The organism is Exiguobacterium sp. s11 (genome assembly GCF_018619015.1).
Lineage (GTDB): Bacteria > Bacillota > Bacilli > Exiguobacteriales > Exiguobacteriaceae > Exiguobacterium_A > Exiguobacterium_A indicum.
The window spans coordinates 218,738-323,797 of the sequence record NZ_JACSNF010000001.1; the positions used below are offsets into that span (position 1 = coordinate 218,738).

Consider the following 105,060-nt stretch of genomic DNA (forward strand, 5'->3'; position numbering starts at 1 on the left):
AGCCGGTTTCCGGATTTCTCCGATTCTCGGAACTTGCTCGGATCAAATAATTTAAATTGATGATTGATCCAGTTTTGTCGATAAATTTCGTGTGCTTGTTTTATGATTTCTTCGTCTGACAACTGTTTCATGTCTACTTCCACGCAGTCGAAATCATCTACACCGAACTCAAAACCACAGCATGGACAAATTTCGTTACTCCCCGCAAAGTGTTCATAATATGGTGGATCTTCAAGTTTATTGCATCCACACACAGGACAGATATAATACGGATCGTTTGGTTTCAAAGATACGATGCCTCCTTAGATAATGATCATTCTTATATCTATCGTAACCCATCCAACCGTTATTTTAGAGAGGAAGTCATGTTATGAATACATGAAAAAAAGACCCGACGATTTTCGTCGGATCTTTTGACTTCCTTATTGCAGTTCTCGGCTATTTTCTTCTTGTTCGTTGTTCGATTTATTTTTTGCTTCAAATTCAGCGCGTGTCATGACGTCCTCAACGTGCATGTTGACTTCGACGACTTCAAGTCCTGTCATGTCACTGATTGATTTTTTGATTTTTGCGACCGTCTCTTGGAAGATCGACGGAATGTTTTTACCGTATTCGACGATGACTTTTAAATCGAGTGCGACTTGGCGTTCGCCGACTTCAGCACCGATTCCTTTCGTGATGTCTTCCGAACTCCGGAGACGATCCGTCAGTCCACTCATGAATCCACCACTCATTGACAAGATGCCTGTCACTTCATTCGACGCGATTCCTGCGATTTTTTTGATGACTTGATCTTCGAACGTCAATTTATTCTCGCGTACTACTTCGTTTTCAGTTGTTGTGTTTACTTCGTTTGCCATTTGAAATCTCTCCTTTTGAATGTTTAGTTAGTAATATATGAATCAGTCCCGTTGAAAGAACTGAATCCACCCTTCGATATCAAGCGCACCATCGCGCCACTTCCCAATCAAGAATCCAATCGCTGCGAAGGCAACGATGAGGATCGTCGGACCAAAGCCAATCGTCAAGAATAAGATGGCGAGGATTAGACCGACAAGTCCTCCGATCAGTCGGAACCGATACGGATAAAGTGCTTCCCTTGTCTTCATGTTCCCTCTCCTCTCTTAGACGACACGTTCTGATGTTTTCGTTTTCGTATCACTGATCGTGACCTTCGTACTCGTGACCGGCAACTCGAGTAAGGATTCGACGGCTTGTTTAGCGCGTTCTTGAATATCCTTCGCGATCGTCGGAAGCCCCTCTTGTCCGAAGACCGAGCAGTCGACTTTTAAAGCGACCGTCTCTTTTTTCGAGTGGATGTCGGCATGGACACGCGGTGTCCGTACGCCACCAATCCCACGAATCGACTCCAGTGCCGTCCGTTCGATCGTTTCCTTCGAAATCGTGATCGTTCCGTCACCCGTTTGAATCAACAGACGTTGACCTTTTGAGCGGCTGAATAATCCTGTGAATAATAGAATGACGAATACGAATGCTAAAAAACCTCCAATGGATAGAACGGTATAGCTATACCATTGCTGATCCTGCCACTGCTCGATTAACGAACTGAGCCGTGGAACATCATACACACCGAGCACAAGCAGCCCTACACTGACGAGTCCGAGTATGCCTATGATGACGAGTAAGAATCGATTGAACCCATTCATCTGCACCTCTCCTTTACGATTGTTAACTTCTTTCACCTAGGTGATTCAACACATGAAATATTATGTGTATGATGTGTTTATTCCCGTTCATTCGAACCCGAAAAATTTACATACACTTCTGTTAAAATGTTCATATATTCTGATTATTCAGACTATATTTAGCGAAACAAGTGGATTATTTACTATATTTAACGAAAAAATACCTCTTCTATTCAAAGAAGAGGTCAACGATTCATTTATTTATCACTAAACATACATCCTGTCAATATATTTTTATCTTGCCTTTCATTTCACTTCAATCGGAAAGGCGAAATCGCCATCACCTTCTTTCCAGTCGGCTGTAATCTGGTAGACGTATCGTCCGGGAGTCGTCGGGACGGAAATCTTCCCGGTCTTCTTATACGTTTTAATTTCTTTTTTATCCTCGACCGACCATAGAACAATCGTGACAGACTTCGGAGTTGGCTCCTCTTAAAAGCGAATCATCAAGCGATCTTCAGGATTTGCTTGCGTACTCGGATCGCCTTTTACTAAATCGACGGCTTCCGACTTCGTATCAGCTACTTCTCCACGAAACATCCCTGACCAACTATAAGTGCCGGTATACACCTTCACGTCGCGACCTTCGATGGTTACAGTAGGTTCTGGTGGTTGATGCCGAAATGGATCAAGCGATAAAAACCATCCGATTGCCATTGCAATCACAATCAATCCAATAAAGAGATACCGTTTCATGAATAAGCCTCCTACACAATGTTTTCAAATCAATAAAAGCGGCAATACCTCTCAAGGAGTACGTTATTCAGAAGGAGGAGTTCAGATGATTCAGGATAAAGTCGTCATCATTACAGGAGCATCAAGCGGGATTGGGGAAGCAACCGCTAAAGAACTTGCAAAACAAGGCGCAAAACTCGTTCTTGCTGCACGCCGGGAAAATCGTTTGCAAGAACTCGTCAAAGCCGTTGAAGCAGAAGGTGCTCAAGCCGTCTATCAAGTGACGGACGTCACTGATCGCGAGCAAGTCGATGCACTCGCTAAGCTTGCGAAAGACAAGTTCGGCTCAGTGGATGTCATCGTCAATAACGCGGGATTGATGCCACTATCACACCTCCACAAGAATCAACAGGATGAATGGAATACGATGGTCGACGTCAACATCAAAGGTGTTCTCCACGGAATCGGAGCCGTCTTGCCGTACATGCGCGAACAAAAAAGCGGACATGTCATCAACATCTCGTCCGTCGCAGGTCACGAAGTCATGCCGTCGAGCGCCGTCTATAGCGGTACGAAATTCGCCGTTCGCGCGATCACGGAAGGTCTCCGCAAGGAAGAATCGGTCGACAATCACATCCGTGCAACGATCATCTCACCGGGAGCGGTCGATACAGAACTGAAGGACCATATCTCGGATGAAGAAATCAAACAAGGGATTGGTGACTTGAAAGCGATCGATGCGAGCGCGATAGCGCGTGCCATCGCTTACGCCGTTAACGAACCAGAAGATGTCGCGATCAACGAGATCCTGATTCGTCCAACGGCTCAACGTTAATTGAATGTAGAATTTATTAACAGGACCCCTCATTAGCCAAACAGCTAACGAGGGGTCCTGTTCTGTTTAGAGTAGTCGTTCCGCGATGAGCTGGTACGACTGTAATCGTTTTTCTTGATCAAAGGCATTGTTGATCAGTAAAAATTGATCCGTTTGATAACGCGTTGCTAAGACCTCTAGCTCACGCTCAACGACATCCGGTGTCCCAACAATTGCTCGTCGGCGATCTTTGCGGATCCGTTCTACTTGCACGTCATTCCAGACCTTTGCTTCTGTCGTCGTAAACGACGGAACGATCGAATTCCCGAGTCGGACGCCTTGAATCCAGGCATCCTGTGTTCGAGCGAGATGTTCTGCTTCTTCTTGTGTCGGAGCACAGATGACGAAGACACAGACGATGACGTTCTTCCCGCCTGCCTCGCGATATGTCGAGAGCGTCTCTTCCCAACGATCCGGATTGATGAAGTGACCAAACACGAGACCACGATCTTGTTCGGCTGCAATCCGCGCGCTACGTGGTGACAGACCCAGGATCGAGATCGGTGACGGTTTCCTGTCACGTGGTGTCGTCTTGACGATCCGGTATGGGTGTCGATTCGATAGACTGTCTGTCAAGAAGCCCACCGTTTCATCGACGAGTCGACTAAACTCCGCTGCCCGGTTTTCTTCTCCATCCGTCAACGCAAGTCGTGTCCGTTCGCTCCCGCCCGGCGAATTACCGATCCCGAGTTCGATCCGCCCCGGATAAAAGGCATCGAGCGTCGCAAAGCTCTCGGCGACTTTCAGCGGATGATACTGCGGCAACAACACGCCACCTGAACCAAGCTTGATTTTTGAAGTCTTCGCACCCATTCGGGCGATGAACAGTTCCGGTGCCGCACTGAGCAACCCGTTCGTATTATGATGTTCGGCGAACCAGTACCGTTCATAACCGAGTCGCTCGGCTTCTAAGACGAGTCGTTCCGTCGCTTCCATCGTCGCTTCGACCGTATCGCCCTCATGTAACGGCACTTGATCCAGTATTCCTAGTCGCATCACGCATTCCTCCTCTACCCTTTCAGTGTAAAGGGTGGAGGAACGGAGTTCAAAAACGAGGCTCAGACTCGCACGAGACGATCTTCGATGATGACGCCATCTCGCATCTCGATCGTTCGGTTCGCCCGCTCTGCGAGTGCCGGATCGTGGGTGACGAACAAGACGCCGCAGCCCTTCTCTTCGTTTAATGACCGTAAAAGATTGAAAATGATTTCTCCCGTATCCGTATCGAGATTCCCTGTCGGCTCATCGGCAAGCAACCATTTCGGTTCATGAACGAGTGCTCGGGCAACGGCGACCCGTTGCTGTTGTCCACCGGAAAGTTGCGACGGCAAACTGCCTGCTTTATCAGCGAGACCGACTTGCGCGAGTAACTGCTCGGCGCGTTCTTTTTTATCGTATGGTACTTTCCGACCGAACAGAGGCGCCATGACATTCTCAAGCGCTGTCAGCGTCGGAATCAAATGAAACTGTTGGAAGATGAAGCCGATGTTTTCGAAACGGAAATCGGATAGTTCCTTACTGTTCAATTTATTGATCGGCTTTCCGTCATAATGCAACTCCCCACTCGTCGGACGATCGAGGGTTCCGATCAGACTGAGTAACGTTGATTTTCCGGATCCTGAAGGTCCAATGATCGAGATGAAGTCACCTGCCTCAAGCGTCACATCGATGTCTTGTAACGCATGTGTCTCGACACCGTCTCCCGAAAATGATTTTCCCATCTGTTTGCATTGAAATGTTCCTTCCATATGTAAGCCCTCCATATATTCGTGATAACGTAATATTCAAGAATTTATTGGGAATTCCTTCTAAATGAGAGGAAATAAAAAACAGCATTCTTGAGGAACAAGAATACTGTCAAGAAACACGTGGTTGAATGGAGACGAAATTTTTACGATAGACGAGTTCATACGGTAAGATGAACAATAGGCAAGCGAGAGCCGTGAATTGGATCATGCTACCGAATGGTGGTAACGGAGACAATGACGCATCATGCCACGCTTCATATAGACCGATGAATAGAAATAAGACGACAGCACTCGTCGTCACGTAGATGAGTAGACGAAGGGTTAACGGATAGTGGCGAACAATCCACAACATTGGTAAACCAAAGATAAAATAGGATAACGTCATCGCAAACGTTCCGAACTGAAAGACGATCTCAAAGTCGATCGTCGTCAAGAACGAATACGCTGTGAACGCTAAGAACGAAAGAATCGTCACAACAGCCGCATAACTGATCCAGCGCATACGGTTGGGCTCCTCTCCTGAATGTCGTTCCTGTTCGCGCAATCGCGACAGAAACCGGATATGTACAATTAGTGTAGGCAGTCCGATTTCATTTGTCAATTGTCTTCAGATTGACTTATTCAGTCACTAAACGATTGCACTGGAAGCGGATTCATTGAATAATGGAAAAAATGGACTAGGAAAGTGAGGTTTTACCGATGGAGGACCAATTCACGAATTTTCGTGATCGTTTTGAAGCTACTCCTGATCGCCACGAGGGTCTTTCGTATGACGAGGTCGAGTCACGACTGACGTCTTCGAAACAAGCAGCCCTCGCTTGGATGGAACAGACAGGCGGCGAGCCGAATGTCGTAACCCTTGATGGACGATTCGTCATCGTCGACACTGTCAAAGAGAGTCCGTCTGGTCGTCGAAGTGTCTGTTTGGACGAATCCGCTCGGCTTGGTCGAAAGAAAAATGCGCCCGTCGCAAGTGTCGAGTCGATGATTGAGGCGCTAGAGGTGCACCTCTTAACACCTGAACAGTATCAAACACTGCAGACGCAGTTTTCGTTTGACGAAAAAACCTCCAGTTGGCTTGCGACGCCGGACGTGATTCGTCAAAAAGGTGGCGCTTTATTCGGAGATCGTCGTTATCAGACGACGTTCATCTATCACAACGGGGCGGATTCCTATTATGCGAGCCGAGGATTTCGTGTCTGCATTGAGCTAGACTAATCCAAAAACACTCTACGATTAAAGTAGAGTGTTTTTTGTAAATTATAGGTAATAAAACCCAATTATGATATGATGGTCGATGAATAGAGGAGGTGGACGTCATATTTGTATTGGGATTGATTGTGGGTGGTCTTCTCATGTTGATCAGTTTACGGTTATTCCGCCAGCGACAGCCGGATACGATCGCATTGTTTAAAGATATCTTCTACGTGTTCGAAGTCCAGCCGGAATATCGGTTTCGTTATATCAGTTCTTCCCTCGATGACCATATGGGGAAAGGCGTGGCAGCAGCTAGCTACATGGATCCAGACGAGTGTTTCGCGCGGATTCATCCGGAAGACATCGAAGTCTTGATGTCGAAGATTTCGGGCGACTGTGACTACGATCAGCCGTTTCGGCAACGCTGGCGGACGAATGACGGAACGTACATCTGGTTCGAAGAATATGCGACACCAATTCGTGAAAATGGACAGATCGTTGCCATCCAAGGGGTGATCCGTAACATTGACGAGCAGTTGAAATCACAACAGGCATTGCTTGATCAATACCGGATCGATGCTTTGACACGTCTTGGTAATCGCCATGCCTTCAACGAGGCTGTCCGCACGCTCGATCAAGATAAGACGACTTATGGGTTGATTCTGCTTGACTTGAATGAACTAAAAGAACTCAACGATCGGTTCGGTCACGCGGTCGGTGATGCCTTGCTTGAACAAACTGGACTTTGCATCCGCCGCTTGACAGATCATGGCTACCGGATCGGTGGCGATGAATTCGTCTTGATTGATGAGAGTCCGTCGATTGAGACGTTTGAGGGATTCGTCGAACACGTTCGCTCGACGTTCGCGACGCACGAAATCGGGCTCGCAATCGGTGCCGTTCATACAACAACAGGACGCCGTGTCGACGACGTCCTGCATGAGGCAGATGAACAGATGTATCAAGAGAAGATAAACGAACGCTTAAGTCGTCAGCATGGATTGATGCGCTTGAAGCAATAAGGTGTTAAAGCGTTCCGGTTGATCGAGATTCGCTGTATGCCCCGCTCCCTCGACTGGTAAGACGATGACGTTTGGCACATGTTCCGCAACGAACGCGGTTGCGTCGACTTCGTATGTTTCATTCGTTCCATTTAGGATGATGACCGGCAAGGTGATCGACTGCAGCATCGTTTCCGTCAGTGCCGGGAAACGGAACGTCATCAAATCGAGAACTGCCCTCGCCGTCGTTTTCCAGGCAGGACCATGCAACTGCTCGAATTGGTCGGCAATCTCCGGTACCTGCTGTTCGAGGTTAAGGAAGAACTCTCGTTGCTTGCGCATCAGCGGCTCCATCGCTTTAGGAATGAATGGTGAAAAACCCGTGATACATACCCCTTCGAGTTCGTCCGGTGGATCGAGTGCCAGTTGCATCGCAAGCGTTGCGCCAAGCGACAACCCGAGAATCCATCCTGTACCTTCCTGTGCCATCCGTTCGCGGATGGCACGTGTTGCTTGTGATAAGTAATCGTCCGTTGCCGGCTCCGTCGTCATTCCGTGACCAGGCAGATCAATCGGAATGAACGTAAAATCATCCGCTAAAGCGGATAGCTGTGGTGCAAAGTGTGTTGCTGCCGTTCCCATTAAACCATGTAGTACATACATACGTGTCATACGGTAAACTCCTTAAATTGATGTAGTGTCAATATCGCGTCTACGATGACGTCCGGACGATCGCGATGCATCAGGTGTGATGTTCCCGGAACGAACGTCACGTTCGCCTGATCGGATAGATTCGCCTGTCGCTGAATCAATTCCTGCCATTTTCCTTCCATCTGCTCCAGTTCGTCTTTTGGAAAACCAGCAGCGCTCATCGTTTCGATCGACTGCGCTTTGTCCCGTCCAAGAACGGTCAACGGAACACCGAGATCGCGCATGCGTGGTTGAAGATCTTTCGCATCAGCTTTCCACTGCGAGATGATCGCATGCATCGACCGGTAATACGTCGGGTTCCAATCCGTGCGGTCATCCCCGTCCGGGAAACGGTCACGTAAATCAGTTGCTTTTGATAGTTCTTCGAACCGATCGATCCAGACGGCGTCATCCCCTTCCCGGTCGAGCATCGGTGTATCCAGCTGATCGAGTTCTGCTAAATCAACGGACGTCGCATCCACGAGAACGAGACCGGCGACACGTTCTGGATGATGTAGAGCAAAAGCTTGCGCAACGAGTCCACCGTAGGAATGACCGACGAGTGTGACCGGAGTCGTGATATCTATCACGTTAAGGAACTGGTCGATTTGCCGTAAGATGCCGGTCGTCCCGTCGATGTAATCGTCCGACCATTCGTGCGGATGAAAGCTGACGACGCGGTAGTCCGGTGTCAGTTTCGTCAGAATGTCCGCCCAGTCCTGATACGTCCCACCGAGCGAGGGGAGGAGTAACAACGGTCGACCTGTCGAACCATCGTCATAAAACGTCACTTGTTTTCCGTGTTGTTGAATACATCGTTCCACTAAAATCACTCCTCTATACTTTGAAAGATGGTGTTTACCTTGATTCGTGCTTTATTGTTTGATTTAGACGAGACGTTACATGACCGGTCCGGTTCTCTTCCCTATTTCCTTCGGGATCAGCATCAACGTTTTCGTGAAGTTGCGCCTGTTCCGATCGACGACTACATCACGACGTTCTTGGCGCTTGATCAAGAAGGACGCGTCTGGAAGGACGACGTCTATACGGAAATGATTCGTCGCTTCCAGTTGTCGCTTTCTGTTGAAGTACTGCTACACGACTACGTGGCGCGTTATCCGATCTTCGCACGGAGCTTTCCGGGAGTCGACGCCTTTTTTGCGCAATTACCGCCTGAGCTACCCATCGGCTTACTATCGAACGGTCGTACGACGTTCCAACGTGCCGTCTGTGACGCAATCGGACTGTCTCCCTCCTTTACGCAGATTGTGATCTCGGAACAAGAAGGCGTCCGTAAACCGGATCCGACATTTTTCTTGCGCTTAACGGATCGTTTAGGTGTTCGCCCGGACGAAGTCCTTTATGTTGGCGACAATTACGACCACGACATCTTACCGGCACGCGCCCTCGGCATGAAGGCGATTTGGAAGCGCACAGGCGATGTTCCATTGACTGACAAGCAATTTTCGGACTGGTGCCAGTTACCTGCCCCACTCCAAGACCTGATACGAAAGGAGAACCAGCCATGACGGAACAGATTCGCCGTTTCCAACCTGACGATTTTGAGCAGATTCATCGATTGAACGCATTAGAAGGGTGGCAGGATCTCGTTGCTGATCAAGAGCGGACCCGCAACGCGTGGATGAATGCAAATGCCGCTTTCGTCCTTGAGTCTGACGGACAAATCCTTGCCTATGTCCGCGCTTTAACGGACGGTTCAGTGACGACGTTCGTCTGTGAGCTCCTCGTCAGCCGAAACGCACGCAAGCGTGGGTACGGACAACAGTTGCTCAATCACTTGCAACTCACCTATCCGACGCGGATCGATCTCCTGGCAACCCGTCAAGCTGCTTCTTTTTATGAACAACAAGGATTTCGTGCTTTCCATGGTTTCCGTAAATCACGATGAAGCGAGTGATTTCGAATAACTCGTGCTCGTCACGCTATAGCCCATTGCTTGATAAAAGTGATGGGCTGCTTCGCGTTCCGGTCGATTGCCACTGTTCAGCAAGACGGCAGTTGCTCCTCTTGCATGCGCCCAGTCTTCCGCTGCTCGTATCAAACGGCGTCCAATTCCCTGCCGACGATGTTTCGCGTTGACGACAAACGCGACGATTCGGACATAGGTCGTATCATGCTCAAACGCTTGCGCCTGAAACAGACCGACGCAGCCGAGAAGCATATCGTCGTCTTCTAACACAAGCAATTCATAATCCGGATGACGGGTGACCCGCGAAAATCGTTCGCGTAAGACGTCCTCGCTTGCCGGATAACCAAGTTGCGTCATCAATCCGACCAATTGTGGTAGATCGTCTGTTGTCCAAGACCGGATGGTCATATTTCTCTCCCCCCTTATCGTGTGGGCGACAGAATCATCACCCGTTCTCGACCCTCTTCCTCACCGACGACCAGCACGTGCTCAGATACCGGATCATCCTTGATTTGATAGACGGTAAACGCATCGAGGTTCGACGCAAAATCAGATGTGTCCTGTTCTAGTTGCGTATCAGTCAAGACATCATCCGTGACACCGAGTCGCTTCCCTTTCAGCTGTTGCCAATCTGTATCCGTAATTTTTTTGGCTACCGTGTATAACTGTTCATCATAATACATGCCGACGACCATCGATTGCGACGATTGCTCGGGAACGGTCTCATGCAAGGAGCTGAAACCGATGATCGTCAGACCTGCAGCAAGGCAAACAGCTCGTACAGAGCGCCGGCGCCGTTTTGCTTTGCGGATACCCTGAATTGTTCGTTTCCTGACGGATGACGGTACGTCGATCAAGAATTTTGGCTCGTGATTCATAGACTCATCCCCTTCTGTCGTCGTACCTTCTCGAGTGCGCGGTACAACGTGCTTTTGATCGTACTCAGTGGCACATTGAAGGTTTGCGCAATCTCTTGCAATGACAAATCTTCTTCATACCGGAAGTAGACGATTGATCGCTCGGTCGGCTCGAGGACATCCAGTAAATCGTTCAAGTACAAGCGATCGACGAGACGCTCTTCAAACGAAGTCGTTTGACTCGGTTCGATCGCGAGCGGCTGAAACGACGCTCGATGTTGCTGGAAAGCGCAATTCATCGTGATGCGCGTCAACCACGTCTTAAAATACGAAGCATCCCGTAAACTCTTTCGCCCACGCCATGCCCGGTACGCGACCTCTTGGACGTTCTCAAGCGCTGCCGCCTCCTCTTTCAGATAAATGAAGGAAATACGGTACACATAGTCTTCTTCTGCGAATAAAGCTGCTTCAAAAGCAGCGTCGGATAATGCTGTACCTGACTTTCGGAACACATCGGCATCCTCCTTTTTGGCAATCACTCCCCTATTAGATACGCGACACGTTTAAAAAGTTTCATTTTTTTCAAATTTTTCTTATAATTCCCTTTTCTTGCATGAATGAATTCGATAGGATGGGAAGCAGAGAGGGTGATGAACGTGTACAAGAAACTCATTGCATTACCGGAGCTTACGCATCTCGAAGGGGCGGTCTCCATCCACCAGCAAGGTGAACAAATCTTTAGCCATGCTAACGGATTCGCACATCGAGGCTACCGCGCATCGAATACAGAAACGACACGATTCGGAATTGCCTCAGGTGCGAAACTCTTCACGGCGGTCGCTATCTTACGGTTAGTCGAGGAAGGAAAGGTAGCACTCGACGAACACGTCGCGCCGATTCTACCGGACATAGGAATCGATCTAGACGGTGTGACCATACATCATATGTTAACCCATACGTCAGGCATCGGTGATTATTTTGATGAAGCGACGATGACCGACTTCGAGGAGGTCTTTCAAGATTTCCCGATGTACCGTTTGCGTCGTCCCATCGATTTTTTACCGTTGTTTCAAGGTCAAAAAAGACTGTTCACTGCAGGCGAACGTTTTCATTACAACAATGCTGGATACATCCTGCTCGGTCTCGTGATCGAACAATTGACGAAACAACCCTTCGCGGATTATGTGACGAACGAATTATTCGCTCGGGCGCAAATGACACAGTCTGGTTACTTCCGACTCGATTCGCTACCGGCAGATACAGCCATCGGTCACATCGAGAATGAAGACGGAACGTGGCGAACGAATCACTATGCGTTACCGATCATTGGCGGACCTGATGGCGGCGCCTTCCTCACAGCATCAGACATGGAACGTTTCTGGCGAAGTCTTCTGACGCATCAGTTGCTGTCTGAATCGATGACTGCGCAACTGTTTCATCCCCACGTCAAAGTCAACGATGTTGCGTCTTATGGTTACGGCGTCTGGCTGAAACGACTCGATGCCAAACGCGAGAAGTGGCACATCATGGGTTACGACCCGGGTGTCAGCTTTCATTCCGCCTATTATCCACAATCGAAAACGATCGTCACCGTCTTATCGAATACGTCTGACGGAGCCTACGCGCTCGTTCAGGCCATCGAACAACTTTTACTTGAGAAAGGAATCCATACATGAACCTTTATATCGCTTCTCGCTTTGATCACACGTTGACCGTCCGCTGGCTCCGCGATGAACTCCGCTTGCGTGGACACGATGTAACATACGACTGGACGATGAATGATCGGGCAGAGGATCCTGAAGCATTACGAAAGATTGGTCTTGCTGAATTCGAAGCCGTGCAACAAGCGGACGCCTTCGTCCTCGTGTTACCAGCAGGAAAAAGTAGTCACGTCGAACTCGGGATTGCGCTCGCGACGAATCGCCCGATTTACTTATGCATGCCGGATGCGACCTACTTCACCGGACCATTGGCCAGTACGTTTTATCATATCGGACGGACGACCTCTTGCTTCGGAACGAAAGAAGACTGGCTCGCGCAGATTCTTGCTGATCGCTTACCGGAAGAACAACTTACGTCATGAGGACCGTCCTGTTGACGATTGGACCGACCCATGCCGGGAAAACGACGTTCGCACGACAGCTTGCTCAACGTCTACCAGCAAGCCTTGTCATCGATCAGGATCTTCAAGCACGCTTTTTGCTCGAACATTATCCGGACCTCGTTCCAACAGAAGGACCGAATCAGATCAAACATGACTTGACGGGATGGTTGATCGAACAGGCAATCACGTCTTCCGTCGAGACGATCATCTTATGTAATGCCAACACCTCGCGGATTGGTCGGAAACAATTATTAGATTCTTTCTCCCGTTCGACGTTCCGTTCGATCCTCGTCTGGTTCGATTTACCCGAAGTGACAATTGCAGACCGACTGACTCACTCCAAACGCGATGGACGAGAAATTCGTGGCGACTCGTCGTACTACGACATCTATCAGCGGCAACGAATTGAGCCGCCAGTTTCCGGTGAAGCGGACCAGATTGTTCGTCTTCGTTCGATGGAAGACGTTGACACATTCCTCGATCAAGTCACGGATCCGTCGCTTGACGCTCTCTTCGATGCTGTGTCGACTGATTGAAGAACATGACAATCGTGCGTAAAGCACCCGCTTCTTTATCAACGCATGCAAAAGGACTAGCCGATATGTAACCGATTACAAAAGAAAGAAGGAATATTCATGTCTGAAGAACAACGATTGACCGGCGGAAATGTCTCCGCTGTCTATCAAAAAGGTGAGCATGTCTATCGCTCACAAAAAGAGAACAGCAACAACGTCCAACGGTTATTATGCCATTTAGAAGCGAAACGTCTATCTGGTGTTCCGCGTTTCGTCGGCATCGACGAACAAAATCGAGAGATCCTGACCTTCCTCCCTGGCGAAACGGCCGATTATCCGCTAAAAGCATACATGTGGCATGACGACGTATTGGACGATGTTGCGCATCTGATGCGCCAGTATCATGACGCTACAGTCGACTTCGACGTCTCACCGGACTGGGCACCGTTGCTCAATACCCCGACTCCATACGAAGTCATCTGCCACAACGATTTTGCCGTCTACAATACGATTTTTCAGGATCAAAAACTGAGTGGCGTGATTGACTTTGACCTCGCAGCACCTGGTCCACGTGCTTGGGATATCGTCTATGCGCTCTATACGTTCGTTCCGATTAGCAGCAGACGACAGGCACCTGACGGATCCGTTCTTGCTTATTCACTAGAGCAAGATGACACACGTTTCGCCAAGCGAGTGAGTCGGTTCCTTGATGCGTATGGCTATGAAGGACCGCGTTCCGAACTCCTATCCATGTTATTGTTACGCGTCGAAGCCCTCTATCTGTTGATTGATCAAAGAGCTGCGAACGGTGATGCTGCCTTCATCAAGATGAAAGAAGAAGGTCACGACACACATTACCGCGCGGAATACCGTTTCATCACGGAACATGGGGAGAAGTGGTTCATCGATAAACCTTCGATAACATAATGTTCTACGACATCGATCATCACAAAGGAGTGATTTTTTTGAAGATTATTGATCTCGATTTTTTACTGACGACTGAAGAATATGATCTCGAACTGGATACGATGTCGTTAAAGGCGAACGACCATTACGCGATTGATTTCTATTTTTATGGCGCTGACGAAACATTCAATCTTTTGATTGACGATCCTTCGCGCGATTACTTTTTGATGCGTTTCGAAAAGTACGCCGTTTTCCTAGGAACGTTGCAAGAGCATGGCATCATCGACGACAGACTCCGAAACCCTTGTCCGGTCGTGAAGTCAAAAGAATCGATATTTGGAGAGTTCGCTGCAAAGTATATGAAAACGAAGGAAATTTATACGGAACGGGGGGACTTGCACTTATTTGCCATCAGGACACATGAACAGGATTTTTACATTTTGTCCTACAGTGATCCAATCATCATTGATCATATGGCGAAAGAGGATTAATTGAACAGCAGATGTTGTTACACCCTAAAAAAAGAGGAGTATGAACGTATATTGAAAAAATCACTGACCTTACTTTTCGCTATCCCCTTCCTGTTCTTAACTGCTTGCACGGAACAAGAGAAGACAACACGACCCTCTACTCAACAGATCTTAAAGAGTGAAAAAATACAATCCGAATCTGTAAAAATCGATGCCGAAAGTAAATTGAACATTGTTTTTCTTTATGAACCATACAAACAATATCTACAATCGTCCTTAAAAAACAATGATCCTGAAGAAGATAAAAAGAATTATGCGAAATATGTCTTAAGCTATATCGACAAAATCGGGGAAAAGGAGCAGTTTGCGACAGCCGACTTGAAAGGTTTCCCAATGTTGCAATCAACCGTGTACGAACAAGAGCTACTCGACAAAATCGAGGACTTGATGAAACAACAAGATGACATTACAAAAATCATTAAAAAAAATTACATCGCTTCTCATAAGATCCTTCCCAAAAAGAAAAGTACCATCATCGTCGCTCCGGTTAATCCTGAATCCTCTTTCGATCTTCAGTCAATGAAAGGTGTTACAGGAGCAGCCTATAAAGATGCATTCATTCTCTATCTGGATACAAACTACGATAAAGACATCCTGGCATATTCGACGGCACACGAATATCATCACTTAGTCCTCAAGGATACACCTGATTTTAGTTTAAGTACGACTCTTAATTCCGTCATCGTCGAAGGAAAGGCAGATGCCTTTGCCGACCGAATCGTCAAAGGCGTCTCCCCTCCATGGAATGTCGAAATGGATGAAGTAACGAAGAAACATGTCGTGCATCTGGTCAACAGATATGAAGTATCACAACTCGACTTCGTCGTAGGTAACAAACAAAAAGAGATTCCTCGCTGGAGTAACTACATTTTGGGACGTGATATCCTCAATCACTATTTTGAGTCGCATCCAGATCAGTCCATTGCTGACTGGACCTATACGAATCAAGCAGATATCTTAAAAGGGTACACGTATCAAAAGATTCTTGAACAATGAGGTGCTTTCATGAAATACATATGTCCCGTCTGCGGATATGCGCAAATGGACGACGTTGCTTATGACGAAAATGGTGACGCTTCGTTTGAAATTTGTTCTTGCTGCGGCTTTCAGTTCGGAGTAGACGATAATGTCGAAATCGAGGACGGTATCTTTTTATCGAGAAGTGAGACACATGACTTGTATCGCTCAAACTGGCTCAAAGAAGGTGCTAAAGTCTTTAGCCCTTATGCCTTTGAGCCTGGTACAGGAAAGGGTGAACCTTTAGCGAGAACGGCTTTGAAAAAACAATTACGAGCAATTCATATCAGACTAGAAACATAAAAAAGGAGCGCTGCTTTTCACGATGACTCGTGTGAGTTCGTGCTTCTTTTTTATGTCATCATGCTTGAAGCTCGTGCATCATCAACATAATTGTCATGCTAGTTCCTTGATCTGGATGATTTTCAATCGTTACCTCATCGTCAGGTGAAGCAATAATTCGTTTGAAGATCGACGGACACGCCAAGTAAATCAAGGACAAGTCGAAGTAATTTCTTCGTCCACTGTTGTTCCTGAGAAGCAGAAGAATATTTTTAATGTCTTCGACTCGACGACCTCCTTCGTTCCTTGTGCCTCTCCTCGTCCTAAAAAGAGCGTGGAACCGATTAATAGGAGTACCAGGATGACCCCTCCACTGATCCATAACCATTTCTTGCGTGTTCGTTTCATGTTAAATGCCTCCCTTGATTGGGGTTAATCCAATCTTAGAGAGAAGTTATAAGAAAAACATAAATGAGTAAGGATTTCGAAAATAAAAACACAATAGACAAAATTTTCTAAAAATAATACACTATATTTAACCAAATTATGTAAAAGGAGTGGCCACATGAATATTACCTTTCAAGATGTTTCGCACTCGTTCGAGCGAAGCGGTGTCCGGACCGATGTCTTGCATCAACTAAATGGACAATTTTTGCAATCGGAAGTAACGGCACTCGTCGGTCCGTCCGGGTCCGGAAAATCGACGTTCCTTAGTCTCCTTGGTTCGCTCGATCGTCCGTCGTCCGGTCAGATTCTCTATGACAGACAGGACATTACGTCTTGGAAGAACAAACGGTTATCACAATTCCGCTCGCAAGAGATCGGCTTCATCTTCCAGCAGTTTCACTTGTTACCTGCACTGACGGTGTCTGAGAACTTAAAGGTCGCCTTGTTAAAGCAAAAGACATCCTTCAATCAAGAGGAGCGGATTCTCGAGCTGCTCGAACGGGTTGGACTCGACGATAAACGGAATGCTTTACCGGCTCAATTATCCGGTGGACAACAACAACGGGTCGCGATCGCCCGTGCCCTGCTTCACCATCCGCAATGGATTCTCGCGGACGAGCCGACCGGTAATCTTGATTCCGTGACCGGTGACGCAATCTTCGAATTGTTACTAGAGCTGCATCGTGAAGCCAAGTGTGGCGTTTTATTTGTCACACACGACCTAGAACTCGCCGAACGTGCTGACCGGATTCTCTTCATGCAGGATGGACGAATCGTCGAAGATCGCCGGAAGCGTACGGTGCAAAGTGTTTAAGTACTGTTTAAAGGGAGGTGTCTCGCGTTGCACACGTTTCGTGCCAAATTAATCACGAGCTTCATCGGCTCACTTGTCGTTTTTCTGTTGCTGTCGGTATCGACGCAGTCTGCGTATGAAGCGTTTCGGAATGCGGACTTCTCGGAACAGGAGACGACGATCGTGCGGGGATGTAATCATAACGACTTATCCAATTTATTCTTCACAAAAAACAGTTGTAATTTCGATGACAAAATCGATGAGAGAGAAGACGGCATCTATATGGGAACGTCCGATGAAAAAAGTAAAAATACGGGAGGAACGCCACGCGGTCGAAAAGTAAAGGATCTTCCTCCATTTTCTATTTTGAATGTTGTAGAAGGCACATCCTCCAACAACATTCTATTCTTCACTGCTGTACTTGTACTCGTTGCTTTCGTAGCATACAGGATTCGTCGTCGTCGGCGACGTTCATCACAATCACGAGAATTTGAAAGTGAAGCAAACCATTGGGTCCAACCATCGTCTGAAAGTTATGTCCAACAAACAAACCTTCAATCGATGCTTATTCCGCCTGAAGAATCATTACGCCTGATGCTATTTGATTTTAATCAACGATTACCACGTGCCCTCAGACGGCGAAGCCACGAATCGTTGACAGACTGGACGGAGCGCATTCATCTGGTGGCGCCACTCTCCCCTTACTTCGTCACCCGCTACGCAGCGCAAGCAGAAGTAAAAGCACTCGATGCACAAGCGATTCACCATTTCGAACAAGATCTTGCGCGTTATTTAAAGACGCAGCTCTCTCAATAACAAGCAAAGGAGACTACATATGTTACGCTTCGTCATCAATCAATGGCGCCGGCAGCGCGGGAAGTTCATCCTGACGCTCGTCGGTGCGCTCATCATCAGTGCCGGACTCAGTTTGATGTTCAATCTTACCGACTCCAGTCAAGGAACGGTCGAACAGACGTTACAAAAAAAATGGTCGTCTGCGTATGACATCGTCGTACGACCGAAGGGAAGTCAGCTTGCAAGTGAGTCGAATGATTTACTGGAACCGAACTATTTGAATGGAATCGATGGTGGAATTTCCTTCAAACAATACGAAACCATCAAGAAAATGAACGACATTGAAATTGCGGCACCCGTTGCTGTGATGGGTTATGCAAGCATCAATGTTAACGTTCCGAAAGTCTTAAAATTCCCAAAAGAAGACGGAGTATATCGGTTAACGACGCAAGAATACGATGACTCGGGTATTAAAAAAGAGCGCCTTTATCATCAGTCCTATCATATTGTCCAAGGATTAAAAAATCCTGCTCCAGAAAAGAAAACATTCTCTACCAGACCGATACAAGAGTTTTCGAATCTTACGATGAATCACCTGACACTTCTCGTTGCAATCGATCCAGACGCAGAAGCTAAACTTGTCGGACTAGACAAGAGTATTCTTAAAGGTAAAAATTCACGGTATTTTAAAGAAACGGACCAATATCGTAAAGGAGGAAGTGATGGCTCATTCCATACCATCCCAGTCATCATCGATCCCGATGCCGTGAGTCGCGGTAATTTTTCATTTAAAGTCGAAAAATTAAAGGTATCTTTCTCGACTGCCAAAGAGCAACACTCGTTTATCAATCGTCTTGCAAAAGAAGATCTGCACAAAACGTCGTTTAATTCATCTTTAAATGACTACCCAGCAAAAGTTCTACAGAAGGAAACAGTTTCCGTCATGGATATGCAACGTATTTTTCTAAATTCATTGAATGGAAAAACGACACGATTCATGAATCGTGACGCTACTGGTTCCACTGAGGTAGGTCTATTCTTTAAAACGAGTCCACTAAAATACAAGTCTACTAAAAGTCCCTTTCCTAAACGCTGGTCCAATGCGTATGCCGTTGAAACAGCTCCAACAAAATTAAAAAATTGGAGTTTTTCTGAAACTAATGTCCCTACATTCGGTTATCGCTCGATTCAATCGACGGGCAAAAAATTTAACTCGAAAGATCCGGGAATGCTCCCTTACGTCGTACCTTATTTTTCGATGGACATCATCGGACAATATGATGCTGACAACATTCAGGTTTCAAAAGATCCGTTAAATCAGTTACCGATGGAGACGTACAGACCATCAACGGCTGATTTAGTTCTTGACGAAAAACAACAACCGATCAATCCAGCTCGAAAAATTCAATCGTCTGGAAACCCGGTCGGACTACTGACAAACTCACCGCATATTCTAACAACACTTGATGTTGCAAAAGAGACATATGGTGAAAAATCGATTTCTTCGATTCGTCTAAAAATCAAAGGGGCTTCGACCGTCAGTGAAGAGTCAGAACAATTACTCCAAGACGTGAAGCAACAAATCGAGCGAGAAACCGGGCTCATCGCTACGATAACTAAGGGTTCTTCCCCACAACCGGTCGTCACGAAAGTCGTCGAACAAGGCAAAACACTCGGTTGGATCGAACAACCATGGGTTCATATCGGTGCCGCGATGACGATCTTCCGCGAGACGAGCGTCGGTTTTTCCGGTGTTATCTTCGCGATGCTCGCGGTCGCGATCGTCTATGTCCTCGCGACGAGTTATGTCTCGATGCTCGCCCGCCGGAAAGAATTCGCCGTCTTACTCGCACTCGGCTGGCGGACGAAGGATCTTTATAAAATTGTCTTGATCGAGGCGGCGATCCTCGCCGGATTCGTCTCGACAGTTGCCTTAATTGTCGAAGGAGTCTTCTCGTATGTTCGTAACGAAGCGATGAACGGCTGGAGCCTTCTCTGGATCGCGCTATTCAGTCTCGTCATCTACTTCGCTGGCGCGACCTGGTCAGCGTGGACGATTCGCCGCATCTCACCGTACGAAGCAATTAAGACTGGCGAATACGCGAAAGCGGCTCGTGTCGGACTGAAGCTTCGTTCGACCGTGACATTGGCGCTAAAAGAACTAATTGGGAAATGGAAGCGTAATAGCCTGTCCGTCCTCTCAATCGCTCTACCGACGGCGCTCTTGACGTTCTTCTTATTCGTGACGTTCCATTTACAAGGTGTTCTTTATACGTCGTGGCTCGGTCAATTCGTTGCCTTGCAAGTCGGTCCGATGCATTACGTGACGATGGGTGTCGCAATCACAATCGCCATTTTGACGACGGGAGAGATCATGTGGCAAAACGTCACCGATCGCCGTGCATCTCTCGCCGTCTTAAAAGCACTCGGCTGGACGAACGGTGCGATCCGACAATTGATTATCCTTGAAGGTTTCTTAATCGGACTCTTTTCCGGTATCGTCGGACTGTTAATCGCTTACACCACAATTTATACACTGTACAATCTTGTTCCGTGGAATGAGCCATTGTTGATTGGCGTATCGCTCGCCTTACCGATTCTGTTCGGTGTCATCGCTGCCTTTATCCCAGCACAATTGGCCGCACGTGTGCAACCGTATCAAGAACTAAAAGATGCTTCGTAATCAAAGGAGTTGTACACATGAATTCTATTCAGGCAATATTTCTTGATCGAGACGGAACGATTGGTGGAGATGCCACCGTCCACTACCCTGGAACGTTTGCGTTATTTTCTTACGTTCCTTCGCTAATCGAACGCTTACGCAATCAAGGGATTTTACTGATTGCGTTTACGAATCAACCTGGTATTTCAAAAGGATTGGCGCGTGAAGAGGATTTTCGAACAGATTTACAGAACTTCGGCTTTGATGATATGCTGATTTGTCCGCATGCAGCGGAAGATTGTTGCACTTGTCGCAAACCTTCACCTGAATTATTATGGCAAGCTCAAGTAAAACACGATCTCCGACTCGATCAATGTGTCGTCATTGGGGACCGATGGAGTGATATGATGGCAGCTGCGCACGCCGGGTGTATCAAAATCTTAGTCCGAACCGGTGCTGGAGAGAGCTCCATTCGTGATTACGCTGACCGGGTGGAACAAGCAAACGTCGACTATATTGCCAACGACTTGACGGACGCGATCGCTTGGCTCGATACGCAAAACTAAACAAACAAAAAGGCGCGCTTCCGCAATGGAAGTCGCGCCTTTGTTATTTCTTCGAATGTTTCGATTGCGAAGATGAGAGGATATTGTGCGCTAACACAAATATGAGTGCAAATCATGTCGTAAGTATTGTACCACCGCATCCTTTAGATGATACTTTAATGGTCTCACTCCTGAAATGTAACAATTACTAGTCACATTTTGTGACTCATAAAGTATGTGATATCTTTTAAAAATTGATTTTTCTCTTGTAAATTCAACATACAGATATTTTTCTCATCATAACGAGCTAAATAATACACATTTTGATTAGTTCCAAGTTCAATTCGTTTACACCATTCATGAAACGTTTCCGAACGTAGCCTTCTTAAATTTAGCGGGAGTGTTTGATTTAAACGTATGACAGCTTCTCGTATGGCATTATTTAGTAAAGTCTCTTCACCTTCATAAAAGTTAGTCACATTATGATTTATCATCGTCGTTTCTTCTGATCTAGATTGACTTAGATAGGGGTTTTTATTAAATAGGACGTTACGCTTTTTCCATGATCGAAGTCCGTATAAATAAATAATGATGAGAGCTATTATAAAGAAATAATATTTCATGTTTTTAATATTCTCGACGACGTCATTTATGATTTTTTCTAACTTTGATTTTTTTAATTTCGCCGCTTTCACATCTTCCTTAAATAAGTATACTTTCGGATCTACAGAATTCATTTTTTCACTTTTCCCCTTTGTATCCTTAGGCGCGTATCGTGGTTTTAGTAGATTAGGAAGTATCTCGCTTGCAAGTCTAAAGTATTGTCCTGAAGAAGCATCAAGAGATTTTTTTTGATAGTAATTGTATGCATATGAAGTTGATTCTTTAATAATACATATCAAAACAATAACCAATAGTATGTGTAAGACTATTTTTTTTAGCATGACTTAATCAATCTCCTTTCAACTAATGAGGAAATACCAGAAGGTTTTTCTCAATATCCTGAATTTATGTTATGTAAAAGATTGAAGGAAACTTCTAGGGATAGCATTCTTGCATGTCGAGAGACAATAGAAGAACGTAAGCGATCTCGTCGACGACAATCAACTCGAATGTATTTTGATGTTATTGTAACTTCAAATTAATACGTAGTTTTTGCTCCCTCTAAAATCTAGACGTAACTCTAAAAAAACTCTCTTCAAAAAGTAGATAGTATTGATTGTTTCAACTGTCTATTTTTTGAGGGAGCATATCACAATGGGAGTCGCGCATTTGTTATTGCTTCGAACGTTTCGGTTGAGAAGATGCGTAGACACTGACCGCCAATACAAATAAGATTGAAAACCATGTCCAAAATGACATGCCACCGCCTCCTTTAAATGATGCGTAGTTACTTTAACTACCTTCTTGTTCTTACCAATAAATCCCTTCAACCATTTATTAGCAATTTTTCGTAATAGATACAGCGCGTAAGTGATCGATGAACAGTCTTCTCCCTGAGAATGATATGAATACTTCCGAGTGACACGTTTATAGATAGATTAAAACCTGACATGTTGTTTTCACTTATGTTTCAATGCATCTTATATTTAATCTACTATCATAATGCAATAGTCTAAATTTTCCCGCCTTACAATTATGTAATAATTTTCAATAACCCTTCATTTTTAATAGATTCACGTTACACTGAACGTACGAAACAGAGGTGAATACGTTGCAATTAACATTCGAGTACATGCCTTATTATTACGATGATGATCATCAGTTGATTCCAAATGATTTTTCAGACCCTGATAATCTGCGCTTCGTCATCGAACAAGACTACACGTCAGCTTTTAGCATCTTTACGAATCCAGACGATGAATCCTCCTCGTTTGAAAGTTCATTTCTTGAAGAGTGGTTTCATCGATTACAAGCTTTCCCACTATTCGTCTGTGTAGAGGTGAATCGTTATGACGAAGAAGAGTTTGAAGCGTTATGTCGCTTTTGTTCAATTACATACAACGATTTGACACCACTTGCGGACAAACGTTTCATCGTCGCTGAACTGAAGCATGCCGAAGACTTTCAACGATTGTATTCTTACATCCATCCCCACGCGAGTTGGAATGATCTCGTTATCTGGTCGACCACACCAAATGTCTTTCGGATTGAATACCGAACGCACTACCACTCCGAACGACCAGAAAAAACGGTCATTATCTCTATGCAGGAAAATATGTCCGTCTTTGCGTTCAGCTACGATGCAGATGTCGTCAATATTGTCTCAAATCAACCATTTTTCGAGACAGCCGATCGCTTATTCCAAACCTTACCTGACTTCGTCATTCCGACTTTAGATGACGATACTGAAGACGTACAAGAAAAGGAGTGAATCCCTTGGATACTTTAACGAAACAACTGACTGAATATATGCTCGAGAAATATCGTTTAACCGATTATGTGCTTCATGAATCGTCCTACACGCAAAACAAAAAGAACGATCAAACCGCCTACTCTTTTGAAACGTTTTGGATTCCGCGCGGTACATCAATTATTGAGGAAGAAGATGGCACGATGCTTCCTGAAGGAACTGTACAGATCGCGATAAATCCTGTCACGAAGCATACGACGACGTTATCCTTACATGGTCCGACCTCTCTTCATTCTGTGCCTGACGATTTACGTGATCCAACCACTCGGATCGCTTGGCTCGAGTCAGAGACCGGCATGATCCATGACACGCATTTCATGCTCGAAGAAGACGACGAAACATTTTTCAGTTATGTGAGTTGTCACGACGGGATTCGGCTTTCTCCCGGTTGCTTCATCCATCTGACATTAACGGAAAATGGTCAACTTGATGAGTTGTTCCTATATGGCCCTCATCCGCTTGATCATCATGTGAATCAGGAATCTTTCGCCTTAACACTTGAGGACATCGAATCGCTAACCAAACAACAAATAAAATGGTTTTCCTACCCTAAAACAGGACATCAATACGCTCACACCGTCGCCGAGACGTTCATGACGCAAGAAGGGGCTATCCTTGTTCCAAGTAAACTAGATTTCACGTCCTCTATCGAAGTGAATGATGTGTTATCTTGGACAGGTTTACCGTCTAAGACGCATAGACGGCATCCGGATCAATCTGGAGAAACCGTGACGGCGAATGACGTGATCAGACAGATCGAACATCCGGATTTTCATCCGATTCCACAGGAGACGATAAACGATTGTCGTACCTTAATCAAAGACATCATTCAAAACGAGTACCCTGCCGATTCCGGACAATGGATGATTCGGTACATTTACCGGCAACACCCTTACCTTGCTGTCACGTTGTCACGCACGCATCCGACGTCCTATGTTGATCAGCAGCGACGCGTCACGATTCTCCTTGACGAAAAGACACTTGACTGGATTAGCTTGACCGACGATCAGGAACTCCATACCGCGCTCGCATCCGATACTCCACCGGAGCTCGAGGATGATCAGCAAGATGTCATTTTCAATGCATTACGTCCGTACCTTTTGCTCACACCGCGTTATGTGTTTGACGCTTCAAAAGGTCACTACGTTCTTTGTGGCTTGCTCGATTCAAATCATGCTTACTTACCGGCAACGAACGAAGTCGTTTTATTGCGCGACTTATGAGTCAGTTCAGCCATTGATCTATCCGATTCCTTATTGCTTTTGGAAGAACGAGTCGTCTCAGCTGTTCCAGTCGTTCTCGGTCAGCTTCCTGCTTAGCAAGACAGTGCTCAATCATCGCGACCTTTTGTTCCCGTCCTGGAATCAGTTGATAAATGACATACCAATCAACGAGTGACATGAACGGACGTCCAGCTGAATCGATCGATTGTTCAGCAAACGGATAGACGAACACGCCCTCACCATGACGAATCTGCAGTCCGCTCATCAAATCGATATCGATTCCTTCAATGATAAATTCCTGGAACACTTCCGTCGCGTAAAGTGACGTCTCGTCTTGTTCAAGGACAGTTCCCATCTCAGATAACAATAGGACTGCCCGTTCGGCGTCCGCTAATGCGACGACGAGATCAATGTCGAGAGGAGTGACAGGAAGTCCATGCTGCGCCAACAATAATGAACCACCGATACCAAAATGAATCCGTTCTTGCTGCAAACACGCGACGACTTTTACTAACACTTGCTCAAGACTCATCGTCGGAACCCCGCTGCTCGAAACGGTCCTTCCATCGAAATCGTAAAGATGATTCGCGCAATTTCATCCGGTGATGTCTCATTTGGGTGGCTCAACCAGGATTCGATGACACCGAGATGGGCGGCTGAGAGATAGGCAATGAGATAATTTTCTGGAACGAGCCGTTCTCCTTGTTCCGATAGTCCCGAGAACAGAATCTGTTGCATGTAATCACGGACCCGCTTCCGAAACATCCCGTCACTCGTCGGACTGAGTAAGATCCGCATCAGCGTTCGGTGTTCATAAAGAAACGTCAGAAACGGAATGATGCGTCGGTACGGTGAGTCCTCTGTTTTGTTGATCAGGACGAACGGAATCTCGCGTTCGAACGTCGCTTCGATCTTTTCAAAAACCTCATTCGTCATCCGCTCGAGCAGTTCGTATTTATCCGCGTAATGATGGTAGAACGTCCCGCGATTGACTTCCGCCCGTTCCGTCAACAACTTAATCGTCACGGCGTCAAAACCGACTTCGTCGATCAGCTGAAGGAACGTCTCGCGTATCCTCCGGTCGGTCCGGATAACGCGTAAATCCTGTTTTTTCATCGAATTCGCCTCTTTCTTCAACAGTTTGTCGGAATGTGTCGCTTAAGCGACAGATAGACGTCAACTGGTCATTGCTCCCAATTTCTATCCCTTTTATAATGAAATTAATCAACACGTTGTTCAATAATTATTTTATAAAAGGAGGGAAATAGGATGGATTTACGACTACACGGTGTATCGAAATCGTTTCATCAGCAGACCGTCCTCCAACAGATTGATCTTTTGATTCCGTCCGGTGAGATTTGTGGCTTGCTCGGTCCGTCAGGTTCTGGTAAGACGACACTGATTCGTTTGATGATTGGTGCGATCCAGGCAGACGCAGGTTCGATTCAGATTGGTGACACTTCGATGCCAAGCTTCAAGATGTTATCGCAGATTGGTTTCATGCCACAAAACGATGCTTTGTATGAGGATTTATCGGGGCTTGCGAACCTGCAATTTTTCGGTTCCTTATACAACATGTCCCGTCAGGATTTAGCAAAACGAATCGAGGAGGTCTTGACACTCGTCGATTTAACGAATGATCAAAAAAAGCTCGTTCGCCATTATTCCGGCGGGATGAAGAAACGATTGTCCCTCGCCATCTCAATCTTACATCGTCCGACCGTCTTATTCCTGGATGAGCCGACCGTCGGGATTGATCCCGTGTTACGCCGCCAGATTTGGAATCAATTCCAAGCGATTCGTGCGCAAGGTACAACGATTGTCGTCTCGACCCACGTCATGGATGAAATCAACGAATGCGATCGGGCGGCACTAATCTATAACGGTCGGATCATCGCCTACGATCCGCTCGACCGTTTGCTCGCACAAACGGAAAACGGTCAAGTCGAGGAACTGTTCCTGCTCGCTGGAAAGGACGTGACGTGATGTGGCAACTCGCGCGACGGGTCATCCGTCAAACGTTGAACGATAAACGAAGCGTCGGACTGATTTTACTTGCTCCATTATTAATCTTCACCTTGATCTATTTTCTACTTGGAAACGATGATTACACGCCTGTCGTCGCCATCGGTCAAGATGTTCCGGCTCCAGTATCACAAGCGATTGAAAAACAAGATTTAACGATTAAAGCTTATAGCGGTAGTGATGCTGACGCCTATCTCAAGGACCATGAAACGGTCGATGTCGTCTTAGACGTGAAAGACAATCAGCTAGCGTTGAACCTCCGCGAACCTTCAACGAAAAGTTCAAAAGCGTTACGTGAGATTCAAGCTGGACTGGCGACCCTGCAGCCGACGATGCAACTCGAGACGAACTATCTTTACGGAAATGTCGATCAATCGACCTTTGATGCGCTTGGTTTCGTCTTTTTATCCTTGTTCTCCTTCTTTTTCGTCTTTATCTTATCGGCAATGGCACTCGTCAAGGAACGCGGTGGCGGCACGCTCGAGCGATTGATGATGACACCAATTCGCCAAACCGACGTCATCTTCGGCTATACGCTCGGCTATAGCGTCTTCGCTTCCATCCAGGCAATTCTTGTCGTCCTGTACGCGACGACCGTTCTTGACTTACCATCTGAAGGCTCGATCATCTGGGTCTTTCTGACGATGCTTGGACTTGCCGTCGTCGCAGTCTTGTTCGGCGCAACGATTTCAATCTTTGCTCAGTCTGAATTACAAGTCGTCCAGTTGATTCCCTTTACGATCATTCCGCAGATTTTCTTCTCGGGCTTGATTCCGCTTGATTTAATCCCGTATGGACTCGGTAACATCGGATATATCACCCCGATTTTCTACGGAGCGAGCGCGATCAAGGAGGTGCTCGTCTACGGCAACGGTTGGTCAAGCATCTGGCCGTACTGGCTCGGACTATTTCTTTATGGTGCAGCACTGTTCCTCTTAAATATGCTCGCCCTTAACAAGTATCGCGGACACCAAAAAAGACACGGCTGATTACACGAGCCGTGTCTGATTTTGCTTAAGCTGTTCAAGGAAAACAGTCCGTCGAGAAGGATCAAGTGTCTGTTCTGCCACGTCGGCATACCGAACGAGCTGATACATCTCATACGGAACCGCGACCTCTAAACGTGTTAACCACTCCGTCAGCGTCTCATGTGTCCGTCGCTGTTGCGCTGGAGCAAGTGACCGATTGAACGCGCGCACTGCTTCACGAATTTCCGATTCAAGGAGACTGTCTTCTAAGGAGAACTGGACTTCAGGCGTTAACGGAAGCGATAAAGCGGTTCGCTTCCTTTGATGTAACGATGGGAATGACCACTGCATGCGGTTGAATCGTTGTCGACGATACAGATAGAAGATGATCACTAAAGCGACCATCCAAGGAGTCACACGAGCGATTTGATTGATCGCATCCGTCAAGAAACCTCGTCCAAGCTCAATCGGTTTTTTCTTTTTAGGTTCCTTCCGATATCCTTCATGCCCGCTTTTTGAAGAATCCAGTTGTTTGATGATTTGCTCTTTTTTCGCATAGATGACCTTTTTAGTCGGTAAAATCGTACTCGGAACACGTACCCAGTTTCCTGTCGATTGATCAATCGGTGGATCGATCAATGCCTGATACGATAGTTTTACACCTACGACGCCTAAAAATAGTACTAGGCACGTCATGAAAGTCATTCCAATGATTCGACGTCTCATTTCATCCTACACCTCCAAACCGAATTGAAATCCGTGACACAAGATCTTTTCCCATATGTTACCATGAAAGGAGGCGATTCAGATGAGTTACGAAAAAGTATTTCAAATGCCGATGTTGCAGCTGTATCAGGTATACCGTCAAAAAGTCGAACGTAAGCAACGGACACAAGAGGAACTCGATGACGTGCTGTTCTGGTTGACCGGACACACGAAACCAACTCTTGAACAAGCCATACAAACCCAAAACGTCGCAGCCTTTTTCGAGCACGCACCCGCCCTGAATGAACGTCGTTTTTTAGTCACTGGCGTCATCTGCGGGATTCGTGTGGAACATCTAACGGATCCGCTCATTCGTAACATCCGGATTCTCGACAAACTCGTCGACGAACTGGCGAAAGGAAAAGCGTTATCTAAAATCCTACGATAAGGAGGAATGCTGATGTCTACTTTACTCAGCACACTGGCGATCCTCGTCATGGTGACCAGTGTGACCTATTTCATCGTCTATCAAGTTAAACGAAACAAAGGAACCCATCGTTCCCCCGTCTATCGACTTGTTTTTAGTGGTCTGTTGGTCGGCTTGATGGTCAGTTATTTTTTGCTGACGTGAGTCGTGATTTTTAGTTTTTGATTTTAACAATAAAATCATTAATACAGTATTTGAAATAATGAAGGGGGTATACGCTTGAAACTTCGAAAATGGATTCTTCCACTTTTATTGCTCACCTGTCTCGCATCACCGAATGCTGCGACGTCGTATGTAAAATGGACGGTCGCTCCAACGGGTCACTATCTCGAACGTCTTCAAGCGGCTGACATACCTTATAAAGTCCGCCAACACACGCTTTACATTCAAGAAAAGGATCTGCGCCGCGTCACGTCGTGTTGTACGTAACAGCCATCCAAAAACCCCTCATTTCGAGATGAAATGAGGGGTTTTTATAGTAACTAATTAGCGGATTGTTTTTAACGCCGTTGCCCACGGAATGACTTGATCGAGCATTTGGTTGACCGATGTTTCTTGAACAGCTGCCGCTTTTAAGACCGATCCGTTCTCGAAATCAGTGAACAAGGATAACGCCGGATGCACCCGGACATCGGCAATCAATAATTCACCGAGGATACCGCGCAGGTGTTCTGCTGCCCGCGCTCCACCGACGGAACCGTAAGAGACGATCCCTGCCGCTTTATTGTTCCATTCGACGCGTAAATAATCGAGCGCATTCTTGAGTGACGCTGCGATTGAGTGGTTGTATTCCTGGACGATGAAGACGAATCCGTCTTGTGCCGCGACATCCTTCGACCAATCAGCAGCACCTGACGCATCCCCGTCCTTTTCACCTAGGAGTGGTAATTTGTAGTCGGCGATATCAAGAATCGTATAGTTCGCATCCCCCCGTTGATCCGCGAGTTGTTTGACCCAGTTCCCGACTTGTGGGCTGAGGCGTCCTTCACGTGTGGATCCTAAGATGATACCAATGTTTAATTTCTCCATTTTCATTTCCTCCTCTTGTTTAGATGCGGTTAGTTACGTTATCGTAATGTTCTCTTATAGGTATTCTTTTTCGATCTTGCGCGTACTCCGGACCGTATCGATCGGACGGACCATTTGTTCGATCTGTTCTCGTTGCGGCTCGAGGAATGGTGGTAACGACAATTTCTCCCCGACCGTTTCGTACGGCTCGTCACCCATGAAACCAGGACCATCCGTTGCCCATTCGAACAAAACACCGCGCGCAACACGAGCATAAAGTGACTCGAAGAAGAAGCGATCGACGTAACCGGATGTGTTGAAGCGAAGCTGTTGCATCCGCTCGATCCATTCCTGTAAGGCAGCCGTATCTTCAACGCGGAAAGCGACGTGGTGGACCGTTCCGAATCCTTGACGTCCGCTTGGTAGAACGACGTTATGCTCAACGATGACTTGGGCACCGTTTCCTCCTTCGCCCATTTCGAACAAGTGCAGGGAACCAGCTTGATCGACTTCGCGCATCAACATCGCTTGTTCGAGTACCGCTTTTAAATTGTCGAACTCCGCGATCCGGATGTGAATTGGACCGAGTCCCGTGATCGCGAACTCGAGGGGTACCGGACCGTTTTGCCACGGTGTGCCGGAAGCGACACCTTGATTATGCTCGTCAGAGATCAACATGTATTGTTGCTCATCGAAATCGACGAACGAGAGCGTCTGCTTACCGAATTGTTCTTTGATACCACGGTGCTTGACGTCGTATTTGTCAAAGCGTTTAATCCAGTATTCGAGTGCCGCATCCGTTGGGACACGGAACGCCGTCTTGAAGATTTCATTCGTTCCGTGTGACCCCTTTTGGATACCAGGGAAATCAAAGAACGTCATATCCGTGCCGGCAGATCCTTTATCATCGGCGAAAAATAAGTGATACGTCTGGATGTCATCCTGATTGACGGTCTTCTTGACCAATCGCATTCCTAGGACGTTCGTAAAGAAGTCATAGTTTTTCTCGGCACTGCTCGTAATCGCCGTCACGTGGTGGATTCCTTTTAATTCATTCATGAAAAATCGCTCCTTTAATGGTTATTATCTCGAATTCGAGATATCAGTCTAAAAAATTTTTATTGTTTTTTTGCTTGATAGCCGATCGTTTTGGCTGTCTCGATGAATGCTTCGAGTTCTGACGGGGCTATTCCTTGAAATACTTGATTGATTGCTTGCTCGTGCTTTGGAAAAATAGCTTCCATCAGTTGGTGTCCTTCAGAGGTCAGTTCCGCAAATGTCACACGCCGATCCTCTGGACATGCTTTTCGGACAACGTAATTCTTCTTTTCGAGCTTATCGATGACATAGGTGATGCTACTGCTCGTGATCAAGACTTTTTTCCCAATCAATTGAATCGGTTGCCTGCCTCTGTGAAACAGCAACTCAAGAACCGAAAAATCCGTCGGGTTCAACCCCCATTGCGCAACATCCTTCTTGATGACTTCATGTAACGCATCAACTGCGCGCACCATGACCGTCAATGCTTTCAAGTTCGGATTCGGTGGAGTCATTTCGTTCACCCCTTTTTATCTTCAATTCATATATCTTTAATTCGAGATAAATATACCATCCCGATTTTTGTTCGTCAACTGTTTTGATGATTATTTATATGACCATGATGCCTAGTAAACAAAAAACTGAGCCGAAGAAAAATTTCGGCTCAGATGGGATGAATCACATAGTTTTTAAAATAGCTTGAATATTAGACCCAATCAACGAGATCAGCGATGGCTTGACGCGTTTGCGCATGCGCCGGTGCTGCATTTCGGTAACCGAACGCTGCCATGACTGCGACATTCAGATTGTCCGTCAAATGTCCTTCTTCACGTAACAGCTGTTCGATAGCTTGTTGGTCGAACCCTTCGATTGGACACGAATCAATCCCGATTTGTGCCGCACTGGTCATCATGTTACCGAGCGCAATGTATGTTTGTTTTGCCGACCAATCCCGCATGGCACGCTTTGATGACACAAGATCGAAGTCGGCTTCCTGGAACTGACGATAAAATGAATGACGACCTTTCTGTGCTTCAGGCGTTAATCCGATCACGTCCTGCATCATATGGTTGATGTAAGGCGCGTCAAAATGCATGTCCTGTTCATTATGCTCCGAATTGGTTGCGCGAGCGTCAAATCGAACCACGCGCTGCATTTGGATTTGGACCAGATGAGCCCTTCTTCGTGATGACACATACGGATTACGCCCATGCCAAACTGCATTTCAATGATCCGGATGGCAATAGTCTTGAATTCATCTGTCACTTACCGAATCCGAAACGACTATCGAAGAAGATGACACTCCTAGAGTTCGAGACGCTAACGTTCACTTAATGTAACATCCATACAACGCGTGTCCTTCGCCTAATCGATAATAATCGGTCCCAGAAAGAATATACGCCGTATCGTCAGGTAATCCGATCGCGTGATTCATTTGAGACACGTGTTCCTGAAAACGGGTTGCCCGTTTTTCCTGGTTCAAGTGTGGACAGAGACAACCACTCAGCCAACCTTGCCCCGTATCCAGGTAATAGTCCGTTCCGTCCTCACTCGTACGGATTCCGTATTCCATCGCATAGATCGCTCCAGCGCTGACACCGACGTACCACGTTCCACGCTTGATGGCTTGTTCAAGCAATACATCCATGCCTTTTACAGCAAAAGTCTTGACGAGTAACGGATAATTGCCACCACCGACATAAAGAATGTCGGCATTTTCTATTAGTCGTCGTTGCGTCTCCATGGATTGTTCGTCGTCAAACAGAGTGACGATCGAGACAATCGCTCCAATTGCTTCATATGTATCTCGAAATTGTTGTTGGTATAGCAATTCATCTCGACTTGCCGTCGGCAGGAAGACGATATGTGGTGCGTGTTTCGTCAGTTGAACGACATGCCGATTGATGAATTGATGAGACGGAGCAACCAGTTGACCGCCTCCGATTAGCATGAGGTTCATCTTTTTTCTCCTTTGCAGCGACTTTTTAGAAAAAGGAATACAGTCCGTGTTCGTAATAATCAAATTCTCGTGTAGTTAGTCGCTCAAAGCGATAGCCTTCATAAAAGGCATCGAGTGCTACCGGATCATTGATGATTGGACTGATGGCGAGAGCGATATCATACCGCCGATCGCCCGGTCTCATCGCTCCGACATCTATGAACGAGAGCTTTCCGTCCGTCGCGACCAACAGATTGTCTGTCGTACAGTCGCCATGAATCCAACTGGCAGTTATCGGCTCCGGACAGGAGGACTTTAGTTGTTTCAGTAAATCCATCGTGCCGGACGTCCAAACAGATGTGACATAACGTTCCGCTGTCACAAGTCGTTCCGTTAACCATTCCTGTGACGTTCCTCCTGTCGCTCGTTGATGAAAATGAAAAAGATATGTCCCGAATGCTTGCCACAGCTGGATCCGTCGCTCGCTTGTCGCCTGTCTTAAAGCTGTCGTCAACGTTATCCCGTCTCGCCACTGCATCAAGAGATGGCTTTGCTGTTCCGTCTTTAAAAAGCCGACGTACTCAGGTAGGAACCCCGGTTCTCGTTGCATCCATTCTTCTAAGACGACTGCTTCTTCTGCGAGCCATTCCTGGTACCTCGCTTTCGTAGCAGTCTTGAGTAAGTATTTTCCTGTTTTCGTTTCAACCCGGTAGACCGTCGCTGTTCCCCCTTGCTCACCGAGTTGTTCGATGTACTCGATATCCCCCGTCAGTTGTTCGATCCGTACACGTGTCGCTTCCGTCATACCGTATATCCCGTGAACGGCACTGGCGTCGACAGCCGAATCCAGGTCGACGGTTTGCCGTAGACCGATGCATCATCGAGAAAACGTTCCAGTGTTGCAACGGACGCGGTTTGCAACTTGACCATGAAGTTATAACTACCGGTCAGGCGGTGACACTCGACGACTTCTGGATGTCCTTTACAAAATTCAATCAAGCCTGCGCAGCGTGTCTCTTCGAACATGACGATCGCGAGTAACCCTTGCGCGAGTGCTTCTGGATTAATGACAGCACGGAACCCTTCGATGATTCCCGCGTCCTCCATTTTTCGGACCCGTTCGATGACGGCAGGTGCCGATAATCCGATCTGACGTCCGAGTTCCGACCATGGAATCCGGGCATCGTCTTGCAGAATCCGGACAATCTGTTGATCAATTTGGTCCATTTTTCATCTTCCCTTCTAATTAAAACCACTTTCTTCAAATTAACATGGAATCAAAGGGAAATATAGCCTTTTTCTATGTTCTCCTACTGTGCTCATCAAAATGCTTTTCTTATACTAGTAACAGGAGGTGATACTTATGGAACCAACCTGTGTCCGGTGCCAAGAAACGATTGAAACGACGGTCTATCAGTGCTCGCACGCTTGTACATTTTGCGAACCGTGTACGAAAACGCTCGATCATATTTGCCAAAACTGCGGGGAGATGCTCGAACCCGTCACACCAGTCGCGACTTAAAAAGACGGATGCCTCGGCACCCGTCTTTTGTCTATTTAGATCGTCTCTTGTGATTGCCGCTCGGCTAAGCGCCCTTTTGCTTGTTCTTGATACGGCTTGATCGCCGACTCCCCGAGTGCTTTCGCTAGACCTCGTGTTGGAAGATTGACATACATCGACTCATAATTGCTGACTTCGAACGTCTCATGGAAGATCCCGACCGCTTCTGATGTCCGTGCCTTCTGATTGAATCGTTTCCACGCCGTCAAATGACGGGAACCATGGGCATATGCCATCAATTCTTCCGTCGAACGCCAATACTGAATCAACGTCACGGAACGCCAACCGACAAGTGACTCATGCGAAATCAGACCGACATCGTTTTCATAACACTCTTGTAGCATCGGTCCCATCGCTTGGACCGTCGGTAACCACTGCCGGACAGAACGTAGGCGATTGATCCGTAAACCGATGATGAACACGACGACGTCTTTGTTCGGAGTCGCAATGATCCGTTTCATGTCAATTTCCTCCTTCAAGGGTCTCAAGGGAAGCGTCGCACCAGTCGAGTAACGCCCGTGTCTTCCGAATGCCATAATCAAGCGTCAATAACCAATAGACGGCATCATTCGAGTCAGGATAAGAACGAATCATCGCATCAATCGCTTGATACGTCTCAAGCCGTTCTTCGAGCAATCGAGCGTGCTCCTGAATTTTCTGCAAGGTGACCTCTATTGAAGCATGTCGAGCGAAGTACAGCTTCAACAACAGGTCGTTCCGTTGCACGGGCAATTCGACGGACGGTTCAGCGACCCACCGCTCGAGCTCCGCATGCCCGTTTTTCGTCAGAGCGAATTGTTTCCGTTCCCCATCCGTGACCTCTTCAACGATCAATCCTTCCGCCTCTAACCGTTTCAGCGTCGGATAGACTTGTCCGAAGCTGATTTTCCAAAAGTGATTCAAGCTCGTGTCGATCGTATGTTTCATCTCATAACCAGACGTACATCCACTTGCAAGAAGTCCGAGAATCGCATAACGAGTCATGTTTTCTTTAGGCATCGGTCCCTCCTATATCTAAAAGATACTATCTTTTAGATATAGTTCCCGTTCATTCAAATGCCAAACAAGAAATTCACTAAATGAAGCAGGAATTCTCGTTTTAAATCCGAATTCTTGTTCACATACTTAATTAAAAGGAGTTCTCACATGACATACGCTCAAGCTTCTATCTTCTTTAGTTTGCTCGGTCTAATCATCGCCTCTATGATTTTCCCGCCGCTCAACTGGTCGTTCGGACCGAACTCGATGCTTACGATTCCGATCGGACTTGCCATTTATCTGTTCGGAATCGGACTCGGGATCGTCGCCATCAAACGACGCGAACCGGGAATCCTCAAATACGTCAGTCTCGCTTGTGCCGTTCCGCTTGGCGTGTTACTACTGCTCTTTCTCGGTTTCATCTTCAGCGGACAGATTTAATCGCCTTACAATAGTTGTTCATGAGACGTTTTCCCGCTTGCATCGAATGTCAGTTGATGGATTGCTGGACTCGCCATCGTGTTAAGCCACTCATTTGCTGGTCGTCCAGTGTAGTGTTCGAGCACTAACGCCAACACGAGACCATGCGTCGCGACGACCACTCGGTGGTGCGGGTGGGTTTTACGTAGATGATCGATGGCTACTAGAACACGATTACGTGCTATTTGATTCGACTCTCCACCACTTTGCGCGTAATCGTCATTTTGGAATGATCGCTTCAACAGTTCTTCTAGCCGTTCAGGTGATAAACGTTCGTCTGTTTCCTGAAAACGCCGTTCCTGAAACGCTGCCTCGTAGATTCGCAAATCTCGTTGCTCAGCAAGCGGGCGAACGGAGTCCATCGCTCGTTGCATCGGACTCGAATAAATGGCGTCAATCGGCAGCGCTTGAAAGAACGCTACGAGTTCTTGCGCTTGTTCCTGACCTGCATCTGTTAATCCCCGCCCTCGATCACTGCCTGTTTTGATCGATTCGCAATGGCGAACGAAATAGATCGTCCTCATCGCAACTGGACCCACGTTCCTTCAGAAATCACGTCTACGTTCGAACCGATGACACGGATCGCTGTCGTGTCGTCGATCGCGTACGCCGAATTCGTCAATGTCTCAGCCCAAGATTCGGCAGCTTGTAAGTGATCATCTGGTAACTGCGGATGATCGAGGTGTGGAAAAATTGAAAAGTCAACGAGACCTAATGTTGCGTCCGATTGCTCCGGCGTCTTTTTCCACCCAACGAAATCTGTTCCGATTCGTGGCGTAAGCACCATGCTACCGGCACTCATCCCGACATAAACACCGGTCAGTTGCGGTAATAGTCGATCGAAGCCCGATTCGACGAACCAGTGATGTAGAAAGAGTGGATCACCACCATTAACGAGAATGACATCCGCTTGTTCGACCGCTAGTTGCCAAATTGCTGGATCAATTACAGAGACCGCTGATAATTCCAACAGACCGACTGACTTCCATCCTAAATCAACCATCGGTGCCTCATCTTTTCCTTGAATGAAGTTGACAGCGAGGTCCGTGCCTATGCCTAATGCGTAGGAAGCTGTTGTAATTGCGATGGCACGGCATTCTTCAATCGGTTTTCCGAGCATCTCCCGTAACGCTTTATGAATCGATGGATTTTGTATCCCACCGGACGTTAATAAATAGTCCATCATTGTACCTCCTGTCCTTTGCTTCAGTTTACAATATTTGTGCGTTTCTGGTATTCTTACTTTTATTAACAACTTACTTCATCAGGAACTTTTCTCCATTTTCTTTCGTATCAAAACATACAGTCTCATTTTTTGACCAATTTTTGTGAACGGGAGGCACATATGTATTCGATTCCTAGCTACTTCATACTCTACTTAAAAATCATGCTGACGGATAAGATTCCGGTCTTTTGGTCGTTGATCTTCCCATTGATTCTCGCCTTTGTCTTCGGGTCACGACTCGACTTCACCGAGAGCAGTTTCCTCTCGTTCCTCGCGCTTTTTTGGGGCTATATCTTACTTTCGATTTATGTGAATGGCATCGGTCTCCAGCTTGCCCGGATGCGGGAGCATGGTTTGATGAAGACGTATATCATGATTTCCGGTAGTAAGATCGGTTGTATTCTCGCACTCGTACTCGTTCAGCTCGTGTTTGCAGCCATTAGTTTAACGGTCTTTACGACGATCCTGATGCTCGTATTCGGCTTCTTCTCAGCTTTGACGTTGTTACTCGCTTATCTCGTCTTGTTGCTCAGCATCCCGCTTGCTTTTGCAAGCATCGCCTTGACGATGCTTCCGGCAAAGATTTCGAGTATGTCGACATTAATCAACATCGTCATGTATCCACTGTTCTTGTTCGCAAGTAACCAACCGGATCGTTGGTACAGTTACTTGAATCCTTTTTATGTCATGAAAACACTCGGTCTCGCCGTCTCCGAGCACGTTACGGGAGCATCGTTACTTATCTTGACCGTCGTACTCGTCGTTTATCTGTTACTTGGTCTATTCTCTGTCAAACGCTTTAATCTCATGTCATTGCTGACCCGATAGGAGGATTCAGATGCACGTCCAACACATACGCTTCAACTATCCGAAATCACCTGACCTGTTACACGATGTCTCCTTTTCGCTCATTCCCGGAAAATTGAACGTCTTGATTGGGATGAACGGTGCCGGCAAAACAACACTTTTTGATTGCATGACCGGTGCTTTACCGATCACGTCCGGTGAGCTTGATTTACCCGATATCTCGGACATTCTTTATTTGACGCAATTCATCTATTACTCGGACGAACTAAAGGGCAAGGATGTCGCTGTCTTCGTCGGCCGGCTCGCCCGTTTGAAAGCATATCGCAAGCAAGAGACGTATACGCTTCATCTGAAACAGCCACGAGAGCTCGATCTATTCGCTCACCTGTGGGAGATGAAAATCGGTAAGATGTCCGCTGGCGAAAAGAAATGGTTGTTCGTGACTCTGTTGACGACAGTACCACGTTCGCTCTACATCTTTGACGAGCCGACGAGCGGGGTCGATCCGGCAACTCGCCTCCATATCATGCGACGCTTCGAGCAGATGACAGCTAACGGTCAAACGTGTCTTTTCTCGACCCATCAACTACACGATCTATTGCATACCGATGCCCATGTCATCTTTCTCCATCAAGGTCGTATTTTGTACGAAGGCGACTTCAAGGATTGGTTGAACCGATTCGAGACGACCGATCCGGACGTCGCGTTCGTTCAGATGCTTGAACTGGCAGGATAACGTTAACCACCTCTCTTTTGGAGGTGGTTTTTTTATAATATTTGAAATACAGCTTTTTAATAAACATGTACAGGATATACACATTATAAGAAAGGAGGTCGTCAGATGCATTTCATCTCTGGTCAAGTTTTTATTACGAAGATGGATTCACTTTTCAACGAACAGGAATGGAAGCGACACATCTTATACGTCACTGCGAATTCAGCAGCTATCCACTTGCAAAAACGATCTGTTGCTATCCCCTTGCCACCTCTTGAATATCAGATTTCGTTTCTCGTGCATTTACCAACGCTAGAAAAACGACTGATCGTCAAAACGAATCAACAGGAGACGCGTCAATTTTTCTTTGATTCAATGGCTTCCATCGATTGTATGTGCACTAGTTTAATGCCATGTACGAATCCAGGGCGATTTAATGAGGAGGAAAACGTTCATGTCCACTAACACTCTTGAACAACGCATGAATGCCGTCCTCGATTGTTTGGCGGCCGCAAAGGACTACCAACGTATCGCCGGACGGCATGATGTGTCGTATCAACAATTGTATAACTGGGTCCGGCGCTATGAGAGCGGCGGTATTCCTGCCCTGACGGATCGCCGTGGTCGGAAGTTACGAAGCGAACGACTTACTTCGACTCCGCATACGCCTTGAACCGATCAAGGATCGCCTGCCAACCCGCTTGTTGCATCTCAAGCGGGTTAATCGTTTCGGCATCAAATGATTCGACGACTTCGGTTTGTTCCCCGTTCCGAGAAAAGTCGATCGTCACCTGACGACCATCCTCAAGGACATACGCAATGCGCTCATAAGGAACGATCGTCTCATATGTACCCGTGAAATCAAAACCCACGCTTCCGTCTTTTGCTTCCATTCTATTCGTGAATTGACCACCGACCGTCAAATCATTCGTTGACGCCGTCGTATGCCAATCGTCAGACGCTGCGTTCCAGCGTTTGATGTCTTCCGGTGCGTTCCAGATCTCCCACACGGTCTCGACCGGACGATCAATCACGGCTTGAATCGTTAGTTTCGTCATCTTTCTTCCTCCTTACTAATTTGAAGTTCTCTCCTTTTTTCGAGAATACCTAGACAAATTCCTTGTTTTTATCGATTAATTCAGAGGTGATTTTGCGCTCTTTGTTTTCCATACCACAAACAATAGAATCGCCGGAACGAGACAGATGATTGCATCGGTAACGGTCGGTAGGCGTAACGCCGGACTTGTTAAAAAACGAACGCCTTCCACCGTCCAAATTGTTAACATCAAGGCGGTCAATATTCCGAGTCGCCAGCGTCTCGGAATCCGGATCCAGTAAGCGAGTAATCGTTCCGATCGCTTCATTCTCATTCCACCTTTCGAACGGCTTTCAAGAAGCTTTGTTCCGTTTTATAGGAGGCCTCGCGCCACATGAAACGTTTTGTATGCTTGAACGTATTTTTTTCAAACTGGTTCCCCGAACTCGTCTTGAAGTAATGGGCGACACTTAAAGGACCGTCGAATGTGTTTCTGATGATCGTGTTATCATGGACGTCATGCTGGACGAGCAATTGACCACCCTCGAGCCCTTTCGTATCATTCCCGATCAGCTGATTTTGCTCGACCCGGACATGTTTTGTACCGCCCCGCTTCGTGTCATACCCACCGATCGCAATCCCGGTGTAGACGTTTTTCCGTACATCATTCTTGCGGACGATGACATCTTCTGCGTACCGTCCGGCATGTTCACTCGTTACCTCGATCCCGATGTCACTCGCTTCGACGAGATTCTTCTCAATTGTTAGGTTTTTCCCACCATCGACATAGATGCCGGCTGCATTGTATTCCTTCCCGTAAGCAGGATTCCCGTAGCTTGACGTCCGGTAGACACGATTTTCCGACACGACGCCTTCACGGACGTAGTCGTCTTTCTTCGATCGAGCGATTCCTTCATATCCGATCAAATCAATGCCGATGTTGTCGTTATCCCGTAAGACATTCTTCGTCACACGGAAATGTTTGACGTTTCCGTTCAATACGAGGGCTTCACTGAAACCGAGGCGATTCTGCTCGACTCGGTTGCCGGTGATCGTCAGGTGACGAATCGCTCCCGTTCCGTAGACGGCGATTCCGTGTGCATTCCCGTCTTTCGCGAGCGTCTTGATGTGGCGGACCGTATTGTTCTTCAACGTGATGTGTGATCCTGATCCTGTAATCAAAATACCGATCGGTGTCGCGTCCGTTCGTTTCGACTGAACGGCTTCGATCGTCAGACCTTGAATTGTTACGTATTTCCGATCCTTGATCTGGATGATTGGTAAGGTGGCGTCCCGATCTTTGATGTTTTTCCCGCTTAACGTGACCTGCTCGTCTTGATAGTTTCGGAAGGAGATCGGGCGTTCTCTCGTTCCGCTCTGTCTAACGTTCAGTGCCTCGTGATACGTTCCCTTTCGCAAGTAGACCGTCGTACCCGCAGTCGCTTTTTGCGTCGCTTGCCGGATTGTTTTAAACGGGTGCTTCAACGTGCCGGTATTTTTATCACTGCCGTTCGGTGCTACGTATAACGATTTTGCCGTCGATTCGGCCTCTTCACCCGTCGAGGCACAACCGACGAGCAGGACGGTTGCTAATAACCATTTGCCTTTCATGATTTCCTCCTTTATTTAGCGAGAACATTGTTGGTATAATCTAGGTATCATTTCTAATTTTTTGAATATTTTAATTTTATCCCGATTCACTATGACTATGGAAAAGAGGAACACGTCATGAAATATGCGCTCTTATTCACCCTTCCCTTCTTGCTTGCTGGTTGCACAACGGAAGCAACCGTCCTTCCAAAAGAAACCGTCAAGATCAAGAAGTCTTCCTTTTCGATCACACCTTCTACCGCGAAGGACGAGTCGCAGCAACAGCAGACATTTTTCTTAACTGGTACACTCGATCACCCCCTCCAGCTCAAAGCGATTCAATTTGACGATACAGAACCACCAGAGGTGCTGATCGACAAATCGATTCCTGCCGGTACATATGATCGCACGCCGTTCCAGTTGACGTATGATTTGAACCTACTCAACGATTCGCATGCCTTCACCTATTCGCTTGATGCGAAGAATGGTATCCCTGAGACGAAAACGGCCTATACCTTACCTCAAAACGTCCAGACTGACAGCGGTCAATTCAATGATCAAAAACAGACGAATGCTTCGTTCTATCCCTTACTCCTCAAACGCTATACGACAGGAGAATCGATCATCGGTCGCTCAATCGACACGATATCCTCTCCTCACCTAAAGGTCAGAAAACAAGAAGGCGCGATTTTGATCTATTTGGCGAAATCACGATAAGGAGAACGGCGGACTGAGAAAAAGTCCGCCGTTTTTAGTCCGTCAAGACGTGCGACATGTCGGCTTCTAATCGAATCTGCGCTTCCCCATCCCTGTATTCAACAATCGTTAAACTCGTACCATGAATGAACGGCGGATCCCATAATGTCGCGAACGGTTTACGTTGAAGATGTGTCAGCAAAATGTTAAGGAAGATGCCGTGGGTGACGATTAAGATGTTTTCGTCTTCTTCATGATCTGCCAGTCGTTCCAAAAACGATAGGATGCGCTCGCGGACCGCGTCAAAGGATTCTCCACTCTCCGGTATGTAGGTATGCGGCGTTTGCCAAAATGCAGCATGAGCAAGCGGATGCGCGACTTCAATTTCCGCCGCCGTCCGTCCTTCCCAGGTTCCCATGTGCATTTCACGTAATCGATCGTCGATGGTGACCGGAATCGCTGGATCGAGATCCATCATTCGAACTGTTTCTCGGACGCGACCAATCGGGCTGATATAGAGGTGATCCAGATGAATTTCACGTAAGCGGTGACCAAGGTCCCGCGCATTTTGTCTGCCCTTTGCTGTCAGAGGAGAGTCTTCCCAGCCTTGCATTCGTTTTTCTAAGTTCCATTCCGTCTCGCCATGACGCGTAATGTAAAGTGTTGGCATCTGTTCCATCCTTTCGATTTCTAATTTCTTTCAAAAGTGTATCAAACTCTGGCTGCTTTTTCCTACGACTAGAGAAAACGAATCCAGAAGAGCAATTCACCAATCCGTTCGGTATGATGAAGATAGACCTAAAGGAGGAATTCGATGAATCGCCAAGAGATGATTGACCTTGCCAAACAAATCCGCTCAGATGAGGAACGTCCTCAAGTCACACCTCCGCATCCACCGCAAGCGACCACGACTACGCTACACGTGCCGACTTCAGTCGGAGATGTTCGAGTGTTGCGTCACTCACCGATTGATGCAGTAGAACCATTACCTGGATTCATCAGTTTCCATGGTGGTGGTTTCATCACCGGAACGCCAGAGATGGATGAACCATGGAATCTGTTTCTCGCTGAGACCGCCAACTGTCATGTTCTCAATATTGAGTATCCGTTAGCGCCGGAACATCCATTTCCTGTTCCGGTCCACGTCGCCTATGAAGTCGTTCAGTGGATTTTCCAACATGCTGATACGCTACGCCTCGATTCTTCACGCATCGCAATCGGAGGGCATAGTGCCGGTGGCAATCTCGCGACTGCCGTATCGTTATGGAACGCTGATCAGACAGATCCTGTGCCGCTCATCGCTCAAATTCTAGACTACCCTCCGCTTGATCTCGCGACGGATCCCGCGGATAAACCATTCTTTGAGGAAGCGATCCCCGCTGAACAGGCACGGCAGTTCAATGCGATGTACATCGCTCGTGCGGAAGACGCGTATCATCACCTCGCTTCGCCACTCTATGCGGCTCAACTCGATGCGTTACCACAGACTCTCGTCCTGACAGCGGAGCACGACTCGCTGGCGCAGGAGGCACGGCAGTATGCAAATCGCCTTCAGGCGGCAGGTGTCGTTGTTGAGCACCAGGAATTCGCTGGTCAAGCTCATGCCTTTACACACCACGGTGACTTAGACGTGGCGTTTCAGGCTTGGCACCGTATCGCGGATTACCTCAAGTCCGTCTATCGTTCGTAAGTATAAGAGGCTGACTCAAAAATCCGTTTCCATAAAGGTAATGGTGGCAGAATGATGATCTGCCACCCTTACCTCGTAACAAAAAGAATGACGCGTTTCACGCAACTCCTACAGGAAAATACGCCTCTTTGCGCTGTCAGAGACAAATAAGATCTGCTTTCTTGCTTGAATAAGGCAGAAAAGCTCCTTGTGTCTCGCCTGAGGGAAGGGCGTGAACAGACGCGTCGTTCTTTTTTGGAGTCAGCCTCTTTGTCTATTCAGTCTGCTTAATTGTTTACTCAGTGAGAAGCGAGTCAATCGGACTTTCTGGTGATCGCTGAATCAACCGCATGGTTGTCTCTTCCGGTCGATCACTGACGATCCACATCACGTCTGTTCTATTTTGGTAGGCAAGATTGAGCTGTTTCCCTTGCTTTTGAACGTGTACCTTCAATCCGTTGATGGTACGTAGCCGTTTTCCAAATCGTGCCGGAATCTGCTCACTTTTCAGTCGTGTCTCCATTACCGTATAATGACGATTCGTTACAAGTTGCGTCGTCATTTTTTTCTTGTTTCCTTCCCACGCTAGACTCCCTTCGATCGACTCGCCTTTCGTGGATTGATCTCGAATGAGATCCATCGAACTGCGTAACATCCAGTTCGACTTCTTTTCATAAATCATCAGCGAATCGTATCGTCCATCGATTACGCTTGCTAGCAGTAAATTATAGTCACCGAATCGCGCGTCCACTCGGAAATCGTCTTGCTTTAACGTATAGGTGGACTTGTCACTCAAGTCATATTTAAACTGATGTTCGGCCGTCTCTACAGCAGTCGGATAAGAGCCACTGTTGAACAAACTCGTACCATCAACGTGAATCTTTTCTTTCACCTCAACATTATTTTCCGGTGCGCACCCGCTGAGAAAAAGGAGTCCTAACATGAAAAGAGTGATCTGTTTTTTAGGTTTGATTCGTTTGATCGTTTAATCTCCCTCTTATTTCATGTACATATATGTAGACCTGGGTCGTCTTGCCATCCTTTTTCGATCACACGTCGCTGAAAAATCGAATGACGCGCGGTACCGATTTGAAAAAGTGGCGTCGGTCGAATGATGCGATCAGCGAAATCGTTCGCACCATAAGGAAGATACAATTCGAAGTCTGGTCGTTTCGTCACTCCGATCGACGTGACGGTCTCGGGGAACTGTAAAATCGCATCCTTCGCGGACTTATATGGTGGTAATCCATTGATCAGATGCATGCGCGCTTGATTTTTAACGGACCACGGTATATCCGACAAGCGTCTTAGCTGCCCTTCATGACGCTTTTCCGTTACCTCCGAAAGATCGATAGGATCGAAATAAACGATATCGATATCCGGTCGTTCATATCGATTCTCCTCCCATACGATAGAGCGGACATATCCCGCGCACATCCACCAATCAGGTAATTCTAATGTTGCCACTAGCGTTAACATCTCTTGTAACTCAAGATCGTCTCGTAGTCGTTGATTAATCTCTTCTTCACTCAATCTCGTCTCCTCCGATTCGTAGGACGATTTTTCCTTGATACTGTCGAGATTCCATCAACCGATGCGCTTTTTGCACTTCCTCTAATGGGAACTCATGAATCATTGGCATCTTCAATTTATTTTCTTCAAACAACGTCAAGACATAGGATGCAGCAGTTCGAATACGTTCTGGATCCAGTTGACGTGTCGTGCCAAGACTAAATCCACGAATCGTCCGGCAACTCGCATGAACGTCTGTCGTCGAGAGTTCACCCGCTTCTCCACTACTATTACCGAATTGTACGAGTGTTCCGTAATACGCGAGACAGTCAAGACTTTTTCGTGTCACGTAACCCGCGACAGAGTCAAAGATAACATCCGCTCCCTTATCGACCGTCAATTCCTTCACTTTTTCAGAAAAATCATTATATGTAAAGACATTCTGAATACCAAGTGCATGAACATAAGGTATTTTATCAGCATGTCCAACAGTAGCAATCAATCGTGTCATTCCTTTTAATCGCGCCAATTGAATCAACATCGATCCGACACCTCCAGCGGCACTGTGGATGACGATTGTATCCTTCAGTTTCACTTGTGCGATCTGCGTCAACAATATCTCGCTTAAAATCGAAGTCAACATTCCTGCAGCAGCATCACGTAATGAAATCGTTTCAGGTAAACTGTAAACTAACCGTTCGTCGGCACGGACTACTTCCTTATATGATCCATCTAATACAAATGCCATGACTCGATCCCCTACTTTGATCGCGGAAGATGGATCCGCATCGACGACGATACCTGACACATCCACTCCGAGAACAAATGGAAAGGTTCCAGTCGCCTTGCCACCACGTCGTTGTTTGATATCCGTGAAATTGACTCCGGTCCATACCGCACGAATTAAGACTTCCCCAGATTGTCGAATCGGCATCACGACATCATCCATCTGTAGCACGTTTACATCACCGTATTGTTTTTGAATGACTGCTCTCATAATTCTTCCCCTTTCACTTCACTAAGGTTATTTTACCTTATTTTATCAATCGGGTAACCGTTTCCTTATTTTTACACTATTTTCTCCATTTAGCTTGTTTCCATTCCTTGTAAATAGTATATTTTATATAAATATTCTGACTATTCTATCGAAAAGGAGTGTTTTTATGCCACAAGCTCGTAAAGCGATTCCCCTAGTAATTACTTCTCTTGCCCTGATCGGTGGTGGCGGTTGGTATTGGTCATCCCATCAGGAGAAACCTATCAATGTCTCATCACAAACAAAATTAGCTGGTGTAAACGAGACGCAGGAGAATCGCATCTTAAACATTGACGAGTTGATGAAACAGGGACTCGTCAAGACATATCCGGGTGATCCTAAACTAAAAGCGAAGACATTCCGTGCCGAGGCACTTCTTTCCTCTCCTCCAAAAGAATTAAACCTGAAAGATAAACCAGGTTATCGTTATGTCACGATTCCGCTCGTCATGCATGACACGTCCGATAATTTCGGAGCTTACAGTGTCTATAAACCAAACTTATTCGTTCTCAATGATGGCAAAGGACACGAGTACGACGTCGTCGATTACGTCAATCATAATCCGAAGGCGTGGAAGAACAGTCATCAATATTATTCTCCACATCGCGCTCAAATCGATTTAGTCTATCAAGTACCAGAAGAAGCGAAGACGTTCGTCTTATTCGCTGCTTCCGATGCATTCCCGAAAACGCATACGATTAAAATCGAACTGTGATCCATTGCGCTTGCATGAATGTGCAAGCGTTTTTTACATAAGAATACGATGAGAAAGGATGTATGGTATCATGCTACGTTTCATCTGGAATTCGTGGTGGCGCAACAAGGAACGATTCATTTTATTACTCGTCGGCGTTCTCGTCGTCAGTACCGGTTTGAGTTATTTGATCGGGACGACACAAGCAAATAACGGAACAGTCGTCGACGAACTGCAAAAACGTTGGAAGTCTTCCTACGATATCGTCGTGCGTCCCCCAAATAGCCGAAGCGTGACGGAAGACCTCAAACTACTCGAACCGAACTATATGAGTAGTCTAGATGGTGGAATCACGATGAAGCAATATAAGACGATCCAAGATATCTCGGACGTCGAAGTCGCAGCTCCGATTGCGATGATTGGAAACCACTCTACAAATGCACCTGTTGGTACGCATCGGTTTGACGATTACGGTGTCTATAAGTTGACGATCACCGATAAACAGAATACCGGCTTGAACGTCGAAAAGTACTCTACCGTTAATTATCTCGCTGCCGGATGGACACCAGATGAAAATGCAACACGTTCCGGCGTCTCACCTGCTGTTCTGGGTGAAGATCCGTTATTAGAATTCGGAAGTGCGACGATGGTTGCCGGAATTGATCCCGAAGCAGAAGCCCGCTTGATCGGACTAGATAACGCGACGATCAGCGGAAAACATAGTCGCTACTTTGACAAACAAGACAAAGCAAACGTCGTCGATCCTGAACTCGGAACGGTTGAGATGCCTATTTTGATGAGCGAACGGGAATATGTCGATGCGTCACGGACGTATACGTATGAGAAAATAGACCTCCCGCTTATTAATGACTCGATACAAGAGACGATTCAAGATGTTACGAAGCGTGGTGGTGCAAAGTTTCTAAATATGCTACAGACGACTGACGATCCTGCAAAGACGTATTCAGTCACAACGCAGGACGTTCAAAAAACACTGCTAAAACAGATCATGACGGACTCGTTTCCTGAGCTGCCGTCAGGAAATTCCGAATGGCTGATCCTAAAGCCGTCACCGATTAGTTATCAGTCTATCTCTAGCCCCTTTGCGTCGCGCTGGCCGTTCAGTTACCAAGTTGAACCGAAGAAAGTCGATCCGGATTCGTTACTTGCGAAACGGACGATGTACCGGGAAGCACGCATGTTTGGGAAGACGAGTGATGATTGGCCAAGAGTTCGCTTAAACTACATCGGAGTCTTCAATCCGAAGAAATTGAATATATCGAAGGATCCCTTGACGGAACTACCGATGGAAACGTATTTCCCTGCAAAGGCGCAATGGGTCATGGATAAAAATGATCGTCCGGTTAACCCCGTCAAGGATGTCAAACCGACGAATGATCCGTATGACTTCCTGACGAAACCCCCTTCGATGTTGACGACGCTTGATGCCGCCTTCAAGATTCGCGGCGAAAAAGCAATCTCTGTCATTCGCGTCAATGTCAAAGGCGTCGATCAGATGAATGCAGCGAGTGAGCAAAAGCTCCAAGACGTCGCGAACGAAATTGAGGAGAAGACTGGTCTGATCACGGACATCACACTTGGTTCCTCTCCGCAGCTCGCTTTGACGTACTTACCAGGACTTGAAAAACAATCGGCCCTCGGTTGGGTCCAACAACCGTGGATCAAACTCGGTTCTTCAATGACGATTTTCCAAGAGGCGAAGGTCGGTATGTCTGGCGTCATCGCTAGCGTCATCGCGGTTGCGCTCGTCTATGTCTTTAGTTCAAATATCATTCTACTCTATGCACGCAAAAAGGAATTCGCGATTCTATTGTCTCTCGGCTGGCGTCCGCGTCAACTCTCGAAGTTGCTGTTCCTTGAAGCGACGCTACTCGGATCTCTCGTAGCGTTAATCGCTTGGTCGATTCTCGGTACGTTTTGGTTAACGACTGATTATCCGATCGCTTTAGGACGAATTCTGTTAATCGGTCTTGCTGGTCTACTCATTTACTGGGGTGGGACGCTCGTTCCGATGGCATTGATTCGTAGAATCAAACCATATGAGAGCATGCGATCCGGTGAAGTCTCACGTTCGCGACGATTCGTTCGGTCACAATCGATTCTTGGTATGAGCATGAACCAACTCTTTACGTACTGGCAACGAACAATCCTTTCGATTATCGCCATCGCCTTGCCGACGAGTCTGTTCATCTTCTTCCTCTTCGTGACATTCCGCTTAAAAGGGGTGCTCTATGCGACGTGGCTTGGTGAATATGTCGCCTTAGAAGTCGGCACGATGCATTATGTCGCGATGGGTGTTGCCCTATTGATCGCCATCTTGACGACGACGGAAATTCTTTGGCAAAACGTCAATGAACGTCGCAGTCAACTCGCTGTCTTAAAAGCGACAGGGTGGCAAGACGGGTTGATTCGACGCCTCGTCTTATTAGAAGGTTTGCTGACAGGGTTACTAGCTGGAATCGTCGGACTTCTCTTTGCGCTAGTGATGATTTGGCAAGTATACCGCCAATTCCCGACGACGGAACTCGGTTTCTTGTCTGCAACGATTCTAATTCCACTGTTGACAGGGATCATCGGTGCAATTTTACCAGCACAGCGCGCTGTCCGTATCGTTCCGAATGCTGCAATCAGCAGCGTCAATGCTAACTCAAAAGAAACCGAACGACGCTTTAAACTTGCTCTCTCATCTATCGGAGCCGTGTTATTCGTCGGTGTCCTTTCCCTCTTCCTGTTTGCAACGAATGAACAACCTTCCAAACAGACGTCTGTTGCGAAAGCTCCAAAAGTCATCACGACGGGAAGCAAAATTTCCGATGGTCTTACGGGTGCAAAGCGACAGCTCGAGACGACGAAAAAAGAATCATCCGGTGTCATCGAAGAGACGATGGCAAAAGGAACGATTAAGACGTTCCCAGGAGATCCGGCTGTTAAAGATACAAGTTTCTGGATCGGAAAATTGTTGAAGCAACCGCCTGCTTCCCTGAAACTAAAAGAGAAAGAGGGGTATCAGTACATCACGGTTCCGACGTTTTATCAAGATCTCTACTATCGAGATGCTGGGGAAGAAAGTTACTATTTCCCGAATCGTTTCCAAGTGACGGGAGTCAGTGGTGTCTATGAACCGATTGATTATGAAAACAAAAACGAAAAAACATGGAAACAGGGTATGAAGTATGTTGCACCGGGTCGGTCACATGTGAACCTTGTCTATCAAGTACCTGCAGATGAGACAGAATTCGTCATGTTCGTCTCAGGGGATATTTTCGCAAAGACGATTACCGTTAAAATTGATTTAAAGAAATGACCGAAGACAGCTCGTTCTCAACGTATGCCACCATACGTTCGAACGAGCTGTTTTTAAATGCGTATCAACACAATACCGCTAAGCATGACAAGCAGACTGACGATCTGCACACCTGTGACCGGTTGTTTCTTTGCACCGAACCAGCCGAAACGGTCAATCAATAGGCTGCCGGTCAGAAGACCGATCGTGACGATGACGACAGCGAGTCCTGTACCAACGAGCGGAACGATGAAGGCATTACCGGCAACGAACAACGCACCGATCAATCCCCCGATCCAAATCCAAGCAGGTAAGGGTTGCGAACGATCGATGTGCCATTTCGTTCGGAGGATCAGATTCAGTAATAACAAGGTGATCGTACCGATGACGAATGAAATCAAGGCACCTTTGACGGCTGACCCGAGAACACTACCGAGATGACCATTGATCGCTGTCTGGGCAGCACTCATCATACCGGTTAGAATTCCGAGCAGACGCCAGATAAACAATGAGTTTTCTGATGATGTCATCTGTTGCTTGCGCCGTCGTGCGAAATAGTCACCAAGCGCGACCGTTCCAACGACACCGAGTAACACAAGCACTGCGCCGATGACTCGTGTCAGTGAGAGTGAGGTGACCGTTGACTCAAACAATCCGAAATGATCGATCAACAGTCCCATGATGACCTGACCGAAAATGGGCATGATGACCGTTTGTACGCCTCCGAGTCGCGGAAACAGCAGGATGTTCCCAGTCAAATAGATGACGCCAAGCAGTCCCCCACCCCAAATCCAGAACGGTTCATCGGCAGTAGCCATAAGACCTGTGAGATTCCCATCGACGACCAACACCAGAATCAGTAAGAAGAGTGAGCCGATCGAAAAGGAAATCAGCGAAGCGAGGAACGGCGAACCGACAACGCCCCGCAGCCGTGTATTAACACTCGTTTGAACTGGTACGAGCAGACCGATGATAAATCCAATGATGATAGCAAGCATACGAGGACCTCCTTCTTCATGTGCCCCTTCATCATACGGCAGTCGAACACGCTGAAGCGACCGGAATGCTCAAAAAGGAGCCGGTGCATCGACCGGCTCCACGGATTAGATCTTTTTCCACGACTTCGGATACATCCGCAGTTCCTTCTTCGTTGGATGCTCAGCATCGAGACGTTTTCCGTTTCGTTCAAGCAACATATCGGATACGAGCAAAACAATCGCAAGAACGACATAGACAGTAAAACTGAGGAAGAATGGCAAGTCGAATACGATGATCAGCGGGAAGAATAATCCCATTAAGATGACGAACAAAAAATCGGTCACATACTGCCATTGAATGATTTTTTTCATCTGTGGTTCTACCGTTAATGCCATATCACGTTCGACTTCTTGCGAGTGAATCCGCGCAATCCACACTAGTGCTACAAGTAAAAAGAACAATGGCCAGTACACGTCCCGATTGGCGACGACTAATAAGATACTGACGCCGTACAGCAACGAGCTGTATAAACGTGGTTTGACGAGTTGACGCTTTTCTTCTTGAATGAACGCGATGCGCTCGGCTTTCGTTTTCATCTAAATCCCCCAACTGATGTGACGTATCTTTTTAATCTGATCGAACCGTCCGTGATCGACCGATGTACTCGACTTTATTTTGAAGTACACGATACATCCGGTATTCTCCCGTCGGTGCCGACTTCAGCTGAACGGCAATCTGATGACGTCGTGATTTCGATGATTCGGACGCTACGAAGTAAGGTTTGACTGATGCGATATCATCACGTCCGAACTGCTTCGTCACGTGTCTTACGACTTGCACTTCAACAATCTGTTCATAGGTCGCATCCCGTTCATCTGCGATCATCCACCAGCCGACACCGCTAATTACTATGAGTAATAGAATCGCCCCGATCGTTTTTCGCATTTCGATCCCCCCGGTTCTCGTGCCCTTACTTACTGTTTCAATTCGTGAACGAGGTTTTCCTGCTTTCGTCGGGTGACGAACCAAGCAATGCTTAGGACAAGCACTATCAAACCGGCAATGGTTCCGGCAATCGTCGGTACGTTAAAGTAAAATGCCCCCCTATCATCGATCCGTGTCACGAAGAAAGTCGCACCAAGACCACTAATCAGCCCAAAGGTGATGCCACTCCCAACGAATAAGAGCATTTGAATGAGTGTCAGCTGACGGAGCTTGTTCCGTGTCAACGCAATCGTTCGTAGCAAGGCATACTCGCCTCGTTTTCCACTCACGAAACTGAGTAAGGCGTTCGCAAGTCCGAACCAGACAGATCCACTCATGACGACAAGCGCAATCAAGAAGACGAACCAGCGTTCCGTCGTTTGTTGCTCCGCATCGCGAAGCGCGTCAGATAGTCGATTCACTTGCAATGTCGGATAACTTTCTGTGATCTCTAATAATGTTGTGGTCACTTGAGTCTTTTTTAACTCGGACGGAACGTCGATAAAGACATTCAAGATGTGATCGTTTGGTTGCCGCAGTTGCTCGTTCCGCCAATCCACGAGGACGTCTGGTGCTATCTTCTTTTCAATTCCAACGATTCGGAATTGACCGACCGAAACGCTTCGTTCTTGTTCCCCGTCCCATCGCCCGAGCGGCAACGTATCACCTTTTTCGAGACTATGTTTTTTAGCGAAGGTCCGTGAGACGATGATTCCTTCTGTGTCACTCGTCTGCTCTCCCTCTAAGACGTCAAGACGACGATAGTCCGTTACTTCGTATTCGATCGAGACATCTTCTTGAGACGATTGATATTCGAGTGAATTTCGAGACGACAGGAAGGTCGCTTTTGCGCCAGGTAGGTCCGTTTCAATTTGTCGAATCAATTGTAGCGGGTCTCCTTGCGATCCTTCATCTAAACGACTCTTTAAGACGACCTCCGTCGGATATTGGCTGATGATGTACTTCCGTTCGTTTTGTTGCACCGTCTCAAGGAATGTCGAGCCGATGACGACGATGATCATCAAGACCTGAACAATCAGCATCAACCAGGCATTTTTCCGAAGTTGCGGTAACACGCCCCGGAAGGCGACGAAACTTGTCGGTCCCGCTAACCGACGAACGATCGGTTCCGCTCGATGCAGCACTCCCTTCAAGAGGAGTGGCGTCGCAAGATACATCGTCAGTAAAAAGGCGACGGTTGCACCGAGCCAGGCGATTGCCCGTGCCCCCTCCGTACTGGCAATCACTTCAGCGAACAACACCAAACTGACGGTCAATCCACTACTGAACAGGACGAGACGTTTTCGCCGGGTCGGTCGTGACGCCGTTTTCAGATTTTCTCGCAAGACGTGGAGTGGTAACACATCCCGTTTTCGATAAGCCGTACTCGCGAGCAACAGCAGAATCAACAAGGCACTACCGAACGTTACGAGCATCAAGAATGCTCCCTGTTCGATCATGAGGGAGACGATCATTTTACCCTCTGTCGGCCATACGAGTTGACCGAGTAACGGGAAGCAAATACTGCCTAGAATCGTAAGCACCGTGCCCGCTAAGACAATCAATCCAGATTGAACGAAGAACAGCTGAAACAGTTGCCGTGTCGTCGCCCCAAGCGTCCGCATGATGGCAAATTGGACAGCATGTTTACGTAAATACAAGTCGAAATTCGCCATCAAGATGAAGGCGGACACGACAAGGATCAGTACTGACAAGATTCCGATGTAACCGTTCAGCGCCGGTGAGAGCGTTTGCCCTTCCGAAAATTCAATCCGGAGCTTCGGATTCGCTTTGACGAGTGTATCGGCATAGTGGACGAGATCCGCCTCTTTTTTTAGATTGAGCAAGACGGCTTTCGTTTCGATCGGATGATACTTCTTCAGATCAGCATACGAAAGAAAGACTTGATCTTGCGTAGCTTCAGATGTTGTCGCACTTGGTAAAATCTCACGGATTCGATACGTCGCTTCTCCGACGCGAAGCGTTTGCCCGACACTACGATCAAGCGACGTCGCGAGTCTAGCTGACACGATCGCTTCTCCCTGTTTCAAATCGTTCGTGAAATGATACCGACTTTTCGTCTGGGCATCCGAATGAACTCCTATCATCTCCACGTCGGCCATCGTTTGACCAGCAACGCGCGCTGTCGTCTGTATGATCGACTCTGCGCCCAAGACATCGTGATCCTTTTTAAGTTGCTCAAACACGGACTGATCCGTCCGCTCGTCTTCAGGTGTATATTTGACCGTCAGATCGACTTGACCATATCTTTGTACACGATCTGTCTCGATAGCGGCTTGATTATGTAATAAAAAAATGACCATCGTCAAGACAAGACCAATCGAAATCATGACGCTTCCGATTGAGGTCACTAAAATCATCGGACTTTTACGGTACAGTCGGTGGGAAAGACGGAAGAGATGTTGTCGTTTCATACAGCCCCACGAATTGCTCGTATGTCTCTAAGATCGGCGCCACGTCTCCGGTTGACAGCTGATCGGCAACGATCTGTCCGTCATGGAAATACAGCACACGTTTCGCATGAGCAGCTACGGTCGCATCATGAGTCACGAGCAGGATGCTCGTTTGTTGTTCGCGATTGAGTTCTTGAAGCAACTGCATGATTTCAGCAGATGTCTTGAAATCGAGGTTCCCCGTCGGCTCATCCGCTAAGATGATCGGTGGTCGACTAATCAAGGCACGTGCAATCGCGACACGTTGTTGTTGTCCTCCCGACAGCTCTTGCGGTCGATGATTGTTCCACTTCGTCAGTCCGACTCGTTTGAGCCAAGTGTCTACCTCTTGATTGATCGTTTTATCATCCATCCCCTTCAGCATCAACGGTAAAGCGATGTTCTCCTGAACCGTCAAGTCATCGAGCAGGTGAAACGATTGAAAGATGAACCCGATGTGTTGCTGACGGTATAACGTCGCAGCAGGCTCAGTGAAGATGTCGCGTTGCCGTTTTTCCTTTAAGGTCAACGTTCCGCCGGTTGGTGCGTCAAGCGCTCCCAGGATATTCAACAGTGTACTTTTCCCGGAGCCACTCGTTCCCATGATGGCGATGAATCCTCCTTCCTCTAACGTAAAGCTGACTTGTTTTAATGCATGGATTGTCTCCGTTCCACATATGTAGGTTTTTGATAACCGTTCGACTTCTAATAAATCTGACACGCATATCCCTCCTTAGTTATTCCGTCTTTATCATAACCATAATAAGGATGATTTAGAAGTAAATGCAAAAAACTCCTCATCTAAACGACGAGGAGTTACTGGTTATTGTCGGACATATTTTAATGGTATCAAATCTTCAATCCGGACTTTCGTCAACTGATCGTCGATCGTCAAGAGGACAAATGCGTCCGGTGCATAGTCGGAAATCAATTCGCGACACATGCCGCACGGACTGACGACACGAATCGTTCGGTCCGCCTCATCCGAATAGGGATGTCGGACGGCGACGATCGTCTCAAAATCCGTCAATCCATCCGTGATGGCGGAACCGATCGTGATGGCTTCCGCGCACACCGTCACCCGTCCGATATAGGCTTCGACATGAACACCCGTTTTTGTCGCGCCATCTTTTGTCCGCAACGCAGCTGCGACGTGATGTTTATCGTCAGCGTAACGGCTTTGAATCGTTTCAGTTGCTAGTTCGACCAGTTGCAGGTCAGCTTCTGTAATCGGATAAGTCTGCATAATGTGCTCCTTACATGTCTTTTTTCTTATAGGTCAAACCGATGAATTGTGCTTTTTCATTGAACAGTCGACGGTAGGATAGAAAACCAACGAGGACCGATGCCATCGCCGCCGTCGTCAAGATCAGGAATAGAATCAATAGTTGATAAAGGACTGCTTCCATCGGATCCGCGCCACCGATGATCAACCCACTCATCATCCCTGGCAGTTGGACGAGGCCCATCGTTTTTTGCGCTTCAATCGTTGGAATCATACTTGTCCGGATCGCGCCTTTTAAGCTCGTATCAATCGTTGTCTTCGCATCTCCACCAAGCGAAAGAATCAGTTCGATGATCTCGTCGCTTCGTTCGACCTCGTCCTTGAACTTATTAAGAAACAATAAGGACAAAATCATACAGTTCCCAATGACCATCCCGCTGATCGGAATGACTTGCTGGGCTTCGAACGGAATGATTCGTAACCCGAGCAAAATGCCCATCGTCAATGCTTCGACCGCAATCAATGTCAACAAGATGATCCACTGGATCCCGGGAATCCCGTCCCCTTTACGGATGACGTTCAGTGTCGCTGCACCGATCATCAACAGAATCATCAGTAACATAAAAATTGGACTGCCGCTTTCAAAGACGAACGTCAGAATATAACCGATGATCAAGAGTTGAACGATTGATCGAACGGTTGCGATGAGGATGTCCTTCTCTAGACCAAGCCGTAACGTCCGCGCTAAGACGAGGGGGATCAAAATGAAGATGAGCGAAGTCGCCAGTTGGAGGTAACTCATACCGATACCCCCTTCAAGAACGCTTGTGTCTCTGCTTGACCACTTGAAACGAGTTCTTTAAAAGCACCAGACTCAATCAATCGACCGTCTTTTAAAAACCAGACGTCGTCGCTAACCCGCTTGGCTTGCTCTAAGTCATGCGTAATCCAAATGATTGTCGTCTGTAACTTCTGCTGTAGATCAAGAATCAGCTTCTCAATTTCTTGTACCATGCGGTAATCGAGACTTGCCGTGATTTCGTCGAGCAACAGGACGTCCGGACGATTGACGAGTGTCCGTGCGATTCCGAGTCGGCTCCGTTCGCCACCCGACAAATCTTTGACCGGTCGTTCAAGTTCGACGGATAGGTCGACTTGTTGTAGCAAGCGTTCCGCCTCTTCGCGCGGTAACGATTCACCGAAGATTGATTTCGGTAAATTGATATTATCGTAGACGGTACCTGGAATCATCGGCGCACTTTGGAACGCCATTCCGATCCTTTTGCGGACATCGAGCAGATTCATCTGCTCAAGTGGTTTGCCTCGAAAACGAATTTCGCCGCGATCGGGAGAAATCAGTCCATTGATATGTTTCAATGTCGTCGATTTCCCGGCACCACTCGGTCCGACGAGCGTCGTAATGACACCCTCACGGAACTCACCCGTTATTTCGTGTAAGATGTGTTGATAGCTGACTTCGTGAAACGTAAGAATTGACATACCGTGTGTTCACCTGACTTTCTACAAGTTTCGGGTAATGCTCCTGTAGTGTTGTACCCGAAAATCCGTCACGTTAGTACGTCAAGCGACACTTCCTTACGAGTGGATGATCTCTCCGGCAAAATCATAAGGTACCGTTCGACCAGCAAAGAGCGATTCTTTTGATGCTTCCGGTAAATTGAGGTGTTTGAACGCTTCTTCACGATCCATCCAGACGAGTCCGGAAATTTCTTCTGGAACATTCGTCTTTAATTGACCGGAAGTGATTTCTCCCGCGAAGAAGAAAAAGAGACAATGTTCCCCCGCTTGCGGGAAGAATGCTTCTGCAAGATGGACGATGTCACTTGGTATGATTGTAAATCCTGTCTCTTCCAGAACTTCACGCGTGATTGCCGTATGTAGCGTTTCGTCGCGCTCGACTGTCCCACCGGGCAATGTATAGTAGTCACCGTGATCGCCACGGTTCTCGACCATCAATAATTGATCGCCGGTTTCATTAAATAATGTCGCATAGACGATGTTTTTACGGATATTCATGTTCGTCCTCCTATCGTTTTGTACATCTGCTATTTCTGATCAAAGCGTGTTGTTTTTATTATGTCTTTTCTAGCTCATTTGTCCAAATTTCAATTTGACCCTGTAGGAACGCCATCAACTCTTTCATTTCCGCATCACTTGGTAAGAAGGATACGCCCGCTCTCGCATAGACGGTTTGGATCGAATGGGTTTGACTAAGCGCTAAAGCTGCGATGAAATCTTTCAGCGTTTGGTCAGGGTCTTTCGTGAAACGGTGATAAACCTGGAGAGCGGCGATTTGAGCAATCGCGTACTCGATGTAATAAAAAGGTGTCTCAAAGAGATGGATGACACTCATCCATGCGTGACCTTTCCAATCGGGTGTTTCCGACCAATCAATGACGTCCGTATCGTATGATTCTCGGAGATCGGCATAATAGGCATGTCGTTCTTTTGGATCATGACCCGGGTGAGCATAGAGCCATGATTGAAAACGATCGACGATGATCGTCTCGGGTAAGAACTCGACAATGGAACGAATCTGTTCCAGTTTCGCCCGGGCAACGTCTTTTTTATCCGAAATCACCTGATGCCATTCGTTCATCGTCAACAACTCGAGCGACATGGCAGCGAACTCCCCTACTTCGAGCGGAATCGGTTGTAGTCCGTCGTACGTTTCTTTCATCGCTTCATGATGGACGGCATGGCCGATCTCATGCATAAAGATGACGAGATCATCGAAGGTATGGATGCGATTCATGAATAAGAACGATTGTTGTTCGACCGGTAAATACTCACAAAACCCTCCGCCTGCTTTGTTCGACCGGGCATCGATATCGAGATGATTTATCTGTCGCATGTCTTTTAATACTTCAGCAAAATAGGGGTGAACGCTCTTGAGGATGGCTTGAGTCTGATCTAAGAATGAAGTATCGGAATCGGTCACGTGATGATCAATCTGTGTATAGGCCGATTGCCGGACGTCCCACGGATGGAGCGCATGTTTGCCGAGAAACGTTTGTTGTTCGCGCTGAAATTGCCGTTTGACCGGTAGAAATTCGGATTGAATGATGGCGGCGTAGTGATTGACATCTTGACTCGTATAATCGACGCGTCCGAGTTCTGCAAAAGCTAGTTCTTCGAATCCGATCTTACCACTTGCAGTGGCACGCGCTTGTCGTAACTCAACGAGTCGTGAAAACAACGGTTGAATGACGGATTCTTTCATGCGGAATGCTTCCTCAATCGATAAGAGCGCTTGTTTTCGAGTGGATTCATCCGCGTCAAATAAAGCAGCATGCAGATCGGAAACCGCCTCTCCCGATTTTGTCAGCATCGTCGCCTCAATTCGGAGATAGTCTTGAATAAGACAAGCTTCCTCTTCTGTCACACTTGTTGCTCTGAGTGATTGTTCAAAACGTGCTCTCGTTCGAAGTGTGATGTCATCACGCGAGACGAGATCCATTTTTACGGAACGTCTCAACGTATCGAGCTTATCCGATAGCTGCTGACGCCCTTGTTCGTATTCAGAAGTGGTACCGGGGTCTGTGACGTCCTGGAGATACGCGATTTTTTGTTTGAGCAATGTCTCTTCCATTTGGAGAATCGAAGCAATCTGGTGCGTAACATTCTCATCATGATAAATAACGTTATTTACAGATGACTGAGATTTCATCGACGGATTTCACATCTCCTTTCAACTTATTCCAGTATACAGTTTATGCCAACGATATGATTATTTTACGAATAAATGACTATTATATTGTCTTATTTGACTATTATCGTTGTCATAAAGACAATGATAAGTTACATTATATAGGAGGTGAATCCCCATATGAAATCCAGGTTAAAAGAATTACGTGCCCGTCACGGGTGGAATCAGTCTGAACTAGCACGGCGTGCGAACATTTCGCGCCAGACGATCAGCTTAATCGAACGCGAAGAATTCATGCCGTCGCTATTGATTGCTGTCAAAATTTCTCGTGTGTTTGATACGCCGCTAGAAGATATCTTTTATTTCGATGAGGAGGAATTAACATGAACAAGGAAGCAGTCAAGGTCATCATCGCAGCATTACTCGGTGGCATCAGCAGTTATTTCGTCATGTTTGTCCTAAAAAATACCCATTTGTCACAGTTTGAACGATCGCTCTATCTTGATTACATATTCATTGGTCTTTTCGTTATCTTGACGATCTTGACTCTCAGTTACATCGTACGCTATTTGCAAATTCGCCAATTAACTCAACACTCTGTTTCTTCCGACGAAGAGGACGCAATCGATGATCAATTGAATCGATACTATGCAGATGGCATGATGATGGTTCAGGTTTCTACTCTTCTCAGCATCGGGCTCGCATCATTTAGCATCATTGAAAACCAGTTCGGACTTCATTTGATACTGAGCGGACTCTTTTTTATCATCAGTAGTCTTGCCTCTGTTTTTTATCTTAATCTCATGCATCATATATATCCGGACCGTCAGTTCCCGAAGTACTCGGAAACAAACTATATCAAAAAGCTGTTCGCTGCTTCAGATGACGGCGAACGTCACGTCATGTTAGAGGGACTCATCCGTTCACAGTCTTCTTTGCAACTCCTATTGATGGGGATTATCGTCGTATTGGTCGTGTATTCGTATGAGACCGGTCAGTCTCAGATCTTTGCAATCAGCTTATTGATTATCGCCTTGATCTGGAGCAACGCAAAATATTTTCTCCATGTACGCAATCGCTAAAAAGGAGCATTCAGTCAATGGACTGGATGCTCCTTTACATGCCTTCAAAAATCACGATGATTTTGTTGTTGATGGACATCATGCTGGTTCAGTGTATATTCCTGATCGTCGAGCGAGCGATGTTTCGATTGACTCCGCGCTGAAATGAACCAGACGACTCCACCAACGGCGAGAAAGATCGCAATGAAGATCATGGAAACCCTCCTTTAGATTCCTTTTTTACTTTATTCTTCCAACACCCTGGTTTTTCCTTTACGATAAGATAGAAGATATGAATTTATAGGGGGCGTTAGGATGTTCGGCAAAGAACCGACATGTATGCATTGCGGCAAAACGATTGAAGGAAACGAAAAAGTCTACATCCAGATGCGCTATCCGAAACATCGCGGGATGACGGAAGTCAAAGCATACCTAAAAAGCGAAGGACGTTTCATTTGTGAGCAGTGTTTCGCAGAAAAGACAGAGTCAAAGGGGTAAGCATCCATGAATCTGAAAGAGAGTACGATTTTAGTTACAGGAATGACCGGAACGCTTGGCTCTCGTGTTGCGCGACGTTTTCTTGAAGAAGCGCGTGAAGTGCGCGGTTTGTATCGCTCTCAGGAACAAGCGGATCAATACGCTTTCAAAGATGTCCACGCAGTCATCGGTGAGCTCGGTGATCCGGATTCGCTTCTAACAGCACTTCAAGGCGTCGATCTGTTGATTCACTGTGCTGCCTATCTCGGAGATGATCCCGATTTAGCACAGGAAGCAAATGTCACAGGTGTACAACATCTCGCGGATGCTGCGACAAAAGCTCGTGTCAAGCGCATCGTTCACATCTCGACGACTTCCGTGTACGGCGAAGTCGTGAGTGGACATTTTACGGAAACGTCACCACTCCTACCGTCCGAACACGTCTACATTCATACAAAACAGGAATCCGAACGCCTGTTACAGGAAAACACACCCAATTCCGATTTAATCATCTTACGCCCAGGATCAATTTGTGCCGAGAAGCAGTCCTACTGGGGGGATCGTCAAGTCGAGCGGATGAAGGAGGCGGAAGTGATTACCTGGGTGCATCCGGACGATGTCGTCCCGTGGGTCCATACCGATAATCTAGTCGAGATGATCGTCATCGCCGCAAAAAATGCGCATAATGGGGACACCTTTAATGCGATTGATGCGAATCTACCTGAGACGGATTTTCGGATGAAGTTGATCACAGCAAGTGACAAGCCGTACCAAACACCGAATCGTTCGGCGGAATGCGCTACTTTCTCAAACGAACGAATCAAACGACTCGGATATGTTCCGATTCGTACTCCTGAATCAACTATTGAACAGTTGGTCAAATCGTTTTAATAACGAAGAGGCATCGAATCGAGTGATTCGGTGCCTCTTTTTATGCTTATCTTACCGACATCCACTTGATCCAGCGATTCCGGTCGTGCGCTCGTAATTCTTTCATCGTTAAAAGGATTTGTTCTGTTCCAAGTACTCGTTCTGCCTCAAGGATTCCACTTTTCCCAAGTGAGCGATTGAGATTATAATTCAGCCAGTCTAGCTTTCCTTGAACACTGCTATCGATGACGTGCGTCCAGTCGACATCAGGCAAACGTTGTTTTGTCGCGTAACCGTCAAGAAATGCGTTAAATCGAACGCTGTCAAACGTATTGTTTTCCTGCTTCGACCAATAACAGGCTGTCTCGAACACGTCGACGGCTCGATGGATCAGACCCGCAGACTCCCAGTCAATCAGGACTGGACCCGTTGGTGTACAGAGGATGTTCTTTGGATCGAGATCACGATGACTGACGATCCAGTCTACTGGCAGTTGTTTTTGCGCTCCCTGTGCTAATCTTTCTATTCGTTGCAGCTGTTCCTGCTCTTCCATGAATAGCTGCAGCCACTTTGCTTGCTGCCGTTTTCCTTCTTCTAAATGACCGTCCCAATCGATTGAAGTACTCGAGGTATCCGGCTTTAAAAAACCAGTTGTCGCTACCGTAAGTCCATGCAACCGTCCTAATTGAACTCCGATTTGTCGTGCATGTGCCGATCGAAGCTGGTCGGTTGATAACGTCTTGCCATCGATCCAGTCAAACAAAAGGTAATCCGAGCCGTCAATCGTTTGTACCGCTTGGTCTTTGATGCGACGTGCCGGTAATGCTGCTAAGTGAAATGACGCTTGCACGGCGACATCTTCTGACATCTTAAAATTATTTCGTGCTTCAGGGCGTCGCATGATGTCCGGATTCAATCGTTTTAAGACGTAAGATCCAGTCGTCGTCTGTAATCGCCATGTCTCATGCATGAGTCCGCCAGTCAATCGTACAGGTTCGCTAATCATTTGTCCTATTGTAAAACGTTCACAAATCAAATTCATCGTTTGTTGCATCCTATTCTCCATTTCGTTCGTTCCAACCGATCCATGAAATGCTACACTAGTTTTGCATGATTTCATTGAACACGAAGGAAGGTTTTAGTATGAAACAAATTCATCACATCTGCATTCAGACGACGGACTATGCTGCGTCTAAACATTTTTATGAACAACTTGGATTCTCCCTCGTTCAAGAGTCACCTGGTTTTCACGACCGCGCCTTTAACAGCTGGTTACGTCTCGGTGACTTCTATATCGAATTGCAAACACCCAAATCGGGTCAGCCGTTCACTGATTATACAAAACAAGCAGCGGGTCCCGTCCATTTCGCACTTTACGTTGACGACTTGCAAGAAGAAGTAGCACGCTTGGAACGACTCGGGATGCCTTTCCTACCGAAACACGGCGGAAACATCTACTTCGTCGTCGATGGTCATCTCAGCAAATTAAAAGCACCAGAAGGAACAATCATCGAATTACGGGATACGTTTGCGATCTCTTAATTTCGAATCAACCGCCCATAATAAGGCGGTTTTTATATTGTCCAAACCAGTACTTTGTGTTACTATATAGTAGTAGTCATTAATACTAAGTAGCTGATTTATTAAGTAGCGAGGTGAATAATTTGGAAAATATCACAGAATTGCTCAAAGGTATACTTGAAGGATGTGTACTTGAGATCATCAGCCGCGGTGAAACTTATGGTTATGAAATCACTCAACAGTTACGTCAACTCGGATTCTCAGATGTCGTGGAAGGTACAGTCTATACAATCACGATGCGCTTAGAAAAGCAGCAGCTCGTTCATATCGAAAAAAAAGCGTCAACAATGGGACCTCCTCGAAAATTTTATACGCTAAACGAAGCAGGACACGATCGTTTACGTATCTTTTGGGAAAAATGGGCGTTCGTATCTGACAAAATGCAAGAACTGCAGCAGTTAAAACAAGAAGGGAGTACGAGATGATGAGAATATTCGAGCGGATCACCGGTAGTATGGAAGCTAAACGAGAATGGCGGTCGATGGAGAAGCGGGCTAAATCTCTTCCTCCTCGCTACTATGAGGCTTATCAAGCGATTCAACGCTATTTAAATGTCACGGGTGGACTAACGAGCTGGCAAAGTAGTCATCGTGTACTGACCGTCATCCTCGAGTTGATGGAACAAGCCGCCTTCGAGCAAAAACCAGTGACAGATTTCACTGGAGAAAATGTTGCTGCGTTTTGTGATGAGTTAGTGAAGGACTAGCAGTCTTGGCAAACATCGTACCGTCATAAATTGAATGAAACCATTCGTCAGAATTCATGATGACGTATGGAGTAAAGGGATGTGTCAGACACATTCCTTTTTTGTATTCATCAAATCCGTCGATTGACAAATATTAATATGATTGGAAAGAACAGGATTTGCCCTCCTAATGCTAGCAACAGAGCAAATTGAATGTCTTTTATGATCGACAGATTGACGAGAATCAAGATCAAGAAAAGATATCCGATACTTACGAGATAAGCGATATGTCCACTACGGATTTTAATCTCTCCTTGGCGCTCATCATACGGTTCGTTCGGTGAGAAACTCACCGCTGTGATGCGTGAGGCAATACCTGCTAAAACCAGGACGATACCTAGTGTTTTCATTTCTGAAATCTCCATCGTCATGTATATCCCTATTCCAATTAAAGCAAGATTTAACAATATATTTAATCGCTTCATGCTGTTCCCTCCTCGCTCATTCGATTCGGTGTAAAGATGTCTTCGATTCGCCGTTCAAACAGATCAGCTAGTGTAAACGCGAGGTCGAGTGACGGATTATACCGCTCTTTTTCGATGGAAATGACCGTCTGACGCGACACGTTCAATCGTTTTGCCAGTTCGCCTTGCGACCAACCTCGTTCTTCGCGCATCTCCTTGACCTTATTTTTCATGATTTCACCTCGTAGTCCCACTATATGTAAATAACACACTACTTGTCAAGTTTCCTTTACACCCTCTTCATACGCTCCCACATGATATACCGATTGTCTCTCCCGACCTGAATCAATCCCGCTTTTTCGAGTACTCGGATTGATGCTTGATTCGTCGACTCCGTCTTCGCAAGTACCCCTGTCACTTCCGTTTGTTCAAACGCCCATTCAATCAATGCTTGAACTGCTTCCGTCGCAAACCCTTGATTGAGATACGCTGGTAACAGACCATAACCGATTTCGACCGCTTGTCGTATGTCCGGCTTCCCCTTGAATCCGATATCCCCGATTACTTAACCATCCTTTGTCATGACGAGCCAGCTGCACCAGTATAATGAGGAATCTGACGCTATTGACATCAAATGCTGCTGAACTTCCGGTCCGTTATCGTAGTGCTGTTGTTGTAAATGTGTCACGTCATTCGCTGTACACGGATGAATCGTCAATCGCTTTGTTTGAAGGGTTATCATTACTTTGTCTCCTTTTTTAGGTTTGCCACCACTGTTGTAGGTAACGTTGGATATACCAACAAACGATAAAAAGACTTGTTGCACCGAGTACACTGTAAAAAACAGGAATACCTAAGCGGATCAATCCATATAAGACGGCAAGCAATAAGAACGTCGCTGGTAATCCGAGTAACACACTCTTTAAGAATGTACTCAGTTCTGCCCGTTCACTTCCCTGTTTAACGAGCCAGGCAAAACTGATCAGACTGACGACGGGCAATGCAGACAACACACCACCCAGTGACGGTGAACGCCGAGCGACTTCCGTGACGAGACCGATGACCAGTGCGCTCGACAGCACTTTAACGAGAAAAGCAGTCATCTGCCGCCTCCCGCAACAATCGAAACGCCTGTTCAATCGCCTGTTGGTCTGTTTTTGACATCGTAGCAAGGACTTGATTCAACCGTTCAGGATCGAGTTCCGTATGACGACGAACGATTGTATCCCCCAAGTCTGTCAAACCAATTGTCACTTGGCGCTGGTCTTCTAGATTCCGTTTTTTTTCGATATAGCCTAATCCCTCCAACTTTTTGACGTGCTCAGACGTCGTATTATGTGAGAGGCGAAATGCCTCGGCAATCTGCTTGATCGTCGGATTCATCGCAAATTGGATGTATTGCAAAATACGCACACTTTGGTGAGACAGGTTTTCTTCGAACCGTGGATGTAATTGATAATAAATTTTTGCAAATTCAGCTGAAATCATAATGCTCCCCCTTATATCGTATAATCCGAATATATCGTAAATTACGATATATAACCAGAGAAAGAGGTATTTTCATGAAAAAAGTGTTAGCTACTATCGTATTGGTCATTCTTTTTCTCAGTGGATGCTTAGCGGAGACGACGATGACAACGACGGACCTCATCGCGGCGGAAGCCATTGAACAAGATCAAGACGTCATCCGCTTGAACGATCGCGTGTACCGACTAGATCAGGTAGTAACCGTCTCGAGTCTTTCTTTGACTCCTGGTCCACGTGTCCAAAAAATAGCATCCGAAAAGACGCTCAAGGACGGCATGGCAACTCGTCTTAAGAGCGGTACGGTCATCTATCAAGAAAAAGATGATACGATGTTTTTATATGTGCAGCGAAACAAGAAGTGGTATCGCTATCAATCCATCCCTGAAGGATGAGGAGGAGGAAGACAGATGAAGTATCCAACGACATTGGGCACGAAAAATGGCTACATCCACAATCCAACTTCCGCTGAAGCGATTCCTGTCCGTTATCGTGCCGTGATTCAGGACGTCGTCGCCTATGTACAAACCTTATCCGCGTTTCATGGCGTGTACTTGTATGGCAGCGTCGCCAAAGGAACGGCGCGTTCCTTTGAATCCGACCTCGATTTTACACTGATTTTGACAGAGCCGTTGACGGAAGAAGAACACATGCAGTTAGATGAACGGACAGAAGACTGGTTGAAGGACTATCCATTCGTCACCAAAATCGATTATGACATCGGTCTGCTTGGCGACGTCATACGGGATGACGAAGCACTTCGTTGGGGCGTCTGGTTGAAATCCGTCAACTTGTTTCTGGCAGGCGAAAATCTCCAAAGTCGATTTCCGTCCCTTCGTCCGACACGCGCTCTTGGCTTCGCATTAAACAGTGGGCTATCCGAGCAGTTGAGGTCTGATCTATCACGTCTAGAGAAAGGGCAAGTCACCTTGCTTGATTCGGATTCGATCGTGAAACGGATTGTTCGGAGCGCCTATCACCTCATCTTAGAGGAAGATCAAAGCTTCGTGCATGACCTCGAGACACTCCGCCCGATCCTGCTTCATTATTTCCCTGACGAACCGCGCTTTTTGTCACTGTTCGCCGCATACGATACAGACCAAATCGTTTCGCTAGAAGATGTCCACTACTTTGTGGACTGGTTCGCGTCTCGAATGCCGGACGAATCAATTCTTTAATCGAAACAGACCAGTCCACAGTCCAGCATGACCAAATAATGCCTCTGGATTGTCGACGGGTTTCATTTCCGTTAGTTCGATGACGTCGAATGCATCGAATATGGAGAGTAATCGCTCTTTCGTATAGCCGAGTCCGCCTTGGAGACTATTTTCTTGATAGACTTCCCAGTCTGTCAACGTCGCCCCGCCAAGCGGACCGCCCGCAACAAAACACGTTAATCCGAAATATCCTCCTGGTCGCAACATCTCCTTCATTCGCGTCACGTAGGTCAAACGTCGATGTGGCGCCATATGGTGAAAACAGCCTGAATCGTAAATGAAATCATATGTATTCTGTTCTGTCGTCTCTAGAAAATCTTGCTTTCGAAACGCAACGTGCGCTCCAGTCTGTTGTGCTTGTTCCGTTGCCCATTCTAACGCGGTTGATGAGAGATCCAGTCCTGTCATCGAGAAACCGTGTGCTGCGAGATAGATCGCATTTCGCCCCTGTCCTGTTCCGAGATCTAACGCGTCACCTGGCGAGATCCAGCCCTGTTCGACGTAGCGAACTAAGTTCTCGTCAGGAATGTTTTTAAAAAACGGGATCGGTTTCGTCCGATCTTCATAAAACTTGTCCCAAAACGGTTCTGGTTCACGCAATCGCGCATCAAGCATCTTTAAAATATCCTCCATCGTATCAATCGTCTGTGTTTCTGTCATTGATCAGTTCCCCCTCTTTTCTTCTATAATATTGTATTCGTGTTCAACCTCTTATTTTCCTGTATTTCTCGGATGAAAATGCGCTATTTTTCTTACCTTACGATATTGTTAGTATGTTCTCGCAATCGCCCATGCTACACTAGCCTTTAATTGAAACAACCATTCAAAAGGGAGATATCTTGCATGCGTCAACATCCGACTTCCACTTCCACCTTAGCAACGGATGAGAAGATCATCCGCTTGATTCAAGGTCTTCATCAAATGCACCATTCACCTATGAAAGCTACCCATTATCAAAAGTTAGCAGCTCAACTTCCTTATCCTTCTCTTGAAGAGATCAATGCCCGATTCGGTTCGTGGGCACACCTGTTAGAACGAGCTGGAATCGTCAAGACTTCCCATTTATCGACGAAAGAACGCATGACGTTAAACCGTCCCGCCGCGGTTAAGCGAACGAAACGGTGGTCGATCGAAGAGAGCGTCGCCTTTTATGTCGCACAAAAAGGAACGAACATGACGATTCGCTCCTACACAGAATTACGAGATTTACACCCAGAGATGCTAAGCGCAAATACGATCATTCGTCGTTTCGGCACGTGGAAAAATGCCTTAGCGCACTTCGACCTCACCTCGAACGGCTTCTTCACCGATCAAGACTGCTTAGACGCTCTTCAACAAGCTGCAGCCACACATGGACCACTTCTGACGAGTCAACAATATGCTAAGTGGGCGCGTGCGCATCAAGCACCTTCACTGACGTTGTTGATTGAACGCTTCTCCAGTTGGCGCGAAGCTTTACGTCGTCTCGAAATCGAATAAAAAGGATCGTGCCCGCTGATTGATTCGACGGGACACGATCCTTTTTGATTATTGTGTTGGCAATCGTAAGAGCTCATGATCCGCCCCTTCAGCGCATTGGCGTAACGTATAGACCGACTGTTCCTTCTCGCTTGTCTTGACGAGTCTCTTACAGACTTCGTTTTTACGATCATCGTCTGTTGTACCGAATTGATCACGCGATGAATCAGACGTGTATTGATACGACTTTCCATCATACTTGACGTCATACAATACTGGGTCTCCTTCAGTCGTAAATGCCGTGATGCGGATCTGATCTGATTTGCCTTGCGTTGACTTCTTTAAAAAGGACTCGAATCGGTCGCTGTTCGTAACATCATTCTGGACGATGATGTCGCCATTCTCTTTCGCCTCTTCCAACGTATATTTTCCACAACCGGCTAAACAAAGCAGACATACTATAAGACCGAGCTTCCGCATCCTTCACCGACTCCTTCTCAACGTTTCGTTAATAAGCGATCAAGGCGATACAGTTGCGACGTAAAGCCCTCCTTCATCCCCATACCGAGCACTTCTTGCAAGGCTGCTTCTGTCTCATAGGTCGACTCGAAGACAATCAACGTCGTCTCCCCGAGGTCGAGGAATGTCGTGACATTTTCGCTACCCGGTAAATGTTCAGAGATCGCCCCTGACGCGTCCGAGAAATAATCGGCATGACTATACGTGTTCGGAGAATCGATGTGTCTGAAAATCGCTTTCCCCCACGACTCCATGCCGTAAAAGTCACCTTGCGCCGGATCAACACAGCGCATGCAATAATGCCATACACCACCTGGTTGAAACTCAAACGTCTTGATCATCGTCTCCCAGCCTTCCGGTCCCCACCACGCTTCGAGTTGCTCTTTTTCTGTGAATGCAGCAAAGACATTATCTCGAGGAGCCTCACATGTCCATTCCATTCGTAAAGTCTTCCCCTCAATCGAGGTCTTCAATTCCTTTTTCATTCGTCCCGTCTCCCTTCACGTTCGACTGAATCTGCTTCAAATGTGCGTCTAGACGATGCATGCGGGCTTCCATTTGTGCAAGCGAGTTGCTCCACATGACGAGCTCTCGAAACGTTTCTGGGCGAAGGCTATACAAGCGACGATTCGCCTGCCGTTCGACAGTGATTAGTTCCGCGTCAAGCAACAGCTTTAAATGCTTCGAGGTTTGCGGTTGGCGTAAGTGTAGTTGTTCAGCTAACTCATTGACGGAGCGAGGACCATTTCGTAACGCTTCGATGAGTTGAATCCGTGTCGCGTCTCCGAGAGCTGAGAATCGTATTGGTATCCGATCATTCATATCCGTTCACCTCTTTATTTTATATATTCCCAATTTAGAATATTCCAAACTAAGAATATAAAAAATGCAAAATGATTGTCAGATGCGTTCAAATGGCGTAAGTTCTAAACAACCTGTATGAAAAGAGCGTGAACCAATGAAGACCGAATGGATGGAAGCATTCCTCGTCACCGCGGAGACCGGCAGCCTGACGAAAGCAAGCGAAGTACTGCATATGACGCAACCGGCGTTAAGTAAACAAATCAAAAGTCTTGAGAGTGCACTCGACGTCTCGTTGTTACACCGTTCGGCACATGGTGTCACGTTGACGACTGCTGGCGAAATCGTCTTTGAAGAGAGTCGTGAACTGCTTGACCGGATCGATCAGATGAAACGACGAATCGGTACGATCGACGAACGGACGACACTGACGCTCGGATCATGGCCAAGCGTCGCGATGACGTATCTCCCCCGTCACGTCTCGCGTCAAGCGACGGCCCCGGATCTTAAGTTGAAGACGGCGCATACGACGATCGATTTGATGCAAGGTCTTGAAGAACGCCGATACGATGCTGTCTTACTCGACGATCGTCACCATGTCCATCCGTATCATACGACCCATTTGTATACGGAGAACTTTTTACTTTATGTCCATCAAGACGATGAACGATTCACAGGCTGTACGTCTGTGGCGTTTGAGCAAATTCGTGACGCCTCTTTCTTGTCGCTTCCGATCGATTGCGATTCGACGAACATCCTAAAGGACGCGTTCATCGAGCGAGGTGCCGTCTACCAAGCAGAAAACGAGATGGAATTCGGTTCAAGCGTCCTCGGTTTCATCCGTGCAGGGCTCGGTATTGCCCTGTTGCCGGAGATTTTCCAAGACGGACTATCCCCAGAAATCAAGACGTTACCGGTCGACGGGTTTGATGTCGTCCGTGAATTGTCACTCGTCTCACGGGACGCCTCTCATCATGCGATTCTGCTTGATTTACTTGGTCAGTCGCGCTGAAGGTGCACTTGTAGTTCATGCCTCAGCCCATCGACTTGATCTTGTGAAATCGCCGAATCCGGTGTGTCACCGTACCGGACGAGATGGTAGATCGATGGATCAAGCGTGACATCAATCCGTTGTAACCATTCGCCGACCGTCTCTTCGGAGCGGCGGCGTTTTTGTCGTGTCAGTTGCCGATCGAACGTTTGTAACAGACGGCGAATCTCTGACTCTGATTCTTCACCAACAAGTGTTTGTCGTGTCGAACGATTTGGGGAAAACACCGGCGGCGGCTGCATTAAATCGTCGATTACATTCTCTCGTTTGCGTCGTTTTCGCAAACGCTTCAAGAAATAACGCACACTAAAGATGACAATCAGTAGTATGACAAGACCGATGACGCCGTAAAAGGTAGCAACACCTAAGGCATCCTTATCCGCAAATCCCCCGCTTTGGATGTCCATTTTTTGCTTGGTCGGTTTTCCTTCTTCTTTCCCGCCTCCATCAACCATAAATCGGGCTTGATAGGTTGCCGGATCATAAAAGAAATAACGATAAACTTCTGTACCGACTAGTTGAATAGCAGCAAGGCTCACGAGTGCTATACATAATGTCACAACTAAACCACGCTTCATCTCATCCCTCCTTTTCAATATTTTACCATCTCTACTTTACTATGGAGTGATTTTTCTTTCTTTTCAGTCAATTTTTCATTAGAGTAAGTGATGACTCTCAATAAAAGGACGTGACATCATGTATCTTCCAAGTTTTTCGTTAACCGATCAGACATTTCTCATCACAGGAGCTGGTCGAGGCATCGGACGTGCACTCGCCATCGGGATGGCAGAAGCCGGTGCCGACATCATTCTCGTCGCCCGGACGGAACGCGATTTGAAGGAGACGGCACAAGAAATCGAACGACTCGGTCGAACGGCTTACATCTTCCCGTGCGACATCACTGACCGGAAACAAGTCGTCGAGACGGTAGCTCGTGCTTACGAACAAGTACCGCAGATTGATGGGCTCGTCAACAATGCTGGAATGAACATTCGTTCGAAGGCACTCGATGTGACGGAAGACGAGTGGGAAACGATCCAGCAGACCAATCTGAAATCTGCTTTCTTCTTTGCTCAAGAAATTGGGAAACGGATGCAAGAGACAGGTGGAAGCATTCTGAACATCGCCTCGGTTGCTGGTCACGTCGCCTTACGGACCGGCGTCGTGTATGCGACGACGAAAGCGGCAATGATTCAGATGACGAAAGTACTGGCGCTTGAATGGGGACCACGAAACATTCGTGTCAATGCGATCGGACCGTGGTATTTTAAGACACCATTAACGGAACCATTGCTGAAAGATCCTACATACCTGCAAGAGATCGTTGACGTGACACCGCTCGGTCGGGTCGGTGAATTAGAAGAACTGGTTGGACCAGCTGTCTTCTTATCGTCTGCTGCTGCCCGTTACGTGACCGGGCAAACGCTTTATGTCGATGGTGGGATGACGATTAAAGGTTTTTAAGACAGAAGAAGACGGATGCGCATCTGTCCATCCATCTTATCGTATCTGAAAGGAGCTTCATCATGTCAAAACGGATTGCACTCGTCTCTTGGTGGCTCGCGTGGCGCCGGACGTGGCATCGCCTATGCCTTAGGTGACGCCGGAATGATCGTTTACGTCACGGGACGAAGTACGAATGAACAGACGACGGATCATCGAAGCGAAACGATCGAAGAGACGGCTGCTGGTGTCACGGCACGCGGCGGACTCGGCATCCCGATCGTTTGTGACCATACGAGTCTTGACGATATCGATCGTCTGATTCAGCAGATCCAGCACCGCCATGGTCGAATTGACCTCCTCGTCAATTGTGTGTTCGGTGGTTCGGAAAGCCACTTACCGTCTGGAACCGGACGACGGTTTTGGGAGCGACCACCGGAACATTGGGACGCGATGATGTCTGCCGGTCCAAAAGCGTACTTGTGGACGATTCGAGCCGCGATGCCATTACTGCAACAGAGTCCAGCTGCGCTCGTCATCAATCTGACGTCATTCACTCCAGATCAGGTGTCTGGAAACCTCTATTATGATTTGGCGATGCAAACGATTAATCGAATGACACACGTCATGGCACTGGAGTTAGCTCAGACGACCATTTCTGTCATCGCGCTGTGCCCCGGTTTTATGCGAACGGAACGGGTCGTCGATGCTGGATTCGCGAGTGCCGCGACTGAATCGACGACCTATATCGGACGAGCCGTTACAGCGCTGATGGCGGATGACGATGTTAGCCGTTATTCTGGACAAGCCATCTTCGTTGCCGATCTCGCGAAGACCTATCACTTTACGGATCAGGACGGAACGCAGCCACTACCTTTTTAATTACTTTAATCGATGAATTAACTAGTTTTCAATCACTCACTTCCGTTCCGGTCGTGCTGGATCAAAGACTTCTTTCGCATCAAAGAATGGATCGAGTATGCTCGTATTTCCAGCAACTGCTTGACGTAAACGAATCCCATCAACGTTGATTCGAGCTTGGCGGAAGTAGTCGGGTCCAACTTGCTTCCACGCATGTTGACTCGCATCGACATTGAAGAAATAACGGAAACCGCTATCGATGAGCAAACGATATTTCTCACCCGAATACTCATGCCAATCCCCGACATCACTGCCATATGGATAAATCAGTTGCGTCGTTTTTCCGATCAGCGGAGCAACGTCCTGTTTGTAGCGTTTAAGATCCGCGCGAATCGTCGTGACTGATTCTTTCCCGACCCAAATATGTCCGTACGTATGACTCGCGAACTGCCAGCCATCCTTTTTTAATGCGACGGCGGTCTGTTTCGCTTGTTTTCGTGCCGTTTCGACCTGTTTATCGTGTCCGTATTGGTTGTAGGAGGAACGATACCCGAGCACCCCATTATAAACTGTAATACCGAGCAACCCTTTTGCTCCTTTATAGGAAAAGTCAGGATGCGACTGGACGAACGCTTCGACGATCGGTACGAGATCATAAGCACCATCGGGTTTTCCGACCATCGTGTTGACGATTTTGCCATCCTTCACTTTTAAATTCTTCGCAAATCCATCGCCTTTCATGTATTCGTAATAATTGACATCGTCCTGCGAAAGCACGAGCGGGTGTTTTCCTTTTGGTAAACGGACGGGTGTCTCGACGATCTTCCTGTTCACCTCTTTTGCTAAATCTGTTGGTCGGACGAGTACGTAGTTGTTTTTGTACAACGCATCTAAAATCCGTTCGAACTCCTGTTGTGTCACCATGTAATCATCGTATCCCGCTTCCTTCCGGTCGCCATCAAATGCTTGGTTTGGATCAGCAATCAATGAATGGAAAAAGAGATGTGGCACAGGTTTCGTCACAGGCAGGAGCGCCTGCTTTTTCTGTTCGTATTCCTCTTCCCTCTGTTTCGTCTCTTTTGCGCGGACGGGTTTCAACACTTTGATCGCCCGGTCATAATCGTACTGGGCAGCGTAACGATCAGCACGCTGTATCGTCTTTTCTATGTATGCCTGTTGCGAAGCTTGTCTTTTTTGCTGTGTCTCTCGTGTTTTTTCCGACTTTTTCTCGCTGACTTCGCTTTCCCCACATCCACTTAGTAGCAGACTCAGCGCCACACCGCCAATGATCCAGTTCCGTCTCATGTTTTTCGACTCCTTCATCAATTTTGACGTTTTCATTCCCCTCTATTCTAACTGTTCCCGATTGTTCAGTCGATTAACTACTTTTTGAGTCATTCCGTTTCGTTATGACTGCCCATCCAAAGCGGAACTTCCACTCACTCGTCTTGAGGTGTTTAATAAAGGACGTAATGAAATTCGCGGAGGTGCAACAAGATGATTGAAAAGAACTTAATTAATGGTGAATGGTACGATACGACAGAAACGATTCCGGTCTACGACCCAGCAACGAAAGCATTGCTCGGACATGTTCCAGCAAGTTCAGCGGAAGACGCACAACGTTCCGTTGACGCAGCGAGCGAAGCATTCGTTAAGTGGTCAAATGAAACAGCAGACACACGCGCGAATTTAGTCGACGCCTGGTATCGCTTGATCAATGAAAACCGCGAGGAACTCGCCCGCATCATGACGACGGAACAAGGGAAACCGTACGTCGAAGCACTTGGCGAAGTCGATTACGGCAATCAATACGTCCGTTGGTACGCTGAAGAAGCACGTCGGATTTACGGTGAAACGATTCCGGCTTCTGTTCCAGGGAAACGACTCTTCGTCGAAAAAGAACCGGTCGGTGTCGTCGCAGCGATCACACCATGGAACTTCCCAGCAGCAATGATCACACGCAAACTCGCACCGGCTCTTGCAGCAGGTTGTACAATCGTCCTTAAACCATCGGAAGAGACACCGTTTACGGCACTTCGCCTCGTTGAACTAGCAGAAGAAGCAGGTATCCCTAAAGGTGTCATCAACGTCCTAACAGGTGACGCAGCAACAATCAGTGGCGTCTGGCAAGCCGATTCCCGTGTCCGGAAAATCACGTTCACAGGTTCAACAGCCGTCGGGAAATTGATCATGCGTCAAGCAGCCGATACGATGAAAAAATTGTCACTTGAACTCGGTGGTCACGCACCCTTCATCGTCACGGAAAATGCGGATCTCGATAAAGCCGTCGAAGGCGCGATGCGCTCTAAATTCCGAAATGGTGGACAAGCGTGTGTCGCGACGAACCGTTTCTACGTGCAAGCGTCTGTTCTTGACGCATTCACGGAAAAATTCACAGCAGCCGTCAAACAACTGCAAGTCGGGAACGGGATGGACGCTGACTCGACAGTTGGTCCATTGATCAATGCGAAAGCCGTCGCAAAAGTCAAAGCACACATCGATGACGCTGTCGCAAAAGGGGCAACGATCCTGACTGGTGGTACGATTGACGAATCGGTCGGCTACTTCGTCACTCCAACCGTGCTTGCCAATGTCACTGAAGACATGCTTTGCATGCAGGAAGAGACGTTTGGTCCGCTCGCACCGATCTCTGTCTTTGAGACGCTTGATGAAGTCATCGAACGGGCGAACAACACACCATACGGACTTGCGGCTTACGCGTTCTCTGAACGCATCGATGAAGCATTGATGCTCGGAAAACGACTCGAATACGGGATTGTCGGTCTGAACGATGGCGCACCATCTGCTGCACAAGCTCCATTTGGTGGCTATAAAGAGAGTGGTCTTGGCCGTGAAGGTGGCGTCTACGGCATCGAAGATTATCTCGAAGTCAAATACTTGTCGCTCGGTTAATCAATTAAACATTTCGTTTGAAACAAACGATCTTTACCCATAGGTCACCCCTCATTTCTTGAGTGAAATGAGGGGTTTTTGTTTGGCATGCTTACATACTATTTTGTAAGGTATGATTGAATTCAAATGATTATACGAAAAGGAGTGATTTAAGAATGGATGTCATCACCTTCGTGCAACAAGAACAGAACAAACACTACATAACAAGACCTGCTGTTTATGCGGTCATGCGCAACTCTCAAACAGGTAAAATTGCCGTCATTCAAAAAAAGGACGGTAAGTTGTTTCTTCCAGGTGGCGGTATCGAGACCTATGAGACGTATGAAGACTGTCTTAAAAGAGAGGTACTAGAAGAAACGGGGATGGACATCGAAATCGGTGATTTCATCGGACGAGCCAATCAACATTTCTATTCACAAAACGAAACGGCATATTATTTGAACGAAGGGCAGTTCTATCGTTGTGATGCTGGGCAGAAAGTACAAGATCCGATTGAGGATGATCATGCCTTACGATGGATCGACCCGGTTGAAGCAATCGAACATCTATTTCACGACCATCAACGCTACGCAGTCCAAAAGACGCTATACATGATTTAAATCAAGACGCACAAAAGGAGCACGATTCTCTTTTTCAGAGAAAACGTGCTCCTTTTAAATATGTGACAAACGAACAGTCTCGTTGTTATTCGACGTATTCGTAGAGAACGACACTCTCGATGTAGTGAATGAAGCGACGTAATTCCTTCTCCTCTTCGTTCGAGAGATCCCCTTCTTTCGACATATTCGCGATTTCAAGACGCTGAACTTCGATAGCTTTCAAGCAAAGTTCTTCTTTTTGCTGATCGACGTCCTTGCCACCGATTGGTGACGACCAACGCGTATGTTTGAAGCGAAGTCGTTTATAGAATTCCAGCACACTTTGAACGACGTCTGGTGGGTACGATGAGCGGCAATTCTCGAGACGTTCGATCACTGTGCCCATTACCTTTTCATACAGTTCATGCTCGACTTGTGTCATTTGAATCAACGCGTCAGATGACATGTTCGATCGTTTCCGCTTCCACCACAATTTTCGAATCGGTTGGACGATTTGGAAACGCGAATCCTTGCCGATCGCCTTACGACGGTTTTCGATCGAGCGGAAGACATCCTTCTTCAACAGATCCGGCACCTTGTGCTCAGCGACGAAACGTTTTGATTCTTCCTTTTCCCACTGGACGGCTTCCAGTCGCAGTGCTTTCAATTGATCATTGAATTGATCGAGCTCTTCCTGACTTTTTTCCTGTGCCCGAAGCAACCGAAGCATGACATGATACTCATTAAGGAGATCAAACGCAACGACCGCATTGTCTTCGTCCGTCACTTGTTTGATTTCTGAGATTGCACGGCGAATCATCCGTTGTTTTTGGGCATTCAGGTCGAGTGCGATCGGTGTAGCCGCTTCTCCCCGGTTCAAGACCGGTAAGAGAATCGTTGCGAGAACGAGTGTATAGATGATGACTCCCGCTGCAAGGAAGATGATCAATGAGCGTTCCGGGAAGGCTTCGCCGGACTCCGTCAAGAACGGTAATGACAAGACCCCGACCATCGTGATCGTTCCGCGAACCCCGACCAGTGTCGTGATTAAATCTTGTTTGAAGGACGGTCGACGATGATCGCGGTCCTCTTTTTTAAAGAACCGATGATCGAACCAATTGAAGAACATCGTCCAGACGAGACGGATCGCGAGAATGAATGAACCGATTTCGATGACATATAGCATGAGACGCCAGTTGTTGATCGCATCATCTGCAAAAATCTCGCGTGTCGCTTCTGGCAACGTCAAACCAAGCAATAAGAAAATGATCCCGTTTAACGTATACGCAATCATCGTCCAGATGTTATCCGTCAACGTCTGCTCTTGTGCAAAGAACGTTTCCGTCCGTTCTTTGATCAAGGCATGCAAGATACCACCTGTCACGACGGCGATGACGCCTGACGCGTGAAACCCTTCTTCGGCGATGAAGAAGATGATGAACGGCGTTAAAATTTGCAGCAAAGCATAAAAGACGACATCTTCAATGCCGGCGCGACGCAAGCGTACCTTAAGAAAGTTCATCGCGAGCGAAATCGTCAATCCGATCAATGCTCCGACGATGAACATGTAGAAGAACTCCGTCGTTGCACTTTGAAGCGAGAAATACCCTGTGACGACAGCAGCGACCGCATAACTGAACGCAACTAATCCTGAAGCGTCATTGATCAGTGATTCTCCACGGACGAGTGTCAGAATCTGTTCTGGAATCTGGACACGTTTCGCGATCCCGTTGACGGCAATCGGATCGGTCGGCGATAAAATCGCAGCTAAAGCAAAGGCAGCAGCGACTGGAATAACTGGAATCAACCAGTTGATGAAGTACCCTCCGACGATCGTCGTCAACAAGACGAGAATGATCGCGTTCCCGAAGATCGCTGTCCGCATCCGCCATAAATCTTCTCGTGGGAAGTGAGAACTATCGTTGTAAAGTAACGGTGCGATGAATAAGAGGAGGAACCACTCGGATTCGACCTCGATTGTCAAACCACTCATCAGGAGAGCGGCGACGGTTCCGGCAATGATTTGAATCAAAGCCGTTGGGATGAAACGGATGTAATGTCCGATGACTTGCGTCAATAAAATAAGCGCAAGCATCAATAAAATCAATGATAGTGTTTCCATGGAAGACCCCTTCCTCTATTGTTTCTTTCTACCTATATCCTAACATAGTTTTTTAATCAATCCTGTCCGAGCGCTTTATCGGACCGTTGCACAGCAATCATTTCTGCTGCTTGACGAATCAAATGCTCCCTAAGTTCGAGTGGTTCAAGGACTCGCACTTCCGGACCGAGCCGCATCAATTGGCGTCCGAGATACGGCAGTTCGGTTTCCGGAACCAACCATGTTCGTTCCGACTGAATTGGTAAAATCCCTTCTAGCAACCGTTCGCCTAATGGTGATACTTCCAGTTTTAACGTCGTCATCGGTACCCGTGTCATGTCTTGTTCCAAATCTGAAAAGGTTAACTCGGTTGCTGGCAACTCATGAAGCGTCACGTCTTTGATCCGATCAACACGGAACTGGCGATACCCTCGATTCGTCTGTCCATAGAAGTACCAGCGATTCTGTTCGAACGATAAACCAATCGGATCTACGACGATCATGCGTCGTCCTTTTGTCGTCTCATAGAGAATATTCCCCATCCGTCCGCTCTCTAACAAGTCGAGTAACGCAGGATTTTGCGGCGACGGTGGTGTATCGACAGCTTGAAAGCGAAAGCGGTCTTTCCATTTTACGATCTGTTGCTCCGTCATCTTCGGTAACTCGTTCGCATAGCGTTCAGCGACTTCCTGACGAATCGTTCCGAATGGAAAATCAGGAATCTGACTAATCCATTCCAGAAGGATGAAGAAGACAATCGTCTCTTCATCCGTCAAAACGAGTGGCGGCATGTTCCGATGTGGCAACATCCGGTACCCCCCTGCTACGCCAGGTTCGCTATAGATTGGATAACCATTTGCTTCAAGTACCGTCATGTCTCGTTGAATCGTCCGGATCGACACCTGACATTCTTCCGCGAGCATCCGTGCAGAGAAGTGTTCGCCCCGGTTTAACAAGCGTACTAAACGCCATTGTCTCGTATTCATACAGTTCCTCCTATAATGACGACATCTTTTGTCGTCATTATACGCTAAGATGAAGTCACACGATGCAAAAGGAGGAATTATGGATGTCACAACCTACGACCGTTCTTTATATCGCTTGTAGTCTTGACGGGAAAATTGCCAGACTCGATGGTTCACTTGATTGGTTATTTGCCGTTGCCGGAGACGGGGATAATGGTTATCAAGCGTTCTATGATCAAGTCGGTGCCGTCATCATGGGACGAAAAACATATGATGAAGTCCTACAACTCAGCGAGACATACCCTTACGCAGATATTCCGAGTTATATCTATAGCCGGACGCAACGAACGTCTGAGACGGTCACCTATACGGATGAACCGCTCGATCAACTGCTCGACCGGATTTCGCCAACGATCGAAGGTAACGTTTGGCTGATCGGTGGTGGCGAGTTGATTCAAGAAGCGTTGCGCTTAAAGCGCATCCGCTCGATTGAACTGGCGATCGCCCCTGTCATCCTTGGAACAGGTATCCCGCTGTTTCCGGAAGGAACGAGTGAAACCAATCTTCGTTTGACAGCGAGTCGCCATTCGGGACAATTCCTGATGGCGACGTATGAAGTCTTGACTTAAACAACAACAACCGGTTCGGGAAAGCGAACCGGTTGTTCGTTTATATCAGTCAGGCATTTTTCTTCGTCTTTTTCGCTTTTGGTTCCGTCCACTTGAAGATTTTATTCATGACGTTGTAAATCCGTTTTGATTCCTTCGTCATCAACGGTCCGAGAATGGCGAGAATCAAGACGTATAAAGCAGAGAATGGTGACAAGATGTCCATCAACCCACCAGCGATTCCGAGATTCGCGACGATGATCGAGAATTCCCCACGCGAGACAATCGTCAAGCCGATGTTCGAGGATGCTTTGTGTGACAAGCCTGCTTTACGCCCCGCAATCATACCGGCCACGTAGTTCCCGATGATCGTGATGACGACGGCACCGAGTGCGAGCCAGACGGCGTCAAGTAACATCGTCGGATCGATGCTCAATCCGAAACTGAAGAAGAAGATCGCACCGAAGAAATCACGGAATGGTACGACGAGATGTTCGATCCGCTCACCTTGGTCGGTTTCTGAGAAGACGAGGCCGAGTAACAACGCCCCGATTGCTTCTGCAACATGAATCGTTTCTGAGAATCCGGCGATGAAGAACAAGGCAGCAAAGACGACGATGATGAAGACTTCATCCGAGGCGATCTTCAGCATCTTATTCAAAAGCGGTGTTGCCTTCCGAGCGACGATGAAGAACAACAACATATAGCCGAGGGCGATCAAGATCGATGTGAGGGATGCGAGTAATGTCGTCCCACCACCGAGAAGCAGTCCCGATAAGACCGACAAGTAGACAGCGAGGAAAATGTCCTCGAACATGATGATTCCAAGAATCAATTCCGTCTCCGTGTTACCAGTCCGGCGGAGATCAACGAGGACTTTCGCCACGATCGCACTCGAGGAGATCGTAATGATTCCGGCGATGACGAGTACTTCATAGAGTGGGAATCCGGCGATGAATCCATAGAGTAAACCACCTGTAAAGTTAATCGATAAATAGATCGTTCCGCTCGTGACGATCGATTTTCCAGACCGGATCAACTTACCGATCGAGAACTCGAGTCCGAGATAGAACAAGAGGAATAGGACGCCAATTCGTCCGAGGAAACTGATGAACTCAGCACTTTCAATGAACTTGAAGTCTAGTATCCCGATTGTCGGAGCGTGCGGTCCAACAATCATCCCGAGAATAATCAGAAACGGGATGATTGAGAAATTGAGTCTGTTCGCGAGCACTGCCGCGATCGCCACTAAGATAAGCGCGGTACCGACTTCAAATATGAGATGATCCATATATTATCCGCCTCCTTCGATTGAGAATAATGCTTTCGTGATGTGACGGACGTTTTGACGTTCTCCTGACAGGACAATCGTATCTCCCGCTTCAAGGCGCGTTTCTGGTCCAGGATTTAACGATTTCGAACGGTCATGTTTAAGCACTGCAATGATCGAGATGTCATATTGGTTACGGACATCGAGTTCCCCAATCGTTCGATTGTTGACCTTTGAATCCTGACCGACTTTGAACCACTCGATGACGAGATCATCAAACGCGAGTTCAATTTTTTCAAGATCCTTTGGCTTATAAGATAATCCTCCGAGAATCCCTGCCATCTGACGAGCTTCTGCATCATTGAACGTCACGCTCGAGATGCTCTCATCAAAATCATCGTCATCATAATGATGCATTTCGCGTCGTCCGTCGTCATGGACGATGACGACCACCTTATCTCCTCGTGTCGTGATGCCTTCGAACTTCCGTCCGATTCCTGGTAAATCTACTTCGCGCATATCCATCTGTTATTTCCTCCTTTTTTTGTTTTTACAAATGATGATTTGCTTTGTGGATGAGTGTCTTGAACGTCTCATCGCTCAATATATCTTGAAGGTCATGCAGCTGTTTCAAATCCGCTTTCGCCATGATGACAAACCCGTCCTCCTCAATGAATGCCACGCGATCTCCTTCCTCCACTTGCAAGGCCTGCCGAATTTTTTTGGGGATGGTGATCTGTCCTTTTGACGTTAACTTTGATAGCTCCATCACGAACTTCCTTCTTTCTGTGTTTTTCTTGTATTCCTTACTTCCTTACTTTTCTTATTTCCAATATAACATAGTTCTAAACTTATTCCGAGTGTTTTGCTTTGAATTAAAATTTAAAAATCGATTTTCTTTTTGTTCAACCGTATGCATACGATTATTTTCAAGACATCTTACAATAAACATAGAAAAACGCATCCTAATCTAAATGGATGCGTTCTTCGTCTTATTGTTATTCGGAGGTGATTTTATGTCGCAATTATTTTTAATTGCGTTTGTAATCTATATTTTATCGTTGAACGTGGCAGCAATCTATCTTATCTATAAACGAATCGTACCAGCTGTAGTCGCCGGCTTAACAATTCTCTTCCTGATTCCAACCGTCAGTTGGACCGTCATGGTACTTTTTGTATTCGCTTTATTCGTTACACCAGTCATGGATTGGTTTGAAGGTTTAGAAAGTCTGATTAACCTGATGTGGATTGGTCTGCTGAACGGATGCTGCTACATCTTATTCGGGATCGTCAAATGGGTCATTTCAATGATTCGGAGATGATTCTTTGGTCGGAACAATCTTTAGCCCTTTTTCACCTAAGTGATGGAAGGAACGTTCAATCGCTGTTTCGATATATCCATCCAATTGACACGGCAACAAGATATCATATTCTTGTGGCAGAACGGTTCGTCGATCCTCCTCTACCTCTCTAATGAAATGCGGAAGTGCTTTCCATCTCGACTGCACACTCACTTCATGAAGCGCTCCGTTGATCGCTTGTTCATTCCAGTTCACGAACGGAGCAATGCGTGTATTGTACCGCCTGAAGTCATCATGATACCTTGAACCAATCGAGGCTTCAGCTATGATCGCTTGCAGTAACCACCCCATATAAAAACCGCGTAACCAAATATCATCCGCTATCAGATGGACGTAATAGCCACTTCGAAAAGATGGATTCCAAGACGCCGAGTCTCTCCAAAACGCTTCGTAGTCAATCGCTCGTGTTCCGCTCGCTAATTCACCCGTATAATAGTGGGCTTGCTCCTTCTCGTCGTGGCGTGCATCAGGAGCGATCGTACCTATAAGGAATCGAGCAGGGTCTAGTTCCGGAAGTAACGTAATCAATCGTTGTCCGATGTAGGCATGCATTAGTCGTGAACCCATCGCTTACTTCCCTTCGTAATCGCTACGCGTGATCGCGTAAATTTTTAAGTCCCAGAAACGCTCTTTAACGAATAAAGCACTCCGCGAGATCCCTTCGAACGTCATACCGATCTTTTCCATGACACGAGCAGATCCATCATTCGCAACAAAACAACGGGCATGCATGCGCTCGAGTCCGAGTGTCTCAAAGCCGTACTGCACGAGACGCGCTGCCGCTTCCGGCATCAAACCTTTCCCCCAGTACTCGCGCGACAGCGCATAACCGAGTTCTGCTTGCTGTTGCTCAAACGAGACTTTGATGAAATCAATCGTTCCGATGACTCGTCCGTTCGTTTTGTCTTCAATCGCCCAAGGTGCCGGATTCCCTTGTTCGTATTGACGAAGGATGTGATCGACGAATTGTTCAGAATCCGTGAGGCTTTTATGCGCATGCCAGCTGACATAACGCGCCGTCTCTTCATCTTTCGTGTAGGCATAGATATCTGCTGCATCTTCTGTGCGAACCGGTCGCAAACGAAGTCGTTCCGTTTCAAGTACAGGCAAAGCTTGATATAAATCGATGGTCGTTAACATGATTGAACCCTTCTTCCTTTGATTTTTTCCAAGTATACCCACTCTTCCATAAAAAGTATAGAGATATACGAAAACGTTATCTGAATTTTCTGGTATACTATTGGAAAATGATGTAAGAAAGGATGCTGTCATGTCTTCTCGGGAACGAATCCTCTTAAGTGCGCTCGGTATTTCACAGTTTGGTGACTTCATTTATCTCGTTGCGATCAACGTATACATCTATCGCTTGACCGGCTCTGCGTCAGCCGTTGCTGCGCTTTGGATCATCAGTCCGGTCGTCTCTCTCGTCATCAAGTCGTTCGCGGGAAGTTGGGTCGACCGATCCGACTTACGTCGACTATTGATTCAGACTGATTTGTTGCGTGCTTTCTTAATCGGTATCATGCCATTTCTACCACTATCGTTGCTTTACATCGACTTGATCGCCTTAGCCATCATCAAAGCGGTCGTTGAACCGGCAACGTTGACCTACATCACGACGCTTGTTCCTCAAAACGATCGGGCGTCGTTCAATGCCTATCGTAGTCTGATCACGTCTGGTGCCTTTTTGATCGGGCCTGCTCTCGCTGGAGGACTGCTCTATGTTGCTTCTGCTGACGTTGCCATTTGGCTCAACGCTGTCTCGTTTTTCGGATCAGCTGTCCTGCTGATGCGCTTGCCGCGTTTTACTGCTGCGGTCGAACGAGGGATGCGGCTGCAAGACATTATATCCGATTGGCGGCTTGTCTATCAGTTCAGCAAAAGTGCACGCTACGTGACCGGATTGTATATCCTCGCGATGCTGATGATGATCGCGACACTTGCGCTTGATACACAAGAAGTCATCTTTTTACAGCGAAGCATCGGGTTATCGGAAACCGACTATGGTTTACTGATGAGTCTGACTGGGATTGGTTCCGTCTCCGGCAGCTGGGTCGTCGCTCGCTACGCTAAAACCCTCTCCATTCGGACGATGCTGACGATCGGCTATGTATTTGTCGCTGTCGGTTACATGCTGTATGCGAATGCGAATTCGTTTTCGATCGTCTGTACTGGTTTCTTGTTGCTCGGTAGTTTTCACGCATTTGCGGGAACCGGTTTCTTGACGTTCCAACAGACGAATATTCCACTCCACTTAATGGGACGCTTTACGAGTCTATACGGTGTCGGCGTCAGTCTGCTACAGATTCTAGCGATCGTCGCGATCGGTCTGCTCGGTGACATCTGGTCGATTCGTTTCAGTACGATTCTATTTGCCGGTCTCCTCGTGATCGTGACAATCTGTTTCCTTGGATTGGTTCTCCTCCCGCGCAAGCAACAGTATTTCGCAACGAACGAGATCAACGAAGAACGACATGCCTAAAAAAACAGGGAACCCCGTCAACGCGGTGTTCCCTGTTTGAGTTGCAATTCTAACCGTTCTTTCATTACTTCAACGTGTGCGACGAGCGGAAAAGTTGCGTCTTGTAGTTGTTTTTGCAGTTGTTTTGCTTCCGCTAAAGCGAGCGCGTATTCCGCTTCTGAGACGTCCCCTTGCTCCCGTGCTGCTTCCAGTTCGTCCACATCGACTAACAAGACTTCTCCCGATGGCAAAACGATCAGATCGAGAAACAGATCCTCCCAGTAGATACGTCCGTCTTCCACTCCAGTACGAAGACAGATATCGATATAGTTTTGTACCAACTGACCTGTGGCGTCAAACATCGAGGTCACGGCATGATGGGCATCGCTTGGGAATTGTTGTACCCAGACGTAACCAGCGTCAGCGATTCGAATCGTTTCGTCACCATATCGGACGTCTAACGGTGAAGTGACTTCAATCAGTTGAAGGAGTGTCACATGTCCTTTGAACACTTTGTTTTCTACTTGTTCATGAACATAGTGTCGTTGTGTGATGCGACGCCAGTCACGTCGATCGGCATAGCGTTTTTTAATCATTTACCGGTCCTCCGTTTTTTCCTTAGTGTGCCATACCCCACTTCTTTTTCATTCTAATTCTTTAAAAAAAGAGGCAACGGATTTTTTCCGTTACCCCTTACTTCATCATTTGGCCGTCTCTGAACCGTGTAACGCAGCACCATTCGTCTCGATGACGTGACGATACCAATCGAACGAATCCTTTTTCATCCGTTCCATCGATCCGTTACCCTCGTTATCCCGATCGACGTAGATCATGCCGTAGCGTTTTTTCATCTCCCCTGTCGTAAAGGAGACGATGTCGATGACGCCCCACGGCGTGTAACCAATCAATTCGATTCCATCTTCGAGTACAGCTGCTTTGAATGCTTCGATATGCGCACGCAAGTAATTAATTCGCGCAGTGTCATGAATCTGACCATCCTCGATCGTATCGATTGCACCAAAGCCGTTTTCGACGATGAACAACGGAATCTGGTAACGATCGTATAGACGATTCATCGCATAGCGCAGACCAACCGGATCAATCGCCCAACCCCAATCACTCGACTGGATGTATGGGTTCTCAACGCCTTTCGCGAGACCACCGTTGACGATATTTCCCGTGTTATTGACGACAGCATCATGTTTGACGGTCGTCGACATATAGTAACTGAATCCAAGATAGTCGACTGTTCCGTTTCGTAAGATTTCTGCGTCACCGTCTAGGATCGGAATATCATACCCTTCCCGTTTGAACTCATTTAACGCATAAGACGGGTAGTAGCCGCGGACTTGGACGTCCGGGAAGAAATAGCGCTGACGCATCGATGTTTCAGCGAGCAGAATATCTTCCGGGTGCGATGAGTACGGATAGATCGGTACGTGCGAGACCATTGCTCCGATTTCGAAGTCCGGGTTGATCGCTTTCCCTTTCGCGACGGCAAGTGCACTTGCGAGTAACTCGTGGTGTCCCGTTTGATACATGACTTCCATCGCGTTCTCTTCCGGGTCGAGGAGGACACCGGAATTCGTCCAGAGGAATAATGGATTGCTGACGTCCATCTTGTTGTTGATCTCATTGAACGTCATCCAGTACTTAACCTTGTCTTTGTAACGTGTGAAACAGACTTCCGCGAATTTTTCGAAGAACAGCGCTACTTTTCGGTTTCGGAATCCACCGTATTCACGTGCGAGGTGGAGTGGCATCTCAAAGTGCGACAATGTGATGATCGGTTCGATGCCGTATTTCAGTAATTCGTCGAAGACGTCATCATAGAACTTCAGTCCTTCTTCGTTCGGTTCTGTCTCGTCCCCGTTCGGGAAAATCCGACTCCAACCGATCGATGTCCGGAGACACTTCAGTCCCATCTCAGCGAACAGCGCGATGTCCTCTTTATAACGATGATAGAAATCAATCGCTTCATGGTTCGGATAAAATTCATCCTCTTCTACTTGATCCGTGATGCGACGAGCGACACCGTGCGCCCCTGCCGTCAATACATCGACGACGCTCGGTCCTTTTCCACCAGCGTTCCAGCCGCCTTCGAATTGATGCGCTGCTAACGCACCGCCCCATAAGAAATCGTTTGGTAATGTCTTCATCTTCATGTCCTCCTTCTATTTCTCTTACTTGATGATCGTCAAGATCTGTGTGTTTGCCGTCGTGACCGTCTCGTCCGTCGGTAGGATTTGCGCATAACTCTGCGTGTTCGTGATAATGATTGGCGTGATTGTCTCAAGTCCATGCGCTTCAATCGCTGTCGCATCAAACGTTACGAGTAGATCGCCTGTCGTCACGGATTCGCCTTCTTTGACGTGAAGAGTAAACGGTTTACCGTCGAGCGTCACGGTCTCAAGACCGACATGGATCAAGACTTCGACACCACTCGTCGAGCGTAATCCGATCGCGTGACCTGACGGGGCGACCATGACGACGGTACCGTCAAACGGAGCCGTGACCCGGTTGTTCGTCGGACGAATCGCTACCCCTTGTCCCATCGCACCGGAAGCAAAGACAGGATCCGGTACATCTGATAAAGCAACGATTTTTCCTTCAAGTGGTGCGCGAAGCGTCTCTTCGTTTGTCAGAGTTGCGCTGACTTCTTGTTTTGCAACTGGTGTCGCTGTACTTTCAGGTGCTACAACCGGAGCAGCCTGCTCCCCGAAACCGAACACTTGAATCAAGACGATCGGTAGAATCAAGGCAATCGCTGTTCCGATCAATAAGCCGATGATCGACGATGGATAGTCGGAATCGATGCCGTTGACGAGCGTCAATGGTCCCGGTAATCCGGCGTAGGCAAAGTAATACGGTTTAAAGAAACTTGCCGTGACAGCGCCGATTGCTCCCGAGATACAGCCATAGATGAACGGTTTTTTAAAACGGAGCGTCACCCCATAGATAGCCGGTTCCGTGATACCGAAGATACCTGTCAGTCCGGCTGAAACCCCGACTTTTTTCGTTTCTTTGTTACGTGCTTTCAAGATGACCCCGATGACAGCACCGATTTGGGCGATGACAGCAATCGTTTGGTAGGCTTGGAACGAGTCGCGACCATATTGCTCAAAGTTTGCGAGCACCATCGGCGTGACACCCCAGTGGACACCGAAGATAACGATGACTTGCCAGAAGCCACCGATGATGAGACCAGCTACCGCAGGAGCATTCTCCGCTAAGTAGTTATACCCGTTTGCGATTCCTTCTGCACCAAGTGTCGTGATCGGTCCGATCAAGAGAATCGTAAGCGGCACCATCAACACCATGCTGAAGAATGGAACGAACAACGGACGAATGACTTCATGAATCGTCTTGTTCAGGAATCGCTCAACATAGGACAACATCCAGACGAGGAATAATGGCGGTAAGACCGATGACGTATACGTCGTACCGGATAAAGCGATTCCTAGGAACGTGATGGATTCACCGGCAGTGATGCGTGCTGCGATATCTGCCCATGTTGGACTGACCAGTGCCGCACTACAGGCGACCGCGATGAAGGCGTTGACCTTAAAATGATTCGCTGCCGTGATGGCAATGAAAATCGGCAAGAACGTAAACGGTGCCCATGAGATGAAGCTGAAGACTTCATAAGTACCTGTCTTCGCAAATGCCGGAAAAGCGAGCGTCGTCAAAATCAAAGTTCCCTGCAGAATCCCCGCTGCAGCTAAGATGTAGACGAACGGTGCAAAGACGGCTGACATCGTCGCAATGATTCGGTTGAGGACCGTCCCTTTCGGCGCCTCTTCCGTTTCCGATTGTTCCAAATCGACGAGCTTCAAAAATTCTTGATGGACTTCTCCGACGTGTTGACCAATGACGACCTGAAACTGCCCGCCAGACTCAACGACCGTAATGACGCCAGGTAGTGCACTGACTGTTTCCTTAGCTGACGAATCCGATCGTTTCAAGACAAGACGAAGTCGAGTTGCACATCGGACGGCGCTGATGACGTTGTCTTCGCCACCGACAGCTTCTAATATCGAATGCGCCAATTGTTGATAATCGCGAACCTTGCCCATATCGTGTCCCTCCCCTGAATATGACGCTTGAATACCCTTTCATTTTAATTGTACATGCACAATTAATCAATACATAAATAATTAAATTTAACATGTTATTAATCAACAGAAGGCTTATGCTATACTAAAGAAAGAAAAAGTTCGCAAGAAAAGAAGGTGTCCTATGCTGAAATACCAACAGACGGCTGATGAAATCGAACGGTACATAGAACAACATGAGTTGAAACAAGGGGACAAACTACCGATTCTTGAAGAGTTGATCCGGCAGTTCGCCGTCAGTAAGACGACGATGACAAAATCACTTGAGTTACTCGAACGAAAAGGAATCATTTTTCAAGTCCGCGGAAGCGGGATTTTTGTCCGGAAGACGAATCGCACCGGCTACATTCGTCTGTTCTCGACCCAAGGATTCAAGCAGAATCTCGTCGGTCATACGATTGAGTCGACCGTTCTTGCACTCGAACCAATGTCTGCAACGAATAACATCGCGAAGAATCTCGGGATCGAGGCAGGTGAGACGGTTTATTACGTTAAGCGAATCCGCTACATCGACGGCAAGATCCTCTGTCTCGAAGAGTCTTACTATCGCCAATCAATCGTTCCGTACTTAAATCGTGAAATCGTCGAGCAGTCGATCTTCGAATACTTAGAGACGGCACTCCAATTGAATATTGGGTTCTCGGATATGTACATGCACGTCGGGAAGTTAAGCGCTGAGTCGGCTCATCATCTGGATCTCACCGAGGGCGATCCTGGATTAACGATCGAGACAGTATTTCATTTAACGAACGGTCGTCCGTTCGACTATTCCGTCATCACATACCATTATGAACATTCGCATTTCGTCGTTCAGGCGAATGGACTATATTTATGAAGAACGGAGCTAAATCAAATGAATCGTGAACTCATTCTGTATTACGGAATGCTTATACTCGGAATCATTACACTTTTTGGTGGCATCTTCTTTACGATTGATACATGGAAAGACTCGACAGAAACATTTAAAGACAAACTTCAGTTCATCTTCATCACGTTACTTGGATTTGGACTACTTTACTGGACGGTCCCTAGCCTATCGCAAATCGTCTTCAAGGACTACGCTGTCATCAAAGGTGACTGTTATGTAGAGGAAAACTCAGGAAAGACACAATCCATGTCTATTATTTTCGACTCAACCGAAGATTATGAGGATTTTACCTTTCAAGATTATCCGGAATTAGGAGCGTACGGAGAAGACGTGCCCTATTTCTGTCGCGTCATTTCAACAAAGAACCATCGATTTCCGATTTCCTATAAAATTTACGATTCTAAGACACATAAACAACTCTCCTCTTCCGAAGATGATTAAAACAAAAAGGATTGCATGAGCTTATGCCCATGAAATCCTTTTGAAGTGCTTACAGTAATGAGACAAGCCAATCGTTGTCTCATTTCATTGTGTTATAACCGAATCTTTTCTTTACTCGAATTTTCGAGATACAGTTCCCCATCAAACGTCGTCAAGGCAATCACTTTCCCGTCTTTTTCATACCACGCCGTTGCGCCTTCACGATCGAGTTCTTTCCAACCGGCTTGGCGAATCCGAGTCCCATAGAGTAAACCCGGTCCGTCAGTTTCCGAGACTAGACGGGTTTTGATTTTCCACTCGCCTTGTTTTTCAACTGCCGTAGCAAATCGCGGCAACGGAAAACCGGATACTTTTGATTCTTGAAATCCAGCATACCAACTACCGATGACTACAATGAGCCCAAGACATACAATGGCGATCCATTTCTTCTTCATAAGTATTCTCCTTTTACTTTCCATCTTCATTTTAAAATTACCAAAAAATAGTTTAACTCCCCTCATCCTAAAGGCGGATTACTGATTTTTTAGTTGTGAGAACATATGAAAATTGTTTCGAATTTATGAAAACATCCAAAAAATTTTCAATTTTTTTCATAAAAAATGCACACCCCTGTTCGTCCTTAGAGTAGCAACGGTTTGACAACTCCCGGCACAGAGCCATTTTCAGTCGTTTTCAAGTGGTTAAGCGCATTAGCAACTTGACTTCATTTCCTGCTATGGTACGATACGAACTTATCAAAGGGAGTGAACAGAACTTATGAAATTCAGAAAAGAAAAAGTCAATGTCGTTGACATGCAGCAAACCAAAAAGAGTGTCTACGCGACCGGAATTGGGAATGCGATGGAATGGTTCGATTTTGGTCTTTATTCCTATCTCGCAATCATCATCAGTCAAAACTTCTTTAGCGCTGTTGAAAATGATGAACTGAAGCTCGTCTTTACTTTTGCGACGTTTGCGATCGCTTTTTTAATGCGACCAATCGGCGGAATCGTCTTTGGACGCATCGGAGATCGACTCGGGCGGAAGGTCGTCTTAACAACGACGATCGTCATGATGGCTGGTTCCACGCTCATCATTGGTCTATTACCGACCTACGATCAAATCGGAATTTGGGCACCGATCCTGTTATTGTTAGCCCGGATCTTACAAGGATTCTCGACTGGCGGTGAATATGCCGGCGCAATGGTCTACATCGCTGAGTCATCACCAGATAACAAACGGAGTGCCCTCGGAAGTGGACTTGAAATCGGTACACTCGGTGGATATATTCTCGCATCATTACTGGCTACAACACTTTTCGTCACCTTATCGGATGATCAAATGGCATCTTGGGGATGGCGGATTCCCTTCATTCTTGGGGCACCACTCGGTTTATTTGGTCTCTATTTACGTCGTCACTTGGATGAATCACCGATCTTCGAAAATGAGATCAATGAAAATACAGAAGAACCCGCGACATTCCGCGAAATCCTGCGTGACCACAAACGTGATATCATCGTTTGTTTCATCGCTGTCGCCTTCTTCAACATTACGAACTATATGCTCTTGTCCTACATGCCATCGTACCTCGATGAAGTCATCGGTATGTCAAGTTCGACAAGTACGATTCTAATTACTGGTGTCATGGTGATCATGATTCCGCTCGCTTACTTCTTCGGGAAGCTTAGTGACAAAAAAGGCAATCGCAATATTGTTCTTTTCGCGTTAGCCGGACTATCGTTGCTTTCAATCCTGTCGTTCTTCTTGATTGGTCTTAAACCACTCTTGTTCGTCGGGATCGGAATCTTCATCCTTGGCTTCTTCTTGGCGATCTTTGAAGGAACGATGCCAAGTCTTCTACCGAGTATCTTCTATACGGATGTCCGTTACCGGACGCTATCCGTGACGTTTAACGTCTCTGTCTCGATCTTCGGTGGAACGACGCCACTCGTTTCGACATGGCTCGTTCATACGACACAAAACCCGCTCGCTCCTGCTTTCTATCTAACAGCAGTCAGCGTCATCGGCTTCGTCACGTTCTTCTTCTTCTTTAAGAATACAGCTGGTAAGGCACTGAAAGGGTCGCATCCGACTGTATCGAGTGAAAAAGAAGTCGCGTCGATCGCGAAGAAACCAGACGACGCCCTCTGGTGGGCAGAATAATTGCTATAAGTAAAAGGGAGGACAGATCATCAATCTGTCCTCCCTTATCTCGTAATAAAAAAAATGACGCGTCACACGCCACTCCTACAGGAAAAACGCATTTATGCGTTGTAAGAGACGAACAAGACCCGTTTTCCTGCTTCAACAAAGCAGGAAAACTGGCTTGTGTCTCGCCTGAGGAAAGGGCGTGAAAAGACGCGTCATTCTTTTTTTGGAGTCAGCCCCCTTTTTTAGTAGACAGCACTCAACTCTTTTACGACGCGGTCCGCGACTGCGAGTTCCTGCTCTTGCGCAAAATCGAACTGACAACCGATTGCAACGAGTCCGTTCACATGCGCCGCTTTGAAGTCAGATAAGCGGTCACCGACAACGTAGCCTGACGAGATGTCGTGCGTCTTACAAATCTCCCGTACGAGTGCTGATTTATCACCGGAACGGATGTCTTCGATACTATAGACATGATCGATATAGGCTTCGAGTCCATACGTCGTCACGATCGCTGACAAGTAGGATGGCCACCCATTACTGGCGATATAGACGGAGTGATCCGCTTGTTTCAAACGACTTAGCAACTCGACCGTTCCTGGATATAGGCAACCATGCCCCGCCTTGACTGCCTGCTCTATGCTACGTCGAAACTTTTGATCCGCAGCCTGTTGGTCTGTGGCTGAAAAGTCCGGTAGTAACGTCTGCCAGACTTCCAGTAACGAGACGCCCATGATCTGCTGATAGAGGGCGACTGGTGTCTCTCCCTCCCAGCGCCCCGTCTGACGCAACTCATGAAAGACATCTTCTAGCGCATGCGCAAGCACGGCATTCGTTTGAAACAACGTTCCATCCATGTCAAAAATGTAGTGTGTCATTCGCTCTCCCCTTTTTGCTGTTGTTTTATTTTCTGAATCATGGCTTCTATCGATGTATCCTCAGCAATCAAACGATCCGTTGGGCGGTGATCCCGATCAATCCACCAGCGTTTCATATCCGTCTCAGAAAACTCCGTCGGCTGGCGCATCGCATGGCGACGAATGGTTTCTTCGAAGGAGACGTCAAAATAATACGCCGCGTACCGTGACGTAAAGCGACGTTCCAACCGGTCAATCATCTCACCGTACCAATCCTGTGCAAGAATGCCTTCCAGCAGAATCGTCGCGTGGCGTCCGTCAGCAAGTCCGACCAACTCCTCGATCCAGCGAATCGCCGGATTTCCTGGTCCATCTTTTACGTTCAACATCTCCCTGCGGATAACATCTTGTGAAAACAAGATGCTATCCGGTAAAACCGATCGTAACGCTTTAGCAAGCGTCGTTTTTCCACTACCAGAATTCCCGCGAATGACGATCAAGCGCGACTTCATGTCGTGAACCAGTTCCCGTTCAAGGCAGCAATGTACCGCTCTGCAGAGCGTGCTACAGCTTCAGACGCGCCGGTTTCGATTTTCCGATGAAAGGCGTCATATAATTTTTCAAAGTGAAGCGGACGTAACGTTTCTGCCATTCGCGCGACCGTCTTTGCCGGAAGCGGAATCACATTCGGATAGCTGTACATGAAACTGACCCATGCCCGATCGGCAACGATCCGAATGATGTCCCCTGTCAACAATAGCCCCGCTGATGCGTCTTTTCGTTCACAGATGACTGCTCCTTTGAAGTGACCACCGACGCGATGTAACATCACATCTTCTGCCAATTCCAAGCGTTCACCACTCCAGAAGACGATGCGTTCGCTTGGTCGCGTCACGAACGATGCATCATCTTCATGAATATAGATCGGCACGTCAAAAGTCTCAGCCCATTCGACTTGTGTCGCGTAATAATGCGGATGTGATAAAGCAATCGCGTGAATTCCGCCTAATTTCTCAAGTTGCTCTTTCGTTGTTGAATCAAGATATGTAATGCAGTCCCATAACAGGTTGAACGATTTTCCTTGGACAAGATATGCCGTCTGACCGATACCGAACGCCGGTGTCGTCTGAATCGCATAGACGCCTGCTCCGTCGTCACTAATGACGTTTTGATACGTTCCTGACGTTTGCATGGCAGCGAGCGTCGTCCACGTTTGACCAGTTGGATTGACATACTGTCGTTCCTCTAAGCAAATCGGACACGTTTCGCGCTCTGGATTGATTTGTTCGACGCCACACGTCGTACAGATGATCGTTTCCATCTCATCATTCCTTTCCCATTCGTAAATGATTTTCCTGATATATCATACCATATTCCATTTATAGGGATTGAAGGAATTAAGAGGCGTTTACCGAAAGAAACATGTATGAAAAAAGGAGGAGATGCTCATGTCAATTTCGACCCACCTTATTGCGCCCCGCTTGAACGCTGTCTTTTTGCATGTTCAGGATGTGAAACGTGCCGCCGCTTGGTATCACCAGTTACTGCAGTTGCCGTTGGATGTGTCGCGTGTCTCGTCACCTGTTTACAATCTCCCACTCGAAGGTCCAACGAGTTTGACACTCGATGATCATTCGAATGACGCAACGTACCAACATCATCCTTCACCACATGCTTTATTTAATTTTTATACAACAGATATTGATGCATCTTATCAGTTTGTGTTGTCGTTACAGGCTCCCATCATTCGTGACATCGAGCGTTTCGATGATTTTGCTTACTTTACGTTTGCAGATCCCGACGGCAACGTCTTGATGCTCTGTACAGGGTAAGACAAAAGCAGGCCGAACCACTGATGTGGCTCGCCCTGCTTTGTTTAATAAGACGTTCGATCATCATTTATGACGCTTTGAAAACGTTCTGTGAACCGATTGATCGCCTCTTCAGTATCAAGAATGCCAGAAAACCAGATCTTTTTGTCTTCCGAAAATATAAGATGTAATGAGCCTTCTATTGTAGACTCCACTTTAAGTGTAGCAATCGTATCTGACTTCAATAATGTCTTTTGTGATAGAGTGACCAGTTCATTCGTCAACGTTTCGCGTGTATCTTCTGACGTTTTTTCATGAAGAAGATCAACTGTTTTATGAAGCAATACGGCTTTTGAGACACGAGATAAATTCAACTCACGAATTTCAAAAATGTAGGTGTCCTCATATTCATGATGACGCTGGACGATAAATCGTGGAGAATGCACTAAGTGTTGAATGAAGTGAACGAACATTTCGATGGTCATTTCGGACATACCGAAACCCTCCCTTTTACGTGGATCAATGGACGAATGCCTTTAATCCTTTATCTGAATGGACAGTAAGAGTCCTATATGAAATCAAGCAGGTAAATTGGAAATATCCCCTCCTTCCTGTAAAGTTATACCACAAAAACAAGTACAAAGTGTACATGTTTTTGTTTCAAAATTAAGATTCGAATAGCGTCCGAATCTTGTTTATAGTAACATAAAAGATACTAGTTTTAATCATAATTAACATGATGATCTGATAAAAATCTGCATGACTGGAATATGTACACGGATAAAGAGTCAGAGATCATCTATCCCTCTCTGACTCTTTCTTCAGTCGTTCATCGTCGGCGCGATTAAATCTTGTAACGTGTATGCCTGCAACGCGTCCGTAAAGGACATGAATGCTTGATCGAACGCTTGACGTGTGTTTTGCAAACTACCATTTTTATTGGGAACGGTCACATTTTCAAGATAGGATACTTCTTCAAATAAATGAACGATTTCTCCTAACGTAATCGTCTCTGGCGATTTCGCTAATTTGAATCCACCATTACGACCTTGTACGGAAATGATGAGACCAAACTTGCTCAATGAATGGACAATCTTCATCAAATGATTTTTAGAAATATCATAATGGGTTGCCACTTCTTGAATTTGTACGAGCCGATTCGGATGCGACGCTGCGAAAATAAGCACACGAATGGCATAGTCCGTAGAGCGAGTCATCTTCATCCATTTCACCTTCTTTTTCTTTCCTTTATATAAACATAGTACAGAAGCTTACTCATTTTCACAATCAATAGTATGGCTTGAAGTGTCATTTTGAGTGATTTTGCACATATGTATATCGTTTATCTTAAAGGAAATGAAGTGTCAAAATCTAGGGATTTTTTCGGAAAGAGGCAAAATGATATTTTAGTCGATGAAGCAATTCAAGCAGAATGTTTAATGTCTATGATAAGATTTCTTTAAACATGTATTTTTATCGTTTGTTTATATATCTTTTTAGAAAGAGGTCTAGTCATGAAGTGGCTTTCATCAAGTATGTTTCATCGATTTTATATCCTATTGTTTTCGAATTTCTTGATTTTTGCAAGCATCGGCGTCTTAACATTTTACTTTGCTCAACAAGAGCTGGAGCAACACCGAACTTCATCACAGAAGATCACATCACAAAAAACGCAAGCTCGCACACTATGGAATGAAGCACAACAAGTCAATCTTCAAGTCCAACAAATCGACTTTAATGATCAAATCGATCTTAAGCAGGTCAATCAGCGGTTGGAACGCTTACAACAACACGTTCAATCATTTAGTCAACGTTATTCAGATCCAGCGGATGAACGCTTTACACATCAACTCGTTCAATTTGCAAGATTGTTAGAACTGGAACTGACGTTACAAGTACTCACGGATAATCAAAAGCTGGTTCAACAATCTGACTCCGCTATCAATGACTATTTTCGATTGATTCATAATGAAGAGCGAAAAGCACAACAATCACTACAACAAAGAACCGTTGAAGTTTTACGCTACGCCTTTGGTGTGATGATCATTGCTTTTTGCCTTCTCAGTTACTTGATTTTAAGACTTGTGCGGTCTTTTCGAACGGACTTACTTGACCTCGTCGATCAAACGAGACACCCTGACCAATTGGAGCAGAACGATTTTCAGAACCGTCACGACGAGATTGGTAAACTTGGGCGATCGATGCAACAAATGACGACGTTGCTCGCCTTTGAACACCAGCAAACACAAGCTGTCAATTCACAACTCCAAGAGTCTTTCTATCAACAAAAAATAATTGAGCGACAACTTCAATTTCAAAACCAGTTAGCTACTCAAATTTTACGTCATCAATCAATGTCAGGTCTTCACACGTGGCTACAAGCAATCGGTAGTCATTTTCGGGCGACGCATATCTTTTTTTCACCACAGTCGGAAAGTTTTGAAGCTGTCCATATCGCACTATCAGACGAACCGACTTATGTCCAAAAACGGCTAGAGTTAGAAGCCAAGACCGAGCTAGATACATCGATCCATCTAATTGAGGAAGAACAATTGACGTTGTGTGCTCTCCCATTACACAGTCCGTCAAAATTCATTGGTACATTGACGTTACAATTTCATCATCGTTTCACCGAGACTATCGCACTTCAGAAAACGACACATTTATTGAATATCGGGTTGATGCGGTTGTTAGATGACATCCTTATAAAAGATCACCATCAATTAATTCAACGCATTTTAAATGGTCTTCGAGAAGCTATATTGTTCGTCGATGTGACGAACACAAATATTTTTACGAATCACATGTTCCATCAATTGTTCCCGAACTGGTCACCATCTGAAAAACAATCTGAAAACTTAGCATTCGTTATCGAAGCCTTCGAACCGTTGATTCTCGAAACAGATGCGTTGCAGGCATATGTCGAACAAATCAAAGCAGGCTTCGAGCATGCATCAGTCGTTCCTGCTCAGGATTTCTCAATGCCAGATGATCGTCACGTACGACTTTACACAGAATTTTTGCCCGATCGTCAAGGTATTTTATTTGTTTTTCGTGAACGCACAATTGAAGTCAACCATGCTAAAAAAGAGCAGAACTTCATTTCGGTTTTATCTCATGAGCTACGAACGCCGCTTGCCTCCATTGAAGGATTTAGCGAACTAATGTTACACCGGACGTTGTCTCCTTCAAAACAGCGCAAATACTTAGAGACGATGCGAAGTGAAACGCAGCGACTCAGTCAACTATTAACCGAATTCCTAGATTATCAGCGACTTAGTCATCAAAAAGAGTCCTATCAGTTAGAAAGATTTTGCATCGAACATCTGCTCATTGAGTTAACCGAGTGGTTGAACGTTTCGACATCGACACATCATTTACAAATCCAAAGCGACGGTCCTTGTCTGATCACGGCTGACCAAGAAAAAATCCGGAGAGTCTTATTAAACATCTTGAATAATGCGATAAAATATTCTCCCGTTGATTCAAATATCCAAGTCTCGCTAGCGTGCTGTGAATCTGAAATCGTCATCACCATTAGCGATGACGGATATGGTATCCCAACTCAAGATCTTCCCTATCTGTTTGATCCATATTACCGCGTCGAACAGGCAGACCACCTCCAAGTTCAAGGCACAGGTCTCGGTTTACCGATTTGTAAGGAGATCATTGAGGCGCATGGCGGACGTATCACCGTTCATTCAGAAATCGGAAAGGGATCCGACTTTTTTATCCGTTTACCTCGTGATGAAGAGTGGAACACAACCAATAACATGTATAAGAACAGTATGAATAATCTACAACTAGGAAGTGAAGAACGTGGAAGCTGATTTAAATCAAATCGTTCGCTGTTTAAATCAAGATTTTAAACAGCAAAAAACTGTCTTCAGTGCAATGGCACTGAAAGAGACCAACCCCTGCATCGTCTTGATGGAAGATCACCGCAAAAGACGGCTGTATGACGCTTTATATCAATATCCTGATTTCATCGCAGAGTTGGAATCCCTCATTTATCGTTGTTTAATTGATGTCCGCGGAGCCCGTGAATCAGCCTCCCCTTCTGAGATTTTTATCTCTAAAGCCCAGCTCTATTCGCCTTATCATTATTTAATCACTTTTTTATGAGAGGAGTCCGCCATGACTGTTCAAGAAAATACAGCATTGTTGATTATTGATGTTATCAATAAGATGGATTTTGAAGGAGCCGAGCAGTTATTGCAACAAACGCTCCCTGTCCTTGAACCACTCTCAAAATTAAAACAACATTGTAAACGTCAAAACATCCCGGTGATTTACGTCAATGACAATTTTGGTCTGTGGCAAGAGAATGTTAATCAGATCATTGATGAGTGTCGCGGTGGTCTTGGCGATGTCCTCATTGAAGCAATGCACCCAGAAGAGAACGATTACTTTATCATCAAGCCAAAACATTCAGGTTTTTTCGGGACCCAACTTGATATTTTATTGAAGCATTTGGATGTCTCACGTCTTATCATCACCGGTCTAACGACGGATATGTGTATCTTATTTACTGCAAACGACGCCTACATGCGAGAATATGCCATTCATGTTCCTGCAGACTGTACGGCAGCAGAAACCGCCGTTGCAAAAGATCATGCTTTAGAAATTCTCAGTTCGACATTATCTCTTGATTGCTCCTCAAGTTTAAGCTTGATGGAGGGGGAATGACGATATTGCATCATTTTTTTGAAACGTTTAAAACTGCATAGGAAATACTGCCTTGGCACTATCCCAAACTTGTTCATAAATCATTCTTTGATTGAACGTTCACTTCAGCATATCGAAAAATAAGGTAAACAGGTTTGAAAGAAACTGATTAAGGTATATAACATGTGTAACTCGCATATGTTTAAAACTTAAAGGGGGTCTTTTCATGTTTCGCCATCAAAAAGAATTACAATTCGAAGTCAAGGTTGATCGACCCGATCCAAAACTCGCTCGGGCCGTGCAAGAGGTACTCGGTGGACAATTCGGTGAGATGACGGTCATGATGCAATATCTTTTCCAAGGCTTCAATTGTCGAGGTGAAGAAAAGTACAAGGATATGCTGATGGATATCGGGACGGAAGAAATCGGGCACGTTGAAATGCTATGTTCCCTCATTTCTCAATTGCTCGACGGGGCGTCACCGGATGATCAGGCAGAAGCTGCCAAAGATCCAGCGACGGCAGCAATTCTCGGGGGTATGAATCCACAGCATCTTTTAGTTAGCGGTCTCGGTGGACTGCCATCAAACGCAAACGGCATTCCGTGGAACGGATCCTATATCGTCGCGAGCGGTAACTTATTGGCAGATATGCGCTCGAACCTACATGCTGAATCACAAGGTCGACTTCAAGTCGCCCGTCTCTATCATATGACGACGGATGAAGGCGTGCGTGCTACATTCCGTAAGATGCTCGCCCGTGACCGCTATCACCAGTATCAATGGATGGCTGCGATCGAAGAGCTGGAAACGAAAAACGGCGTCGTCGTGCCTGCTACTTTCGCACCGGAAGATGAGATGGAAGCGCAACCGCATGCTTATGAGTTCTGGGACCTATCGCAAGGAACAGCTTCAAAAGAAGGTCGCTGGGCTCAAGGGGAAGCACAAGATGGCACCGGTGAATTCGTTCATCTAGAAAACCCTGCACCACAAGGAAATATTCCGAATATGAAGGTACCAGCACACAAACTTCACCACGACCTAGCAGAAAAAACAGGAATGCAAAACGTTAAAGATACTGTCAAACGTATGTTACATGATAAGGAGTGAGACCGATGGCTAAATCACCACTTGCAATCCATGAAACACTCGAAATCCATGAAATCATGACGATGAAACAAGCCTGTCTCGTTAAAGCTGTTGCTGTTCGTTCTTTTGTTAAAGATGAGACGCTTGAAAAATTGATTGCTCAAGACATCAAAGATAGCGAACAAGCATTAAACGATTTACAAAAGCTATTGGCAGATCATGAAGGAGGCGGTTCTCATGAATGAAGCTCTTCAATCCATTAATCGTCCCAGTAAAAAACGAGACGAGTTGATTGCGACAGATTTCTTAATCAGCAGTAAATCACTCGTCCGTGCTTATGCTGTCGCGATTACGGAAACGGCTTCTCCTGATGTGCGGAAAGTCTTGACCGAACAACTGAACAAAGCCATTCAGACTCACGCTGCGATCGCCGGATACATGATTGACCATGAGATGTATCACGCGCATGACTTGAAAAAGCAATTAAAACACGATCAAGAAAAACTAGAAGTCGCAAAAGGATTGCTATGACGTTTCCCCTTCCCTTCTGATTCAGAAGTGGAAGGGGTTTTCTTTCAGAATTCGTGTAAGGAGCGATCAGTCCCATGATTGACATCAATCACATTCAAATCAAACAAAGCGGAGAAACCGTTTGTCTCACCTGGAAAGGAACAAGTAACGTCCGACTCTTCTTAAACGGTATACCTTGTTTCATTCAGAACTCGAATACCTATCAAACGGATGTACTCCCTTTATATGAGCCTTTGTCGTTCGAACTGATCGATTCAGATTCGAAGACACGTATCGTCACGGCTCTTGTTTCAAGTACGGATGATTTGTTCTGGAATCGAAAAGTGACTGTCCTGATTCAACAAAATCATGTTGTCCGACTATTATGGGGTGAAATTCCAGAGGTATCGCATTATTCGATATTTCAAGATGGGCATCGATTAGGTCAAACTACAACACCCGAATGGAAAGGAACGATTGACCCTGAACAGTTTACACGTTTCGAAATCCGGGTGTTACGTCCCATTTCTAGAAAATCGATGCCGTTCGCACGCATAATCGAGACGTTCGCCCGCGTTACGAATCAGATAAAACAAGAACAAGACCGAGAACGGGAATTTGAACAATTCGTACTCTATTTTTCTTTGTACCCGCTATCCGCTTCACATACGAAGGTTTCTTCATACCGATTGCGTGTACTGACGTTCATTGCTCCTCCGATTCTCGTGAATCCGAATCCGTTTTCTCCGCATCGTTATTTCGAAGGCGATGCGCGACAATATTCGCCTTTTTCTAAAGAGTATCGTACCTTTACAGAGGTCCTGACATGTAATGGTGAAACGACTCATCAACTATCAAAACAAGCAAATCCTACTCGCTCTTTTGATGCTTGTCATCAGTTATATCGAGAAGATGTCGCTTCGACACAGCAAGTCTATTTATCACATCAATCACCAACTCGGTATACGCTTCATCATTCTGTTGGTAATCCGCTCGTCGTCTCACCAAACATCGACTACGAAATAACTTTGACACACCGTTCAAATCTTTGGCGTATCGCAGGAACACACCTCCAATCACCACATCATGAAGTGTATCTGGATGAGGGAGACGATTGTTTTGAAACAATCCACCAAGCCCATGATTTAGGATTAAGTTTCCTCGGCGATCCATTGCCAAGTTGTCACTGGTTGCATGTGACCAACCAATGAACAGAAAGAAAACCGCGACCGATTCGTCGCGGTTTTTCATCTTTAGTCGTGAAATCGAGCTCGCGTCTCCGGAGACGGTAACGCGCACTGCTGCTTTTGTCCAAACCAGCGATGACGGTTGTTCGCAACGAAATCATAGACGCGATCTCGAAGTCGACGTGGAACAATCCGAAGTAGACTCAACAGACGCCATCTCCCTCTTAAATGACCGGCAATCCGTAACGCAGCATCGGATTTAATATAGGGCACACCCCGGTCAATCACGACGACACTGTCGATCGTTTCCGGGAGATGGTGGCGCCTGACGAGTTCTTGCCCCGTCTCCCCTTGCAACGAGGCAAAATCATGATATCCTTGGTCTCGTTTCAAAATGAACTGGACACTCGCGTCACAGAGATTACATTCTCCGTCGAATAAGACGATTGCTTTCATGATCGATTCATCCTTCCCCACCTGTTTAACGAATAATTTTGTACACTTTTTCTTTACCACGTTTCAAGTCAAAACATGCATTTAATCAGTATGTTAAATCATGATAACGCTTCCGTTCATTGTCTTTCTTACGCTATACTGTTTTTGTAAACATTTGGAACCATTCATTTATTTGAATGTATCTATGTAAAGGAGCGTACATATGACGAAACGACCGATTGCCATCGTGACCGGTGCCAGTCAGACACGCGACATCGGAGCTGCGATTTGCCGCCAGCTTGCCATGTCTGGACATGACCTGGTCTTTACTTATTTTAAAGCAACAGCGGATTGGGCGACTAGTTTTACGACCGAACTTGAAAATCAAGGTGCCCGCGTCCTTGCGATCGAACTTGATTTAGGTCAAGCAGATGCCGCTGATGATTTATTCGATCAGGTAGAAGACTTTGGAACACCAAGTATCCTGATCAATAACGCTGCCCATTCGACGATGACGGATTGGCGAACACTTGATGCAGCCAGTCTTGATCAACACTATGCCGTCAATCTCCGGGCACCGTTGTTGCTCGCGACACGTTTCACGAAACAATTCGTTGAAGCACATCTAACGTCCGGTCGTATCATTCAACTGACGTCCGGACAGGATCTCGGTCCGATGCCTGACGAGATTGCTTACGCTACGACAAAAGGTGCCTTGTCGACCTTTACGAAGACTTACGCGGCAGCCGTGGCACCGCTTGGCATCACCGTCAATGCGGTTAATCCGGGTCCGACAGACTCGACTTGGATGGATGAAGCAACCCGGACGGCGCTTAAACCTAGTTTTCCGTTCGGGCGAATCGGTGCGCCGGAAGACGTCGCACGATTGATCCAATTCCTTGTCAGTCCTGACGGTGGCTGGGTGACCGGGCAAGTCATCCATTCCGAAGGTGGCTTTGAACGCTGAATATGTCGTATGTAAAAACATCCCT

General features: G+C 46.7%; 140 protein-coding genes and 1 pseudogene (1 of these 141 running past the window's edge). 64 read left to right on the forward strand and 77 right to left on the reverse strand.

The window, feature by feature from the left end; all coding sequences use genetic code 11:
- The 5 genes from KNQ12_RS01330 to KNQ12_RS01350 form a co-directional block, all read right to left on the reverse strand.
- Positions 1 to 287 carry the 5' portion of a hypothetical protein gene (locus KNQ12_RS01330; protein WP_214745839.1) on the reverse strand. The gene continues 52 nt to the left of window position 1, outside the view, so 287 of the gene's 339 nt are visible here — the first part of the coding sequence; it begins with the start codon at positions 285 to 287; its stop codon lies off the left edge, out of view.
- 135 nt (positions 288 to 422) lie between these two features.
- Entirely contained in the window at positions 423 to 860 is a 438-nt protein-coding gene (locus tag KNQ12_RS01335) for an Asp23/Gls24 family envelope stress response protein (protein WP_214745842.1), read from the reverse strand.
- Between the two features lie 42 nt (positions 861 to 902).
- On the reverse strand, positions 903 to 1,109 hold the full coding sequence (locus KNQ12_RS01340) for a DUF2273 domain-containing protein (protein WP_035397250.1): 207 nt from the start codon (positions 1,107 to 1,109) through the stop codon (positions 903 to 905).
- A 15-nt stretch (positions 1,110 to 1,124) separates the two neighbouring features.
- Positions 1,125 to 1,667: an alkaline shock response membrane anchor protein AmaP gene (gene amaP, locus KNQ12_RS01345; protein WP_023468372.1), complete on the reverse strand. Its 543-nt coding sequence runs from the start codon at positions 1,665 to 1,667 to the stop codon at positions 1,125 to 1,127.
- Positions 1,668 to 2,138: 471 nt separating this feature from the next.
- Positions 2,139 to 2,402 (reverse strand): hypothetical protein, encoded by a 264-nt coding sequence (locus KNQ12_RS01350; RefSeq protein ID WP_214745846.1) that lies wholly within the window; start codon positions 2,400 to 2,402, stop codon positions 2,139 to 2,141.
- An 85-nt stretch (positions 2,403 to 2,487) separates the two neighbouring features.
- On the opposite strand from KNQ12_RS01350, the gene KNQ12_RS01355 reads away from it, so the two are divergent.
- Positions 2,488 to 3,216, forward strand: coding sequence for an SDR family oxidoreductase (locus KNQ12_RS01355; RefSeq protein WP_214745849.1), 729 nt, complete (start codon positions 2,488 to 2,490; stop codon positions 3,214 to 3,216).
- Positions 3,217 to 3,282: 66 nt separating this feature from the next.
- On the opposite strand, the gene KNQ12_RS01360 is transcribed toward KNQ12_RS01355, so the two are convergent.
- The 3 genes from KNQ12_RS01360 to KNQ12_RS01370 form a co-directional block, all read right to left on the reverse strand.
- Positions 3,283 to 4,251, reverse strand: a complete 969-nt coding sequence (locus KNQ12_RS01360; RefSeq protein WP_214745852.1) for an LLM class flavin-dependent oxidoreductase — start codon at positions 4,249 to 4,251, stop codon at positions 3,283 to 3,285.
- Positions 4,252 to 4,313: 62 nt separating this feature from the next.
- On the reverse strand, positions 4,314 to 5,003 hold the full coding sequence (locus tag KNQ12_RS01365) for an ABC transporter ATP-binding protein (RefSeq protein WP_050677982.1): 690 nt from the start codon (positions 5,001 to 5,003) through the stop codon (positions 4,314 to 4,316).
- 109 nt (positions 5,004 to 5,112) lie between these two features.
- Entirely contained in the window at positions 5,113 to 5,505 is a 393-nt protein-coding gene (locus tag KNQ12_RS01370) for a hypothetical protein (protein ID WP_214745856.1), read from the reverse strand.
- 197 nt (positions 5,506 to 5,702) lie between these two features.
- On the opposite strand from KNQ12_RS01370, the gene KNQ12_RS01375 reads away from it, so the two are divergent.
- Together KNQ12_RS01375 and KNQ12_RS01380 are read left to right on the forward strand one after the other, a co-directional pair.
- Positions 5,703 to 6,221: a DUF4256 domain-containing protein gene (locus KNQ12_RS01375; protein ID WP_214745859.1), complete on the forward strand. Its 519-nt coding sequence runs from the start codon at positions 5,703 to 5,705 to the stop codon at positions 6,219 to 6,221.
- A gap of 137 nt (positions 6,222 to 6,358) precedes the next feature.
- A complete protein-coding gene (locus KNQ12_RS01380; RefSeq protein WP_214775391.1) occupies positions 6,359 to 7,222 on the forward strand; it encodes a GGDEF domain-containing protein in 864 nt (287 codons plus the stop codon).
- Here the strand turns inward: KNQ12_RS01380 and KNQ12_RS01385 are convergent.
- The gene (locus KNQ12_RS01385) at positions 7,184 to 7,873 is read right to left on the reverse strand and encodes an alpha/beta fold hydrolase (protein ID WP_214745865.1); all 690 of its coding nucleotides are present in this window, start codon (positions 7,871 to 7,873) and stop codon (positions 7,184 to 7,186) included. The genes KNQ12_RS01380 and KNQ12_RS01385 overlap by 39 nt on opposite strands.
- The gene (locus KNQ12_RS01390) at positions 7,870 to 8,715 is read right to left on the reverse strand and encodes an alpha/beta fold hydrolase (RefSeq protein ID WP_214745868.1); all 846 of its coding nucleotides are present in this window, start codon (positions 8,713 to 8,715) and stop codon (positions 7,870 to 7,872) included. Before KNQ12_RS01390 ends, KNQ12_RS01385 begins: the two co-directional genes overlap by 4 nt.
- A gap of 27 nt (positions 8,716 to 8,742) precedes the next feature.
- Between KNQ12_RS01390 and KNQ12_RS01395 the strand changes: the two genes are divergently transcribed.
- Both KNQ12_RS01395 and KNQ12_RS01400 read left to right on the forward strand, forming a co-directional pair.
- On the forward strand, positions 8,743 to 9,420 hold the full coding sequence (locus tag KNQ12_RS01395; protein ID WP_214775393.1) for an HAD family hydrolase: 678 nt from the start codon (positions 8,743 to 8,745) through the stop codon (positions 9,418 to 9,420).
- A complete protein-coding gene (locus KNQ12_RS01400; RefSeq protein WP_214745874.1) occupies positions 9,417 to 9,800 on the forward strand; it encodes a GNAT family N-acetyltransferase in 384 nt (127 codons plus the stop codon). The genes KNQ12_RS01395 and KNQ12_RS01400 overlap by 4 nt, the downstream gene beginning before the upstream one ends.
- Here KNQ12_RS01400 and KNQ12_RS01405 read toward each other — a convergent pair.
- From KNQ12_RS01405 to KNQ12_RS01415, 3 genes are read right to left on the reverse strand one after another with little or no spacing between them, the layout of a single operon-like run.
- A complete protein-coding gene (locus tag KNQ12_RS01405) occupies positions 9,792 to 10,229 on the reverse strand; it encodes a GNAT family N-acetyltransferase (protein ID WP_214745877.1) in 438 nt (145 codons plus the stop codon). The genes KNQ12_RS01400 and KNQ12_RS01405 overlap by 9 nt on opposite strands.
- A 14-nt stretch (positions 10,230 to 10,243) precedes the next feature.
- Entirely contained in the window at positions 10,244 to 10,699 is a 456-nt protein-coding gene (locus KNQ12_RS01410) for a type 2 periplasmic-binding domain-containing protein (protein ID WP_214745880.1), read from the reverse strand.
- Complete coding sequence (locus tag KNQ12_RS01415) at positions 10,696 to 11,190, reverse strand: sigma-70 family RNA polymerase sigma factor (RefSeq protein WP_214745883.1); 495 nt, start codon at positions 11,188 to 11,190, stop codon at positions 10,696 to 10,698. Before KNQ12_RS01415 ends, KNQ12_RS01410 begins: the two co-directional genes overlap by 4 nt.
- Positions 11,191 to 11,334: 144 nt before the next feature.
- Between KNQ12_RS01415 and KNQ12_RS01420 the strand changes: the two genes are divergently transcribed.
- The 7 genes from KNQ12_RS01420 (at position 11,335) to KNQ12_RS01450 (ending at position 16,053) form a co-directional block, all read left to right on the forward strand.
- Positions 11,335 to 12,354 (forward strand): serine hydrolase domain-containing protein, encoded by a 1,020-nt coding sequence (locus KNQ12_RS01420; RefSeq protein ID WP_353047604.1) that lies wholly within the window; start codon positions 11,335 to 11,337, stop codon positions 12,352 to 12,354.
- Entirely contained in the window at positions 12,351 to 12,761 is a 411-nt protein-coding gene (locus KNQ12_RS01425; RefSeq protein WP_058264981.1) for a toll/interleukin-1 receptor domain-containing protein, read from the forward strand. The genes KNQ12_RS01420 and KNQ12_RS01425 overlap by 4 nt, the downstream gene beginning before the upstream one ends.
- Positions 12,758 to 13,318: an ATP-binding protein gene (locus KNQ12_RS01430; protein WP_214745889.1), complete on the forward strand. Its 561-nt coding sequence runs from the start codon at positions 12,758 to 12,760 to the stop codon at positions 13,316 to 13,318. Before KNQ12_RS01425 ends, KNQ12_RS01430 begins: the two co-directional genes overlap by 4 nt.
- A 99-nt stretch (positions 13,319 to 13,417) precedes the next feature.
- On the forward strand, positions 13,418 to 14,224 hold the full coding sequence (locus KNQ12_RS01435; RefSeq protein WP_214745892.1) for a phosphotransferase: 807 nt from the start codon (positions 13,418 to 13,420) through the stop codon (positions 14,222 to 14,224).
- A gap of 38 nt (positions 14,225 to 14,262) precedes the next feature.
- Positions 14,263 to 14,694, forward strand: coding sequence for a hypothetical protein (locus KNQ12_RS01440; protein WP_214745896.1), 432 nt, complete (start codon positions 14,263 to 14,265; stop codon positions 14,692 to 14,694).
- Between the two features lie 204 nt (positions 14,695 to 14,898).
- Positions 14,899 to 15,729 (forward strand): DUF2268 domain-containing putative Zn-dependent protease, encoded by an 831-nt coding sequence (locus KNQ12_RS01445; RefSeq protein ID WP_251055688.1) that lies wholly within the window; start codon positions 14,899 to 14,901, stop codon positions 15,727 to 15,729.
- A gap of 9 nt (positions 15,730 to 15,738) precedes the next feature.
- A complete protein-coding gene (locus KNQ12_RS01450) occupies positions 15,739 to 16,053 on the forward strand; it encodes a hypothetical protein (protein WP_056061570.1) in 315 nt (104 codons plus the stop codon).
- Positions 16,054 to 16,242: 189 nt separating this feature from the next.
- On the opposite strand, the gene KNQ12_RS01455 is transcribed toward KNQ12_RS01450, so the two are convergent.
- Positions 16,243 to 16,440, reverse strand: coding sequence for a hypothetical protein (locus KNQ12_RS01455; RefSeq protein ID WP_214745902.1), 198 nt, complete (start codon positions 16,438 to 16,440; stop codon positions 16,243 to 16,245).
- A gap of 157 nt (positions 16,441 to 16,597) precedes the next feature.
- Here KNQ12_RS01455 and KNQ12_RS01460 point away from each other — a divergent pair, with 157 nt between their 5' ends.
- From KNQ12_RS01460 to KNQ12_RS01475, 4 genes are read left to right on the forward strand one after another with little or no spacing between them, the layout of a single operon-like run.
- Positions 16,598 to 17,293, forward strand: a complete 696-nt coding sequence (locus KNQ12_RS01460) for an ABC transporter ATP-binding protein (protein ID WP_214745905.1) — start codon at positions 16,598 to 16,600, stop codon at positions 17,291 to 17,293.
- Between the two features lie 27 nt (positions 17,294 to 17,320).
- Positions 17,321 to 18,088: a hypothetical protein gene (locus KNQ12_RS01465; protein ID WP_214745908.1), complete on the forward strand. Its 768-nt coding sequence runs from the start codon at positions 17,321 to 17,323 to the stop codon at positions 18,086 to 18,088.
- 19 nt (positions 18,089 to 18,107) lie between these two features.
- A complete protein-coding gene (locus KNQ12_RS01470) occupies positions 18,108 to 20,750 on the forward strand; it encodes an ABC transporter permease (RefSeq protein WP_214745911.1) in 2,643 nt (880 codons plus the stop codon).
- Between the two features lie 17 nt (positions 20,751 to 20,767).
- On the forward strand, positions 20,768 to 21,295 hold the full coding sequence (locus tag KNQ12_RS01475; protein ID WP_214745914.1) for an HAD-IIIA family hydrolase: 528 nt from the start codon (positions 20,768 to 20,770) through the stop codon (positions 21,293 to 21,295).
- Positions 21,296 to 21,486: 191 nt separating this feature from the next.
- Here the strand turns inward: KNQ12_RS01475 and KNQ12_RS01480 are convergent, their stop codons facing one another.
- Complete coding sequence (locus KNQ12_RS01480; protein WP_214745917.1) at positions 21,487 to 22,218, reverse strand: hypothetical protein; 732 nt, start codon at positions 22,216 to 22,218, stop codon at positions 21,487 to 21,489.
- 770 nt (positions 22,219 to 22,988) lie between these two features.
- On the opposite strand from KNQ12_RS01480, the gene KNQ12_RS01485 reads away from it, so the two are divergent.
- Both KNQ12_RS01485 and KNQ12_RS01490 read left to right on the forward strand, forming a co-directional pair.
- Positions 22,989 to 23,648 carry a hypothetical protein gene (locus KNQ12_RS01485; protein ID WP_214775395.1) on the forward strand — a complete coding sequence of 220 codons (660 nt, stop codon included), beginning with the start codon at positions 22,989 to 22,991 and terminating at the stop codon, positions 23,646 to 23,648.
- Between the two features lie 5 nt (positions 23,649 to 23,653).
- A complete protein-coding gene (locus KNQ12_RS01490) occupies positions 23,654 to 24,910 on the forward strand; it encodes a hypothetical protein (RefSeq protein WP_214745923.1) in 1,257 nt (418 codons plus the stop codon).
- Position 24,911: 1 nt separating this feature from the next.
- On the opposite strand, the gene KNQ12_RS01495 is transcribed toward KNQ12_RS01490, so the two are convergent.
- The gene (locus KNQ12_RS01495; RefSeq protein WP_214745926.1) at positions 24,912 to 25,442 is read right to left on the reverse strand and encodes a nucleotidyltransferase family protein; all 531 of its coding nucleotides are present in this window, start codon (positions 25,440 to 25,442) and stop codon (positions 24,912 to 24,914) included.
- A complete protein-coding gene (locus tag KNQ12_RS01500) occupies positions 25,439 to 26,026 on the reverse strand; it encodes a TetR/AcrR family transcriptional regulator (RefSeq protein WP_214745928.1) in 588 nt (195 codons plus the stop codon). The genes KNQ12_RS01495 and KNQ12_RS01500 overlap by 4 nt, the downstream gene beginning before the upstream one ends.
- A 153-nt stretch (positions 26,027 to 26,179) precedes the next feature.
- Between KNQ12_RS01500 and KNQ12_RS01505 the strand changes: the two genes are divergently transcribed.
- Both KNQ12_RS01505 and KNQ12_RS01510 read left to right on the forward strand, forming a co-directional pair.
- Entirely contained in the window at positions 26,180 to 26,896 is a 717-nt protein-coding gene (locus KNQ12_RS01505; RefSeq protein ID WP_214745931.1) for an ABC transporter ATP-binding protein, read from the forward strand.
- Positions 26,896 to 27,924 (forward strand): ABC transporter permease, encoded by a 1,029-nt coding sequence (locus KNQ12_RS01510; protein WP_214745934.1) that lies wholly within the window; start codon positions 26,896 to 26,898, stop codon positions 27,922 to 27,924. Before KNQ12_RS01505 ends, KNQ12_RS01510 begins: the two co-directional genes overlap by 1 nt.
- Here the strand turns inward: KNQ12_RS01510 and KNQ12_RS01515 are convergent, their stop codons facing one another.
- The gene (locus KNQ12_RS01515; RefSeq protein WP_214745937.1) at positions 27,925 to 28,599 is read right to left on the reverse strand and encodes a hypothetical protein; all 675 of its coding nucleotides are present in this window, start codon (positions 28,597 to 28,599) and stop codon (positions 27,925 to 27,927) included. It lies immediately after the preceding gene.
- 112 nt (positions 28,600 to 28,711) lie between these two features.
- Here KNQ12_RS01515 and KNQ12_RS01520 point away from each other — a divergent pair, with 112 nt between their 5' ends.
- The 3 genes from KNQ12_RS01520 (at position 28,712) to KNQ12_RS01530 (ending at position 29,524) form a co-directional block, all read left to right on the forward strand.
- On the forward strand, positions 28,712 to 29,056 hold the full coding sequence (locus KNQ12_RS01520; RefSeq protein WP_214745940.1) for a DUF2200 family protein: 345 nt from the start codon (positions 28,712 to 28,714) through the stop codon (positions 29,054 to 29,056).
- A 12-nt stretch (positions 29,057 to 29,068) separates the two neighbouring features.
- A complete protein-coding gene (locus KNQ12_RS01525) occupies positions 29,069 to 29,239 on the forward strand; it encodes a hypothetical protein (protein ID WP_158024752.1) in 171 nt (56 codons plus the stop codon).
- 75 nt (positions 29,240 to 29,314) lie between these two features.
- Positions 29,315 to 29,524: a hypothetical protein gene (locus KNQ12_RS01530; RefSeq protein ID WP_023468417.1), complete on the forward strand. Its 210-nt coding sequence runs from the start codon at positions 29,315 to 29,317 to the stop codon at positions 29,522 to 29,524.
- A 57-nt stretch (positions 29,525 to 29,581) separates the two neighbouring features.
- Here KNQ12_RS01530 and KNQ12_RS01535 read toward each other — a convergent pair whose 3' ends face one another.
- From KNQ12_RS01535 to KNQ12_RS01550, 4 genes and pseudogenes are all read right to left on the reverse strand, one after another.
- On the reverse strand, positions 29,582 to 30,124 hold the full coding sequence (locus tag KNQ12_RS01535; RefSeq protein ID WP_023468418.1) for an NADPH-dependent FMN reductase: 543 nt from the start codon (positions 30,122 to 30,124) through the stop codon (positions 29,582 to 29,584).
- A gap of 54 nt (positions 30,125 to 30,178) precedes the next feature.
- Positions 30,179 to 31,162 (reverse strand): ring-cleaving dioxygenase, encoded by a 984-nt coding sequence (locus KNQ12_RS01540; protein WP_214729430.1) that lies wholly within the window; start codon positions 31,160 to 31,162, stop codon positions 30,179 to 30,181.
- 59 nt (positions 31,163 to 31,221) lie between these two features.
- Entirely contained in the window at positions 31,222 to 31,656 is a 435-nt protein-coding gene (locus KNQ12_RS01545; RefSeq protein ID WP_214745943.1) for a MarR family winged helix-turn-helix transcriptional regulator, read from the reverse strand.
- A 191-nt stretch (positions 31,657 to 31,847) separates the two neighbouring features.
- Positions 31,848 to 32,249 (reverse strand): annotated as a pseudogene (locus KNQ12_RS01550) (nitroreductase family protein); the annotation flags it as partial.
- A 14-nt stretch (positions 32,250 to 32,263) separates the two neighbouring features.
- Between KNQ12_RS01550 and KNQ12_RS01555 the strand changes: the two are divergent.
- Positions 32,264 to 32,476 (forward strand): hypothetical protein, encoded by a 213-nt coding sequence (locus tag KNQ12_RS01555; protein ID WP_214747334.1) that lies wholly within the window; start codon positions 32,264 to 32,266, stop codon positions 32,474 to 32,476.
- On the opposite strand, the gene KNQ12_RS01560 is transcribed toward KNQ12_RS01555, so the two are convergent.
- Genes KNQ12_RS01560 through KNQ12_RS01570 form a run of 3 tightly spaced genes read right to left on the reverse strand, consistent with a single transcriptional unit; the run spans position 32,469 to position 34,307 of the window.
- A complete protein-coding gene (locus tag KNQ12_RS01560) occupies positions 32,469 to 33,101 on the reverse strand; it encodes a Type 1 glutamine amidotransferase-like domain-containing protein (protein ID WP_174316358.1) in 633 nt (210 codons plus the stop codon). The two genes, KNQ12_RS01555 and KNQ12_RS01560, sit on opposite strands and share 8 nt — an antisense overlap.
- Before the next feature lie 25 nt (positions 33,102 to 33,126).
- The gene (locus KNQ12_RS01565; RefSeq protein ID WP_214745949.1) at positions 33,127 to 33,885 is read right to left on the reverse strand and encodes an aminoglycoside phosphotransferase family protein; all 759 of its coding nucleotides are present in this window, start codon (positions 33,883 to 33,885) and stop codon (positions 33,127 to 33,129) included.
- Positions 33,882 to 34,307, reverse strand: coding sequence for an Lrp/AsnC family transcriptional regulator (locus KNQ12_RS01570; RefSeq protein WP_050678021.1), 426 nt, complete (start codon positions 34,305 to 34,307; stop codon positions 33,882 to 33,884). Before KNQ12_RS01570 ends, KNQ12_RS01565 begins: the two co-directional genes overlap by 4 nt.
- Before the next feature lie 136 nt (positions 34,308 to 34,443).
- Here KNQ12_RS01570 and KNQ12_RS01575 point away from each other — a divergent pair, with 136 nt between their 5' ends.
- Complete coding sequence (locus KNQ12_RS01575) at positions 34,444 to 34,602, forward strand: DUF1272 domain-containing protein (RefSeq protein ID WP_081637378.1); 159 nt, start codon at positions 34,444 to 34,446, stop codon at positions 34,600 to 34,602.
- A 35-nt stretch (positions 34,603 to 34,637) separates the two neighbouring features.
- On the opposite strand, the gene KNQ12_RS01580 is transcribed toward KNQ12_RS01575, so the two are convergent.
- Positions 34,638 to 35,102 carry a DUF4188 domain-containing protein gene (locus KNQ12_RS01580; RefSeq protein WP_214745952.1) on the reverse strand — a complete coding sequence of 155 codons (465 nt, stop codon included), beginning with the start codon at positions 35,100 to 35,102 and terminating at the stop codon, positions 34,638 to 34,640.
- Position 35,103: 1 nt separating this feature from the next.
- Positions 35,104 to 35,640 (reverse strand): PadR family transcriptional regulator, encoded by a 537-nt coding sequence (locus tag KNQ12_RS01585; RefSeq protein WP_174316361.1) that lies wholly within the window; start codon positions 35,638 to 35,640, stop codon positions 35,104 to 35,106.
- A gap of 147 nt (positions 35,641 to 35,787) precedes the next feature.
- On the opposite strand from KNQ12_RS01585, the gene KNQ12_RS01590 reads away from it, so the two are divergent.
- Positions 35,788 to 36,060 (forward strand): hypothetical protein, encoded by a 273-nt coding sequence (locus tag KNQ12_RS01590; protein WP_214745956.1) that lies wholly within the window; start codon positions 35,788 to 35,790, stop codon positions 36,058 to 36,060.
- 5 nt (positions 36,061 to 36,065) lie between these two features.
- Here the strand turns inward: KNQ12_RS01590 and KNQ12_RS01595 are convergent, their stop codons facing one another.
- Positions 36,066 to 36,623, reverse strand: coding sequence for a histidine phosphatase family protein (locus KNQ12_RS01595; RefSeq protein ID WP_214745959.1), 558 nt, complete (start codon positions 36,621 to 36,623; stop codon positions 36,066 to 36,068).
- Positions 36,620 to 37,282, reverse strand: coding sequence for a Type 1 glutamine amidotransferase-like domain-containing protein (locus KNQ12_RS01600; protein ID WP_214745963.1), 663 nt, complete (start codon positions 37,280 to 37,282; stop codon positions 36,620 to 36,622). Before KNQ12_RS01600 ends, KNQ12_RS01595 begins: the two co-directional genes overlap by 4 nt.
- A 162-nt stretch (positions 37,283 to 37,444) precedes the next feature.
- Between KNQ12_RS01600 and KNQ12_RS01605 the strand changes: the two genes are divergently transcribed.
- The 4 genes from KNQ12_RS01605 (at position 37,445) to KNQ12_RS01620 (ending at position 39,519) form a co-directional block, all read left to right on the forward strand.
- Positions 37,445 to 38,152, forward strand: a complete 708-nt coding sequence (locus tag KNQ12_RS01605; RefSeq protein ID WP_174316365.1) for a hypothetical protein — start codon at positions 37,445 to 37,447, stop codon at positions 38,150 to 38,152.
- Positions 38,153 to 38,162: 10 nt separating this feature from the next.
- The gene (locus tag KNQ12_RS01610; protein WP_029341813.1) at positions 38,163 to 38,867 is read left to right on the forward strand and encodes an AAA family ATPase; all 705 of its coding nucleotides are present in this window, start codon (positions 38,163 to 38,165) and stop codon (positions 38,865 to 38,867) included.
- Between the two features lie 105 nt (positions 38,868 to 38,972).
- On the forward strand, positions 38,973 to 39,311 hold the full coding sequence (locus KNQ12_RS01615) for a hypothetical protein (protein ID WP_214745965.1): 339 nt from the start codon (positions 38,973 to 38,975) through the stop codon (positions 39,309 to 39,311).
- Positions 39,301 to 39,519: a helix-turn-helix domain-containing protein gene (locus KNQ12_RS01620; protein WP_214745968.1), complete on the forward strand. Its 219-nt coding sequence runs from the start codon at positions 39,301 to 39,303 to the stop codon at positions 39,517 to 39,519. The genes KNQ12_RS01615 and KNQ12_RS01620 overlap by 11 nt, the downstream gene beginning before the upstream one ends.
- Here the strand turns inward: KNQ12_RS01620 and KNQ12_RS01625 are convergent.
- From KNQ12_RS01625 to KNQ12_RS01635, 3 genes are all read right to left on the reverse strand, one after another.
- On the reverse strand, positions 39,494 to 39,904 hold the full coding sequence (locus tag KNQ12_RS01625; protein WP_214745972.1) for an SRPBCC family protein: 411 nt from the start codon (positions 39,902 to 39,904) through the stop codon (positions 39,494 to 39,496). The genes KNQ12_RS01620 and KNQ12_RS01625 overlap by 26 nt on opposite strands.
- A gap of 75 nt (positions 39,905 to 39,979) precedes the next feature.
- A complete protein-coding gene (locus KNQ12_RS01630) occupies positions 39,980 to 40,210 on the reverse strand; it encodes a hypothetical protein (protein ID WP_174316368.1) in 231 nt (76 codons plus the stop codon).
- 2 nt (positions 40,211 to 40,212) lie between these two features.
- Positions 40,213 to 41,493, reverse strand: coding sequence for a right-handed parallel beta-helix repeat-containing protein (locus tag KNQ12_RS01635; protein ID WP_214745975.1), 1,281 nt, complete (start codon positions 41,491 to 41,493; stop codon positions 40,213 to 40,215).
- Between the two features lie 117 nt (positions 41,494 to 41,610).
- On the opposite strand from KNQ12_RS01635, the gene KNQ12_RS01640 reads away from it, so the two are divergent.
- The gene (locus KNQ12_RS01640; protein WP_214745978.1) at positions 41,611 to 42,189 is read left to right on the forward strand and encodes a hypothetical protein; all 579 of its coding nucleotides are present in this window, start codon (positions 41,611 to 41,613) and stop codon (positions 42,187 to 42,189) included.
- A 34-nt stretch (positions 42,190 to 42,223) separates the two neighbouring features.
- Here KNQ12_RS01640 and KNQ12_RS01645 read toward each other — a convergent pair whose 3' ends face one another.
- Positions 42,224 to 42,838 (reverse strand): histidine phosphatase family protein, encoded by a 615-nt coding sequence (locus KNQ12_RS01645; protein WP_214745981.1) that lies wholly within the window; start codon positions 42,836 to 42,838, stop codon positions 42,224 to 42,226.
- A 144-nt stretch (positions 42,839 to 42,982) separates the two neighbouring features.
- Here KNQ12_RS01645 and KNQ12_RS01650 point away from each other — a divergent pair, with 144 nt between their 5' ends.
- Entirely contained in the window at positions 42,983 to 43,858 is an 876-nt protein-coding gene (locus KNQ12_RS01650; RefSeq protein WP_023468439.1) for an alpha/beta hydrolase, read from the forward strand.
- A gap of 274 nt (positions 43,859 to 44,132) precedes the next feature.
- Here the strand turns inward: KNQ12_RS01650 and KNQ12_RS01655 are convergent, their stop codons facing one another.
- Genes KNQ12_RS01655 through KNQ12_RS01665 form a run of 3 tightly spaced genes read right to left on the reverse strand, consistent with a single transcriptional unit; the run spans position 44,133 to position 46,346 of the window.
- Positions 44,133 to 44,780, reverse strand: a complete 648-nt coding sequence (locus KNQ12_RS01655; protein WP_158408697.1) for a hypothetical protein — start codon at positions 44,778 to 44,780, stop codon at positions 44,133 to 44,135.
- Between the two features lie 59 nt (positions 44,781 to 44,839).
- Positions 44,840 to 45,370, reverse strand: coding sequence for a nucleotidyltransferase family protein (locus tag KNQ12_RS01660; RefSeq protein ID WP_251055690.1), 531 nt, complete (start codon positions 45,368 to 45,370; stop codon positions 44,840 to 44,842).
- The gene (locus tag KNQ12_RS01665; RefSeq protein WP_023468442.1) at positions 45,363 to 46,346 is read right to left on the reverse strand and encodes a quinone oxidoreductase family protein; all 984 of its coding nucleotides are present in this window, start codon (positions 46,344 to 46,346) and stop codon (positions 45,363 to 45,365) included. Before KNQ12_RS01665 ends, KNQ12_RS01660 begins: the two co-directional genes overlap by 8 nt.
- 166 nt (positions 46,347 to 46,512) lie before the next feature.
- Here KNQ12_RS01665 and KNQ12_RS01670 point away from each other — a divergent pair, with 166 nt between their 5' ends.
- Both KNQ12_RS01670 and KNQ12_RS01675 read left to right on the forward strand, forming a co-directional pair.
- The gene (locus KNQ12_RS01670; RefSeq protein ID WP_023468443.1) at positions 46,513 to 47,100 is read left to right on the forward strand and encodes a hypothetical protein; all 588 of its coding nucleotides are present in this window, start codon (positions 46,513 to 46,515) and stop codon (positions 47,098 to 47,100) included.
- Between the two features lie 70 nt (positions 47,101 to 47,170).
- On the forward strand, positions 47,171 to 50,404 hold the full coding sequence (locus KNQ12_RS01675) for an FtsX-like permease family protein (RefSeq protein ID WP_214745984.1): 3,234 nt from the start codon (positions 47,171 to 47,173) through the stop codon (positions 50,402 to 50,404).
- A gap of 53 nt (positions 50,405 to 50,457) precedes the next feature.
- Here KNQ12_RS01675 and KNQ12_RS01680 read toward each other — a convergent pair whose 3' ends face one another.
- The 10 genes from KNQ12_RS01680 to KNQ12_RS01725 form a co-directional block, all read right to left on the reverse strand.
- Positions 50,458 to 51,381, reverse strand: coding sequence for a DMT family transporter (locus tag KNQ12_RS01680; RefSeq protein ID WP_035397139.1), 924 nt, complete (start codon positions 51,379 to 51,381; stop codon positions 50,458 to 50,460).
- A gap of 105 nt (positions 51,382 to 51,486) precedes the next feature.
- Positions 51,487 to 51,957 carry a hypothetical protein gene (locus tag KNQ12_RS01685; RefSeq protein WP_058713148.1) on the reverse strand — a complete coding sequence of 157 codons (471 nt, stop codon included), beginning with the start codon at positions 51,955 to 51,957 and terminating at the stop codon, positions 51,487 to 51,489.
- Between the two features lie 31 nt (positions 51,958 to 51,988).
- Positions 51,989 to 52,306: a hypothetical protein gene (locus tag KNQ12_RS01690; RefSeq protein WP_023468447.1), complete on the reverse strand. Its 318-nt coding sequence runs from the start codon at positions 52,304 to 52,306 to the stop codon at positions 51,989 to 51,991.
- Between the two features lie 29 nt (positions 52,307 to 52,335).
- Positions 52,336 to 54,780 carry an ABC transporter permease gene (locus tag KNQ12_RS01695; protein WP_214745987.1) on the reverse strand — a complete coding sequence of 815 codons (2,445 nt, stop codon included), beginning with the start codon at positions 54,778 to 54,780 and terminating at the stop codon, positions 52,336 to 52,338.
- Entirely contained in the window at positions 54,734 to 55,519 is a 786-nt protein-coding gene (locus KNQ12_RS01700) for an ABC transporter ATP-binding protein (protein WP_353047605.1), read from the reverse strand. The genes KNQ12_RS01695 and KNQ12_RS01700 overlap by 47 nt, the downstream gene beginning before the upstream one ends.
- Before the next feature lie 102 nt (positions 55,520 to 55,621).
- On the reverse strand, positions 55,622 to 56,044 hold the full coding sequence (locus KNQ12_RS01705) for a cytidine deaminase (RefSeq protein ID WP_058713150.1): 423 nt from the start codon (positions 56,042 to 56,044) through the stop codon (positions 55,622 to 55,624).
- Positions 56,045 to 56,054: 10 nt separating this feature from the next.
- Positions 56,055 to 56,825 carry an ABC transporter permease gene (locus KNQ12_RS01710; protein WP_214745991.1) on the reverse strand — a complete coding sequence of 257 codons (771 nt, stop codon included), beginning with the start codon at positions 56,823 to 56,825 and terminating at the stop codon, positions 56,055 to 56,057.
- Entirely contained in the window at positions 56,822 to 57,523 is a 702-nt protein-coding gene (locus KNQ12_RS01715; protein ID WP_214745994.1) for an ABC transporter ATP-binding protein, read from the reverse strand. Before KNQ12_RS01715 ends, KNQ12_RS01710 begins: the two co-directional genes overlap by 4 nt.
- A 96-nt stretch (positions 57,524 to 57,619) precedes the next feature.
- Entirely contained in the window at positions 57,620 to 58,060 is a 441-nt protein-coding gene (locus tag KNQ12_RS01720; protein ID WP_023468453.1) for an NUDIX domain-containing protein, read from the reverse strand.
- A gap of 58 nt (positions 58,061 to 58,118) precedes the next feature.
- Positions 58,119 to 59,714, reverse strand: coding sequence for a M3 family metallopeptidase (locus KNQ12_RS01725; RefSeq protein ID WP_214745997.1), 1,596 nt, complete (start codon positions 59,712 to 59,714; stop codon positions 58,119 to 58,121).
- A gap of 159 nt (positions 59,715 to 59,873) precedes the next feature.
- Between KNQ12_RS01725 and KNQ12_RS01730 the strand changes: the two genes are divergently transcribed.
- Both KNQ12_RS01730 and KNQ12_RS01735 read left to right on the forward strand, forming a co-directional pair.
- The gene (locus KNQ12_RS01730) at positions 59,874 to 60,080 is read left to right on the forward strand and encodes a helix-turn-helix transcriptional regulator (RefSeq protein WP_023468455.1); all 207 of its coding nucleotides are present in this window, start codon (positions 59,874 to 59,876) and stop codon (positions 60,078 to 60,080) included.
- Positions 60,077 to 60,775 carry a DUF3169 family protein gene (locus KNQ12_RS01735; RefSeq protein WP_214746000.1) on the forward strand — a complete coding sequence of 233 codons (699 nt, stop codon included), beginning with the start codon at positions 60,077 to 60,079 and terminating at the stop codon, positions 60,773 to 60,775. The genes KNQ12_RS01730 and KNQ12_RS01735 overlap by 4 nt, the downstream gene beginning before the upstream one ends.
- Before the next feature lie 44 nt (positions 60,776 to 60,819).
- On the opposite strand, the gene KNQ12_RS01740 is transcribed toward KNQ12_RS01735, so the two are convergent.
- Positions 60,820 to 60,969 (reverse strand): hypothetical protein, encoded by a 150-nt coding sequence (locus tag KNQ12_RS01740; protein ID WP_023468457.1) that lies wholly within the window; start codon positions 60,967 to 60,969, stop codon positions 60,820 to 60,822.
- Between the two features lie 100 nt (positions 60,970 to 61,069).
- On the opposite strand from KNQ12_RS01740, the gene KNQ12_RS01745 reads away from it, so the two are divergent.
- Positions 61,070 to 61,252 (forward strand): hypothetical protein, encoded by a 183-nt coding sequence (locus KNQ12_RS01745; protein WP_023468458.1) that lies wholly within the window; start codon positions 61,070 to 61,072, stop codon positions 61,250 to 61,252.
- Between the two features lie 6 nt (positions 61,253 to 61,258).
- Positions 61,259 to 62,122, forward strand: coding sequence for an NAD-dependent epimerase/dehydratase family protein (locus KNQ12_RS01750; protein ID WP_023468459.1), 864 nt, complete (start codon positions 61,259 to 61,261; stop codon positions 62,120 to 62,122).
- 46 nt (positions 62,123 to 62,168) lie between these two features.
- Here the strand turns inward: KNQ12_RS01750 and KNQ12_RS01755 are convergent, their stop codons facing one another.
- Positions 62,169 to 63,143, reverse strand: coding sequence for a phosphotransferase (locus KNQ12_RS01755; protein WP_214775398.1), 975 nt, complete (start codon positions 63,141 to 63,143; stop codon positions 62,169 to 62,171).
- Between the two features lie 101 nt (positions 63,144 to 63,244).
- On the opposite strand from KNQ12_RS01755, the gene KNQ12_RS01760 reads away from it, so the two are divergent.
- From KNQ12_RS01760 to KNQ12_RS01770, 3 genes are all read left to right on the forward strand, one after another.
- Positions 63,245 to 63,643, forward strand: a complete 399-nt coding sequence (locus KNQ12_RS01760) for a VOC family protein (RefSeq protein WP_023468461.1) — start codon at positions 63,245 to 63,247, stop codon at positions 63,641 to 63,643.
- Between the two features lie 122 nt (positions 63,644 to 63,765).
- Positions 63,766 to 64,107 carry a PadR family transcriptional regulator gene (locus KNQ12_RS01765; protein WP_023468462.1) on the forward strand — a complete coding sequence of 114 codons (342 nt, stop codon included), beginning with the start codon at positions 63,766 to 63,768 and terminating at the stop codon, positions 64,105 to 64,107.
- Complete coding sequence (locus tag KNQ12_RS01770) at positions 64,104 to 64,388, forward strand: DUF1048 domain-containing protein (RefSeq protein ID WP_353047606.1); 285 nt, start codon at positions 64,104 to 64,106, stop codon at positions 64,386 to 64,388. The genes KNQ12_RS01765 and KNQ12_RS01770 overlap by 4 nt, the downstream gene beginning before the upstream one ends.
- A 110-nt stretch (positions 64,389 to 64,498) precedes the next feature.
- Here KNQ12_RS01770 and KNQ12_RS01775 read toward each other — a convergent pair whose 3' ends face one another.
- The 6 genes from KNQ12_RS01775 to KNQ12_RS01800 all read right to left on the reverse strand — a co-directional run bounded on the left by KNQ12_RS01775 (position 64,499) and on the right by KNQ12_RS01800 (position 66,319).
- Positions 64,499 to 64,777 (reverse strand): hypothetical protein, encoded by a 279-nt coding sequence (locus KNQ12_RS01775; protein WP_214746006.1) that lies wholly within the window; start codon positions 64,775 to 64,777, stop codon positions 64,499 to 64,501.
- A gap of 71 nt (positions 64,778 to 64,848) precedes the next feature.
- Positions 64,849 to 65,064 carry a helix-turn-helix transcriptional regulator gene (locus KNQ12_RS01780; RefSeq protein ID WP_251055691.1) on the reverse strand — a complete coding sequence of 72 codons (216 nt, stop codon included), beginning with the start codon at positions 65,062 to 65,064 and terminating at the stop codon, positions 64,849 to 64,851.
- A gap of 56 nt (positions 65,065 to 65,120) precedes the next feature.
- Complete coding sequence (locus KNQ12_RS01785; RefSeq protein ID WP_214728335.1) at positions 65,121 to 65,393, reverse strand: GNAT family N-acetyltransferase; 273 nt, start codon at positions 65,391 to 65,393, stop codon at positions 65,121 to 65,123.
- A gap of 3 nt (positions 65,394 to 65,396) precedes the next feature.
- On the reverse strand, positions 65,397 to 65,573 hold the full coding sequence (locus tag KNQ12_RS01790) for a hypothetical protein (RefSeq protein WP_214746009.1): 177 nt from the start codon (positions 65,571 to 65,573) through the stop codon (positions 65,397 to 65,399).
- Between the two features lie 16 nt (positions 65,574 to 65,589).
- Positions 65,590 to 65,934, reverse strand: coding sequence for a DUF3147 family protein (locus KNQ12_RS01795; protein WP_251055692.1), 345 nt, complete (start codon positions 65,932 to 65,934; stop codon positions 65,590 to 65,592).
- On the reverse strand, positions 65,915 to 66,319 hold the full coding sequence (locus KNQ12_RS01800; protein ID WP_214746012.1) for a MarR family winged helix-turn-helix transcriptional regulator: 405 nt from the start codon (positions 66,317 to 66,319) through the stop codon (positions 65,915 to 65,917). The genes KNQ12_RS01795 and KNQ12_RS01800 overlap by 20 nt, the downstream gene beginning before the upstream one ends.
- Positions 66,320 to 66,393: 74 nt before the next feature.
- On the opposite strand from KNQ12_RS01800, the gene KNQ12_RS01805 reads away from it, so the two are divergent.
- The gene (locus tag KNQ12_RS01805; RefSeq protein WP_023468468.1) at positions 66,394 to 66,750 is read left to right on the forward strand and encodes a hypothetical protein; all 357 of its coding nucleotides are present in this window, start codon (positions 66,394 to 66,396) and stop codon (positions 66,748 to 66,750) included.
- 15 nt (positions 66,751 to 66,765) lie between these two features.
- Positions 66,766 to 67,533 (forward strand): nucleotidyltransferase domain-containing protein, encoded by a 768-nt coding sequence (locus tag KNQ12_RS01810; RefSeq protein ID WP_023468469.1) that lies wholly within the window; start codon positions 66,766 to 66,768, stop codon positions 67,531 to 67,533.
- On the opposite strand, the gene KNQ12_RS01815 is transcribed toward KNQ12_RS01810, so the two are convergent.
- Positions 67,522 to 68,232 carry a class I SAM-dependent methyltransferase gene (locus KNQ12_RS01815; protein ID WP_023468470.1) on the reverse strand — a complete coding sequence of 237 codons (711 nt, stop codon included), beginning with the start codon at positions 68,230 to 68,232 and terminating at the stop codon, positions 67,522 to 67,524. The genes KNQ12_RS01810 and KNQ12_RS01815 overlap by 12 nt on opposite strands.
- Positions 68,233 to 68,415: 183 nt before the next feature.
- Between KNQ12_RS01815 and KNQ12_RS01820 the strand changes: the two genes are divergently transcribed.
- Complete coding sequence (locus KNQ12_RS01820; protein ID WP_050677254.1) at positions 68,416 to 69,051, forward strand: homing endonuclease associated repeat-containing protein; 636 nt, start codon at positions 68,416 to 68,418, stop codon at positions 69,049 to 69,051.
- Between the two features lie 48 nt (positions 69,052 to 69,099).
- On the opposite strand, the gene KNQ12_RS01825 is transcribed toward KNQ12_RS01820, so the two are convergent.
- From KNQ12_RS01825 to KNQ12_RS01835, 3 genes are read right to left on the reverse strand one after another with little or no spacing between them, the layout of a single operon-like run.
- The gene (locus KNQ12_RS01825; protein ID WP_055968344.1) at positions 69,100 to 69,510 is read right to left on the reverse strand and encodes a DUF4362 domain-containing protein; all 411 of its coding nucleotides are present in this window, start codon (positions 69,508 to 69,510) and stop codon (positions 69,100 to 69,102) included.
- Between the two features lie 17 nt (positions 69,511 to 69,527).
- The gene (locus KNQ12_RS01830) at positions 69,528 to 69,989 is read right to left on the reverse strand and encodes an SRPBCC family protein (protein ID WP_251055693.1); all 462 of its coding nucleotides are present in this window, start codon (positions 69,987 to 69,989) and stop codon (positions 69,528 to 69,530) included.
- A 16-nt stretch (positions 69,990 to 70,005) separates the two neighbouring features.
- Complete coding sequence (locus tag KNQ12_RS01835; protein ID WP_055968349.1) at positions 70,006 to 70,371, reverse strand: ArsR/SmtB family transcription factor; 366 nt, start codon at positions 70,369 to 70,371, stop codon at positions 70,006 to 70,008.
- 136 nt (positions 70,372 to 70,507) lie between these two features.
- Between KNQ12_RS01835 and KNQ12_RS01840 the strand changes: the two genes are divergently transcribed.
- Positions 70,508 to 71,362: a LysR family transcriptional regulator gene (locus tag KNQ12_RS01840; RefSeq protein ID WP_035397093.1), complete on the forward strand. Its 855-nt coding sequence runs from the start codon at positions 70,508 to 70,510 to the stop codon at positions 71,360 to 71,362.
- Here the strand turns inward: KNQ12_RS01840 and KNQ12_RS01845 are convergent.
- The gene (locus KNQ12_RS01845; protein ID WP_035397091.1) at positions 71,350 to 71,979 is read right to left on the reverse strand and encodes a hypothetical protein; all 630 of its coding nucleotides are present in this window, start codon (positions 71,977 to 71,979) and stop codon (positions 71,350 to 71,352) included. The two genes, KNQ12_RS01840 and KNQ12_RS01845, sit on opposite strands and share 13 nt — an antisense overlap.
- Positions 71,980 to 72,097: 118 nt before the next feature.
- Here KNQ12_RS01845 and KNQ12_RS01850 point away from each other — a divergent pair, with 118 nt between their 5' ends.
- Entirely contained in the window at positions 72,098 to 72,865 is a 768-nt protein-coding gene (locus KNQ12_RS01850) for an SDR family NAD(P)-dependent oxidoreductase (RefSeq protein WP_214746014.1), read from the forward strand.
- A gap of 15 nt (positions 72,866 to 72,880) precedes the next feature.
- Positions 72,881 to 73,726, forward strand: coding sequence for an SDR family NAD(P)-dependent oxidoreductase (locus KNQ12_RS01855; protein WP_214746017.1), 846 nt, complete (start codon positions 72,881 to 72,883; stop codon positions 73,724 to 73,726).
- 36 nt (positions 73,727 to 73,762) lie between these two features.
- Here the strand turns inward: KNQ12_RS01855 and KNQ12_RS01860 are convergent, their stop codons facing one another.
- Entirely contained in the window at positions 73,763 to 75,010 is a 1,248-nt protein-coding gene (locus tag KNQ12_RS01860; RefSeq protein WP_251055694.1) for a polysaccharide deacetylase family protein, read from the reverse strand.
- A gap of 192 nt (positions 75,011 to 75,202) precedes the next feature.
- On the opposite strand from KNQ12_RS01860, the gene KNQ12_RS01865 reads away from it, so the two are divergent.
- Both KNQ12_RS01865 and KNQ12_RS01870 read left to right on the forward strand, forming a co-directional pair.
- Positions 75,203 to 76,618, forward strand: a complete 1,416-nt coding sequence (locus KNQ12_RS01865) for an NAD-dependent succinate-semialdehyde dehydrogenase (RefSeq protein ID WP_058264915.1) — start codon at positions 75,203 to 75,205, stop codon at positions 76,616 to 76,618.
- Positions 76,619 to 76,773: 155 nt separating this feature from the next.
- Entirely contained in the window at positions 76,774 to 77,217 is a 444-nt protein-coding gene (locus tag KNQ12_RS01870) for an NUDIX hydrolase (protein ID WP_214746019.1), read from the forward strand.
- An 85-nt stretch (positions 77,218 to 77,302) separates the two neighbouring features.
- On the opposite strand, the gene KNQ12_RS01875 is transcribed toward KNQ12_RS01870, so the two are convergent.
- Both KNQ12_RS01875 and KNQ12_RS01880 read right to left on the reverse strand, forming a co-directional pair.
- Positions 77,303 to 79,318, reverse strand: a complete 2,016-nt coding sequence (locus tag KNQ12_RS01875; protein WP_023468480.1) for a Na+/H+ antiporter — start codon at positions 79,316 to 79,318, stop codon at positions 77,303 to 77,305.
- A gap of 56 nt (positions 79,319 to 79,374) precedes the next feature.
- Positions 79,375 to 80,283, reverse strand: a complete 909-nt coding sequence (locus KNQ12_RS01880; RefSeq protein ID WP_214746022.1) for a helix-turn-helix transcriptional regulator — start codon at positions 80,281 to 80,283, stop codon at positions 79,375 to 79,377.
- A gap of 83 nt (positions 80,284 to 80,366) precedes the next feature.
- Here KNQ12_RS01880 and KNQ12_RS01885 point away from each other — a divergent pair, with 83 nt between their 5' ends.
- Complete coding sequence (locus tag KNQ12_RS01885) at positions 80,367 to 80,891, forward strand: dihydrofolate reductase family protein (protein ID WP_023468482.1); 525 nt, start codon at positions 80,367 to 80,369, stop codon at positions 80,889 to 80,891.
- A 49-nt stretch (positions 80,892 to 80,940) separates the two neighbouring features.
- Here the strand turns inward: KNQ12_RS01885 and KNQ12_RS01890 are convergent, their stop codons facing one another.
- The 3 genes from KNQ12_RS01890 to KNQ12_RS01900 are packed head-to-tail and all read right to left on the reverse strand — an operon-like array spanning position 80,941 to position 82,909.
- Positions 80,941 to 82,161: a cation:proton antiporter gene (locus KNQ12_RS01890; protein ID WP_023468483.1), complete on the reverse strand. Its 1,221-nt coding sequence runs from the start codon at positions 82,159 to 82,161 to the stop codon at positions 80,941 to 80,943.
- Positions 82,162 to 82,164: 3 nt separating this feature from the next.
- Positions 82,165 to 82,665 (reverse strand): cation:proton antiporter regulatory subunit, encoded by a 501-nt coding sequence (locus KNQ12_RS01895; protein WP_023468484.1) that lies wholly within the window; start codon positions 82,663 to 82,665, stop codon positions 82,165 to 82,167.
- Positions 82,666 to 82,690: 25 nt separating this feature from the next.
- The gene (locus KNQ12_RS01900) at positions 82,691 to 82,909 is read right to left on the reverse strand and encodes an AbrB/MazE/SpoVT family DNA-binding domain-containing protein (protein ID WP_023468485.1); all 219 of its coding nucleotides are present in this window, start codon (positions 82,907 to 82,909) and stop codon (positions 82,691 to 82,693) included.
- Positions 82,910 to 83,156: 247 nt separating this feature from the next.
- Here KNQ12_RS01900 and KNQ12_RS01905 point away from each other — a divergent pair, with 247 nt between their 5' ends.
- Positions 83,157 to 83,462 (forward strand): hypothetical protein, encoded by a 306-nt coding sequence (locus KNQ12_RS01905; RefSeq protein WP_035397073.1) that lies wholly within the window; start codon positions 83,157 to 83,159, stop codon positions 83,460 to 83,462.
- On the opposite strand, the gene KNQ12_RS01910 is transcribed toward KNQ12_RS01905, so the two are convergent.
- Positions 83,445 to 84,068: a hypothetical protein gene (locus KNQ12_RS01910; protein WP_214746023.1), complete on the reverse strand. Its 624-nt coding sequence runs from the start codon at positions 84,066 to 84,068 to the stop codon at positions 83,445 to 83,447. The two genes, KNQ12_RS01905 and KNQ12_RS01910, sit on opposite strands and share 18 nt — an antisense overlap.
- Before the next feature lie 3 nt (positions 84,069 to 84,071).
- Positions 84,072 to 84,641, reverse strand: coding sequence for a GNAT family N-acetyltransferase (locus KNQ12_RS01915; protein ID WP_214746025.1), 570 nt, complete (start codon positions 84,639 to 84,641; stop codon positions 84,072 to 84,074).
- A 130-nt stretch (positions 84,642 to 84,771) separates the two neighbouring features.
- Here KNQ12_RS01915 and KNQ12_RS01920 point away from each other — a divergent pair, with 130 nt between their 5' ends.
- Entirely contained in the window at positions 84,772 to 85,983 is a 1,212-nt protein-coding gene (locus KNQ12_RS01920) for an MFS transporter (protein ID WP_055968362.1), read from the forward strand.
- Between the two features lie 17 nt (positions 85,984 to 86,000).
- Here KNQ12_RS01920 and KNQ12_RS01925 read toward each other — a convergent pair whose 3' ends face one another.
- The 3 genes from KNQ12_RS01925 to KNQ12_RS01935 all read right to left on the reverse strand — a co-directional run bounded on the left by KNQ12_RS01925 (position 86,001) and on the right by KNQ12_RS01935 (position 90,038).
- Positions 86,001 to 86,558, reverse strand: a complete 558-nt coding sequence (locus KNQ12_RS01925; protein ID WP_214746027.1) for a ribonuclease FAU-1 family protein — start codon at positions 86,556 to 86,558, stop codon at positions 86,001 to 86,003.
- Between the two features lie 105 nt (positions 86,559 to 86,663).
- Positions 86,664 to 88,121, reverse strand: coding sequence for a 6-phospho-beta-glucosidase (gene bglA, locus KNQ12_RS01930; protein ID WP_214746030.1), 1,458 nt, complete (start codon positions 88,119 to 88,121; stop codon positions 86,664 to 86,666).
- Positions 88,122 to 88,145: 24 nt separating this feature from the next.
- Positions 88,146 to 90,038, reverse strand: a complete 1,893-nt coding sequence (locus KNQ12_RS01935) for a beta-glucoside-specific PTS transporter subunit IIABC (protein ID WP_214746034.1) — start codon at positions 90,036 to 90,038, stop codon at positions 88,146 to 88,148.
- Positions 90,039 to 90,201: 163 nt separating this feature from the next.
- Here KNQ12_RS01935 and KNQ12_RS01940 point away from each other — a divergent pair, with 163 nt between their 5' ends.
- Both KNQ12_RS01940 and KNQ12_RS01945 read left to right on the forward strand, forming a co-directional pair.
- Positions 90,202 to 90,912 (forward strand): GntR family transcriptional regulator, encoded by a 711-nt coding sequence (locus KNQ12_RS01940; RefSeq protein ID WP_055968370.1) that lies wholly within the window; start codon positions 90,202 to 90,204, stop codon positions 90,910 to 90,912.
- An 18-nt stretch (positions 90,913 to 90,930) separates the two neighbouring features.
- On the forward strand, positions 90,931 to 91,386 hold the full coding sequence (locus tag KNQ12_RS01945) for a hypothetical protein (protein ID WP_023468494.1): 456 nt from the start codon (positions 90,931 to 90,933) through the stop codon (positions 91,384 to 91,386).
- 92 nt (positions 91,387 to 91,478) lie between these two features.
- Here KNQ12_RS01945 and KNQ12_RS01950 read toward each other — a convergent pair whose 3' ends face one another.
- Entirely contained in the window at positions 91,479 to 91,820 is a 342-nt protein-coding gene (locus KNQ12_RS01950) for a hypothetical protein (RefSeq protein WP_055968372.1), read from the reverse strand.
- 322 nt (positions 91,821 to 92,142) lie between these two features.
- Between KNQ12_RS01950 and KNQ12_RS01955 the strand changes: the two genes are divergently transcribed.
- Entirely contained in the window at positions 92,143 to 93,528 is a 1,386-nt protein-coding gene (locus KNQ12_RS01955; protein ID WP_023468496.1) for an MFS transporter, read from the forward strand.
- A gap of 230 nt (positions 93,529 to 93,758) precedes the next feature.
- Here KNQ12_RS01955 and KNQ12_RS01960 read toward each other — a convergent pair whose 3' ends face one another.
- Genes KNQ12_RS01960 through KNQ12_RS01970 form a run of 3 tightly spaced genes read right to left on the reverse strand, consistent with a single transcriptional unit; the run spans position 93,759 to position 95,691 of the window.
- Positions 93,759 to 94,391, reverse strand: a complete 633-nt coding sequence (locus tag KNQ12_RS01960; RefSeq protein ID WP_214746039.1) for an HAD hydrolase-like protein — start codon at positions 94,389 to 94,391, stop codon at positions 93,759 to 93,761.
- Positions 94,388 to 94,882, reverse strand: coding sequence for an AAA family ATPase (locus KNQ12_RS01965; RefSeq protein ID WP_055968377.1), 495 nt, complete (start codon positions 94,880 to 94,882; stop codon positions 94,388 to 94,390). Before KNQ12_RS01965 ends, KNQ12_RS01960 begins: the two co-directional genes overlap by 4 nt.
- Complete coding sequence (locus KNQ12_RS01970; RefSeq protein WP_055968378.1) at positions 94,879 to 95,691, reverse strand: MBL fold metallo-hydrolase; 813 nt, start codon at positions 95,689 to 95,691, stop codon at positions 94,879 to 94,881. The genes KNQ12_RS01965 and KNQ12_RS01970 overlap by 4 nt, the downstream gene beginning before the upstream one ends.
- Positions 95,692 to 95,818: 127 nt before the next feature.
- Here KNQ12_RS01970 and KNQ12_RS01975 point away from each other — a divergent pair, with 127 nt between their 5' ends.
- Positions 95,819 to 96,202 carry a VOC family protein gene (locus tag KNQ12_RS01975; RefSeq protein WP_235515895.1) on the forward strand — a complete coding sequence of 128 codons (384 nt, stop codon included), beginning with the start codon at positions 95,819 to 95,821 and terminating at the stop codon, positions 96,200 to 96,202.
- Positions 96,203 to 96,246: 44 nt separating this feature from the next.
- On the opposite strand, the gene KNQ12_RS01980 is transcribed toward KNQ12_RS01975, so the two are convergent.
- A complete protein-coding gene (locus KNQ12_RS01980; RefSeq protein WP_055968383.1) occupies positions 96,247 to 96,675 on the reverse strand; it encodes a hypothetical protein in 429 nt (142 codons plus the stop codon).
- Positions 96,676 to 97,002: 327 nt separating this feature from the next.
- Positions 97,003 to 97,404 (reverse strand): RrF2 family transcriptional regulator, encoded by a 402-nt coding sequence (locus KNQ12_RS01985; RefSeq protein ID WP_047394819.1) that lies wholly within the window; start codon positions 97,402 to 97,404, stop codon positions 97,003 to 97,005.
- A 291-nt stretch (positions 97,405 to 97,695) separates the two neighbouring features.
- Between KNQ12_RS01985 and KNQ12_RS01990 the strand changes: the two genes are divergently transcribed.
- The 7 genes from KNQ12_RS01990 to KNQ12_RS02020 all read left to right on the forward strand — a co-directional run bounded on the left by KNQ12_RS01990 (position 97,696) and on the right by KNQ12_RS02020 (position 103,657).
- Positions 97,696 to 100,011 (forward strand): sensor histidine kinase, encoded by a 2,316-nt coding sequence (locus KNQ12_RS01990; protein ID WP_214775400.1) that lies wholly within the window; start codon positions 97,696 to 97,698, stop codon positions 100,009 to 100,011.
- Complete coding sequence (locus KNQ12_RS01995; protein WP_075642465.1) at positions 100,001 to 100,306, forward strand: hypothetical protein; 306 nt, start codon at positions 100,001 to 100,003, stop codon at positions 100,304 to 100,306. The genes KNQ12_RS01990 and KNQ12_RS01995 overlap by 11 nt, the downstream gene beginning before the upstream one ends.
- Before the next feature lie 12 nt (positions 100,307 to 100,318).
- On the forward strand, positions 100,319 to 100,870 hold the full coding sequence (locus KNQ12_RS02000) for a cysteine hydrolase family protein (protein ID WP_214746045.1): 552 nt from the start codon (positions 100,319 to 100,321) through the stop codon (positions 100,868 to 100,870).
- A gap of 205 nt (positions 100,871 to 101,075) precedes the next feature.
- Positions 101,076 to 101,957, forward strand: a complete 882-nt coding sequence (locus KNQ12_RS02005; protein ID WP_055968390.1) for a manganese catalase — start codon at positions 101,076 to 101,078, stop codon at positions 101,955 to 101,957.
- Between the two features lie 5 nt (positions 101,958 to 101,962).
- Positions 101,963 to 102,181 carry a hypothetical protein gene (locus KNQ12_RS02010; RefSeq protein ID WP_055968392.1) on the forward strand — a complete coding sequence of 73 codons (219 nt, stop codon included), beginning with the start codon at positions 101,963 to 101,965 and terminating at the stop codon, positions 102,179 to 102,181.
- Positions 102,174 to 102,467, forward strand: coding sequence for a spore coat protein (locus KNQ12_RS02015; protein WP_058713253.1), 294 nt, complete (start codon positions 102,174 to 102,176; stop codon positions 102,465 to 102,467). The genes KNQ12_RS02010 and KNQ12_RS02015 overlap by 8 nt, the downstream gene beginning before the upstream one ends.
- Positions 102,468 to 102,541: 74 nt before the next feature.
- Positions 102,542 to 103,657 (forward strand): hypothetical protein, encoded by a 1,116-nt coding sequence (locus KNQ12_RS02020; RefSeq protein WP_214746048.1) that lies wholly within the window; start codon positions 102,542 to 102,544, stop codon positions 103,655 to 103,657.
- Between the two features lie 42 nt (positions 103,658 to 103,699).
- Here the strand turns inward: KNQ12_RS02020 and KNQ12_RS02025 are convergent, their stop codons facing one another.
- A complete protein-coding gene (locus KNQ12_RS02025) occupies positions 103,700 to 104,089 on the reverse strand; it encodes a thiol-disulfide oxidoreductase DCC family protein (protein ID WP_214746051.1) in 390 nt (129 codons plus the stop codon).
- A gap of 202 nt (positions 104,090 to 104,291) precedes the next feature.
- Between KNQ12_RS02025 and KNQ12_RS02030 the strand changes: the two genes are divergently transcribed.
- The gene (locus KNQ12_RS02030; RefSeq protein ID WP_075642470.1) at positions 104,292 to 105,035 is read left to right on the forward strand and encodes an SDR family oxidoreductase; all 744 of its coding nucleotides are present in this window, start codon (positions 104,292 to 104,294) and stop codon (positions 105,033 to 105,035) included.
- The last annotated feature ends 25 nt before the right edge of the window (positions 105,036 to 105,060 follow it).

What these genes read in the sequence shown, in the direction of transcription:
- KNQ12_RS01895 (WP_023468484.1), bottom strand. Translation starts at nt 82,665, where the DNA reads ATGGATATGCGCGAAGTAGATTTACCAGGAATCGGACGGAAGTTCGAA.
- KNQ12_RS01570 (WP_050678021.1), bottom strand. Translation starts at nt 34,307, where the DNA reads ATGGACCAAATTGATCAACAGATTGTCCGGATTCTGCAAGACGATGCC.
- KNQ12_RS01920 (WP_055968362.1), top strand. Translation starts at nt 84,772, where the DNA reads ATGTCTTCTCGGGAACGAATCCTCTTAAGTGCGCTCGGTATTTCACAG.
- KNQ12_RS01985 (WP_047394819.1), bottom strand. Translation starts at nt 97,404, where the DNA reads ATGAAGATGACTCGCTCTACGGACTATGCCATTCGTGTGCTTATTTTC.
- KNQ12_RS01395 (WP_214775393.1), top strand. Translation starts at nt 8,743, where the DNA reads ATGGTGTTTACCTTGATTCGTGCTTTATTGTTTGATTTAGACGAGACG.
- KNQ12_RS01545 (WP_214745943.1), bottom strand. Translation starts at nt 31,656, where the DNA reads ATGACTCCACCGAATCCGAACTTGAAAGCATTGACGGTCATGGTGCGC.
- KNQ12_RS01905 (WP_035397073.1), top strand. Translation starts at nt 83,157, where the DNA reads ATGTCGCAATTATTTTTAATTGCGTTTGTAATCTATATTTTATCGTTG.
- KNQ12_RS01610 (WP_029341813.1), top strand. Translation starts at nt 38,163, where the DNA reads ATGCACGTCCAACACATACGCTTCAACTATCCGAAATCACCTGACCTG.
- KNQ12_RS01830 (WP_251055693.1), bottom strand. Translation starts at nt 69,989, where the DNA reads ATGGAATGGACATGTGAGGCTCCTCGAGATAATGTCTTTGCTGCATTC.
- KNQ12_RS01850 (WP_214746014.1), top strand. Translation starts at nt 72,098, where the DNA reads ATGTATCTTCCAAGTTTTTCGTTAACCGATCAGACATTTCTCATCACA.
- KNQ12_RS01685 (WP_058713148.1), bottom strand. Translation starts at nt 51,957, where the DNA reads ATGAAAACGAAAGCCGAGCGCATCGCGTTCATTCAAGAAGAAAAGCGT.
- KNQ12_RS01725 (WP_214745997.1), bottom strand. Translation starts at nt 59,714, where the DNA reads ATGAAATCTCAGTCATCTGTAAATAACGTTATTTATCATGATGAGAAT.
- KNQ12_RS02015 (WP_058713253.1), top strand. Translation starts at nt 102,174, where the DNA reads ATGAATGAAGCTCTTCAATCCATTAATCGTCCCAGTAAAAAACGAGAC.
- KNQ12_RS01915 (WP_214746025.1), bottom strand. Translation starts at nt 84,641, where the DNA reads ATGTTAACGACCATCGATTTATATCAAGCTTTGCCTGTACTTGAAACG.
- KNQ12_RS01620 (WP_214745968.1), top strand. Translation starts at nt 39,301, where the DNA reads ATGTCCACTAACACTCTTGAACAACGCATGAATGCCGTCCTCGATTGT.
- KNQ12_RS01460 (WP_214745905.1), top strand. Translation starts at nt 16,598, where the DNA reads ATGAATATTACCTTTCAAGATGTTTCGCACTCGTTCGAGCGAAGCGGT.
- KNQ12_RS01585 (WP_174316361.1), bottom strand. Translation starts at nt 35,640, where the DNA reads ATGCCTAAAGAAAACATGACTCGTTATGCGATTCTCGGACTTCTTGCA.
- KNQ12_RS01335 (WP_214745842.1), bottom strand. Translation starts at nt 860, where the DNA reads ATGGCAAACGAAGTAAACACAACAACTGAAAACGAAGTAGTACGCGAG.
- KNQ12_RS01450 (WP_056061570.1), top strand. Translation starts at nt 15,739, where the DNA reads ATGAAATACATATGTCCCGTCTGCGGATATGCGCAAATGGACGACGTT.
- KNQ12_RS01385 (WP_214745865.1), bottom strand. Translation starts at nt 7,873, where the DNA reads ATGACACGTATGTATGTACTACATGGTTTAATGGGAACGGCAGCAACA.
- KNQ12_RS01805 (WP_023468468.1), top strand. Translation starts at nt 66,394, where the DNA reads ATGAAAAAAGTGTTAGCTACTATCGTATTGGTCATTCTTTTTCTCAGT.
- KNQ12_RS01475 (WP_214745914.1), top strand. Translation starts at nt 20,768, where the DNA reads ATGAATTCTATTCAGGCAATATTTCTTGATCGAGACGGAACGATTGGT.
- KNQ12_RS02020 (WP_214746048.1), top strand. Translation starts at nt 102,542, where the DNA reads ATGATTGACATCAATCACATTCAAATCAAACAAAGCGGAGAAACCGTT.
- KNQ12_RS01925 (WP_214746027.1), bottom strand. Translation starts at nt 86,558, where the DNA reads ATGATTAAAAAACGCTATGCCGATCGACGTGACTGGCGTCGCATCACA.
- KNQ12_RS01375 (WP_214745859.1), top strand. Translation starts at nt 5,703, where the DNA reads ATGGAGGACCAATTCACGAATTTTCGTGATCGTTTTGAAGCTACTCCT.
- KNQ12_RS01675 (WP_214745984.1), top strand. Translation starts at nt 47,171, where the DNA reads ATGCTACGTTTCATCTGGAATTCGTGGTGGCGCAACAAGGAACGATTC.
- KNQ12_RS01820 (WP_050677254.1), top strand. Translation starts at nt 68,416, where the DNA reads ATGCGTCAACATCCGACTTCCACTTCCACCTTAGCAACGGATGAGAAG.
- KNQ12_RS01825 (WP_055968344.1), bottom strand. Translation starts at nt 69,510, where the DNA reads ATGCGGAAGCTCGGTCTTATAGTATGTCTGCTTTGTTTAGCCGGTTGT.
- KNQ12_RS01410 (WP_214745880.1), bottom strand. Translation starts at nt 10,699, where the DNA reads ATGAATCACGAGCCAAAATTCTTGATCGACGTACCGTCATCCGTCAGG.
- KNQ12_RS01600 (WP_214745963.1), bottom strand. Translation starts at nt 37,282, where the DNA reads ATGGACTATTTATTAACGTCCGGTGGGATACAAAATCCATCGATTCAT.
- KNQ12_RS01855 (WP_214746017.1), top strand. Translation starts at nt 72,881, where the DNA reads ATGCGCATCTGTCCATCCATCTTATCGTATCTGAAAGGAGCTTCATCA.
- KNQ12_RS01350 (WP_214745846.1), bottom strand. Translation starts at nt 2,402, where the DNA reads ATGAAACGGTATCTCTTTATTGGATTGATTGTGATTGCAATGGCAATC.
- KNQ12_RS01735 (WP_214746000.1), top strand. Translation starts at nt 60,077, where the DNA reads ATGAACAAGGAAGCAGTCAAGGTCATCATCGCAGCATTACTCGGTGGC.
- KNQ12_RS01935 (WP_214746034.1), bottom strand. Translation starts at nt 90,038, where the DNA reads ATGGGCAAGGTTCGCGATTATCAACAATTGGCGCATTCGATATTAGAA.
- KNQ12_RS01575 (WP_081637378.1), top strand. Translation starts at nt 34,444, where the DNA reads ATGGAACCAACCTGTGTCCGGTGCCAAGAAACGATTGAAACGACGGTC.
- KNQ12_RS01975 (WP_235515895.1), top strand. Translation starts at nt 95,819, where the DNA reads ATGTCAATTTCGACCCACCTTATTGCGCCCCGCTTGAACGCTGTCTTT.
- KNQ12_RS01500 (WP_214745928.1), bottom strand. Translation starts at nt 26,026, where the DNA reads ATGAAAAAACAGGATTTACGCGTTATCCGGACCGACCGGAGGATACGC.
- KNQ12_RS01670 (WP_023468443.1), top strand. Translation starts at nt 46,513, where the DNA reads ATGCCACAAGCTCGTAAAGCGATTCCCCTAGTAATTACTTCTCTTGCC.
- KNQ12_RS01365 (WP_050677982.1), bottom strand. Translation starts at nt 5,003, where the DNA reads ATGGAAGGAACATTTCAATGCAAACAGATGGGAAAATCATTTTCGGGA.
- KNQ12_RS01340 (WP_035397250.1), bottom strand. Translation starts at nt 1,109, where the DNA reads ATGAAGACAAGGGAAGCACTTTATCCGTATCGGTTCCGACTGATCGGA.
- KNQ12_RS01705 (WP_058713150.1), bottom strand. Translation starts at nt 56,044, where the DNA reads ATGCAGACTTATCCGATTACAGAAGCTGACCTGCAACTGGTCGAACTA.
- KNQ12_RS01990 (WP_214775400.1), top strand. Translation starts at nt 97,696, where the DNA reads ATGAAGTGGCTTTCATCAAGTATGTTTCATCGATTTTATATCCTATTG.
- KNQ12_RS01505 (WP_214745931.1), top strand. Translation starts at nt 26,180, where the DNA reads ATGGATTTACGACTACACGGTGTATCGAAATCGTTTCATCAGCAGACC.
- KNQ12_RS01645 (WP_214745981.1), bottom strand. Translation starts at nt 42,838, where the DNA reads ATGCCAACACTTTACATTACGCGTCATGGCGAGACGGAATGGAACTTA.
- KNQ12_RS01380 (WP_214775391.1), top strand. Translation starts at nt 6,359, where the DNA reads ATGTTGATCAGTTTACGGTTATTCCGCCAGCGACAGCCGGATACGATC.
- KNQ12_RS01945 (WP_023468494.1), top strand. Translation starts at nt 90,931, where the DNA reads ATGAATCGTGAACTCATTCTGTATTACGGAATGCTTATACTCGGAATC.
- KNQ12_RS01840 (WP_035397093.1), top strand. Translation starts at nt 70,508, where the DNA reads ATGAAGACCGAATGGATGGAAGCATTCCTCGTCACCGCGGAGACCGGC.
- KNQ12_RS01875 (WP_023468480.1), bottom strand. Translation starts at nt 79,318, where the DNA reads ATGGAAACACTATCATTGATTTTATTGATGCTTGCGCTTATTTTATTG.
- KNQ12_RS02010 (WP_055968392.1), top strand. Translation starts at nt 101,963, where the DNA reads ATGGCTAAATCACCACTTGCAATCCATGAAACACTCGAAATCCATGAA.
- KNQ12_RS01565 (WP_214745949.1), bottom strand. Translation starts at nt 33,885, where the DNA reads ATGACGGAAGCGACACGTGTACGGATCGAACAACTGACGGGGGATATC.
- KNQ12_RS01435 (WP_214745892.1), top strand. Translation starts at nt 13,418, where the DNA reads ATGTCTGAAGAACAACGATTGACCGGCGGAAATGTCTCCGCTGTCTAT.
- KNQ12_RS01405 (WP_214745877.1), bottom strand. Translation starts at nt 10,229, where the DNA reads ATGACCATCCGGTCTTGGACAACAGACGATCTACCACAATTGGTCGGA.
- KNQ12_RS01605 (WP_174316365.1), top strand. Translation starts at nt 37,445, where the DNA reads ATGTATTCGATTCCTAGCTACTTCATACTCTACTTAAAAATCATGCTG.
- KNQ12_RS01455 (WP_214745902.1), bottom strand. Translation starts at nt 16,440, where the DNA reads ATGAAACGAACACGCAAGAAATGGTTATGGATCAGTGGAGGGGTCATC.
- KNQ12_RS01525 (WP_158024752.1), top strand. Translation starts at nt 29,069, where the DNA reads ATGTCTACTTTACTCAGCACACTGGCGATCCTCGTCATGGTGACCAGT.
- KNQ12_RS01370 (WP_214745856.1), bottom strand. Translation starts at nt 5,505, where the DNA reads ATGCGCTGGATCAGTTATGCGGCTGTTGTGACGATTCTTTCGTTCTTA.
- KNQ12_RS01795 (WP_251055692.1), bottom strand. Translation starts at nt 65,934, where the DNA reads ATGACTGCTTTTCTCGTTAAAGTGCTGTCGAGCGCACTGGTCATCGGT.
- KNQ12_RS01360 (WP_214745852.1), bottom strand. Translation starts at nt 4,251, where the DNA reads ATGCGACTAGGAATACTGGATCAAGTGCCGTTACATGAGGGCGATACG.
- KNQ12_RS01655 (WP_158408697.1), bottom strand. Translation starts at nt 44,780, where the DNA reads ATGTTAGGACTCCTTTTTCTCAGCGGGTGCGCACCGGAAAATAATGTT.
- KNQ12_RS01520 (WP_214745940.1), top strand. Translation starts at nt 28,712, where the DNA reads ATGAGTTACGAAAAAGTATTTCAAATGCCGATGTTGCAGCTGTATCAG.
- KNQ12_RS01870 (WP_214746019.1), top strand. Translation starts at nt 76,774, where the DNA reads ATGGATGTCATCACCTTCGTGCAACAAGAACAGAACAAACACTACATA.
- KNQ12_RS01615 (WP_214745965.1), top strand. Translation starts at nt 38,973, where the DNA reads ATGCATTTCATCTCTGGTCAAGTTTTTATTACGAAGATGGATTCACTT.
- KNQ12_RS01635 (WP_214745975.1), bottom strand. Translation starts at nt 41,493, where the DNA reads ATGAAAGGCAAATGGTTATTAGCAACCGTCCTGCTCGTCGGTTGTGCC.
- KNQ12_RS01740 (WP_023468457.1), bottom strand. Translation starts at nt 60,969, where the DNA reads ATGATCTTCATTGCGATCTTTCTCGCCGTTGGTGGAGTCGTCTGGTTC.
- KNQ12_RS01425 (WP_058264981.1), top strand. Translation starts at nt 12,351, where the DNA reads ATGAACCTTTATATCGCTTCTCGCTTTGATCACACGTTGACCGTCCGC.
- KNQ12_RS01815 (WP_023468470.1), bottom strand. Translation starts at nt 68,232, where the DNA reads ATGACAGAAACACAGACGATTGATACGATGGAGGATATTTTAAAGATG.
- KNQ12_RS01540 (WP_214729430.1), bottom strand. Translation starts at nt 31,162, where the DNA reads ATGAATGAATTAAAAGGAATCCACCACGTGACGGCGATTACGAGCAGT.
- KNQ12_RS01580 (WP_214745952.1), bottom strand. Translation starts at nt 35,102, where the DNA reads ATGAAACGGATCATTGCGACTCCGAACAAAGACGTCGTCGTGTTCATC.
- KNQ12_RS01430 (WP_214745889.1), top strand. Translation starts at nt 12,758, where the DNA reads ATGAGGACCGTCCTGTTGACGATTGGACCGACCCATGCCGGGAAAACG.
- KNQ12_RS01780 (WP_251055691.1), bottom strand. Translation starts at nt 65,064, where the DNA reads ATGAAAAATAAGGTCAAGGAGATGCGCGAAGAACGAGGTTGGTCGCAA.
- KNQ12_RS01720 (WP_023468453.1), bottom strand. Translation starts at nt 58,060, where the DNA reads ATGAATATCCGTAAAAACATCGTCTATGCGACATTATTTAATGAAACC.
- KNQ12_RS01715 (WP_214745994.1), bottom strand. Translation starts at nt 57,523, where the DNA reads ATGTCAATTCTTACGTTTCACGAAGTCAGCTATCAACACATCTTACAC.
- KNQ12_RS01625 (WP_214745972.1), bottom strand. Translation starts at nt 39,904, where the DNA reads ATGACGAAACTAACGATTCAAGCCGTGATTGATCGTCCGGTCGAGACC.
- KNQ12_RS01515 (WP_214745937.1), bottom strand. Translation starts at nt 28,599, where the DNA reads ATGACGTGCCTAGTACTATTTTTAGGCGTCGTAGGTGTAAAACTATCG.
- KNQ12_RS02025 (WP_214746051.1), bottom strand. Translation starts at nt 104,089, where the DNA reads ATGAAAGCAATCGTCTTATTCGACGGAGAATGTAATCTCTGTGACGCG.
- KNQ12_RS01560 (WP_174316358.1), bottom strand. Translation starts at nt 33,101, where the DNA reads ATGAACCTCATGCTAATCGGAGGCGGTCAACTGGTTGCTCCGTCTCAT.
- KNQ12_RS01890 (WP_023468483.1), bottom strand. Translation starts at nt 82,161, where the DNA reads ATGGATCATCTCATATTTGAAGTCGGTACCGCGCTTATCTTAGTGGCG.
- KNQ12_RS01885 (WP_023468482.1), top strand. Translation starts at nt 80,367, where the DNA reads ATGTCACAACCTACGACCGTTCTTTATATCGCTTGTAGTCTTGACGGG.
- KNQ12_RS01790 (WP_214746009.1), bottom strand. Translation starts at nt 65,573, where the DNA reads ATGATAACCCTTCAAACAAAGCGATTGACGATTCATCCGTGTACAGCG.
- KNQ12_RS01710 (WP_214745991.1), bottom strand. Translation starts at nt 56,825, where the DNA reads ATGAGTTACCTCCAACTGGCGACTTCGCTCATCTTCATTTTGATCCCC.
- KNQ12_RS01630 (WP_174316368.1), bottom strand. Translation starts at nt 40,210, where the DNA reads ATGAAGCGATCGGAACGATTACTCGCTTACTGGATCCGGATTCCGAGA.
- KNQ12_RS01650 (WP_023468439.1), top strand. Translation starts at nt 42,983, where the DNA reads ATGAATCGCCAAGAGATGATTGACCTTGCCAAACAAATCCGCTCAGAT.
- KNQ12_RS01510 (WP_214745934.1), top strand. Translation starts at nt 26,896, where the DNA reads ATGTGGCAACTCGCGCGACGGGTCATCCGTCAAACGTTGAACGATAAA.
- KNQ12_RS01750 (WP_023468459.1), top strand. Translation starts at nt 61,259, where the DNA reads ATGAATCTGAAAGAGAGTACGATTTTAGTTACAGGAATGACCGGAACG.
- KNQ12_RS01730 (WP_023468455.1), top strand. Translation starts at nt 59,874, where the DNA reads ATGAAATCCAGGTTAAAAGAATTACGTGCCCGTCACGGGTGGAATCAG.
- KNQ12_RS01955 (WP_023468496.1), top strand. Translation starts at nt 92,143, where the DNA reads ATGAAATTCAGAAAAGAAAAAGTCAATGTCGTTGACATGCAGCAAACC.
- bglA (WP_214746030.1), bottom strand. Translation starts at nt 88,121, where the DNA reads ATGAAGACATTACCAAACGATTTCTTATGGGGCGGTGCGTTAGCAGCG.
- KNQ12_RS01835 (WP_055968349.1), bottom strand. Translation starts at nt 70,371, where the DNA reads ATGAATGATCGGATACCAATACGATTCTCAGCTCTCGGAGACGCGACA.
- KNQ12_RS01695 (WP_214745987.1), bottom strand. Translation starts at nt 54,780, where the DNA reads ATGAAACGACAACATCTCTTCCGTCTTTCCCACCGACTGTACCGTAAA.
- KNQ12_RS01770 (WP_353047606.1), top strand. Translation starts at nt 64,104, where the DNA reads ATGATGAGAATATTCGAGCGGATCACCGGTAGTATGGAAGCTAAACGA.
- KNQ12_RS01960 (WP_214746039.1), bottom strand. Translation starts at nt 94,391, where the DNA reads ATGACACACTACATTTTTGACATGGATGGAACGTTGTTTCAAACGAAT.
- KNQ12_RS01470 (WP_214745911.1), top strand. Translation starts at nt 18,108, where the DNA reads ATGTTACGCTTCGTCATCAATCAATGGCGCCGGCAGCGCGGGAAGTTC.
- KNQ12_RS01900 (WP_023468485.1), bottom strand. Translation starts at nt 82,909, where the DNA reads ATGGAGCTATCAAAGTTAACGTCAAAAGGACAGATCACCATCCCCAAA.
- KNQ12_RS01760 (WP_023468461.1), top strand. Translation starts at nt 63,245, where the DNA reads ATGAAACAAATTCATCACATCTGCATTCAGACGACGGACTATGCTGCG.
- KNQ12_RS02030 (WP_075642470.1), top strand. Translation starts at nt 104,292, where the DNA reads ATGACGAAACGACCGATTGCCATCGTGACCGGTGCCAGTCAGACACGC.
- KNQ12_RS01940 (WP_055968370.1), top strand. Translation starts at nt 90,202, where the DNA reads ATGCTGAAATACCAACAGACGGCTGATGAAATCGAACGGTACATAGAA.
- KNQ12_RS01480 (WP_214745917.1), bottom strand. Translation starts at nt 22,218, where the DNA reads ATGCTAAAAAAAATAGTCTTACACATACTATTGGTTATTGTTTTGATA.
- KNQ12_RS02000 (WP_214746045.1), top strand. Translation starts at nt 100,319, where the DNA reads ATGACTGTTCAAGAAAATACAGCATTGTTGATTATTGATGTTATCAAT.
- KNQ12_RS01590 (WP_214745956.1), top strand. Translation starts at nt 35,788, where the DNA reads ATGACATACGCTCAAGCTTCTATCTTCTTTAGTTTGCTCGGTCTAATC.
- KNQ12_RS01755 (WP_214775398.1), bottom strand. Translation starts at nt 63,143, where the DNA reads ATGAATTTGATTTGTGAACGTTTTACAATAGGACAAATGATTAGCGAA.
- KNQ12_RS01865 (WP_058264915.1), top strand. Translation starts at nt 75,203, where the DNA reads ATGATTGAAAAGAACTTAATTAATGGTGAATGGTACGATACGACAGAA.
- KNQ12_RS01970 (WP_055968378.1), bottom strand. Translation starts at nt 95,691, where the DNA reads ATGGAAACGATCATCTGTACGACGTGTGGCGTCGAACAAATCAATCCA.
- KNQ12_RS02005 (WP_055968390.1), top strand. Translation starts at nt 101,076, where the DNA reads ATGTTTCGCCATCAAAAAGAATTACAATTCGAAGTCAAGGTTGATCGA.
- KNQ12_RS01690 (WP_023468447.1), bottom strand. Translation starts at nt 52,306, where the DNA reads ATGCGAAAAACGATCGGGGCGATTCTATTACTCATAGTAATTAGCGGT.
- KNQ12_RS01745 (WP_023468458.1), top strand. Translation starts at nt 61,070, where the DNA reads ATGTTCGGCAAAGAACCGACATGTATGCATTGCGGCAAAACGATTGAA.
- KNQ12_RS01665 (WP_023468442.1), bottom strand. Translation starts at nt 46,346, where the DNA reads ATGAGAGCAGTCATTCAAAAACAATACGGTGATGTAAACGTGCTACAG.
- KNQ12_RS01595 (WP_214745959.1), bottom strand. Translation starts at nt 36,623, where the DNA reads ATGAGGACGATCTATTTCGTTCGCCATTGCGAATCGATCAAAACAGGC.
- KNQ12_RS01810 (WP_023468469.1), top strand. Translation starts at nt 66,766, where the DNA reads ATGAAGTATCCAACGACATTGGGCACGAAAAATGGCTACATCCACAAT.
- KNQ12_RS01860 (WP_251055694.1), bottom strand. Translation starts at nt 75,010, where the DNA reads ATGAGACGGAACTGGATCATTGGCGGTGTGGCGCTGAGTCTGCTACTA.
- KNQ12_RS01680 (WP_035397139.1), bottom strand. Translation starts at nt 51,381, where the DNA reads ATGCTTGCTATCATCATTGGATTTATCATCGGTCTGCTCGTACCAGTT.
- KNQ12_RS01495 (WP_214745926.1), bottom strand. Translation starts at nt 25,442, where the DNA reads ATGAGTCTTGAGCAAGTGTTAGTAAAAGTCGTCGCGTGTTTGCAGCAA.
- KNQ12_RS01980 (WP_055968383.1), bottom strand. Translation starts at nt 96,675, where the DNA reads ATGTCCGAAATGACCATCGAAATGTTCGTTCACTTCATTCAACACTTA.
- KNQ12_RS01400 (WP_214745874.1), top strand. Translation starts at nt 9,417, where the DNA reads ATGACGGAACAGATTCGCCGTTTCCAACCTGACGATTTTGAGCAGATT.
- KNQ12_RS01775 (WP_214746006.1), bottom strand. Translation starts at nt 64,777, where the DNA reads ATGAAAACACTAGGTATCGTCCTGGTTTTAGCAGGTATTGCCTCACGC.
- KNQ12_RS01845 (WP_035397091.1), bottom strand. Translation starts at nt 71,979, where the DNA reads ATGAAGCGTGGTTTAGTTGTGACATTATGTATAGCACTCGTGAGCCTT.
- amaP (WP_023468372.1), bottom strand. Translation starts at nt 1,667, where the DNA reads ATGAATGGGTTCAATCGATTCTTACTCGTCATCATAGGCATACTCGGA.
- KNQ12_RS01910 (WP_214746023.1), bottom strand. Translation starts at nt 84,068, where the DNA reads ATGGGTTCACGACTAATGCATGCCTACATCGGACAACGATTGATTACG.
- KNQ12_RS01640 (WP_214745978.1), top strand. Translation starts at nt 41,611, where the DNA reads ATGAAATATGCGCTCTTATTCACCCTTCCCTTCTTGCTTGCTGGTTGC.
- KNQ12_RS01950 (WP_055968372.1), bottom strand. Translation starts at nt 91,820, where the DNA reads ATGAAGAAGAAATGGATCGCCATTGTATGTCTTGGGCTCATTGTAGTC.
- KNQ12_RS01965 (WP_055968377.1), bottom strand. Translation starts at nt 94,882, where the DNA reads ATGAAGTCGCGCTTGATCGTCATTCGCGGGAATTCTGGTAGTGGAAAA.
- KNQ12_RS01355 (WP_214745849.1), top strand. Translation starts at nt 2,488, where the DNA reads ATGATTCAGGATAAAGTCGTCATCATTACAGGAGCATCAAGCGGGATT.
- KNQ12_RS01535 (WP_023468418.1), bottom strand. Translation starts at nt 30,124, where the DNA reads ATGGAGAAATTAAACATTGGTATCATCTTAGGATCCACACGTGAAGGA.
- KNQ12_RS01880 (WP_214746022.1), bottom strand. Translation starts at nt 80,283, where the DNA reads ATGAATACGAGACAATGGCGTTTAGTACGCTTGTTAAACCGGGGCGAA.
- KNQ12_RS01800 (WP_214746012.1), bottom strand. Translation starts at nt 66,319, where the DNA reads ATGATTTCAGCTGAATTTGCAAAAATTTATTATCAATTACATCCACGG.